Below are 112,847 nucleotides of genomic sequence, written 5' to 3'. Positions count from 1 at the left end.
GAACGCCAGATCACGACCATTGGGCAGGAAAAGATGCGCAACCCGCGTCTGGGCAAGGACAAGCCCGAGGAAGAGTTCGTGAAGATCATGAACGAGATGGATCTGCCCTATCCGAAGAAGATCGACTGGGCGCTGCCCGGCAACGAGGGCTGCGGCATCTGCCCGGACAACATGCCGGAGGACAAGAAGCACCTGTGCGATCCGGATGCCCAGGGCTGAGCCCCTGAGCTACGGCAGACGGCGTCCGCGGTGATGATCCGCGGGCGCCGCCGCCGGCCGGAGCCGTTTTCCGACCCGGCCGTGGGGGCTGCGCGCTCCGACGGCCGGGTTTTTCTGTCGGTGGCAGCGGCGCGACAGTGCTACACTGTGCGTTTTCGCTGTGACCTTCGCGATCGCCGCATCGCGACGCAAAAGGGAAGACCCCATGCAAGAGATCGAGACCCTGGAAGGGAAGTTTACCGACGCCGGCGGGCGCCGCTTCGGCCTGCTGCTGGCGCGCTTCAACAGCCTGGTGGTGGAACGTCTGCTGGAAGGCGCGGTGGACACCCTGCGCCGGCATGGCGTGGCGGATGACAACATGACCATCGCCCGGGTCCCCGGGGCCTTCGAACTGCCGCTGGCGGCCCGCACCATGGCGGGCTCCGGTCGTTACGACGCCATCATCGCCCTCGGCTGCGTGATCCGCGGGTCCACGCCGCATTTCGACTATGTGGCGGGCGAGGCCGCCAAGGGCCTGGCCCAGGTACAGATGGAGGCCGACCTGCCGATCAGCTTCGGCGTGCTGACCACCGATTCCATCGAACAGGCCATCGAACGCGCCGGGACCAAGGCGGGCAACAAGGGGGCGGATGCCGCCATGGGGGCCATCGAGATGGTCAGCCTGATGCCGCGCCTGCGTACCGGTGCCTGAGCGGGATGCCGTGAACGCCGTGACTGAATCCAGCAACTCCGGTTCTCCCGACCGCCCCCCGCGCGAACAGACCCGCGCCGACAAGGGCGGGCGCAAGCAGCGACCGCGCAGCACGCCCGAGCAGCGCGCGCGGCACGCGCGCTCGGTCGCGCGCCGCCGCGCGATGCAGGCGCTCTACTCGTGGCAGCTGACCGGGGACGATCCGAAGAACATCCTGCTCGCGTTCCGCGAGGAGGACGAACACGCCAAGGCGGATCCGGAATACTTCCGCGAGATCCTGATGGGCGTGACCCGGGCGCAACAGGAACTGGACGCGCGCATGCAGCCCTGGCTGGGGCGCGAGCTCGACCAGCTCGACCCGGTGGAACACGCACTGCTGTGGATCGGCCAGTGGGAACTGGCCGAGCGCATCGAGCTGCCCTATCGGGTGGTGATCAACGAGGCGGTGGAGCTGGCCAAGCGCTTCGGCGCCGAGCAGTCCCACCGCTACGTCAACGGCGTGCTGGACCGCCTGGCCGCCGAGCTGCGCAGCGCCGAGATCCGTCGCTGAGGCGGATACTCCACCATCCGGTGCGCGGCGCATGGCGTCCCCGTCCCTGTCCGAATTCGATCTGATCCGGCGCTATTTCCGGCCGGCCGGCCCCTCCGGGGATCCGGTCGCGGACGCGCGCGTGGTCCTCGGGGTGGGGGACGACGCCGCATTGCTGCGCCCGGAGCCCGGCCATGAGCTGGTCGTCAGTACCGACACCGTGGTGGAGGGCCGGCATTTCTTTCCCGATCATCCCCCGGCGAGCCTGGGGCACAAGGCCCTGGCCGCCAGTCTCAGCGACCTGGCGGCGATGGGTGCGGAGCCGCTGGGCGTGCTCCTGTCGCTGGCGGTTCCGCAGGCCGAAGATGCGTGGCTGAGGCCCTTCAGCGAGGGATTCCTGCAGCTGGCGCGGGAAACGCGCGCTCCGCTGGTGGGGGGGGACACCGTGCGCGGGCCATGTTCCGCGGGGGTCACCGTGCTCGGCCAGGTGCCCGCGGGATGCGCGCTGCGTCGCGACGGGGCGCGCTCCGGGGACCGGCTGGTGGTGACCGGCGAGCTGGGGGGCGCCGCGGCCGGGCTGGAGGCCGAGACCCGACGCCGCGAGCAGGGGGCGGGGCCGCCGGACGCCAGCGCCCCGGTCTGTCGGCGACTCTTCTGGCCGCAGCCCCGGCTGGCGGCGGGGCTGGCCCTGCGCGGACATGCGCACGCGGCCATCGATCTGTCGGACGGACTGCTCGCGGACCTGGGGCATATCTGCGCCGCCTCCGGCTGCGGGGCCCGCGTCGACTGGCCGGCGGTGCCGCTGGATCCGGCACTCGCCGGGGCGGATGCGGCGCTGGCGCGGGAATGCGCCCTGGGCGGGGGCGACGACTACGAACTGCTGCTGGCGTTGCCTCCGGAGGCGGAGCTGGCACCGCTGGCGGAGGCCGCCGGTGTTGCGCTCCACGTGATCGGGGAGTTCACCACCGGCGATGCCATCCGCGTGGTGGATGCCACCGGCGCCCCTCTGGACGCGGGGCGTTCGGGGCACGATCATTTCGCGGACTGACTGAACAACGAGACGAGGGCCGGACTGCATGGTTCCAGGGATGACGAAAACGACGATGCCGTCGGCACGCACCGTGTTCGGCGACCCCATCCATCTGCTGGCCTTCGGCTTCGGCTCCGGGCTGTCGCGCTGGGCCCCGGGCACTACGGGTTCGCTGGCCGCCCTGGTGCTGTATTTCGCGATCATGAACTTCCCCGAGTGGGCCTATCTGGCGATCACCGTGATCGTGACCATGGCCGGGTTCCAAATCTGCGGGGAGAGCGCCCGGCGCCTGGGCGTGCACGACCATTCCGGGATCGTGTGGGACGAGTGGGCGGGGATGCTGGTGACCCTGGCCTTCATCCCGCCCGGGATCACCCTCGCGGGTGACACCGCCGGGCTGGTCTGGGTCGCGCTGGGTTTCTTCCTGTTCCGCCTGTTCGACATCCTCAAGCCCTGGCCGGCGCGCTATTTCGACGAGAAATGGCACGACGGCACCGGGATCGTGATGGACGACGTGGTGGCCGGGCTGTATGCGGGCCTCGCCCTGATGCTGATCGTGCTGGCGGCGCAGCAGACCGGGCTGGCGGTGGGCACGCCGCCGGTCTAAAGCGTCACCGTGACGCCTTCGCGGGCGAGCTGGATGGCCGGTTCGTCCGCGGGGTCCGGCGGCGGGTTGCGTTCCAGGGCCTCGGCGAAAATGCGCTCGAGTTCGTCGTCGTCGCGCGTCGGTTCGTGGTGGGTCAGCCACACCTGCCGTACCCCGGCCTCGCGTGCGGCCCGGATGCTGGTGTCGTAGGTGCCGTGGCCCCAGCCCGTGCGGCGTCGATACTCCTCGGGCGTGTAGGCGGTGTCGATGATCAGGGCATCGGCGCCGCGGAAGAAATCGATGATCGCCGCCCGGCGCTCCTGCACCATCGCTTCGTATTCCGCATGGCCGTCCTCGCCCGGGGGATGGATGTTGTACGGCCATTCGTGGTCGCCGGTGAACACCAGCGTTCGCCCTCCGGACTCCAGACGATAGGCGAAATTGAGCACCGGATGGCCCATGATCATGGGCGTGACGGTCACGCTGCCCACCTGCGTGGCCTGACCTTCGTGCAGGGTGACGTACTCCATGGTGGCCGCCAGTTCGTTGTCGCGCACCGGGAAGAACGCGTAGTCCATCTGCCGCGCGAGGACCTCGTGAATGTCGCGCTGGTTGACCGGGTCCGCTGCTCCGTGGATCCGGATGCGGTTGCCCGCGACGAAGATCGGGATGAAGAAGGGCAGCCCCTGGATGTGGTCCCAGTGGGTGTGGGTGATGAAGATGCTGGCCTCCAGCGGCATGTCCGCCTGCAGCTGCCGGGCCAGCTGGAAGATGCCGGTACCGGCGTCGAGGATGATCAGCTCGTCGTCGGCGCCGCGCGCCTCGATGCAGGTGGTGTTGCCGCCGTAGCGCACGGTCTGCGGGCCGGGAACGGGGATCGAACCGCGCACGCCCCAGAAGGTGAATTTCATCGACCGTCCTCCTCGCTCTGCATGAACAGACGGGTGGCTTCCAGCTCCGCGCCCGGGTCGTCCAGGGCTTCCGTCAATTCCGCAAGATCGGCGCCGAAACGCTCGCGAATCGGTCGCGGGAGGGGTTCGATCACCGGATTGCCGGAATCGCCAAAGTCCAGGTGACGCACGATCTGGTTGGCCGCGAACACCGTGTCGCGCAGCAGGCTCCAGTCGCCGTCGCGATCCGGCGCGTGATGGTAGCGGATCGCTCCGGCCAGTGTGGCGGGCAGGCCCCAGTGTTCGATCAGCAGACCGCCCAGTTCGGCATGATCCACCTCCAGACGCCGGGCCTCTTCCCGATGCAGCGGTACGGGACCGGCGGCCGCGGCCGCGAGGACCGGAGCGTAATCCTCGCCGGCGTGTCGGATCAGCACGATCTTGCCGAAATCATGCAGCAGGCCGGCGACAAAATGGTCGGTGTTCTCGCTCTCCGGCACCCCCAGGCGCCGCGCCAGCAGGCGCGCGATGGTGGCCACGCCCAGCGAGTGCTCGAGAAAGCGGCCGGTGTCCATGCCGGCATCGTTGCGCGCCGGCAGCATGCCCACCGCCGCGATGCTGAGCGCCAGATTGCGCAGGGTGTTGAACCCGGCGATCACCAGGGCCTGGCGCACCGAGCTGACCGGGCGCGCCAGGCCGAACCATGGCGAATTGACCAGTTTGAGGATCCGCACGGTGATCACCGGGTCGCGTTCCAGGGCCGCCACCAGCTCGCGTGGCTCGCTGTCCGGGTCGCCGGTCAGATCGAGGATGCGCTGCACCGACGCCGGAAATCCCGGCATCCGGTCGATCAGGGCCGCGTAGCGGTTGAGGCGTTCATCCCCGGCCATGGGCTGTTCTCCTGCGCCTGCCTGTAGACTGTGTCCCGGTCACTTGCTGTCGCGGCTCCAGCTGCCATCCCAGTCGGGGGCCGGTGGCTCGCGCCGCAGGTGCTCGATGCGGTCGAGGTACAGCCGGTAGAGTCCGACCCCGGGGTACGCCCCGGCCAGCCGCCGGAAGGCTGTCTCCGCCGCATCCAGATCCGCTGACCGGAATGCGTCCAGGGCCTGCGCCAGCGAATCCAGTTCGGCCTGCAGCTCGGGCGTGTGCTCCGAGGACCGGCAGATCGGCTCGAACACCCGTACCGGCCGGTCGCGTCCCTTGACCCGCACAAGGTCCAGCTCGCGCCAGACGAAGCGTTCGCCGGTCAGTTCCCGGGTGCGCTCGCCGACCACGATCCCGACTCCATAATACTTGCTGCTGCCCTCCAGGCGTGAGGCGAGGTTCACGGCATCGCCCAGGACGGTGTAGGCGCGGCGGTACTCCGAACCCATGTCACCCACGTTGACTACGCCGCTGTTGATGCCGACTCCGACATGGATGGCCGGAAGTCCCTGCGCGACGAAGGCCTCGCGCAGGCGCGCGGTCTCCGCCTGCATTGCCAGGGCCGCCTCCACCGCGTGGGTGGCGTGCTCGCGATCGTCCACGGGTGCGCCCCAGAACGCCATCACCATGTCGCCCACGTACTTGTCGATGGTACCCCGGTGTTCGGAGATCACCCGGGTCATGGGGGTGAAATAACGGTTCAGCAGCCGCTTGAGCTGGTCGGCTTCCAGCGATTCCGACAGACCGGTGAAGCCGCGGATGTCGGAAAACAGGATACTCAGCTCGCGCGAGCGGCCCTCGAAATCGAAGGCCTCGGGATGCTCGCTCATCTGCTCCACCAGCGCGGGCGGCACGTACTGCCCGAACATCGCCTTCAGCCGGTGCCGGGTGCGCGCCTCGAACAGAAAGCCCCAGCCGAGATTGAACACCGCGATCAGTACCACCGCCAGCAACGGGGACGCCAGGTCCAGCACCAGGCCATGCGCCGACCACAGCCACGCGGTGAACGCGAGCAGCACACCGCCGGCGGCGAGGGACGCCGCAAGCTGGCGCAGCGGCGCCAGACGGGGCAGGACCAGGGCCAGCAGTCCGCCGGCCACCAGCAGCATGGTCAGGTTGGCGCCCGGGGCCCAGGCCGGTTCGGTGAGGAAGGCCTCGTCCAGCATCGCCGCGATCAGGTTGGCGTGGATCTCCACTCCGGGGAACACCGCATCCATCGGGGTCGCGCGCAGGTCGAACAGCCCCGGCGCCGTGGTCCCCACCAGCACGATCGCCCCGGGCGGGATGTGTTTTGCCGGATCGTCTTCCAGTACCTGCCAGGCCGATACATACGGAAAGCTCCCGGCGGGGCCGCGATACGGCACCAGCATGCGGCCCCGGCCGTCGACCGGTACCGTCAGATGGTCGTCGAGGTGCAGCGCCTCCAGATGCTCGCGCCGGTCGATGGTCTCGGTGGTGAGGCGGGCCTCTTCCAGGAACAGGAACTGGCGCACCGTCTCCGTGGCCAGCGAGCCGTACAGCTCTTCGTCGATGCGTGCCAGCAGCGGGGCGCGGCGCAGGGTGCCGTCGGCGTCGGGGATCAGGCTGAAGAACCCGGCCGTCGCGGCCGTTTCGCGCAGCACCGGCAGCGGCGCGCTGTAGCCACTGGCCGGAGGCAGGGCCAGCGTCTCCACCGCAAGTGGTTCTGCCAGCGGCAACGGCTCGGGGAGGGCACCCGAACGCGAGCGCTCCCGCGCGTGGAAGACATAGCCCAGGACCACCTCGCGGTCCTCCAGGACCCGCGCGAGCCGGTGGTCACCATCGAGTTCCGGCGCCAGCCGGTCCAGCCGGGCCTGCAGCGCGGCGTCCTCCGGCAGGTGTTCACGGACGGCCTCGACCGGATTGCGCTCGGCCTCGGCGAACAGGATATCGAGTGCGATGACCCCGGCCCCCGCCGCGTCGAGGCGTTCGACCAGCTCGGCAATGCGCCGGCGCGGCCAGGGCCACTGGCCCTCGCGTTCCAGCGAGGCCTCGTCGATGTCGACGATCACGATCGGGACCTCCGCCTCGGTGGCCTCGCGGGCGGGCGGATGCGCCTGCATGCGCAGGTCATAGACCAGCCGTTCGACCCGGTCCAGCGCCGGGGTCACCCCCGGGATCCCGGTCACCTGCGGCAGGGCCAGCAGCGCGACCAGGAGGCCCCCGAGGGCCGTCGCGAACCGGCGGGAGCGGGCGGGGCTCACTAGTCCTGTTCGAAGGCGATTACGCCGGTGTTCAAAAAGAGTGTCCCGTCCTGACGGAGCTCGAAACCGGCGATGGCGCCCTCCGCGTCGGAGCCGACGAAGCGGCCCCCCAGGCTGCCCTGGACGTTGGTACCAAACTCGAGCGGAATCCCGTCGCCGTGGAACTCCGCGATGTCGACCGGACCCCCGACCGTTTGCAGCAGTTCGCCACCCCCGAACTCCAGGGTGGCGTCAATCGTCGCGGCGCCGAAATCCACGTCCAGGAACCCCGCATCGATCACGAAGGAGGGACCGGTCTGCTCGATGCCCACATCCGAATAGGTTGCGGTGCCGGTGCCGGGCAGGTCGGATTGTGCGTGGATGATCTCGGTGGCCGTAATCCATGCGAAGCTGGCGGGACCCAGATTGTAGGGGGCATCGTTGAGTTGCTGTACGTCGGTATCCGACCATCGGCCCCAGGAAATCGATGCATCGCCGATCTCCGTGGTCCCGGTAGTACCGGTGCCGCCACTGTCGACCTCGAAGCTCTCGATGGTCGTATCCGGGTCGAGGAATGCCTCGCCCTGATCGGACTCCAGCCATTCCCGGTCATCGCCCAGGGTCACCGGCGAATCCAGGAAACTGCCGGCGTAGAAATCAGTGCCGATCTGGCCAACCAGGAAACCCTGAGCGTCGCTGTCTTCATCCGGGACAGCGAAGAGTCCCGCGTCGGTGAAGATGTCGCGGTCGTGTTCCAGCAGGGCGGTCTCGCCGAAGCCGTCGTCCGCGGTGCGCGCCACCGGGCGGCCGGCTTCGCCCCAGCGGTCTTCCGACGGGCCCGGGGCCGCGCCCGGGTCCGTGGTGGCGGTCGGTTCGGGGTCGTCGGCCATGGCCCGGTCCACGTCGCCCTCGAAGGCATCGAAGAAGAAATCCGGGAGTTCGTCGCCTTGCAGGGCCTGCGGGGCCGAATCCGGGTCGCGGATGTAGGCGGCATCGCGCGCGGTGCCCGCGGTGATCTCGACGCGCCCGTGCGGGTTCTCCACGTACAGCGCCCCGCGGCGAACACGCACGTACAGGTCGTCACCGCGGGTGAAGGCGTCGAAGGACGTTCCGCGGATGCCGATGGTGCCGGCGCGGGTCTCGACCCGGTAGCCATCCCCGGCGACCGCGCCGGTGATGGTGCGCAGGCCGCCCTGCAGCAGGCGTTTGATGCTGCGGTCAGCGGCGTCGGGACCGGCTTCGGGGGCGTGTTCCAGGGTATCGATGTAGAGTTCGCTGGATTCGCTCAGGGACAGGATCTCCCCGTCGATCATGCGCAGCTGGGCACGCCCGCCCTCCGGTGTCTGCACGGTGTCGTGCACGTAGACTTCGGACCGCCGCGCCAGGTCGCGCGGGTCCTGGTCGCAGTACTCGGCGGTCACGCCGGTGGTGGCCACCAGCACGCGCCCGGCGTCCTCGCGTTCGGCTGCGCCGGCCACCGGCGGGCCGGCCAGGAGGAGGATGGCGGCCAGCATGGCCGGGATGGCCTGCGCGAACGGAATACGGAATCGGGACGGGTTCATGCTGGTCACCATTCGCGGCGCACGCCGGCGGTGACCTGCGTGCGGCGGTAAGAATAGAGATCGAGGCTGGAATCGTTGTCGGCGTGTTCCACGCTCAGTTCCAGCCGCCAGTCAGGAGCGGGATCCCAGGCCCAGCCCAGTCGGGCCCGGTTCAGCCGATCGCGGCGCCGGTCGAGGAACGCGGGGTCGTCTTCGCGGTGACGGCTGACGAGATGGTCCAGACGCAGGTCGATCCGGTGATGTTCGTCGACGGCCCAGCCCGCCCCCGCCTGCAGTCCCGCATAGCGGCGTCCGAAGTGCTCACCGCGCGAGCGGCGAGGGCGTTCTTCGCCCGCCAGCGTCCCGCCGAACACGCGCAGCCGGGGGTCCGGGCGCCAGCTGACACGGGCACCGACCGCGCCCCCGTCCACGTCGCGGGCGTTGCCGGGCTTGTGCTGGACCCGGCTGACCTGCCCGAACAGGGTGTACTCCAGCGGCCGACCCGGGCGCAGGGTCCATTCGGCGCCGGCCGTGGCCCGGGTGTTGCGGACATCGTCGTCGCGGCGGGTGTGACGCAGTTCCAGGGGCAGGGTCAGGCGCCAGCCGTCTCCGAGCAGTACCGGCCCGCCGCGCAGCCGGGCGGTGTAGCGGTCGAAGTCGCGTTCGGAATGATACCCGCGTCCTTCCAGGCCGCCCTGCAGGAACCAGCCCCGGCGGTCGCTCGTCTGGCGTTGGTGGGCGAAGCCGCCGTACAGCTCGAAGAAACGGTCGCTTTCGGGGTCGGGCAGCTGCAGGGGCAGCACGCCGAACAGGGCCACGTCGTCATCGGTGTGGGCGCCCACGTTGCTGTCGTGTCCCAGGCGCGCGCCCAGGTGCCAGCGGGTGACGGCATCGCGGACCGGCGCGGGACGCCCGGCCTCGCGCTCCTCGATCGCCGTCAGGAACCATTCGATGCGACGGATCACCGTCGAGGGCGGTGGCGGGTCGCGTTCCAGGACGCGGCTGAAATGGCGGCGGGCGGCGATCGTGCTGCCCATGGCGAAATGCGCCCGGGCCAGCTCCAGGCGTGGCAGCGGGGCCCCGGGGTCGTGCATCAGCACACGCTCGAAGGCCAGCAGGGCATGGTCGGGTTCGCCGCTTTCCAGTGCGGCGATGCCGAACGCCAGGTCGAAGTCCGGATCGCCGGCATGGGCCTCGAACTGCTCCTGGCCGAGGGTGAAGGCGTCGGCGTGGTTGCCGGCCTCGTTCAGCTGTTCCAGCCGTTCAACGGGGCTGTCCTCCCGGGCCGAAGCAGACGAGACAGCCAGGCCGAACGCGGCGATCAGGACGAGGACCGGCAGATGCCTCCAGTGCCGACGGATTCGAGGGGGACGGGTAGTCGGGACGGACATGGCGCGATCTCCGTGCGCGGGGTTCAGGGACGCCGGATCCCGGGGAGGCGGTCGGTGTCGATCTCGTCAATCTGGCGCGGGTCGAGCTGCTGTTCGGCGTAGCGCCGATACACGCCCTCGTCGACGAACACCCGGAACAGGTCGGGGTCGAGATGGCCGTCCTCGACCATGCGTCCCATGATGGTCAGTGCCTGGGACAGGGGCATGGGTTTCTTGTACGGCCGGTCGGGGGCGGTCAGCGCCTCGAACACATCGGCGATGCCCATTATGCGTGCCGGGATCGACAGCTGGTCGCGCGTGAGTCCGCGCGGATAGCCTCGCCCGTCCATGCGTTCGTGGTGGCCCAGGGCGTACTCCGGGACCCGCCGGAGGTGACGCGGGAAGGGGAGCTGTTCTAGCATCTGCATGCCTACGGTCATGTGGCCCTCCATGATGCCGCGTTCCTCGTCGTTGAGCGTGCCGCGCCGGACGCACAGATTGCGGACCTCGTTTGTGTCCAGCAATGGACGTTGCGTGCCGTCCAGCGCGGTCCAGCGGCGATGGGCGAGGGCCTCGATACGGGCGATGTCCTCGTCGGTCATGAATTCGCCACCGGTGTTGGAGCGGCGCAGGAATTCGAGGTCCTGGTTCAGGCCCTCGCGGCGTTCGGCGCTGGCGCGATCCACCTCCTGCAGGGCTTCGCTGCCGCCGGGCTGGCGGGCCAGGGCCTCGCGCAACTGCCGGATCTCGTGGTCGCGTGCGAGGATTTCGACCCGGTCGCCGATTCCGTCGATGCGGTCGAAGATACCTTCCAGCTTGGTCGACTTTTCCATCACGTGATGCGGCGTGACGACCTTGCCGCAGTCGTGCAGCCAGGCGGCGGTGCGCAGTTCGTAGTAGTCGTCGGGCCCGAACCGGAAATCGCGGACCGCGGGGTCGCCGGATTCGCTGGCGGCCTCGGCCAGCAGCAGGGTGGCCTCGGGGACCCGGCGGCAGTGGGCGCCGGTGGAGGGCGATTTGGCGTCGATGGCGGTGGCAATGACCTGGACGAAGTGGTCGAACAGTTCGCGCAGCTCGTCGATCAGGCGCTGGTTGGTGAGCGCCACCGCGGCCTGCGAGGCGAGTGACCGGGCAAGGTCCCGGTCCTGTTCGTCGAACGCCCGGATCTCGCCGTCCACGGTCTTGTTGAGCAGCTGCAGCGCCGCGATGACGTTGCCTTCGTGGTTGCGCAGGGGCACGGTCAGGACCGAGCGGGTGTGGTAGCCGGTGCGCCGGTCAAAGGCGCGGGTGCCGGAGAAGTCGAAGCCCTGTTCGCGGTAGGCATCGGCGATATTCGCCGTGCGGTCGTTGAGCACGGACCAGACGACCACCGCCTGGTCATTGGGACTGGCGTCCTCGCGATAAAGCGGTACCGCCGGCAGCTGGCCGTCGACCGGCTCGCCGGTGCCGCCAAGGTGCAGGCCCAGGGTGTCGTTCTGCACCAGGGCGAATTCGAGCTCCTGGCGGTCGGAATCCAGCAGATAAACGGAGCCGGCGTCGGCACCGGTCAGGGCCCGGGCGTGATTCAGGATCTGTTCCAGCAGCTGCGGCTTGTCGCGTTCGGCCGACAGTGCAATCCCGATCTCGTTGAGCCGGCGCACGCGTTCCAGCAGGTCGTCCCGGGCTTGCTCGTTGCTGTGCGTCATGGCGCCTTCCCCGCGGGGTGACCACCGGCCACGCGCGCGATCCGCGTGCCCGGCAGGACTTCCCGCCATTCCCCCTTTGGAAGAATAATGGACCGGACCGGCGTGGCCGTCCAGAAAATCCGGAGGTGTACCCCCGTTGGGTGTTTGCCTAAACTTCGGCTTCCGCCACTCCCCCGGAAACCGCAGCGTGAAATTCTACTTCATAGACCGTCAGTTTTTCCGGCATCCGCAGCATTACCTGCAGCAGGTGGGTGTGGCATTTCTGGTGATCGCGGGGCTGGTGGCGGGACTGGGTATGGTCACCGAGGTGGTCGTGGTGGCGGCCATTGGTTCCAGCGCGTTCATTACCTTCGCGATGCCGCATTATCCGACCGCCACCGCCCGCCGGCTGATCGGCGGACACGTCCTCTGCATCGCAGTGGGGTGGCTGTGGTCGGTACCGTACGCCGCGGGCGTCTTCGGCAACGGTGATGCCGCCCTCGCGATGGCCGCCGGGGCCGCACTGGCGAGCGCCAGCCTGCTGATGCTGATCACCGACACCGCCCATCCGCCGGCGGCCGGCAACGCGATCGCGTTCGCCATCCTCGGGATGTCGCTCCCGCATGTGCTGTTCTCGGTGGTGGCGGTTCTGCTGCTGGCCCTGATCCGCTACATGCTGCGCGGCTGGCTGCGCAACCTGGTGTGACCCGCGCGGATCAGGCCTCGCGCGGCAGGTCGTGGCTGAGGGCCTCGGCACCCGGGTTGCCGATGATGCACTGGTCGACCTGGCGCAGGCTGCGGGCCACCCATTGCCGCCAGTCGGGGTCGCGGGCATGCCGTTCGACCTCGAGCAGCACCAGACGCTCCACGTTGGGATTGCCCTGTTCCCGCGCATCGGCGCGTGCCCGTTCCAGTTCCTGCCACCCCTCCGGATCTGCCCCGTGCGCGAGTTCCAGCAGGCTGCGGGCACGCTGGAGCCGGATGGTCGGCTGAAAACAGCGGTCGCCGCGCTGCAGCGAGTTGTCCAGGGCCGCGTCGGCGATCGCCAGACATTCCTGCGGATCGGGGGCCCCGCGCCGAATCGCGTCCAGGAGGAACAGCCGGAACAGGGTGCTGACGCCGTCCATCACGCTGCGCATGATCTCCACCTGTTCGCGGATGATGTCCACGGCCTGGTCATCGCCCAGTCGGGTGCGCGCCCAGGCGGATACCGCGACGGCCCCGGTGCGCCACAGCGGGTAGTCGTAGGCCTCGGCGATGTCGTGGGCCTTGCGCGAGGCCGCCAGTGTTTCGTGCGGGCGGTCGGCGAAGAAGCCCAGGGCGGAGCGGAAACTGTAGACGAAGGCCTGGGTGGGCCGGTGATCGAGCTGGTCGGCGTGCTGGCAGGCCCGGTCCATCTCCACCCAGGCACGTTCGTGGTTGCCGGAAAAGAGCAGCGTCCAGGCGAAAAAGGCGCGTGACAGAATGGCGGGGTTCTCGGTGTGGCGGGCGATCAGACGCGGGTGATCACGCGGCTGGTAGAGCTCCAGCGTCCTTGTCTGGTGGTCCATGGCCTGGCGGAAGTGCCCGGTCCAGAAGCAGGTGTTGCCCTGGACGTAACCGGCGGCGATCCGCAGCAGGCGATCGCCCGAGCGCTCCGCCACCACCTCCGCCTCGTGCGCCAGGCGGGCGGCTTCGTCGAAGCCCTGACAGGATCCGGCTCCGTGCCACAGTCCCCACAGTACGCGGAAATGCTCCACCGGGTCGCGCTCGGGCCGCGACAGCTCCGCCGCGCGTTCGAACAGGCCGTGGACCGTGCGCGAGCCGTATCCCATCAGCGCCAGACTGGCCGACCCCAGCCCGCTGAGGGCCCGCAGGGTGTCGGCCTCGTTGAGAGAGGCGCTGTCGGCGAGGTCGTTCTGGAGGCAGTCGAGGGCATCCTGAAAGTGCTGCGCCGCTTCCGGCAGCATGCCGCGGGCAAAGGCCTGCTCGCCGGCCTGCAGCCAGTGGGTCACCGCTTCGCGGTAACGACCGGCCTGGTGCAGGTGCACTGCGACCCGGCCACCCGCCGGGGCCCCGTACGGACGTTCCGCCTCTTCCTGCAGCAGATCCGCGAGTCGGTCGTGCAGCCGCGAGCGCTCGGAACGCAGCATGGCCTCCAGCGCGCTTTCCCGGTACAGCGCATGACGGAAGCGGAACAGGTTCCCCTCGGAGACACCGGCCGGTTCGACGAACCCCTTGCGCATCAGCAGTCCCAGTTGCTGGCGGACGTGCTCGGTGGAGCGTTCGAGCAGCCGGGCCAGGATGTTGACGCTGAAATCGCGCCCGATGACCGCCGCCGCACGTGCCAGTTCGCGCGCCGGCCCTAGCTGCTCCATGCGCGCGATCAGGAGGTTGTTCAGGCCGGGGGGCAGTTCATCGCCGGGAGTGCCCGGGTGCCCGTGTTCGAGCGCGAAGCGGGTCAGCTCTTCGAGGAACAGCGGTACGCCTTCGCCCCGCGCGACCAGTTCGTCGCGTACCGTGCGTGGCAGAGCCTGGCCGGGGTCCAGCGCGGCCACCAGATGCCCGGCCGCCGCATTGTCCAGCCCCTGCAGAACGATGGATTCCATCTCCACGTCGCGCCATTCGCTGCGATAGCTCATGCGCGTGGTGAGGACCACCATCAGGGCGGCATCGCGGCCACGGTGGTGCAGTCGCCGCAGGAATTCCGACGTCGCAGAGTCCATCCAGTGCAGGTCATCCACGATCAGCAGCAGGGCCCGGCCGCGCACGCCGGTCAGGGTCAGATCCACGAGGGCGTCGAGCAGGTGGTCGCGGTCGACGTTCCCGGAGCGGAACAGCTCATGGTCCGGGGTCGTGGGACAGGTCAGCCAGCCGGCAATGGTGGCGGCCTTTTCCGCGGCTTCGCCGTGGCGTTGCAGAAGCCTGCGGAGCAGGCGTTCGGCCGCCGCCCGGCGGTTGCGTGTGGCCGCCCATCGTCCCAGCGTCTGGCGTACCGGGGCCAGCAGCTGCCGGGCCGTGTCCTCGCGGCATTTGAGGGCCCGGACCACGCCGTGACCATCCACCTGTTCGGCCAGGCCGCGGGCCAGACGGCTCTTGCCCATGCCCGCCTCGCCCTGGATCAGGACCCAGCGGGAACCGCCACGACGGGCCCGGTCCCATTCGCCCCGCAGGCGGCGCAATTCCGCATCGCGTCCGGCCAGCGGCGCCTGACGGGTCGCCGGGCGTGCATCCACGCGGTCGCGCGGACCCGGGTCTTCGATGACCCGGAAACCGCCCGGGCGTCCGCGCCAGGGCTGGAATTCGAAGAAACCCTCGAGGTTCTCCCGCACCGCGGCCGACACCCACAGGATGCCGGGGCGCAGGGAACGGGCGACGGCCTGGACGCGCGCGGTGAAACGGCCGGCAGGGTCGGGGATGTCGGGGTCGTCGCCGGTGACCACGGTGTCGATGTCCACCGCCGCACGCAGTTCGACCCCGGACGGCGCGGTGCCCAGGGCCTGCCAGGCCGCCCTGACCGCGTCCATCATGGCCTCCTCGCGCCCGGCCGGATAGCCGAAATATGCCAGCAGGCCCTGGCCCGGGGCGCGTACCACGTGGCCGTGATGCGCCAGCAACAGGGCGTCGAGCGTTTCCAGCGCCGTACGAATCCGCTCCCACTGTTCTTCGATGTCCAGGTGTTCGGGTGCCCGCAGATCGCAGACCACGAGCACCAGCCGGCGACGCTCCTGGCGCAGGGCGGTGGCGGGGGCCGGCGCGCGGTCGGTCCGCTGCACGCCGTCATCGCGCGCGCGTTCGAGCTGTTCGCGGATTTCGGCCAGCGCCGGCCCGGGGGCGTGGCCGTCGGTTTCTTCCAGGAGCTGTTCCACGCGGCGATAGTGTTCTTCGGCACGTGCCGGCTGGCCGGCCAGCAGCAGGGTCCGCAGAAACACCGCATTCAGGGGCTCGTCCGCCGGGGCGAGGTCCAGCAGCCGCCGCATCTCGCGGATCCCGCGTTCCGGTTCGCCCGCCCGCCGCAGATATTCGTGGAGGCGCTCGACCGCGGCGCGCGCATGCGACCACAGGACGTCGCGCTGCTGTCGTACCCAGGCCTCCAGGCGGGGCAGGCCTTCGGCCACCGCGTCGGTGGCGAGGAAATGCCCCTGGTACAGTTCCAGGCGCGCCAGCTCGCGGTCGGCAAGGTTCAGGGCATCCTCCGGGCTGGCTTCGGCAGGAGCGACGAACGCGGGTCCGAAAGAGGTGTCTTCGGCAGCGACCCGGAGGAAATCGGCATGGCAGCGATCGTCGACCCGGAATCCGACGTCGCGGGTCGCCGCCTGCAGGTTTTCGGCGAGGGTGTCGCCCAGGTGGCGGCGGATCTGGAACAGGCCCTGACGCAGATTGACGCGGGCGTTGTTGGAATCGAGTTCGGGCCAGAAGAGTTCGGCCAGTTCGCGGCGCGGGACACGGCGGGGGCTCTCGGCGACCAGATAGATCAGGAGCAGTCCGGCCTTGGTCCCGGACAGGGCCGGAATCTCGCGGTCGTCCACGCTGACCCGCTCGGTCCCGAGCGTCGTGATCTCCAGTTGCGCCAAGGCCTTCCCCCCGTGCCGATCACCGGCCACTCGGATCATACCAGTGTTGGCCGGGGCGCTGAATGCCCCCTGAAAAGACAGGGTTGGGCGGGGTGGTGTCAGTCGATGCGGATGGTGCTGTACCCCTGCCGCTCGTAGCCCATGATGGACAGGAAGGTGTTGCCGACCAGCTCGATGCCGGGCAGCAGGTCCTGTTGCCCGAGATCGAAGCGCCGGGTGGCGATGCTGCAGGCCTCCATGTGCACGTTGTCGAGACCCTGCAGATCCCGCAGACGGTCGTGCAGGCGTTCGACCGCGTCAGCGTCGGCGAGGTCGAGATGATCGGTGGAGTCCGCGACCAGACCGGCAGCCCCGCCACGGAAGGCGAAGATCATGTGCGGTTCCAGGCCCTGTCGCTGCATGTCCTCGCGGGTCTCGAGAATCACGTCCAGCCGCGCGATCAGGCGTTCGGGATCGCCCAGGGTCACGTCCCAGAGGATGTGTCCTTCCTCGAGGCCGTCGATGGCGCGAGCATCGTCCGGCTTGTCCGCCAGTGCGGGCAGCGCCAGGGCCAGCAGGAGCAGGAGCGCCAGACCGCGGGACAGGCCGGAGATCGGGCCGGAGATCGGGGAATGGTCGAGTGTCATCGGTCGCCTCCGTCAGATAGGTTACTTGAGGATAGCAGGTGACGCTCCGCCAGCAGGCGATAGGGGCCGGGGTGGCCGTCACGACCGGATTCGATCAGCACCAGATGATTCGCATGCCAGACCACGGGGACGGGCGGTGCCTCGACTTCGGGCGGCGTCGGCGCGTGGCGGCGCAGGGTTACGTGCGGGCGGAACGGGCGCTCTTCGAGCCGGACCCCGGCGGCGCGGCAGGCCCGGGTTGCGGCGCTGGCAAGGGCTTCCAGCCCCGGCGGGGTGGATGACGGTCCGATCCAGCTGACGCGGGGACCGGGGAAATGCCCGTAGCGGTCCAGGTGCAGGTCCACGGCATGTTCCGGGAGCGCCGCCAGGGCCTGTGCCAGGGCCTCGGCGACCGGCGCACCCACGGTGCCGGCAAACGCCAGGGTCAGATGCAGGTGGGCGTGCGGTACCGGACGCCCCGGTCCCGGCAGTTCCCGGGCCAGCGCATGCAGGGCATCGCGGGTGGCCGGGTCCGGCCACAGGGCGAAGAAGACCCGGCGTTCGGCGGGCGTGGCAGTCACGGCGTTCACGGGCGCGGCAGGTTTTCGCGCTGGCGGCGTTCCCACAGGGTTTTGCGGCTGATGCCCAGGGCACGGGCGAGTTCGGTCTCGTTCATGCGGGTCTGATTCTCCAGCACGAACTGGCGGAAGTAGTCGTTGAGGCTGGTGCTCGCCGGGGGCTCCGGGGCTGAGGGGCCGCTGGCGGCTGGCGCGCTGGCATCGAGGCCGAGGTGCGCGGGCTCGATACGTGCTTCCGGGGCCAGCACCGCGCCGCGCTCCAGCGCGTTGGCCAGCTCACGGACGTTGCCGGGCCAGTCATGGCGGCGCAGGAGTTCCAGGGCCGCCGGTGTCAGCTCCGCCGGGCCGCCGGCGGAACTGCGTTCGGCCAGGAAATGCCGGGCCAGGACTTCGATGTCCTCCGGTCGTTCGCGCAGGGGCGGGATCGCCAGTTCCAGCACCCGCAGGCGGTAATACAGATCGGCGCGGAAGCCGCCGTCGGCGATCATGCGCTCGAGGTCACGATGGGTAGCGGCCAGCAGCCGGACATCCACCTGCCGGGCCTCGCTGGATCCCACCGGCCGAATCTCGCCATCCTGCAGAAAGCGCAGGAGGCGGGCCTGGGCGGCCGGGGCGAGTTCGCCGATCTCGTCGAGGAACAGCGTGCCGCCGTGGGCACTCGCGATCAGGCCGGTGCGGGCCTGTACGGCCCCGGTGTAGGCCCCCCGGGCGTGGCCGAACAGCTCCGCCTCCACCAGGCCCTCGGGGATGGTGGCGCAGTTGACCGCGACGAAGGGACCGTCGGCCCGCGGCCCCAGACGGTGCAGTGCCCGCGCGGCCAGTTCCTTGCCGGTGCCGGATTCCCCGCGCAACAGCACGGTGGATTCGGTCTGTCCGATGCGGCGGATCTGTTCGCGCAAGTGGTGGATACCGGGGCTGTCGCCCTTGAGGCCCAGATCGTCGCTGCTCGTGTCCCGCTCCGCGTCCGCATCGGGCTGCGCGCCGGCGCGTCGGCGCAGGGTGGCCCGCAGCGTCAGTAGCAGGGCGTCGTGGTCGAACGGCTTGGCGATGTAGTCCGCGGCGCCGTTTTTCATCGCCTCCACCGCCGATGGCACCGAGGCGTAGCTGGTCATGATCACCACCGGCGCGCGGGTCTCGCCCAGCAGCTGCGTGCCTTCGCCGTCGGGCAGGCGCAGGTCGGCCAGCAGCAGGTCCGGCTCGCCGCGCGCCAGCTGCCCGCGCGCCCGGGCGAGATCCTCCGCGGTGTCCACCGTCAGGCCGTGGTGGACCAGATAGCGGCTCACCGCGCGTCGGATCGGGGCCTCGTCGTCCACCAGCAGGATGCGCGTCATGACGGATCTCCTCCGGGGAGCGTGAGCAGAAAGCGGGCGCCGCCCTCGGGGCGGTTGGTCGCGGTCAGGGTACCACCGTGATCCTGCACGATGGAGTAGGCCACCGGCAGGCCCAGGCCGGTGCCCTGGCCGGTGGGCTTGGTGGTGAAGAACGGCTCGAACAGCCGGTCGAGGCTGTCGGGCTCGATGCCCGCGCCTTCGTCCTCCACCGCGACCCGGATGCGGCCGTCGCGGCGTTCCGCGCCCACGCGCACCGTGGCCCCCCCGGGTGAGGCCTGTTCGGCGTTGGTCAGCAGGTTGATGAAGACCTGCAGCAGAGGCCCGCGGGCCCCGCGGACCTGCAGCCCGGGGGTGTCGAGCCCGAAGGTGACGAAGTGCAGGTCCTTGCGGCCGGCCAGCCGGGTCAGGCGGATGGCCTCGTGGATCAGTTCCCCGGGGTCGAGGTCTTCGAACCGGCTGCCGGCCGGTTCCTCGGCATGGGCAAAGGTGATCAGCGACTGCACGATGTCGTTGATGCGTCGGGTCTGCGCCAGTACGTCGTCGGCGATCGCACGGATCTCGTCGGGGTCGTCCTCCAGCGGCAGGGTCTGCGCGAGCGAGGCGATGCCGGTCAGCGGATTGCCGATCTCGTGCGCGACCCCGGCGGCGAAACGGCCGATGGAGGCCAGGCGGTCGCTGTGGGCGATCTCCGCCTCCAGCTGGGCGCGGTCGGTGACATCCTCGATCAGGATGATGCGGCCCTCGCGCCGCCCGTCCGAATCCAGCAGGTCGGACTTGTGCAGGTTCAGGCGGCGCCCGCCGTCCTCCAGTTCCAGGTGCAGTTTGTACCACTGCGGGTCGGGACTCTCGATGAACGCCGTCAGCAGCCCCCGCCAGGGCCGCGGCAGGCTGTCCAGCGGCTGCCCGGTGGCGGTGTCCGGCGGGATGCCGGTGAGCTGACCGAGGGCCTGGTTCCAGCCGGTGATCTCGCCGCTGGCGGTCAGGCTGGCCACGCCCAGCGGCAGTTCGTGCAGGATCTGGCGGTGAAAACGGCGCAGGGCATCCAGTTCGGCGGCCAGCCCGGACAGCGGCAGGGCGCGCGTCTCCAGTTGTTCCTCCACCCGCCGCAGGCTCTCGCCCAGGGTGTGGCGACCGGCGGCGTCCAGGCGCAGGTGCTGGTCGACGATCATGCGTGCCAGCACCGGGCCCAGCAGCCCGGAAAGGTTGCGCTCGATGCGTTCGCGCAGGCGCCGCAGGTCACTGCGCGAACGGGTGTGGCGCGGCAGGCCCAGTTCGTCCAGCGCCCGCTGAACCTCGTGGCGCGCCGGTCCCGGACCCAGGGTCGCCCCCAGCGCGGACTCCATCTCGCCCACGTCACCGGCCAGCGGCAGCCCGCCGGCGGTGCCGGCGGCGGCGTCGCCCGGGCAACAGGCACGGCCGGCCTCGCGCTCCTCCGCATTGGGCCGGGTCAGCAGGGATACCGCCACGAACAGCAGCGCGTTGAGCCCCAGGCTGAGGGTCAGGGCGAACGTCCAGGGATCGAGATGGCCGGCCTGCAGCCAGTCCCGCGGGTCCGGCAGCCCGGGCAGGATGCCGGCGGTGTCCAGCAGTGGCAGGACCAGGGTGAACAGCCAGGCGAGGATGCCGGCACCGAGGCCGGCGAGGAAGCCGAAGCGGGTGGCGCGGTTCCAGAACAGCAGCCCGGCCAGCCCCGGCAGCAGCTGGGCCACGGCCGCGAACGAGATCAGGCCCAGTTCGGCCAGCCCCTCGACCACCTGCAGCACGCCGTAGAAGGCGTAACCCAGACCGATGATCAGTACCACCCAGGTGCGGCGGGCCCACAGCAGGCGGCGGTACAGGTTGCTGCCGGGCGCGTCGTCTTCCTGCAGCCGACCGACGGGGGTGAGGTAATTGGTGCCCATGTGCGCCAGGGCCAGGGTGGTCACGATCATCATCGCGCTGGCCGCCGAGACCCCGCCGATGAACACCAGCAGCGCCAGCGTGGCCGAGTCCAGCCACCCCGCGATGCCGATGGCGTAGTAGTTGGGGTCGATCGCGAGCCCGGCCGCCTCCCCGGCCCAGTAGAGCACCGGCATCGGCAGGTTCAGCAGCAGCAGGAAGGCCGGGAACGCCCACGCCGCACGGTTCAGGGCGCGCGGATCGATGTTTTCGGTGAACAGCATGTGGAACTGGCGCGGCAGCAGGAACGCGGCGGCGAAGGCCAGCACCATCATCGCGAACCAGCCGCCTTCGCGCACCGGGGCGTAGAGTGCCTCGGTGGCCCCGGGGTTGGCGTCCAGCCATGCGTTCAGACCGGCCGGCCCGCCGAACACCGCGAACAGCGCGACCGCGGCGATGACCAGGATCGCGATCAGTTTGATCACCGACTCGAAGGCGATCGCCAGCACCAGCCCGGCGTGCTTCTCGCGCGGGGCGATGTGGCGGGCTCCGAACAGGATCGCGAACGCGGCGATGGTGAGCGAGAACGCCAGCGCCAGCAGATGCGGCGGGGTCTCGGCGGTCAGCACCGCCGCCGACTCGGTCACGGCCTTGATCTGCAGCGCGATGTAGGGGAGCACCCCCGCAAGCATGAACAGCGCGACCGTCGGCCCGGTCAGGCGGCTGCGGTAGCGGAAGGCGAACAGGTCTGCCAGCGAGGTGAGCTGCTGCTCGCGGGTCAGGCGCAGCAGCGGCCGCAAAAGCCACGGGGTAGCGGCAAAGGCCAGGGTCACACCGAGATAGATGGTCAGGTAAAGATAGCCTTGCTCGGCGAGAAAGCCGATGTTGCCGTAGAACGTCCAGGAGGTCGCGTACACCCCCAGCGACAGGCTGAACACCCACGGACTGGCGGCCAGCCGGCCGACCCGGGTGCTGCGGTCGGCGACAAAGGCGATCCCGAACAGGATCGCCAGGTAGGCCACGCCCACCGCATAGATCAGGCCCAGGCTAAGGGTCACGCCGCCGCCCGGTGGCCAGTGCCACTACCGCGATGAATCCGGCCCAGATCGCGAACGGCCACCACCAGGCCGGCGCGGCTCCGGCCAGCCACAGCACCGGCGGGCCGAGGAACAGCAGCACGCCCAGCAACGTGACCAGGACGCCGTGCGAGGTGTCCATGTCAGGCTTCTCCGTCGGGCCAGGGCAGGTGGCTGGCGGGCGGCAGCCGCCGGGCCAGCGGGCGCCGTGCGAGGTGGTTCAGGGCCTCCTGCAGCTGGACCTCCGGGGCATCGGGACACAGCGGATCCGAGGGCGTCAGCTCGATGACCTCCAGGGTCCGCGCCAGCACCCGGCGGGCCGCATCGCCATGCACCCCGGCGGCGCCGGTATGCTTGGAGAGCTTGTCGCCGTCGCCGCCCACCAGCACCGGGTGGTGGGCATGCTCCGGCGGGGCCAGCCCCAGCGCCGCATACAGCTGCAGCTGGCGTGCGGTGGACCCGAGAAGGTCGATGCCGCGCACCACGTCGGTCACGCCCAGTTCGTGATCGTCGATCACGGTCGCCAGCTGATAGGCATGCAGCCCGCCGGCACGGCGGATCACGAAATCGCCGCCCAGGGCCTCCAGATCCAGGCACAGGGTGCCCTGGAAGCGGTCCTCCACGGTCCAGCGACGGGTTACGGCGCGGGCACGCACCGAGCGCCCCTCGCGTCCCGGGGGCAGTCCCGGGCGGCAGGTGCCCGGATAGACCGGGCCTTCCCAGCCGCAGATCCCGGCGGCCCGGATCTCGCGCCGGGTGCAGGCGCAGGCAAAGGCGTGACCGGATTGCAGCAGCCGGTCGACGGCCGCGGCGTAGGCCTCGTCCCGGTTCGACTGGCGGGTGAGCGGGCCGTCCCAGCCCAGGCCGAGGACATCGAGGGTGGCGAGGATCGCATCCTCGGCACCGGCCCGGACGCGCGGGAGGTCGATGTCATCGATGCGCAGGTGCCAGCGCCCGCCGACCGCGCGGGCGTCCAGCCAGGAGATCACGGCGGCGAGTACGGAACCGGCATGCAGGGGGCCCGAGGGCGTGGGCGCGAAGCGGCCGACGTACGGGCGGTCGGGCGCGGATGACATGCCGGGCGGGCAGGGGGACGGGGGTGCGACCCGGTGCGGGTCGCACCGGGACCCGTCACGCCATCTGCTTTTCCTTGATCTCGGCCAGCTGCTTGCAGTCGATGCACAGCGTAGCCGTGGGGCGGGCCTCCAGCCGACGGATGCCGATCTCCACGCCGCAGGCCTCGCAGTAGCCGTAATCGCCGCTCTCGATCGAGCGCAGGGCCTCGTCGATCTTCTTGCTCAGCTTGCGTTCGCGATCGCGTTCGCGCAGTTCGAGGCCGAACTCTTCTTCCTGGGTGGCGCGGTCCGCCGGATCGGCGAAGTTGGCCGCGTCCTGGCGCATGTGGCCCACCGTGCGATCTACTTCCTGCGCGAGCTCTTCGCGCCAGGCCTCCAGAAGCTGGCGGAAATGCTCGAGCTGGTCCGGATTCATGTACTCTTCGTCCGGCTTCGGCTCGTAGGGCGCGATGCCTCCGGCGACCATGTGTTTCGTGGACGGCTTGGCGTTGGCGTCTTCAGCCATGCTGGGTGTTCTCCGGCTCGAAATGAAGGCGCACTTAGTACCAGAGAAGGGGGGCACGAGCAAGTGATGTGCCATCGTTTCATCCCATTAACATGTTCTGATTCACGTGCGGAGGCGGTTATTTCATGGCATCCCTGCAGGCTTTGATCTTCGATGTCGACGGCACCCTGGCCGACACCGAGCGCGACGGCCACCGGGTGGCCTTCAACCGGGCCTTTGCCGAGGCCGGACTGGACTGGGAATGGAGCGTGGAGCGCTATGGCGAGCTGCTGCGGGTGACCGGCGGCAAGGAACGCATCCGCCAGTACCTGACGGAAGACCACCCCCGAGTGCTGGAGGAATCGGGCATCGATGACCGCATCCGGACCCTGCACGAGGCCAAGACCCGCCACTACGTGGCGCTGCTGGAGGGCGGCGCGATCCCGCTGCGCCCGGGGGTGGAGCGCCTGCTGGACGAGGCCGCCGCGGCCGGTCTGCGCCTGGCGATCGCGACCACCACCACGCCGGCGAACGTGACCGCGCTGCTGCGCGCGACCCTGGGCGAGGAGGGGCCGGGGCGCTTCGAGGTGATCGCCGCCGGCGACATCGTGCCGGCGAAGAAGCCGGCCCCGGACATCTACACTCATGCGCTGGCGGAGATGGGCCTGACGGCCGCGGAGGCGCTGGCGCTGGAGGATTCGGACAACGGCGTGCGCTCGGCCCGTGATGCCGGGCTGGAGGTGGTGGTCACCACCAACGATTACACCCGTGATCAGTATTTCAGCGGAGCGCTGGCGGTACTGGACGGCTTTGGCGAACCGGGCGCCCCGGCGCGGTCACTGGCCGGGGCCGAGCTGCCCGGCGACGTGGTGGACGTCGCCACCCTGTGCCGCTGGTTCGACCACGCCCGGCCGTGAAATCGGCCGGAGGGCCGGCCTCCTACCGGGGGCTGGGTGCGGCCCGTAGGAGGCCAGCCTCTGGCCGATCCGGCGCAGGAGCCGATCCGGCGCGGGGGATTGTCCGGACGCACCATCGGCCGGAGGGCCGGTGTCCTGCCGGTGGCAGGGTGCGGCCCGTAGGAGGCCAGCCTCTGGCCGATCCGGCGCAGGAGCCGACCCGGCGCAGGGGATTGCCCGGACGCACAATCGGCCGGAGGGCCGGCCTCCCACCGGGGGGCAGGGTGCGGCCCGTAGGAGGCCAGCCTCTGGCCGATCCGGCGCAGGAGCCGACCCGGCCCTAGCCGGCGGAAGGACCGGGTTCCGCCGCGGCGTCTTCGGCGGGTTCGGGGCCGCTCTCCATGGCCGCATCGATCCAGTTCTTGACCGCGATCAGCAGGCCCATGGCGAGGAAGGCCCCAGGTGGCAGCAGCGCCAGCAGGAAGCCGTGTTCCTCGGGGAAGAACTCGATCCGCAGGGCATGCCCCCATTCGCCCAGCAGCAGGTGAAAATCGGCGAACAGCGTGCCCTGACCCAGCAGCTCGCGCAGCGCGCCCAGCGCGATCAGCACGCCGGTGAAGCCCAGCCCCATCATCAGCCCGTCCAGCGCGGCGCGCGGGACCGAGTTGCGCGAGGCGAAGGCCTCGGCGCGGCCGATGATCGCGCAGTTGGTCACGATCAGCGGGATGAAGATCCCGAGGATCAGGAACAGGCCGTGGAACCAGGCGTTCATGGCCAGTTCGATCGCGGTCACGATGGAGGCGATGATCAGCACGTAGACCGGGATGCGGATCTCCGAGCGCACGTGTTCGCGGATCAGCGACACGATCACGTTGGAGAGCAGCAGGGTCAGGGTGGTGGCGATGCCCAGCCCCACGGCGTTGACCACCGTGCCGGAGATCGCCAGCAGCGGGCACAGCCCCAGCAGCTGCACCAGGCCCGGATTGTTGTGCCACAGACCGTCACGGATGATGTCGGCGGGCGTGCTCATGGCGTTGTCTCCTGATCATCGTCGGGCGTGAGCGGTTCGGTCACGGCCGCTCCCTCGCCGGGTTCGGTCGCCAGCAGTTCCTCGCGATGGGCTTCAAAGTACTCCAGGGACCGGCGCACCGCATGCACCACCGCGCGCGGGGTGATGGTGGCGCCGGTGAACTGGTCGAAGGCGCCGCCGTCGCGGCGCACCGTCCATTCGTCGGCCGGCGGATCCCCCAGGCGGCGGCCCTCGAAGTCGTGGATCCAGTCCGAGCGCCCGGCCTCGATGGCATCGCCCAGGCCCGGCGTCTCGCGGTGTTCCGAGACCCGCACGCCCAGCAGTTCGCCCTCGCGGTCGATGCCCACCAGCAGGTGGATATCGCCGCTGTAGCCATCCGGCGCAATCGCCGAGACCACCACGCCGATCACGTTATCGTCGGCGTCGCGCGCGAACCAGGCCGGCAGGTTTGCGCCCCCGAGGTCTTCGTGACTCAGGGGCGTGGTGTCGGTCACCGGCTCGTTCACGTAGTCCAGCTCGCCCAGCAGGTCGGCGATGCGCTGGCGATTGACCTCCATCCGGTTGGCCTCGATGCGCGCCTCGGTCCCGCTCTGCACCAGCGCGACCAGACCGGTACCGGCCCCGGCGAAGGCGGCCAGCAGCGCGGTGGTGATCGCGATGTCGCGCGGCTTGAGCCCGGTCACGGCCCGGCCCCCGGGGGTGGCCCGTTACCGCGCGAATGGCCGTAGATGCGCGGCCGGGTGAAGTGGTCCAGGGTGGGTGCGACCATGTTCATCAGCAGCACCGCGAAGGCCACCGCGTCGGGGTAGCCGCCCCAGGTGCGGATCACGTAGATCAGCAGGCCGATGCCGGCGCCGTAGAGGATGCGCCCCAGCTTGGTGGTGGCCGCCGAGACCGGATCGGTGGCGATGAAGAACGCCCCCAGGATCACCGCGCCACTGAACACGTGGAACGCCGGCGAGGCATGGGCATCGGGATCCAGGATCCAGAAGAACCCGGCGGGGATGGCCACGCCGAGGATCACCGCCAGCGGGATCTCCCAGCGGATCACGCGGCGGAACAGCAGGTACAGCCCGCCCAGCAGGAAGAAATTGCCGATCCATTCCCAGCCGGTCTCGGTGAAGCTGCCGAACACCGGGCTGGCGGTCACCTCGGAGACCGTGCGCCCGGACACCAGTCCCTCGCGCAGGGCGTCCAGCGGCGTGGCGCGGGAGACCGTATCCCAGTCCATGCCGGCCGGCAGGCTGCCGGTGAGTACCGTCTGCACGCTCTGCCAGAGCCCCAGCGGCATCTGCGGCAGGGTGTCCGGGGCCGGCCACAGCGCCATCTCGCGCGGGAACGAGACCAGCACCACCACATAGCCGACCATCGCCGGGTTGAACGGGTTGTAGCCCAGTCCGCCGTACAGGTGCTTGGCGACCACGATGGCGAAGGCGATGCCGATCAGGGTGACCCAGAACGGCGCCAGCGGCGGGATGGCCAGGGCGAACAGCCAGCCGGTCACGATCGCCGAGTTGTCGGCCAGGGTGGGCCCCACCGGGCGCCGGCGCAGCGCGACCATGGCCGCCTCCAGCGCCACCGCGAAGCCCACCGCCAGGGCGACGTTGATCAGCACGCCCCAGCCGAAGAACCAGGTCATGGCGAGGGTGCCGGGGATCAGGGCCAGCAGGACCTGCTGCATCACCCCGCCGACCGAGTGGCGCGGGATGATGTGCGGTGAGGATTCGGTGCGAAAGCGCATCAGCGTCCGTGCTCCTGACTGTCATCCGTGGCGTTCGTGGTGTCCGCCGGACCCGTGTCTTCGGAGCGGCCGGGCTCGCCGGGGGTGTCGGAGTGGTTCCCGGAGTGGCCCTCGGGAGCATCCCCGGTGGAACCGTCGGAAGAATCGTTGGCGTCCGCCTGGCCCTTGCGCGCCGCCTTGCGTGCGCGCGAGCGTTCCAGCGCGGCCTGGATGGCCGCCTGCTTGTCGTCGTCCTGGCCTTCCTTGTTCTTCACCGCGGCCTTTTTCTTCGCCAGTTTCTCGGCCTTTTCGCGTTCCTCGCGTTCCAGCCGGGCCTGACGGAACTCGTAACGCTCGCGCGCCACGTCCGACTTCTGGCGCTCCTTCTCGCGGGTCCAGATCTCGTGCTTGGCGTAGCGGTAGTACTGCACCAGCGGGATATTGCTGGGGCAGACATGCGCGCAGCAGCCGCATTCGATGCAGTCGAACAGGCCGTAGTCCTGGATGGCGTCGAAGTCCTTGGCCTTCGCCTGCCAGTACAGCTGCTGTGGCAGCAGCCGGGCGGGGCACACCGCCGCGCATTCGCCGCAGCGGATGCAGGGCATGCGCGGGCCCGGGGAGGGCGTGTCCTGCGGGCGTGTGGCCAGCAGGCAGTTGGTGCCCTTGATCACCGGCAGCGCGTCGTCGTGCACCGCGAAACCCATCATCGGCCCGCCCATCACCAGGCGGTCGACCTCGGCGTCGTAGCCGCCGGTGGCCGCGACCAGGTCGGCGAACGGCGTGCCGATCAGGGCGTTGACGTTGCGCGGCCTGTGCACCCCGGGGCCGGTGACGGTGACCATGCGCGAGACCAGCGGCCGGCCCTGGATCACCGCGTCGCAGATCGCGCGGAAGGTCCCCGGGTTGTGACAGACCATGCCCAGGTCGGCGGGCAGCCCGCCGCTGGGAACTTCGCGGCCGGTCAGGACCTGGATCAGCTGGCGCTCCCCCCCGGTGGGATAGACGGCGGGAATGGAGACCAGCTCGAGGCGGTCGGCCAGTTCCGCCGGCGCATTCTCGGTGAGGGCGCGCATGGCCTCCGGCATGCTGTCTTCCACTGCGAACAGGATGCGCTCCACGCCCAGCAGGTGGGCGACGATGCGGATGCCCTCGAAGACCGCCTCGGGCGCGGTGCGCATCAGCATGTCGTCGGCGCTGATCCAGGGTTCGCACTCGGCGCCGTTGACGATCAGGGTGTGGATGTTCTGGCCGGCACGCGGGTTGAGCTTGACCGCGGTGGGGAACGCCGCCCCGCCCAGGCCCACCACGCCCGCCTCGCGGATGCGCTCGCGCAGCCGGCGGCTGTCGCGGGTGTCCCAGTCCAGCCATGGCTCCATGCGGGTGTCGCCCCATTCGTCGCGGCCGTCCGCGCGGATCACCACGCAGGGGGCGGACAGGCCCGAGGGGTGCGGGACCGGGTACTCGCCGATGTCTTCCACCACGCCCGAGGTGGGGGCGTGCACGTGTGCGGCGATGTAGCCGGCGGCCTGGCCGATGCGCTGGCCCTTGGTCACGCGGTCGCCGACCTGCACGCAGGGCTCGGTGGGATCGCCGATGTGCTGGCACAGCGGGACCGTGAGGCGTTCGGGTACGCCCGTGGTCAGCACCGGCTCGGCGGTGCTCGCTTCCGTGTTGTCGGCCAGTTTCAGGCCGCCATGAAAACGGTGCAGCTGCATGGTTGCGGTATCAGGCGGAGGCCCGCGGTTCGTCACGCGGCCGTTCGATGGGCGAGGGTTCGGGTTCCGACCAGCCCCATTCGCTGATGTCGGTCTCCACCGGCACCATGTCGATGCAGTCCACGGGGCAGGGTTCGATGCACAGCTCGCAGCCGGTGCATTCTTCCTCGATAACGGTGTGCATCTGCTTGGCCGCGCCGACGATCGCATCCACCGGGCAGGCCTGGATGCACAGGGTGCAGCCGATGCACAGGTTCTCGTCGATGACCGCGACGCTCTTTTCCTGTTCTTCCTCTTCCAGTGCCTTGGGGTCGCGGTCGAGCAGATCGGCCAGGGCCTCCACCGTGGCCTGTCCCCCGGGCGGGCAGCGGTTGATGTCGGCCTCGCCGGCGGCGATGGCCTCGGCGTAGGGGCGGCAGCCGGGGTAGGAGCACTGCCCGCACTGGGTCTGCGGCAGCAGCGCGTCGATCTGGTCCACCACCGGGTTGCTCTCCACGCGGAAGCGCTGCGCGGCATAGCCGAGCACCAGGCCGAACAGGGCGGCCAGCGCGGTGATGGCGAGTATGGCGATCAGGATGTCCATGTCAGGTGGTTACCAGCCCGGAGAAGCCCATGAAGCCCAGCGACATCAGGCCCGCGGTGATCATCGCGATCGCACTGCCGCGAAACGCCACCGGCACATCGGCCACCGCGATGCGTTCGCGGATCGCCGAGAACAGGATCAGCACCAGCGAGAAGCCGACCGCCGCGCCGAGGCCGTACAGCGCCGACTCGACGAAGTTGTGCGCCTCCTGCACGTTCAGCAGGGCCACGCCCAGCACCGCGCAGTTGGTGGTGATCAGCGGCAGGAAGATCCCCAGCACGTTGTACAGCAGCGGCGAGGTCTTGCGCACCACCAGCTCGGTGAACTGGACCACGGCCGCGATCACCAGGATGAACGCGATGGTGCGCAGATATTCCAGGTCCAGCGGGGCGAGGACGAATTCGTTGATGACGTAGGAGGCCACCGCCGACAGCGTCAGCACGAAGGTCGTGGCCAGGCCCATGCCGGTGGCCGTCTCGACCTTGCGCGAGACCCCCATGAACGGACACAGCCCCAGGAATTTCACCAGGACAAAGTTGTTCACCAGGATCGTGCTGATGAGGATCAGGACGTATTCCAAGTCGGCTCCTGCCCGCAATTTCCGAGTAACAGGGTCAACAACATAGTATCGACCCCCGTGGATGGCACCTCAACCCTGCCCCGGCCACGGTCATGGCCAGGTGGTCAGGCGGCGGTTCCCCAGCGTTCGGCCAGGGCGTTCAGGCTCAGGGCAGGGTGCGGCTCCCCGTCCGGATCCGCCCGCCCGGCGTCGGGCTCCGGCGCCGGGCGGGCGGTCCGGAGCCAGCCCTGGCGCGCGGCATCCAGCTGCCGGCGGTCCGGCGACAGCACGAGAACCTCGTCCGCCTGCAGCCCGGTCTCGGCGACCAGGCGCCCGAAGCTGCCGGCGTCGCGGCGTCCGCCCAGGCGGGTGTCGAAGAAACCCGCCAGGCGGGCCTCGAAGTTGCGGTCCGGGCCACGCCGCAGCCACTCGCGCTGGGTGGTCACCGGCGTGGCGCCAAAGCTGTACAGCGCGATGTCGGCCCGTGCCAGTCGCGTCAGCGCCGCCACCGTATCCGCGTCCAGCTCGGGGCGCAGGCCGCCCTGTTCCAGCACCTCCGTCCAGATCAGGCCTTGCAGCTGGCGCAGCGGGCTGATGTCCTGCCCTGCGCGCATCCAGGTGTCGATGCGCACGCGCAGCTCGGCCTCGTCCAGCTCGCGCCCGGCATAGGCCCGCAGGTCGGCGAGGGTGCGCTTCACCAGCGGGTCGTCGGCGCGCTGTTCCAGGAACGGGCCCAGCTCCTCGCGGGCGCGGGGCTCCAGCGTGGCCGGCAGCACGTCGACCGGGGCCAGCACGCCCTCGAAGGCGAGCACCACCGCGCGCGGCGCGGGATGCGCGGGTTCGGTGCGGATCGCCTGCGTGTTCATGGGTGCAGCTGACGCGCGAGGATCTCGCATTCGAACAGGAATTCGAAGGCCTCGACCCGCTGGATCGCGGTCTCCACCGTGTGGCTCCAGGTGTACAGGCCGTGGCCGGCGATCAGGTAGCCCGCCAGGTCCGGCTGCTGGCTCATGCGGGCGTCCACCTGCGCGGCCAGTTGCTGCACGTTGGGGTCGTTGGCGAACACCGGGATGTCGATGCCGTCGGCGGGGTTTTCCACCACCGGCAGCTCGCGCAGGACCTCGTAGTCGCTCAGGTGGAATCCGCCCGGGAGCTGGCGCGAGAGCACCGTCGCGTTGGCCGAGTGGGTGTGCAGGACCGCACCCAGATCCTTGTCGCGGCGATACATGATGATGTGCAGGAAGGTCTCCGGCGAGGGCGTGCGTTCGGCCGGCGACAGCAGGTTGCCGTCGAGATCGACGATGATGAAGTCGTTCTCGTCGAGCATGTCCTTCTGGCGTCCGGGGGCGGAGACCACGATGTGGCGGTCGTCCAGGCGCGCGGAAAAGTGGCCAGCGCGGGCCGGCAGCCAGCCGCGGGCCGCGAGACGCGCGCCGGCGTCGGCGAGCAGGCTCACCTGGGCCTTGAATTCGAGACTGTTTTCCATGCGTCCCTTGTTGGCAAAAGGCGGTCAGCTTACGCGAGCACCGGATGCAAATCCATGATCGGCGTCAGCGGCAGGCGCGACTACTTGATGCGCATGCCCGGCCGGGCCCCGTCGTCGGGGCTCAGGATCCACAGCTCCTCGCCCCCGGGACCGGCGGCCAGCACCATCCCTTCGGAGACGCCGAAACGCATCTTGCGCGGGGCGAGGTTGGCGACCATCACGGTGTGGCGGCCGACCAGGTCCTCGGGGGCATAGGCCGACTTGATGCCGGCGAAGACCTGGCGGCGTTCGCTGCCGATGTTGAGTTCCAGGCGCAGCAGCTTGTCCGCGCCCTCCACGTGTTCCGCGACCTCGATGCGGGCGACCCGCAGGTCGACCCGGGCGAAGGTGTCGAAGTCGATGGTGTCGGCGATCGGGTCCACCGCCGGGTCGGGTTTCGCATCCCCGCTCGCCCCGTTCGCCTCGGCATCGCTGCCACTCAGCGACGCCTTCGAGGCCTCCAGCAGGCCTTCCACCGTGCTCCCCTCGATGCGCGTCATCAGCGGCTTGAAGCGGTCGATCCGGCCGCCGGTCAGGGGGCGCGTGCGTGCCGCCCAGGAGAGGTCGTCCTCGCGCAGGAAGGCCGCCGCTTCGTTCGCCAGCTTCGGCAGCACCGGTGCGAGATAGATGATCAGGATGCGGAACAGGTCCAGCCCCTGGGTGTTGATGGCCTGCACCTCGGCCTCGCGCCCCGCCTCCTTCGCCAGCACCCAGGGCCGGGCCTCGTCGATGTACTGGTTGGCCTGGTCGGCCAGCGCCATGATGCGGCGCATGGCCTGGGCGAATTCGCGGTTTTCGTAGGCCGCGGCGATCGCCTCGCCCTCGTCGACGAATGCCTGGTGCAGGTCGGGGCGCGGCAGTTCGGCGGCCAGCTGGCCGTCGAAGCGCTTGGTGATGAAGCCGGCGCAGCGGCTGGCGATGTTGACCACCTTGCCGACCAGGTCGGAGTTTACCCGCTGGATGAAGTCGTCAAGATTGAGGTCGAGGTCGTCGACCCCGGCGCCCAGCTTGGCGGCGAGGTAGTAGCGCAGGGCCTCGGGGTTCAGATGGTCGAGGTAGTCGCGGGCGCGGATGAAGGTCCCGCGCGACTTCGACATCTTCGCGCCGTTGACGGTCAGGAAGCCGTGGCAGAACACCGCCGAGGGCGTGCGATAGCCCGCACCGTGCAGCATGGCCGGCCAGAACAGGGTATGGAAGTAGGCGATGTCCTTGCCGATGAAATGGTACAGCTCGGCATCGGAATCCGGCCGCCACCAGGCGTCGAAGTCCTCGCCGTGTTCGCGCGCCCAGGCGCGAAAGCTCGCCATGTAGCCGATGGGCGCATCCAGCCACACGTAGAAGTACTTGCCCGGCGCCTCGGGGATCTCGAAGCCGAAGTAGGGCTCGTCGCGGGAGATGTCCCAGTCGCTCAGCCCGGCCTCGAACCATTCCTCCAGCTTGTTGCGGATCGCGCCCTGCAGGCGTCCGGAGCCCGTCCATTCGCGCAGGAAGGCCTCGAAGTCGGCCAGGCGGAAGAAGTAGTGTTCCGACTCGCGCGACTCGGGCGCGACGCCACTGATGGCCGACACCGGTTCCTGCAGCTCCATCGGGCTGTAGGTCGCGCCGCAGGCCTCGCAGGAGTCGCCGTACTGCTCCTCGGCCCCGCATTTCGGGCAGCGGCCCTTCACGAAGCGGTCGGGCAGGAACATCCCGGCCTCGGGGTCATAGGCCTGGTCGATGGTGCGGGTCTCGATGTGCCCGGCGTCGCGCAGGGCGCGGTAGATCTCGCCGGCCAGTTCGCGGTTCTCTGCCGAATGCGTGGAATGGTAGTGGTCGAAGCCGATGTGGAACTCGGCGAAATCCGCCTCGTGCTCCTCGCGGACGCGCTCGATCAGGGTCTCGGGTTCGATGCCCTCGGCGCGCGCCTTGAGCATGATGGGCGTGCCATGGGCATCGTCCGCGCAGACGTACACCACCTCGTGGCCGCGGGCGCGCTGGAAACGGACCCAGATGTCGGTCTGGATGTACTCCACCAGATGGCCCAGGTGGATCGGCCCGTTGGCATACGGCAGGGCGCTGGTGACGAGGATCTTGCGCGGCGTGTCGGTCATGGGCCTCGGGATCTGTGGTGTCGGGTCGCGGGTGTCCGGCCACGGGCAGTGCGGCCGGCGGGTGATCCGGAAACGGATATTGTCCGGTGTGGCCGGCGGGATGTCGAGCCGCCGGAACGGACGAGGAGGCCGGGTTAATCCATTTCCCGGTGCCGGTCAAGCCGGCCGTTGTCCACAGAACCTGTGGACAACTCTGTGGGAAAAACCGTGGCAGGCGAGCCAAACCCTTGTCAGTGCGTGGCTTGCATCAGATTGGGCAAATATTAACCACTCTGAATAAAATCCTTTCGAAACAGAAACTTGCAATTTTTCCGCGTGTCGTCCCCGGCCGTGATGCGTGCCCGGCTGCCGACTCTGCCCGGGGCGTGCCGGTCTGTGCAAAACCGCGCAGGATACAGTGTGTCAGCGGGCGGCACGGACCTCGCGGATTTCGTCACGCTGCAGCCGAATCACGATGAACCCGCCATGCAGTCGCTGGCGCAGGCGCAGGTGATCGTCGCCCGCCTCCAGCAGTCGGCCCGGGCGACGGTGCCCGCGTTCGGTAATCACGATGGCGTATCGGTCGATATGCCCCGGCAGGGCTTCCCAGGCGAGGGTTCCGCCCGTCGGGGCGCCCGGTGCGAGCGCGGTTTCAGTCCCGGAATCGGGTGCGGATGCGGTGGCGCGCTCGGGCTCGCGGTCGCGCGCTGCCTCCATGTCCGGAGAGTCGCCCCCCGTGTCCGGCTCCGTCGCGTCGGGCAGGCCGACGAAATCCCCGGCGTGCAGGACCACGGGCCCGATGCGCTCGCCGTTGATCGCGAGGCGCAGATCCACGCGGTCGAGGAGTTCTATCGGCGAATCCAGACCGCGTGCCCGCCGCAGCGGATCGCGCACGCGACCCGCCTGCAGCTCGATCGAGTCCGGCTGCGCGACGAATTCGCGATAGCCGCGCGTCAGGGCCGGCCCCGGCTGCAATCCGGCATCGGCCCATGTCTGCAGCCATTCGCCCATGTGGTGTTCGCGCCAGGACTCCGCCTGCAGGCCGGATTCGCGGAGGCAGAAGTCCTGCAGGGAGGTGTAATAGCCCGCATCGCGGTATTCGAGGCCGAACTCGCGCATGGGCGCTTCCAGCAGCGCCGGGACGAAGCGTTCCAGGTCGCGCGAACCGGCGCGGGGCTCGAACTCCACCCGGCCGTGGAAGCCGCCGAGGGCGCCGGCCTGGTATGCCCCGCGCAGCTCCAGCCGCTCGCCACTGCCTTCAATGCGATAGGACAGCGCGAGGTCCACGGGCGCCCGCGCCATGCCAAGACGGTCAAGCACCTGCCCGGGCCCGGCGTCCGCCAGGGCACTGCAGCCGGCGGTGTCCAGGCGGGTGACAAAACGGGCCAGGGGGGCATCCGCGTTGGCGCGCGACCATGTCGCGGGGACCCGCAGCTGGTGCACGGAGGCGCCGAGGGCTCGCGGCAGGCGGTCGCGCTCCAGGGTGCGGCGCAGGCGCAGAAGCTCCGGGATGCCGTCCGTCTCGACGCTGATGCGCTCGGCCCGCAGCCGCCCGGGGAGGGCGTGCGGGTCGAAGCGCACGCCGTCGACGTGCAGGTGGCCGTTCAGGCCGATGCGCACCCCGGAATAGTCCAGCTCGCCCAGCGGGCGCAGTTCCGCCGCGAACTCGTCGAGGCTGCGCTCGATCTGACCGATTTCGTACTGGTGATACCCCAGTCCCGCGACCACCAGGACCGCACCGCCGATCGCCACTTCCTTGAGCATGATTTTGTCCGGACCCTTCCCGCTGGATACGCGTCGCGCAAGTCTTCACATTACGGGCTTCGACCGGGCGATGCACGGCGCGGCATGCACGGCGGGCGGGTTCTGTCGGCCGGGTCACATTGCCGGAGCTATCGGGTGACGGGTGTCAAGCCCCGTGACTGTCCACAGAACCTGTGGATAACTCTGTGGGAAAACCCGTGGCATTTGTCCGCAAGCCTTGTCAGACGGGGCTTTGCCTCAGATTGGTCAAAAAACGACCAACTTTTTAAAAACGATTCATAAACAGGGACTTGAAAAAGTTTTGTCGAGTGTCTTTCCGGCTGTTTTCGCTATCCTGTCCCGCCGGGGTGGCCGATCGCCGCGGATGTGCACAAATCGGACAATCTGTCGGGCTGGGGCCTTGACAGGCCTCCTCTCGGCCCGGATCCGGGGACGCCGAAAGTCGGCCGTGGCGTGCAGTCATTGGCGTCCCGGTCTGCGGGCAGTAGAATCGCGCGATCACACTCCCAATCAACGGAAACCGGGCAACCATGGCTGAACTCTCGCGCGAGCAGATCGAATCCGCCCTGAAGCAGGTGCAGGACAAGTACCTCGAAACCGACCTGGTGTCCGCCAACCAGGTGAAGGATATCCGCATCGACGGCTCGCGGGTCGCGGTGGACATCGAGCTGGGTTATGCCGCTTCCGGCTACCACGACGAACTGCAAGCCGCGGTGGAGCAGGCGGTGCGCGGCGTCGCCGGGGACGCGGCGGTCGAGGTGAATGTCGGCTGCAAGGTCCTGACCCACGCGGTGCAGAAGAGCCTCAAGCCGATGTCCGGGATCAAGAACATCATCGCCGTGGCCTCGGGCAAGGGCGGGGTGGGCAAGTCCACCACCGCGGTCAACCTGGCCCTGGGCATGGCGGCCGAGGGTGCGCGTGTCGGCATCCTCGACGCCGACATTTATGGCCCCTCCCAGCCGCGCATGCTGGGGATCAAGGACAAGCCGGAGTCGAAGGACGGCAAGCACATGGAACCGCTGGAGCGCCACGGCGTGCAGGCGATGTCCATCGGCTTCCTGATCGACGAGGACACGCCGATGATCTGGCGCGGGCCGATGGTGACCCAGGCGCTGGAACAGCTGATCAACGAGACCAACTGGAAGGACCTGGACTACCTGGTCATCGACCTGCCGCCGGGCACCGGCGACATTCAGCTGACGCTGTCGCAGAAGATCCCGGTCTCCGGCTCGGTGATCGTGACCACGCCGCAGGACATCGCCCTGCTGGACGCGCGCAAGGGCCTGCAAATGTTCGAGAAGGTCGAGGTGCCGGTGCTCGGGATCATCGAGAACATGAGCATCCACATCTGTTCGAAATGCGGTAACGAGGAGTACATCTTCGGCCAGGGCGGCGCGGAGAACATGTCGGAGGAATACGGCGTGGACCTGCTGGGCGCGCTGCCGCTGGACATCCGCATCCGCGAGCAGGCCGATGGCGGCGAACCGACCGTGATCGCCGACCCCGATGGTCGCATCACCGAGATCTACCGCGAGATCGCGCGGCGCACCGGCGCCCGGCTGGCGGAACAGGCGCGGGACTACAGCAGCAAGTTCCCCAACATCGTCATCCAGAACAACTGATGACGGCGGGCGATCAGGGATGACCATCAAGTCCGACCGCTGGATCCGTCGCATGGCCGAGGCCGAGGGGATGATCGATCCCTTCGAGCCCGGCCAGATCCGTTATCGCGACGACGAGCGCATCGTCTCCTACGGTACGTCCAGCTACGGCTACGACGTGCGTTGTTCGGATCACTTCAAGATCTTCACCAACATCAACTCGAGCATCGTCGATCCCAAGGGTTTCGACGAGGGCAGCTTCGTCGACGTGCATGCCGACGTCTGCATCATCCCGCCCAATTCCTTCGCGCTCGCGCACACGGTGGAGTACTTCCGCATCCCGCGCGACGTGCTGACCATCTGCCTGGGCAAGTCGACCTATGCCCGCTGCGGCATCATCGTCAACGTGACCCCGCTGGAACCCGAGTGGGAGGGCCACGTGACGCTGGAGTTCTCCAACACCACGCCGCTGCCGGCCAAGGTGTATGCCAATGAAGGCGTGGCGCAGATGCTGTTCCTGCAGTCGGACGAGGAGTGCGAGACGTCGTACAAGGACCGCGGGGGCAAGTACCAGGGCCAGCGCGGGGTCACGCTGCCGCGCACCTGAGGCCGGCCGGCGTCAGCGCTCCAGCGCGAAACGCCGCTCGGCCAGCTCGTAACCCAGGTCGATCATCTCCCGCGCGCGGTGGAAGTCGAACACCCCGCAGGCATTCACGGGCACCTCGATCAGGTGTTCGGGGTTGTAGGCGGCCACGCGGAAACGCGCGATGCTGCCCTGCATGGCCTCGATGGAATGCGAGACCATGTCGATCATTCCCAGCGCCCGCGCCTCCTGTTCCCGGCTCAGCTGCGGGTCCGCCTCGTCCAGGCCCAGACGCCCCTGCCAGTCCTGCAGCCAGGAGCCGATGCGGTCGGGCAGCACGTCGCGCGCGCTGCGCAGGCCGTCGCGCAGGCGAGTGGCGGCGGAATCCCCCTGATGGTCTCCGGGCGAACTGCGTTTCGGACCCAGACGCTCGTCCACCCGTCCGTTGAGACTGACCGCGATGGTGACGTCGCTGTCGTCGTACAGGGTCGGAGCGATGGGGACCGGGTTGAGCAGGCCGCCGTCCACCAGCAGCCGCCCGTTCAGGCGCACCGGGGTGAATACCGTGGGGATGGCGATGGACGCGCGAATGGCGTCGAACAGCGCCCCCTCGTTGAGCCACACCTCGCGCTCGCGTTCGATGTCCGTGGCCACCGCGGTAAAGCGGATGGGCAGATTGCGGATGTCGGTATCGCCCAGCATCTCGCGGAGCTTCTCGACCAGGCGTTCGCCGCGGAACAAACCGGCCCCGGAGAACGAGAAATCCAGCAGTCGCCAGACGTCCTGGCGCCGCAGGGTGCACACCCATTCCTCGTAGGTGTCCAGCTGCCCGGCCGCATAGATGCCGCCGACCACCGCCCCCATGGAGGAGCCGGCAATCGTCCGGATCTCGTAGTTTGCATGGTCTTCCAGCCAGCGGATGACCCCGATCTCGGCGAGACCGCGAGCGCCGCCGCTGCCGAGGACGAGCGATACCGTTCTGGGGGCGATCCTGTTGGAACTAGCCAAGGGTCAGGGCGTTCTTGACTGCGGTTATGCTGAACGTCTCCATGTCTTCGGACATGCGCAGGATCGCTGGCAGCTGGCTCACTCCCTGACGTCCGCGGGGGATGGCGTAGTGCCGGACGCCCTCCTTGATGGGGGTCAGTTCCTCGAACTCGAGGTAGACGGAGTAGCGCCGGTTGCGCTTCTGCAGACGGATCGCCTCGATATAGCAGTCAAAACGGTTCTTGCGGATTCGCTCCTGAACTTCTTCGGCGGTTTCCGGCTTGCGAAAGCCCCGTAGCATGGTCTCCATCCAGTGCTGATAGAAGCGGCGCGAACGTTCTTCCCGGGCCTGGGCCTCCTGCAGGCGTTCGCGCAGGGCCAGTTCCTGGTCTTCGGCCTGTTTGAGAAGTTTGTTCAACTCGCTCTGGAATTCCTCCAGCTCCTTGCGTCCCTCCGCGTCGTCGGCACCGGCATCGACCGAAAAAATATGCGTGCGCATTTTCTCCAGCAGGCGCAGCATGGAGATCACGCGGAGATCCAGCTCGTCGGTCTTGCGGCTCCAGCGGGCCGCCGAATCCATGCCGAAGTCCCGGACCTCGCCCGCCAGTTCGATCAGCAGGCGCCGCAGGCTCATGTACAGGTAGTCGAAATCGTCCGGCGTGCTGGCCTCCTCGCGAAGCAGTCGGTCCATCTCCCGGAGAATCTCGTTTGCTACCGCCTTCTCGAAGTGCATCACCCGCCGCGTGATGGCGTGGTCCAGTGACGAGGTGCCCGGGTCGATGGGTTCGCGCAGCATCGGGGCCAGATAGTCGTGCTGGGCCTTCCACAACTCCTCCACCGCCGCGACGATGTTGCCGCTCAGCTTGCGTTGCAGCGTGACCATCCGGGTCAGGGTGAATTGCACGACTTTCTGGACATTTTCCTTGTCCAGGCTCTCGTGCTTCGCCGGTATGACCGCCGCGTTGAAGTGGACGAAGCGGTCGCCCGTGACTTCCTCGCGCAGGAAGCGGCGTACCGAGAACGGGTTGAGATGGTCGCCCTCCGTGGGAGCGATCAGGTAGATGGTGGTGGCTGTCCGTACGATGTCGCACTGACGCGTACGCGCCTCCGGAGCGACGACGTCCCGGATGAAGGGGTGCGGGTCTTCTTCCAGCGTGGTGACCGGAAGGGTCCGGAACCGATAGCCGAGCAGCTGGTGCTTCAGGAACACCTCGATGGTGTAGCGCTTCACGTTGGCAGCACTGATCCCGCGATAGTTGCGGCCCACGGTGAACGATGCCCGGCGCGTCAGCTCGACCAACCGGAACAGGTAGGCGTCGCGCAGGGCCTTTTTCTGTTTCTGCAGGGCCAGGTCGTCGCCGGTATCGAATTCGTCCAGCAGGGACAGCGAACCTTCCAGGTGGTCGGCGAAGGCCTCGGGCGTCTCGGCGCTGTCGATATCCTCCTGAGCCTGTTTCAGGCGGGCGCCAATATCCCGCAGTTCCGGGCTGGAGGTATTGTTGAAGGCCTGCTCGAAGGTCAGCGGCGGTTCGTACTCCAGCTGTTTCAGTTTGGCGTTGTAGCGGATCCCCTTGGGTTCCAGGTATTGATGAAACGCGTATTTTCGCTCGTTTTCACCGAGCTGACGAAGGTTGGCCTCCAGGCGTTTCTTCCAGTCCGGATCCGCGATGGGATCCAGCTCCATCAGCTCGCGGATGATGCCCTCGGGCAGTTCCAGCCGGTCCGCGGCGAAGACGCGCTGCCGGTCATCGGTTTTCTGCTGTTCCGCGAGGGCTTCACTCATGCTCTTCCATCTCCATGGTTCGGTCCAGCTGCGGGACGGCGTCGCTTGCTCCGACGGTCTCCTGCATCTGTTCGGTATCGACCCCGAGTTCTTCGAGGCGCTCGGCGTAGGGGTTCACCCCGGCTTCCGGATCATAGGTCGGTCCGGCCGACTCCGACTCCGCCATCTCCGGAGAAATGATGGATGAGGGGGTCTCGGGGTCTTCGTCCGGGGGAGCGAGTTCCGGGCCCCAGAGGCTGTAGCCTCCGCCGACCAGGGCGACGGTCAGCAAGACCAGTGAAACTCGTCCTGGCAAGATAGGCCGCGTGTGGTAGCCGGGCCCTTCGTGCGTCGTGTCGGCGTCGGGTCTTCCGGCTGGTACTGCGGGTGATTCCGCGGCGGGTGCGCGCCGGCGTGGTGCCGGCCGGGGTCGGGTATCGTCCATCACGTGCCCGCAGGCGATGCAGGTCTGTCGCGCGGCTTCCTGGCGTTCGCCGCAGTGCGGACACTGGCGCATTTCCCGGAAGCCGGCATCGCTACCGAACAACGGCGTGGCTTCGTCCTCGCCGTCCGTGCTGTCTTCCGCGGTAGCCATATCGCAGTGGATGCCGTTGCGTTCCAGTCGCTGGACCAGGTGTTTTGCCTCTGCGGGGTCAGCAAAGGACGCGATTTGCGCGCCGGGGTCACACAGGATTTCCTCGGCGCGCGCCCGAGGCGGCCCGCCGTGGGGCGACGGATCCGCGTGGATCGACAGGGCCCGTTCGAGGGTGCGCAGTGCCGGTTCGCGGTCGACGCGGTCGTTGAGCCCGGCAAAGCGGACGATGGTCCGGGTGTCTGGCATGATCTGTCCGTAGAATGCGGTCGGGTCAATACCCAGAAGAACAGGCAGGTTGAATCATTGCACGCCAGAAGATGTGACGCAAATCTCGTTCAGGACCCCTTAAGCAGGTAATCCTGCAGCGCAGTGGCCTGTTCTCCGGCCGGTTCCTCGACGCGGATCTGCCAGACCGCGGCGGGGTGGTCCGGGCTCCAGTCGCTGAACACGATCAGCCCGGCGTACGGGCCGGATCCGGTGATGCGGCCGTGGATCAGGCGTCCCTCGGAGTCGGCATCCAGCCGCACGGAGAACTCCGGGGCGGGCGCGGGAAGCGTCCAGGAACCGTCGCGGCCGTGTTCGCGAAAGCCCTCGCTGGAGGGCACCGCCGCATCGCCGAAATGTCGCTGCAGCAGCGGCACCGCCAGGCGGTGCGGCAGGCCCAGAACGGTTTCCACGCCGGCGCGCCCCCGGTCCACCGCGCGCGCGGCAGTGTCCAGCGGATTCCTGCGACGGAACGGATTGCGCAGCCAGCGGATCATCACGCCGGTATGATCAGGCAGCCCGGCCGGCGCTGCAAATGGACACAGCTTTCGCCCCGGCCCCCTGGCATCCGGCCGGCAGGGTCGCTACGGTGAGGTGGCTACAGGCCACACCAACGTGCCAGGAGGTCCTTATGGGTTTTGCGCTGTCCGACATGCAGCTCACCAGCCCGGAGTTCGAGTCGCGCGGGAAGATCCCGGCGCGCTACACCGGCGAGGGCGAGGATGTCTCCCCGCCGCTGGCGTGGCGCGGCGCCCCCGAGGGCACCCGCGGGTTCGCAATCCTCTGCCACGATCCCGATGCCCCGCTGATCAAGCCCGGGTCCTACGGTTTCGTGCACTGGGTGCTGTACAACCTGCCGCCCGATGTGACCGAGCTGGAAGCCGGGACCTCGCTGGGGACCAACGGGCACACGGACTTTGACCGCAACGGCTACGGCGGGCCGATGCCGCCGGGCGGTCATGGGGTGCATCACTATTTCTTCTGGGTCATGGCCCTGGATGCCGATCTGCAGGCCCCGCCCGGGCTGACCATGGAGCAGTTCCTGGAACGCGCCGAACCGCACGTGATCGGCATGAACCGGCTGGTGGGCACCTACACCCGCGACTGATTCAGTCGAACTGCGAGTCGCCGCGCAGGGCCGAGGCCAGGGTGCCGGTCATGCGGTCGAAGCGGCGCTCCAGGTCCACCCGCCAGTAGCCTTCCCGCTCGCCCGTCTCGGGCTGCGGGCTGGCGGGGTCGACGCGTACATGGCGTCCGCCAGTGGTGCGCATGTGCTCGATGAACCGCAGGGCGTTGGCGCGCTCGCGGAAGCGGCAGCGATAGTGCTGGCCGACATGGCCGGTCTGCTCGCTGGAGGCGACCGCGTCGTCCATGCCTTCGAGGAAAGCGCGCCCGAGGGCGCGCTCGATCTCCGGGTCGCCGGTACGTCCGTGCTCGGTCAGGAAGACCGCAAGCCGCATCAGTCGGTGGGTGAAGTATTCCGCGGGCAGGTCCAGCAGCTGCCCGCTGCAGACACGGATGTCGTTGATGCAGGAACGGCCGGTCACGAACTTGGCGCGCACGCCGTTGTCCTCGGCCTTGAGCACCAGCCCCTCCACGCCGCGCGCGTCCAGTTCCAGGATCCGATGGCGCAGGGCCTCGAGCTCGTCGGGGTGGAACACACCGTGCTGCGCCGGCTGCGGCAGGCCATGGCGTTCGATCCGGCGCTGCTTGTCGGCATGCGGCAGGAAGCCCGCGTGATCGCGGCGCATCATGTCGAATACGAACAGCCCGATGTCGTCCTCCACCTGGGCGCTGGTGCCCTCCATGTACGGGGTGTCGGGCCCGGCGATCTCGGCGCACAGGATCAGCTCCGGGTCCTCCTCGAACACCTGCGGGTCGACGAAATCCGGTACCCGGTCGGTGGCGAACGGGCACACGAATCCGCCCCGCGAGAACGCGTAGATCGCGTCGCCCTCGCGCAGGATGCGCACGTTGAAGCCGTCGATCTTCTCCTCGGCCCGGAACGGGCCGTCGAACTGGCGCGGCAGGCCGGCGGCCAGCGACTGGATGCGGGCGATGGACGGGTAGCCGGGCAGCACGCGCCCGTCGGGCAGCACCACGCTGCCGCGCGGAAAGCCATCCACACTCTCCAGCAGGCGGTGGGAGGTCAGGTCCGCGAACTGCTGCTCGCGGGCGCGGCCCTGTTCCAGGGCCTGTTCGAGGGTTGCGGCGTCCATGCCTCAGTGTATCGCCCCGGCCGCGGGCGCGTACATTGCGCCGGCACGCCTCAGCCCGGGCCGTTGCCGGCGAGGGCGTGCAGGGCGGTCCCGCGCTCGTGCGCCCGGGCCGCCTGGCCGGCCAGGCGGCGGGCGAGGCTGATGATGCGCAGCTGGCGGTCCATCTCCGCCATCGACAGTGCGCCGAAGGTGCCCTCGCGCAGCAGCGCCGCCTTGAGTTCCTGATAGGCGGCTTCAACGTCCTCCACCGCGCGGGACACCTCCTCCGCGGGTGTGCCGGCCGTCTCCTCGTCGGCCTCCAGGCGGGCCCAGTCCAGGGCGCGGATCACGCGGCCCTGCCAGGCACGGCGACGCGCGGTCATCTCCGCAGTGGAGTCGTCGCTGGCGTTACGGCGCAGTTCGGCGATCTCGGCGGCGCGCGCGGCGATGTCCTGATGGTAGCGGGCGACCCGCACCGCCTCGGCGATGCCTTCGGCCGTGGCGTCCGCCATCGACACCCGCCCGGCGCGGTTGGCGAACTCGCCGATGGCCTCCACCAGTCGTTCGACGACATCGAGCCGCTGACGCAGGCCCGATTCGGACGGCGGGGTCTCGGCGAGGGCGTCGCGCGCCATGCGGTAGGCCAGTTCGCCGGCGCGGTCGACCTCCATGGTGAGTGACTGCAGGGCCAGCTCCGGGACCCGGGCGCTGCTGTCGTCGAGGTGGCGGGGACGTGCCTCGTCCAGATCCGCGCCGCCGAAGTGCCGCTGCAGCCGCCGGATCATCGGTCGGGCCAGCGGGATCATCAGGATCACGCCGAGCACGTTGAATGCGGTGTGGAACAGGGCCAGCAGCATGGCCGGGGCGGGGGCGGCCTCCGGTCCGCCCCAGATCCATTCGATGGCGGCAAGGAACCACGGCAGCATCAGCAGGGCCACGATCGCGGTCAGGCCGTTGAACAGTACGTGTGCGGCGGCCACGCGCTTGGCGTTGGCGGTGGCGCCGATCACCACCAGCACCGCCTTGACCGTGGTCCCGAGGTTGGAGCCGATGACCGCGGCGGCGGCCGCCTCCAGCGGGATCGCGCCGCTCATGGCGGCGGTCAGGGCCATGGCCATGGCCGCCGACGAGCTCTGCATGGCCAGCGTCAGCAGCATGCCGATGGCGACCATGATCACCAGGCCGAGGAAGCCGGGGCGCGCCAGTGCCCCCAGGTCCACGGTGTCGCCGAGATCCACGAAAGTGACCCGCAGCACGTCGATGCCGAGGAACAGCAGGCCGAACCCCGCCAGCGCGAGCCCCAGGTAGGGCAGGCGCGCGCCGCGGGTGATGATGTACATCAGTGCGCCGGCCCCGATCGCCGGCAGGGCAAAGGCCTCGATGCGGATCTCCAGCCCGAGGATGGACACCAGCCAGCCGGTCACGGTGGTGCCCACATTGGAGCCGAAGATGACCCAGACCGACTGGCCCAGGGTCAGCAGGCCCGCGTTGGCGAAGCCGATGATCGCCAGGGTGACGGCGCTGGAGGACTGCACCAGCGCGGTCACGCCCACGCCGGTGGCCAGCGCCCGGCTGCGGCTGCGGGTCCAGCTGCCGAGGATCCGGCGCAGGGCCTTGCCCCCGGCGGTGCGCAGACCGTCGGTGAGCAGGTGCATGCCGAGCAGGAACAGCCCCAGACCGCCGAGGAAACCGGCGATCAGCGCCAGGGCGCCGGTGTCGGGGGCTCCGGTCATGGGTGTACCCCGGTGCCTGTTCCCGAGCCCTTTTCCGGGCCCGGGGCCGGGCGGCGGCTACAGCTCGATGGTGTCGCCATAGTCCGGGATGCGGGCGTCCAGGTCGCGTTCGCGCATCACCTGCGCCAGGGCCTCGCGCGCGGCCGGTTCGCCGTGGACCAGATGGAAGACCGGTCGGTCGCGGAAGCCGGCGGCCCAGTCGACGAGCCGGGACTGGCCGGCGTGCGCGGAGAGCCCGCCCAGGGTATGCACATGGCCCTTCACCGCGATGTCGTCGCCGTGGATCCTGACCGAGCGGGCGCCGTCCACCAGCTGGCGGCCGAGGGTCCCGGCGGCCTGGAAACCGGCGATCACGAGATGCGTGCTGCGTCGTTCGAGGTTGTATTTCAGGTGGTGGCGGATACGGCCGCCGTTGCACATTCCGGCGCCGGCGATGATGATCGCGCCGCCGGAGATGCGGTTGATGGCCATGGATTCTTCCACCGTGCGGGTGAACTCCAGCGGCGGGAGGTATTCCCGCGGGTTCCCGTTGGCCGCCTGATGCAGCCGCTCCAGGTCTTCCGCGTTCAGGGACTGGCGGCAGCGCGCGTAGAGCTCGGTGACGCGGATCCCCATCGGGCTGTCGAGAAAGATCTTCTGCTGCGGCACCCGTCCGGCGTGGTGCAGCATGCCCAGGTGGTAGAGGATTTCCTGCGTGCGTCCCACGGCGAAGGCGGGGATCAGTACGTTGCCGCCATCGTCCCAGGCCTCCTGCAGGATCTGCGCGAATTCCTCGATGGTTTCTTCCAGCGGGCGGTGGTCGCGGTCGCCGTAGGTGCTTTCCAGCAGTACGTGGTCGGCCTGCTCCGGCCGTGCGGGCTCGTTCATCAGCACCGACTCGGGATTGCCGAGGTCGCCGGAGAAGACCAGCCGCCGCTCGCGGCCGCCGGAGGGCACCACCAGCTCGACGATGGCGGCACCCAGGATGTGCCCGGCGTCGTGGAAGGTCAGGCGCGACCCGTCTTCCAGATGTCGGGGCTGGCCGTAAGAGACCGGTTCGCACAGTTCGAGCGTGGTCTCCACGTCCTGTTCGTCGTACAGCGGCTCCAGCAGCTCGCGATCGTTGCGCGCGCGTAACTTGTTTTCCCCCTCGATGTCCTTCGCCATCACGAAGGCCGAGTCGCGCAGCATGATGTCGAGCAGTTCCAGCGTCCCCGGCGTGCAGTAGATCGGGCCGCGGTAGCCGTCGCGCACCAGTTTCGGCAGCAGGCCCGAGTGGTCCAGATGGCCGTGCGACAGGATTACGGCGTCGGTGTTCGCCGCCACTTCGGCCAGCGATGCGCGGTTGTGTTCGTCGGCGTCGCTGCCGCCCTGCTGCATGCCGCATTCGAGCAGGTAACGGGCGTGGTCGGTGTCGATGCGATAGCGCGAACCGGTGACCTCGCCGGTGGCGCCCTGAAAGGTAAGCTGTGCCATGCCGCGCAGTGTACCGGCTTTGGCGGGGCGGTCGCAGGGGTCAGTCGTCGTCTTTCAGCAGCCGCTCGATCTGCTCCGGCTTGAGCCCGGCCACTCCGCGCAGTGGCAGCACCAGCCCGAGGCCGCGCCCGTGCGCGGAGAGCCGCAGTTCGGTGTCCAGCGTGGTGCGCAGACGTTCGGCGTGGCCGGTCTCCAGTACCGCGAGCAGCAGGGTGCGGGCCCCCTCGTAGTGCAGGCTGAGGATGCGCGGATGGTGGTCGGTGGTGGCGTTGCGCGCATCCAGCAGGGTGAGCCCGGCGCCGCCGCCCCGGCGCACGATCTCCACCGCCGCATCGCGATCGGCGTCGGGGAACATCACCGCCAGCAGCGACAGCGGCAGTCCGGCGGCCGGCGGGGGCGGCGCGTGTCCGGGCGCGCCCGGGGCCTGCGGGCGGGCATTGGCCATGTCCAGCAGCGCATCGGTGTCGTCGGAGGCCTCCAGGGTAAAGGCCAGGCCGTTATAGGGCTGCAGCAGGTCCAGTTCCAGGTTCAGCCGCCGCGCGATGCGTTCACCGCGTGCCGGATCGGTCTTCCAGATGCACACCGATTCGAGTCCCTGGTAGGTCACGCCGAAAAAACGCATGTGCTCCGGAAAGCCGATGCCGAAGCCCTCGTGCAGCGACGGTTTCGGCGCGCCCTCCTCGGCGGCGATATGCACGGCGCGTTCCTCCAGATCGCCGGCAATCACGGCGACGAGCAGGACGGGTGAAGGCTCGGTCATGGCTCCCTCCGGGTGGCCGCGTACGGGCGGTTCGCCGCATGATAACGCAGGGGAACGAAAGGAGAACGGCATGCTGGATCCGTTTGTATCCGAGTCGGGCATGGTCGAGATCCCGGATGCCGGGGTACTGTCGGCAGGAGGGACGGCCGATGTCGGCTGGACGCTGGACTGGAACAGCCCCGAGGCCCGCCATCGCGAATGCCTTTATCTCCCGCGCCTGGACCCCGAACGGGATCTCTGGCCCGCCGGCGATGGTTCCGGCCTGAGCGGAAGTTCGCCGGGCGAGGTCGGCGAATGGCCGGCGGCGTCCCTGGTACCCGCGGCCGATCCCGCAGGGGTCGTGGAGTTGCCGCCGGCGGCCTTCAACCGGCGGTTGCGGCGCCACCGGGTGGTCGAGCCGCGGGCCGGAAGGTTCTATCCGCGGGGGTTCATCGCCGGACATGCCGGGATCGAGAAAGGGGACCGGACCCTGTTTCGCGTGGGGGCCCTGGAAGATGACCGCCTGCTGGCGGACCTGAACCACCCCCTCGCGGGGCGCGAGCTGCGTCTGACCGGTCGGCTGCTGGGGATACATCCCGAAAGCCGCGAGGGGGCCGCGGTCGACGTGACCGGGCGACTGACCGAACGCGGGCCCGGGATGCAGGCCCGCTGGCGCGGCGTGCCGACGGATTTCTGGAGCGGCGGCGCCTGCGAGCGGGAGGATCCGGCGGACGACGCGGCGTTCTACGCCCGGCCGCGCATGGTCCACCATCTGGATGCCACCGCGCGCGCCGGGGTGGCGGCACTGTACGCCGCGCTGCTGCCGCCGGGCGCACGGGTCCTTGATCTCATGGCGAGCTGGGCATCGCATCTGGACGGGGTTGCCGAACCGGAGGCGGTCGTCGGTCTCGGCATGAACCGGGAAGAGCTGGCCGCGAACCCGCTGCTGAACCAGGCCCTGGTGCAGGACCTGAACACCCGTCCCGGCCTGCCGTTCCCGGCGGACAGCCTGGACGCCGTGGTCTGTACCGCTTCGGTCGAGTATCTGACCCGGCCCGGCGCGGTCTTTGCCTCGGTGCGGGAAGTCCTGCGGCCGGGTGGCGTGTTTGTGGTGACGTTTTCGGATCGCTGTTTCCCCACCAAAGCGATTGCGGTCTGGGAACGGCTGTTCGACTTCGAGCGCATGGGGCTGGTGCTGGACCGGTTTCTGGAGGCGGGGTTCGCGGACCTGGCCACGTTCAGCCTGCGTGGCCTGCCGCGGCCCGCGGACGATCCCTACGCCGGACGCCTGGATCATGCCGATCCGGTGTTTGCGGTCTGGGGCACAAGTCCCCACGGGGACTCTCTGAACCGGTAAACTGCACCCTGATTCGAGATGCCCGCGCTGGCGGGCCGGCACCGACGGGGAGCGCATGGCCGCAAGCAAGGCCAAATCCACAGGCAAGGGGCAGAAATCCGGCGCGAAGACGGGGTCGAAGTCCGGCCCGAAGTCCGGCCAGGGCGCGGCGCCGTCGACGCCGCCCACGCTCAGCGGGCAGCTGCTGCGCGGGCTGCGCGAAGGCGCGCTGCTGATCTTCGGCATGCTGGCGCTGTACCTGCTTGTGGCCCTGGTGACCTATCACCCGGGTGACGCCGCCTGGTCGACCACCGGCGACGGCGGCGGCACCCGCAACCTGGGCGGGACCACCGGCGCGTGGTTCGCGGATATCGCCTTTCATCTTCTGGGGTATCTCGCCTTCCTGATCCCGCTGGCGGTGGCCGGCATCGGCTGGTGGCTGTTCCGTCACCGGCGCGATGCGCGCATGGCCAGCGCCCTGGAGATCGGCGTGCGCGGCGCGGCCCTCGTGGTGGCGCTGATCGCAGGTTCGGCGCTGGCGGCCCTGCACCTGCTGCCGGGTGGCATGCCGGTGCACGCCGGCGGGATCCTCGGCGACCTGTTCGGGGGCTGGGCGGTCGCCGGGCTGGGCCTGGTCGGCGGTACGCTGGTACTGCTGGCGCTGTTCCTTGCCGGGGTCACGCTGTTCACCGGGCTGTCGTGGTTTGCGCTGATGGATGGTCTGGGGCGTGCGCTGGTGCGCGGCTGGGAGGCCGCGAGGGCGCGGCTGGAGCTGGCGCGCGATCGCCGCATCGGCCGGCAGCAGCGGGCCGGGCGCGAAGAACGCGTGGAGAAAGAGCGCAAGCGTACGGCCGACCGTCCGCCGAAACGGGTGGAGCCCAAGGTCGAGGCCCCGCCGCCCAGCCCGCGGGTGGAGAAGGAAAAGCAGGTCCCGCTGTTCACCGCCGGCGAGGGCGCCGATCCGATCCCGCCGCTGGGCCTGCTGGACGAACCCCCGGCGGCCTCCGAGGGGCATTCGGAAGAGGCGCTGCAGGCACTGTCGCGCCAGGTCGAGCTCAAGCTGAAGGACTTCGGCGTGGAGGTCGAGGTGGTTGCGGTGCAGCCGGGGCCGGTGATCACCCGCTTCGAACTGCAGCCGGCCCCGGGGGTCAAGGCCTCGCGCATCTCCGGGCTGTCCACCGACCTCGCGCGTTCGCTGTCGGTGATCGCGGTGCGCATCGTCGAGGTGATCCCCGGGCGTTCCACGGTGGGCCTGGAAATCCCCAACGACAATCGCGAGATCGTCGCCCTCAGCGAGATCCTGCGTTCGGAGAAATTCGACTCCGGCAAGTCGCCGCTGACCATGGCCCTGGGCAAGGACATCGGCGGCGCGCCGGTGATGGCCGATCTGGCGAAGATGCCGCATCTGCTGGTGGCCGGCACCACCGGTTCCGGCAAGTCGGTGGGCGTCAACGCGATGCTGCTGTCGCTGCTGTACAAGGCCACCCCGGAAGAAGTGCGGCTGATCCTGATCGACCCCAAGATGCTGGAGCTGTCGGTCTACGAGGGCATCCCGCATCTGCTGTGCCCGGTGGTCACCGACATGAAGGACGCCTCCAACGCCCTGCGCTGGGCGGTGGGCGAGATGGAACGGCGCTACAAGCTGATGTCGGCGCTGGGAGTACGCAACATCGGCGGTTTCAACAAGAAGGTGCGCGACGCGCGCGCCGCCGGCGAGCCGCTGAAGGATCCGCTGTTCGACCCGGCGCAGTCGGTCACCGCGACCGAGGCGCCGGAGCTGGAGCCGCTGCCGTTCATCGTGATCGTGGTCGACGAGTTCGCCGACATGATGATGGTGGTGGGCAAGAAGGTGGAGGAGCTGATCGCGCGCCTGGCGCAGAAGGCACGCGCGGCCGGGCTGCACCTGATCCTCGCCACCCAGCGCCCGTCGGTGGACGTGATCACCGGCCTGATCAAGGCCAACATCCCCAGTCGCATCGCCTTCCAGGTGTCGTCGCGGGTGGATTCCCGCACCATCCTCGACCAGATGGGCGCGGAGCACCTGCTGGGTCATGGCGACATGCTCTATCTGCCGCCGGGCAAGGCGATGCCGGAGCGCGTGCATGGCGCGTTCGTGGGCGACAACGAGGTGCACCAGGTGGTGGAGTACCTCAAGTCCACCGGCGAACCCGACTACAACGAGGCGATCCTCGACGAGCCGGAGGCCGGCGCGGCGGCGATTCCCGGGCTGGAATCGGGTGACGGGAACGAATCGGAGTCGGATCCGCTCTATGATCAGGCGGTGCAGATCGTCACCGAGTCGCGCAAGGCCTCCATTTCCTACGTACAGCGACGGCTGAAGATCGGCTACAACCGCGCCGCGCGGATCGTGGAGGACATGGAGACCGCCGGACTGGTCAGCCCGGTGCAGTCCAACGGCAATCGCGAGGTGCTGGTGCCCGATCGCTCGAACGAGTGAGGTGCACGGCCTCGTTCACTGCGGATTAAGCTGTCGCCGCGCAATCTGTTGATCCGAGTTTCCCTGACGGAGATCGCATGAACCCGCGTCCCCCGAGTTTTGCCACTGGCCCGCTGCGCGGGTCTTCCATGCTCGCCGGCTTGCTGGCGGCACTGCTGCTCCTGTTCGCCGCGCCGGCGGCTGCGACCGATGATGCCCGCCTGGCGCTGGAACGTTTCATGGCCGGCCTGGAGACGTTCTCCGCGGAGTTCACCCAGACGGTCAGTGACGAGACCGGCTTCACCCTGCAGGAATCCGAAGGGGTGATGCATCTGGGGCTTCCCGACCGGCTGTACTGGGAGGTGCGCGAGCCGTTCCCGCAGGTGGTGGTGTCCGATGGCCGTGAACTGTGGACGTTCGAACCGGATCTGGCGCAGGCCACGGTGCGCCCGCTGGGCGACGCGCTGGAGGCCACGCCGATCGCCGCCATCAGCCAGCCGGATCGGCTGGAGGCGCACTTTCGCACGATGATCCTGCCGGTGCCGGATGGCGAGGCCCTGCGGCTGCTGCTGCTGCCGCGCGACGAGCATGCGGATTTCGTGCGCATGATGCTGGATCTGACCCCGGACGGCGACCTGGTGCGCATGCAGTTCGAGGACCTGTTCGGGCAGGTCACCGACGTGCGGTTCAGCGCCAGCGAGCGCAACCCGGAGCTGGATCCGGACACCTTCCGCTTCGAGGTGCCCGACGGGGCCGACGTCTACCGGCCCTGACCCGTTCCCGGCGGGGTTACAATCCCGGCATGAGTGACGACCTGTTCGACAACGACCTGTTCGGGGACGATCCCGCCGGCGGCCCGGAGGCCGACCCGCCGGCCCACCCGTCATCGCAGTCCGCAGCCGCGGCAACGACCGTGGATCCCGCCGCCCCGCTGGCCGAGCGCATGCGCCCGGCGCGGCTGGACGAGATGGTGGGGCAGGATCACCTGGTGGGCGCGGATGCCGCGCTGCGCCGCGCGATCGAAAGCGGTCAGACCCCGTCCATGATCCTGTGGGGGCCGCCCGGCTGTGGCAAGACTACGCTGGCGCGGCTGGTGGCCGAGGCCGGCGCCCAGCGGCTGGTGACCCTGTCGGCGGTGCTGGCCGGAGTGAAGGACGTGCGTGCGGTGGTGGATGCGGCGAAGACCCGGCGGCGCAACGGCGTCGGCACGCTGCTGTTCATCGACGAGATCCACCGCTTCAACAAGGGGCAGCAGGACGCGCTGCTGCCGCATATCGAGGACGGCACGCTCACGTTCGTGGGGGCCACCACCGAGAATCCGTCGTTTGCGCTGAACAGCGCGCTGCTGTCGCGGGCGCGGGTGTATCGCATGGAGGCGGTGGGGGCGGAAGCGGTCGAGTCCCTGATCGAGCGCGCCCTGGAGGATCCGGAGCGGGGCCTGGGCGGCCGCGGCCTGACACTGGATGCGGAGGAGCGTCAGCGCCTGGCGCGGGCCGCGGACGGGGATGCCCGGCGTGCCCTGAACTGGCTGGAGACCGCCTCCGACCTGGCCCGCGACGGGGCGATTACCGGAGACGCCCTGCGCGCGGTCATGGGCGCGCAGTCCCTGGCCTTCGACCGCCAGGGCGATGCCTTCTACGATCAGATCTCCGCGCTGCACAAGTCGGTGCGCGGTTCCGACCCCAACGCGGCGGTGTACTGGCTGACCCGCATGCTGGATGCCGGCTGCGATCCGGACTACCTGGGCCGGCGGCTGCTGCGCATGGCCTACGAGGACATCGGCCTGGCCGCAGTCGGGCTGGGCGCGCGGGTGCTCGCGGCCTGGCAGACCCTGGAACGCCTGGGCCGGCCGGAAGGTGACCTGGCGCTGGTGCAGGCGGTGATCGAACTGGCCGCCGCACCCAAGAGCAACAGTGCCTACGTTGCGCTGAACCAGGCGCGCGCGGCGATCCGCGAGACCGGGAGCCCGGGCGTGCCGCTGCATCTGCGCAACGCGCCGACCGAGCTGATGCGCGCGGAAGGCTTCGGGGCCGGGTACCGCTACGATCACGACGAGCCCGATGGCTTCGCCCGCGGGCAGGTCTACCTGCCGGAGGGTCTGGAAGACGAGCGCTTCTACAGCCCGCGCCGGGACGGCACCGAGCGCGCGCTGGCGGAGCGCCTGGACCGTCTGCGCGACGCGGGCGGAAACCCCGGCGGGGAGGGCTGACCGGGTTGCGCATCCGGCATCACAAGCGGTGGCTGACGGTGGCGGCGATCCTGTTCGGTGTGTCGCTGGCGTGGATCCTGCTGACCACCGAGTGGCCGAGCCTTGGCTTCCCGCTGGGCGAGGTGGAGGCCTGGCTGCGGGGCTGGGGTGCGGGTGCCTATCTGGTGTTCGTGCTCGCCTTCATGCTGCTGGCCCTGTTCCCGCTGCCCAGTACCTTCTGGATCCTGCTGGGCGGGGCCCTGTTCGGCCCCTTCACCGGCGCCGCCCTCAGCCTGCTGGCAGCGACCCTGGCGGCGGTCATTGCCTTCCTGCTGGCGCGTACCTGGCTGCAGCCCTGGCTGGCCCCGCGCATGGGCCCGCGCAGCTCGCGGCTGCGCGCCGATGTGGAGGCCGAGGGCTGGCGGGTCGTGGCCCTGACCCGCCTGGTGCCGGTGTTTCCGTTCGCCCCAACCAATTACGCCCTGGGGCTGGTCCGGCTGCCGCTGCCGGTCTTCGCGCTGACCACCATGGTCGCCCTGATCCCCAGCCTGTTCGCCTATGCCTGGCTGGGGCACGCCACCCGGGAGATCGCCAGTGGCGCCGACAGCGGGGTACAGCTGGGTCTGGCCCTGCTCGCGGTGCTGGCGCTGTTGCTGTTGCTGCCGCGCCTGGTGCGCCGCATCTGGCTGGGCCAGAAGACACTGCACACCGAGGCGCCAATGACTTCAGTGTCTCCCTCAGACCCAGGCGAGCAGGACCCCGATGCCCAGGGCGAGGAACAGCAGGGCGGCGAGCGCGCGTAACAGCCGCAGGGGCAGGTGGCAGGCGAAGCGCTGGCCCAGCCACACCACCGGGGCATTCGCGAGCACCATGCCGATGGTCGAGCCGATCACGACCAGGATCAGGCTGTCGAAGGTCGCGGCCAGCGCGCCGGTGGCGACCTGGGTCTTGTCGCCCATCTCGACCAGGAAGAACAGCACCGTGGTGGTCCAGAACACGCCGTGTTTCGACGCGGCCGGCAGCTCGTCCTCGCCATCCGGGACCAGTACCCAGGCGGCCATCACGATGAACCCGATCCCCAGACCCCAGCGCAGCCAGTCCTCCGGGATGCTGGCGCCGATCCACACGCCCGCCAGCGCGGCCAGGAAGTGATTGGCCAGCGTGGCCACCACGATGCCCCAGATGATGGGCCAGGTCTGCTGGTAGCGGCAGATCAGGAGCAGGGCGAGGAGCTGGGTCTTGTCGCCCATCTCGGCGATGGCGACGATGACGGTAGAGACGAGCAGGGCTTCCATGACGGTCTTCCGGGCCGGGTGGGTGGGCAAGACACGTGACATCGCACCACCCACCCGGCCACGGATCGGGGCGCCATGCCACAGGTCTCGCGGGGCCCGGTGCCGCATCGGCGGCGGGGCTGTCTGCACCACGGTCCTCCGGGCGGAGGATCGAATCTGTTGATGCAGACCCCGGTGAGGCAAGGCCACCCGGGTCGCTACTCCCCTGAAGCTGGCAGGACTCTAGTCATCCCGGTCCGCGCGGGCAAGGACGATCGCGGCTCCGGGCTGCGCCGCCGCCGGGGCTTGGGTAGCATGCGCGCGATGAAACGCTTCCTTTACTGGGTCGATCGGGCCCCCCTTTGGCTGTTCGCACTGCTGGTTGCGACCGTCGGCCTGGCCCCCTGGATCCCCGAGCCGCATGTCGCGGAGAAACTGCGCTGGCTGTTTGCCGGGGAACTTACCCGGCCACTCGATGTGCTCGACCTGGTCGTCCATGCCGTGCCCTGGCTGTTGATGGCGTTCAAGCTCTATCGCAACAGTCTCACCACGAAGGGCGCCCCCTGAGCCGATTGTTTCTCCCTGGCTTGTGGGAAATCGACGCGCCGCTTGCCGGCCGCTACCGATTTCGCACCTTTTCAACCCCGGGAGACTCCCATGCGCTTTATTGTTGCCGTCACCGCCGGTACCGACGACCCGACCCGCGCCACGCTTGGCATGATTGCCGCCAATGTGGCCAAGCAGCAGGGCCACGACGTGACCGTCTGGCTGCAGGGCGAGGCCGTGAACATCGCCAACCGCAACGTGTACGACAAGATCGTCGGCCATAACATGCCGGCAATGAAGGACATCGTGGATTCGCTGGTGAGTGAAGGCGTTCCGTTCTGGGCCTGCGAGGCCTGCGCCAAGGGTCGCGACGTCGGCGAGCACAACTTCCTGCCGAACGCCGAGATGGCCGGCATGGGCCACTACGTCCAGGCCGTCGCCGAGTTCGACCGCTCCATGAGCTTCTGATCGGCCGTGCCGTTCCGCGGGCGGGGCGTGATGCCCCGCCCGTTTTTGTTTGTACCCCCGCTGTCAGTCGGTCGAACTGGCACATCGCATGCTTGTTTGTTCCGGGAGTGATTCACGGACGACGAGCATGACCCAGAACACATCCCCGAATTTTTCCCTCGAAGAGTCCATTGGCGATTTCCTGGTCGCCTCGCGCAAGTGCGAGGTGGTGAGCCTGGAGCGCCTGCTGGAGGCGGTGCAGCTGGTCGGGCGCATCCGCGCGCTGGTGCATGCCCTGCAGCGCGAGCGCGGGGCCTCCAGCCTCTGGATCGGGTCCGGCGGCCAGCGCTATACCCGCGAACTGGAGCAGTACCGGGCCGAATCGGACGCCGCCGCGGCCGCGTTCCGCGAGCACCTGGATGGCTGGCTGGCCCCGGACGCCTGCGCCCATGGCCGCAGTCGGCTGCTGGGGCGCATGGCGCTGGCGCTGCATGGCCTGTCCGGCCTGGGCAGCCTGCGCGAGGAGGTCCTGGAGCTGACCCTGAGCCCGATGGACTCGACCCGCGGCTTCAGCGAGCTGATTCGCGCCCTGATGGCCCTGGTGTTCGAGGCTGCGGATTCGGCGACCGATCCCGAGGTCTCGCGGGCCCTGGTGGCCCTGCTGAACTTCATGCAGGGCAAGGAACTGGCAGGGCAGGAGCGCGCGATCGGGGCCGCCGGGTTTGGCGCCGCGAACTTCGAGCCCGAACTGCGCCAGGCGCTGGTCCATCGGATCGATGCCCAGGAACGGGCGTTCCGCATCTTCTCCGAGTTCGCGGCACCGGCGGCCTGTGCCGCCTGGCGCGAGCTGCAGACGGCGGCCTTCGCCGCCGACATCGAGCGTCTGCGCCGCCGGGCCTGTACCGAGGCCTCAGGGCACCACGACCCCGCCCGGGCCGAGGAATGGTTTGCCTGTACCACCGCGCGCATCGACGCGATGAAGGAGATCGAGGATCTGCTGGAGATGCACCTGAACGAGTGCTGCTCGGCACGCATCACGGCGGATCGCGCGGACCTCGGCGCGGTGCGTGACCGGGTCGCGCAACTCGCCGAGTCGGAACTGCGCGACAGCGTCCCGTATGCGGTGTTCTTCGGCGCGCCGGAGGGCCTGGAGCCCGCGCAGGAGGAGGGCGATGCCGCACTCAACGTACCGATCGTCGGACACTCGGTGATGGACTTGGTGCAGCGCCAGGCGGCCCGGCTGCAGTCGGTGGAGGATGAACTGCATGCGGCACGCCAGGCCCTGGCCGAGCGCAAGACCATCGAGCGTGCCAAGGCGCTGCTGATCCAGCACCGCGGCCTCAGCGAGGACCAGGCCTACAAGCTCCTGCGCCAGACGGCGATGAACCAGAACCGGCGCCTGGCCGAGGTCGCCGAGGCGACCGTCGCGATGTCCGACCTGCTGGGCAAGGGCGGCCTGTAGCTAACTCCCCGGGAAACGGATGCCGGCCCTGTGGGAGCGGGCTTGCCCGCGAAGCACCTGCCAGTGTCCGCGACTGGCAGGGGCTTCGCCGCCAAGGCGGCTCCTACAGGTAGTGCACCAGCGCGGTTCATCTGCACCGCCGGTGTGCCCCAGGGTGGTGCCGCTTGCGAGTGATATTCCCCTGCGAAGATTCGATTGAGTACCGGGAACCGTCCGATTTTTCCGCGTCAGGATAGGCTTTGCGCCCTATCGGTCGATCAGCAACGGCTAATTGGCACACCTCCTGCAGGAATACCGGCAAGACGAGCCAACGGCGGTTCGTCGCCTGACAACAGGGAGACCCGACGACCGGGCCTCCCACGGGACTGGACAAAGGCGTCCATCACCCGGCTGCAAACGCGGCCGGGCTGATAGGACGCCTTTTTTCGTTTTTGGGATGTGTTTGCTGACAAGGGGAGTGAACCCGCAATGACCGATCACACGAATGACACGAAAAAGACCTCCGGCCTGTCGCGCCGGCGTTTCCTTCAGGCCGGCGGCGTTCTGGCAGGGGGCGCCGCCTTGGGGATGCATCCGGATTTTTTCCGGTCGGCGGCCTATGCCGGGGGATCCGAAGGGCTGGAAAAGACCAAGCTCGAGTTCGGATTTATCCCCTTGACGGATTGTGCTCCGCTCGTAGTCGCCCAGGAGAAGGGATATTTCGCTCGCCACGGGCTCGACGTCCATGTGGCCAAGGAGGCTTCCTGGGCCAATATTCGCGACAAGGTCTCCGTTGGGAGCCTGGATGGCGGGCACATGCTGGCGGGGATGCCGATCGCCGCGACGCTGGGCGTGGGTGCTACCCAGCGCAACACCATCACGGGGTTCAGCATGGACCTCAACGGCAACGCGATTACCGTTTCCAACGAGCTCTACGACCGGATGGTCGAGGCCGATCCGGAGGCTATGAACGAACGGCCGATTTCCGCGCGCGCCCTGAAGAAGGTCATCGATGCCGACCAGGCAGCGGGCCGTGCCCCGATGACCTTCGCCATGGTTTTCCCCGTATCCACGCATAACTATGAACTGCGCTACTGGATGGCCGCTTCCGGGATCAACCCGGATCGGGATGTCCGCCTGGTTGTGATCCCGCCACCCCAGATGGTGGCCAACCTGCGCGCGGGCAACATGGATGGCTACTGCGTCGGCGAGCCCTGGAACATGCGTGCGGTGGACATGGGTATCGGCAAGACCCTGGTCACCAACTACGAGATATGGAACAACAATCCGGAGAAGGTGTTTGGCGTACTGGAGAGCTGGGCGGAAGAACACCCGAATACGCACCAGGCAGCGTTGCGGGCCTTGATCGAGGCCAACGAGTGGATGGACAAGCCCGAGAATCGCGAAGAAGTGGTGCGCATCATTTCGGGCCGCCGTTTTGTCAACGCCCCTGAACACGTAGTGGCCATGTCGATGACGGGGACGCTCCAGTTCAATCCGGACGGAGACCCCGAACCCTTCCCGGACTTCAATGTGTTCCACCGTTACGCGGCCAGCTTTCCGTGGCGCTCGCATGCGGCCTGGTTTGTCACGCAGATGGTTCGTTGGGGGCAGCTGGAAGAGCCTGTGGATATGCGTGCGGTGGCCGAAAAGGTCTATCGCCCCGAACTGTATCGGCAAGCGGCTGCAGAAGTGGGCGTCGCCTATCCCGAGATCGACTGGAAGACGGAAGGCACACGCAATGAACACTGGACCCTGGAGGCGGCCTCCTCGCCGATCGAGATGGGCCCTGACCGGTTCATTGATAACCGCGCCTATGACCCGGATGACCTTGTCGGCTATGTCGACGGTTTCGATGTACACAGTCGCAAGGTCGCCCTCGATGACCTCGCCGACGTCAACGGCTGAGGGAGGCCCACCATGTCCACCAATTACGCCGATATGCAACTGGCGGTTGAACGCGAGAACGACAAGGACGCCGAAGGTCGAACGGAGGCCGCCGCTGGCCGGGAAACCAAACCGGCGGAACGCAACGACACCGCCGGGGCGATCGAATCGGCACACGATGACCGATTCGAGGTGATGGCGGATATGTTCCAGCGCTGGATTCCTGTGCTGGCACTCCCGCTGATTGCGTTCGGAATGCTGCTGGGGGGCTGGGCCTGGCTGCAGTCGACGGTCTCGCCGGACCTCCCGACGCCCGGGCAAGTGTGGGCCGAGGCCGTCTACCTGCTAAGCGATCCGTTCTACGACTACGGTCCGAACGACATGGGGATCGGCTGGCAGGTGATGTATTCCCTTGGCCGCGTCCTGGCGGGCTTCGGCCTGGCAGCACTGGTCGGCATTCCGCTGGGCTTGATGATGGGCGCTTCGCTCTCGATGCGCCGCGCCATTAGCCCGGTCGTGCAGCTGTTGCGTCCCGTGTCCCCGCTGGCCTGGCTGCCGCTCGGTCTGCTGGTGTTCCAGGCGGTCAATCCCTCCGCGATCTTCGTGATCTTCATCACCAGCATCTGGCCGATCCTCATCAATACCGCGGCCGGGGTCCAGGCCATCCCGCGTGACTACACCAACGTATCCCAGGTGCTCCGTCTCGGGCGCCTGGAGGCGGCGCGCAAGATCCTGATCCCCGCAACCATGCCCTACATCCTCACCGGCATGCGGTTGGCGCTGGGGATTGCCTGGATGGTGATCGTGGCGGCCGAGATGCTCACCGGCGGGGTCGGCATCGGATTCTTTATCTGGGACGAATGGAACAACCTCAATGTCGCTTCGATCATCGTGTCGATCTTCGTGATCGGTCTTGTGGGCATCGCCCTGGACGCTGGGGTGGGCCTGATCAAGAAACGCTTCGACTACGCGCCCGCGTAAGGAGAAACACATGAGTCACTATCTCAATCTCGATTATCTGGACATGACGTTTGCGACTCCACGCGGGCCGCTCAACGTGCTGAACAACGTGAATCTGAAGGTCCAGAAAGGCGAATTCGTATCCATCATCGGGCATTCCGGCTGTGGCAAGTCCACCGTTCTGAACATCGTGGCTGGGCTGCTGCGCGCAACCACTGGGGGCGTTCTTCTGGAAGAGCGCGAGGTAGTGGAACCCGGGCCAGAGCGTGCCGTGGTGTTCCAGAACCACTCCCTGCTGCCCTGGATGACGGTGTACGAGAATGTCCGTCTGGCCGTTGACAAAGTGCGCCGCGGAGCTCCCCAGGCCGAGCGCGACGCCTGGACGCTGGAGAATCTCGAACGTGTCCACATGACCCACGCGAAGGATCAGTACCCCGGTGAGATCTCCGGGGGTATGAAGCAGCGCGTCGGGATCGCCCGGGCGCTGGCGATGGAGCCCAAGGTCCTGCTGATGGATGAACCGTTCGGCGCGCTGGATGCGCTGACCCGGGCACATCTGCAGGACGAGGTCATGAAGCTGCGGTCGGATCTGGGCAACACCGTGCTGATGGTCACCCACGACGTGGACGAGGCGGTGCTGCTGTCCGACCGCATCGTGATGATGACCAACGGCCCGGCCGCGACCATCGGCGAGATCCTGGAGATCGACCTGCCAAAGCCGCGCGAGCGCCTGGTGATGGCCGACAACGCGCAGTACAACCACTACCGGGCCGAGGTGCTGCGCTTCCTCCACGAGCGTCACAAGAATCCCGAGTCGGAGGCCGCGTGATGGATACCGCGAACGACAAGCCGCGGCTGGTCCTGATCGGCAACGGCATGGCCGGGATGCGCACGGTCGAGGAGCTGCTGAAGCTCAAGCCGGACATGTACGACATCACCGTGTTCGGTGCCGAGCCCTGGGGCAACTACAACCGCATCATGCTCTCGCCGGTGCTGGCCTCGGAGAAGACCGTCGACGAGATCATGCTGAACGACGATGCCTGGTATGCCGAGCGCGGCATCACCCTGCACAAGGGCCGACGCATCGAACGGATCGACCGCGTGAACCGGCGGGTGATCGCCGAGGACGGCACCGAGGCGCCCTATGACCGCCTGCTGCTGGCGACCGGCTCCGACCCGGTGATGATCCCGGTGCCGGGGCATGAACTGGAGGGCGTGGTCGCTTTCCGCGACATCCACGACGTGGACGCGATGCTCGCGGCCAGCCGCGCACACAAGCATGCGGTGGTGATCGGCGGCGGCCTGCTGGGCCTGGAGGCCGCCAACGGCCTGATGCGCCAGGGCATGGAGGTCACCGTGGTGCACCTGATGGAGCACCTGATGGAGCGCCAGCTGGATGCCGAGGCCGCCGGGATGCTGCGCGGCTCGCTGGAGGAGCGCGGCATGCGTTTTCGCATGGCGCATCAGACCGAGACGATCCTGGGCGAGGGCCGCGTCACCGGTGTGCGCTTCACCGACGGCAGCGAGGTCGAGGCGGATCTGGTGGTGATGGCGGTCGGCATCCGCCCGAACACGGCGCTGGCCGCGTCCGCCGGGCTGCACTGCGAGCGCGGCGTGGTGGTGAACGACACCATGCAGACCTATGACCCGTCGATCTACGCGGTCGGCGAGTGCGTGCAGCACCGCGGCGCCACCTATGGCCTGGTCGCGCCCTTGTGGGAACAGGCAAAGGTCTGCGCCAACCACCTGGCCGAGTACGGTATCGGGCGCTACGAGGGCTCGATGACCTCCACCAAGCTGAAGGTGACCGGGATCGACCTGTTCTCCGCCGGCGACTTCACCGGTGACGAGACCACCGAGGACCTGGTGTTCAAGGATGCCGCGCGCGGCGTCTACAAGCGCCTGGTGCTGAAGGACAACCGCATCCAGGGGGTCGTGCTGTACGGCGATACCCTGGACGGCTCCTGGTACTTCCAGCTGATGCGCGACGCCACGCCAGTGGCCGACATCCGCGAGAACCTGCTGTTCGGCCAGGCGCATATCGGCGACTCCGGCCACGGCGACGAGGCCTCGCGGGTCGCGGCCATGCCCGACGAGGCCGAGATCTGCGGCTGCAACGGCGTGTGCAAGGGCGAGATCGTCCAGGCAATCAGCGAGCACAAGCTGTTCACGCTGGAGGACGTGCGCGCCCACACCAAGGCGTCGAACTCCTGTGGGTCCTGCACCGGGCTGGTGGAGTCCGTGCTCGCCACCACGCTGGGTGGAGACTACTCCGACGCCCCGGCGAAAAAGCCGGTCTGCGCCTGCACCGACCACAGCCACGACGAGGTGCGCGCGGCCATTGCCCGCGACGGCCTGAAGACCATGGACGCGGTGTTCGAGGCCCTCGACTGGAAGACCCCGAACGGCTGCCATGTCTGCCGTCCGGCGCTCAACTACTACCTGCTGGCGGCCTGGCCGAAGGACTACCAGGACGACGCCCAGTCGCGCTTCATCAACGAGCGCGCGCACGGCAACATCCAGAAGGACGGAACGTATTCCGTCGTGCCGCGCATCTGGGGCGGAGTGACCACGCCGGCCGAGCTGCGCGCGATTGCCGAGGTGGCCGAGCGCTACCAGGTGCCCACGGTCAAGTTCACCGGCGGCCAGCGCATCGACCTGCTGGGGGTGCAGAAGGCCGACCTGCCGGCGATGTGGCGCGATCTCGGCGCCGCCGGGTTTGTCTCCGGCCATGCCTACGGCAAGGCCCTGCGCACGGTGAAGACCTGTGTTGGCTCCGAGTGGTGCCGCTTCGGCACCCAGGACTCGACCGGACTCGGCATCCAGCTGGAGCGGATGACCTGGGGCTCCTGGACGCCACACAAGTTCAAGATGGCGGTCTCCGGCTGTCCGCGTAACTGCGCCGAGGCCACGATCAAGGACCTGGGCGTGGTCTGCGTGGACTCGGGCTACGAGCTGCACGTGGGCGGCAACGGCGGGGTGAAGGTGCGCGCCACCGACTTCCTCTGCAAGGTGGAGACCGAGGTCGAGGTGCTCGAATACGCCGGGGCCTTCATGCAGTTCTACCGCGAAGATGCGCGCTACCTGGAGCGCACCGCCCCGTGGATCGAGCGCGTCGGCCTGACCCGGGTGAAGGAACGCCTGGTGGACGACGCCGAGAACCGCGCGGCGCTGTACGCCCGCTTCCTGGAGTCGCAGGAGGTGGCGCAGGTGGACCCCTGGGCCGAACGCGCCGCCGGGCATGCGGCGCACGAGTTCATCCCGATCAAGCCGGTGGACGCGGCCCCGCGCCAGGGGGTGTCGGCATGAGCTGGCTTGCGATCTGTCCGCTCGAGGACATCCCGCCGCTGGGTGCACGCGTGGTGGCGGGCCCGAACGGCGACATCGCCGTGTTCCGCACTGCGGATGACCGCGTGTTTGCCCTGCGCGACCAGTGCCCGCACAAGGGCGGGCCACTGTCGCAGGGCATCGTCCACGGCGAGCGCGTGACCTGCCCGCTGCACAACTGGGTGATCGACCTGCAGTCCGGCGAGGCCACCGGGGCGGACAGTGGGTGCACCCATGCCTTCCCGATCCGGGTGACCGACGGTCAGGTGTGGCTGGACCTCTCCGGCGCCACGGCCAACGCTGCGGACGATTCCGCGGCGGTGCCGTCCGCCTGCCGCGAGGCGGGCTGAGATGGCTGCGGAACAGTCGGTCACCCGTACGACCTGCCCCTATTGCGGGGTGGGCTGCGGCGTGGAGGTGACCGCGACGCCGGAAGGCGAGTTTCCGGTCGCGGTGCGCGGCGACCCCGCCCATCCGGCGAATGCCGGTCGCCTGTGCTCCAAGGGCGCGGCACTGGCCGAGACCCTCGACGACGAGGGCCGGCTGCTGCACCCGGAGATCGGCGGGCGGCGTGTCGACTGGGAGACCGCGCTGGATCATGTGGCGAACGGCTTTCGCGAGACCATCGCGGCACACGGGCCGGATGCGGTCGCCCTGTACGTCTCCGGGCAGATCCTGACCGAGGACTACTACGTCGCCAACAAGCTGATGAAGGGCTTCATCGGTTTGGCCAATATCGATACCAACTCCCGGCTCTGCATGTCCACCGCCGTGGCCGCCCATACCCGCGCCTTCGGGGTGGATGGCGTGCCGGGGAGCTATACCGACCTCGAGCAGGCCGATCTGGTCGTGGTGACGGGCTCCAACATGGCCTGGGCCCACCCGGTCCTGTTCCAGCGCCTGCAGGCCGCCCGCGCGGCGCGCCCGGAGATGAAGCTGGTGGTGATCGACCCGCGGCGTACGGCCACCGCCCAGGCGGCCGACCTGCACCTGCCGCTGGCGCCGGGTACGGATGCCTGGCTGTTCAACGGCCTGCTGGACCATCTGCGCCGGGAGGATGCGCTGGACCCTGGCTTCCTGGAGCGGCATGTCGACGGCTTCGCCGACGCCCTGGCGGCCGCGCGGGCCTCCAGCCCGTCGATCGCCGCGACCGCCGAGGCCTGCGAACTGGAGCCGGAGGCGGTGGCAACGTTCTTCCAGTGGTTTGCCCGTACCGAACGCACCGTGACCGCCTTCTGCCAGGGCATCAACCAGTCCGACAGCGGCGTGGACAAGGCCGGGACGATCCTCAATGTGCACCTGGCCACCGGCCGTATCGGGCGCGCGGGCATGGGCCCGTTCTCGCTGACGGGCCAGCCGAACGCGATGGGCGGGCGCGAGGTCGGCGGACTGGCCAGCCAGCTGGCAGCCCACATGGGCTTCGACGACGCGGCCCTGGACCGGGTCGGACGTTTCTGGGGCGCACCGAACCTCGCGCGCCAGCCGGGGCTGAAGGCGCTGGACCTGTTCCGCGCGGTCGAGTCGGGGCAGGTGAAGGCGGTCTGGATCATCGGCACCAATCCGCTGTTCAGCCTGCCCGAGGCCGCGCGCTTCGAGCAGGCCCTGGCCGCATGCCCGCTGGTCGTGGTCTCCGACTGCGTGCGCGAGACCGAGACCACGCGGGTAGCCGACGTCCTGCTGCCGGCGACCACCTGGGGCGAGAAGGACGGCACGGTAACCAACTCCGAGCGCCGCATCTCGCGCCAGCGCCCGTTCCGGGCGCCCCCGGGCGAGGCCCGCCACGACTGGTGGGCGCTGGCCCGGGTCGCGCAGCGCCTGGGTTTCGCCGACGCCTTTCCCTATACCCGCCCGGGCGAGGTCTTCCGCGAGCATGCGGCGCTGTCCGCCTTCGAGAACCACGGCACGCGCGACTTCGACATCGGCGCGCTGGCCGGGCTGTCCGACGCCGAGTACGACGCCCTGGAGCCGGTGCAGTGGCCGCTGCCGGCGGGGAGTCGGACGGGCGCCGAACACCTCTATGCCGATGGCCGTTTCTTTACCGCCAGCGGCCGCGCGCAGCTCGCGGCCGTGACCCCCCAGACTCCGACCGACCCAGTCGATGCCGAGTATCCGCTGCGCCTGAACACCGGCCGCATCCGCGACCAGTGGCACAGCATGACCCGGACCGCACGCACCCCGCGCCTGAGTGCGCATCAGCCGGAACCGTTCGTCGAGATCCATCCGGTGGATGCCGGACTGTTCCGGGTCCAGGCCGGCGATCTCGCCGAGGTGACCAGTCGCCACGGTCGTCTGCTCGCGCGGGTGCAGGTGAGCCGCGAGCAGCGCCCGGGCAGCGTGTTCGTGCCCATGCACTGGAGCCGGCCGATCGCGCGGCTCGCCCGAGTCGATGCGCTGGTGCCCGCGCATGTCGACCCGGTCTCCGGGCAGCCAGCGTTCAAGCATACGGCCGTGGCCGCCCGCCCGGCGACGCTGGACTGGCACGGCTTCGTGCTGAGCCGCGAGCCGATCGCCGCGCCGGAGGCGGACTATGCGGTCACCGCCCGCGGTCCCCGACACCTGCGCACCGAACTGGCCGGGCGGGGCGCACCGCCCACGATGGATGCGTGGCGCGAGCGCCTGGACGGGCCGGGGGAATGGCTGGAGTTCGCCGACCCCGCCGGGGGACGCTATCGCGCCGCGCGGATTCACGAGGGCCGGCTCGCCTGCGTGCTGTTCGCGGGCCCCGACCGGGGCTTGCCCGAGCGCGAGTGGCTGGCCGGCCTGTTCGCGGCCGAGACGATCAGCGATACCGAGCGCATGGCGCTCCTGACCGGGCGACCGCCGAACGGCCAGGCCGCGCGCGGACGCATGGTCTGCGCCTGCTTCGGCGTGGACGAGACGCGTATCCGGGCCGCGATCCGCGAGCAGGGGCTGGCCACCTGCGAGGCCGTCGGTGCGGCCCTCGAGGCCGGGACCAACTGCGGCTCCTGTAGCCCCGAGATCCAGACCCTGTTGAATGAAGAAGCCGAGGCGCCCACGGACCCCGTGGCGCGGGAGGGATAAGCATGGAACACCTGCCGATCTATATGCAGTTGCACGGCCGCGAGGCCCTGGTGGTCGGGGCCGGGCCGGTGGCCACGCGCAAGGCCGCGCTGCTGCTGGAGGCCGGGGCGCGGGTGCGCCTGCGGGCCCCCGAGTACAGCGCCGCCGCCGAGCGCCTGCTGCGCGAACAACCGGGGGCGATCCGCCGCGATCCGGGGATCTATGACACCGAATGCCTGGCGGGGGTGGCGATCGTGATCGCCGCGACCGACGACGCGGCGGTGAACCGTCAGGTCTCGGAGGACTGCATCGCGCGTTCGATCCCGGTGAACGTGGCCGACCAGCCCGAGCTGTGCAGCTTCATCCTGCCGGCGATCGTGGAGCGCGGGCCGCTGACCATCGCGATCGGCTCCGGTGGCCGCGCCCCGGTGCTGGTGCGCCTGCTGCGCGCGAAGATCGAGAGCCTGATCCCGGCCGGCTATGGCCGGCTCGCCGATCTCGCCGGGCGTCTGCGCGACCGGGTGCGCACCCACTTTGACAGCGTGAACGCGCGCCGCGCGTTCTGGGAACGGGCCTTTGCCGGGCCAGCCACCGAGTTCGCCCTGGCCGGGCGCATGGACGCGGCCGAGGCGCGCCTGGAGCAGGAGCTGGCGGATGCCTCGGCCCGCACGCCGGGCGAGGTCTACCTGATCGGCGCCGGGCCGGGCGATCCCGACCTGCTGACCTTTCGCGCGCTGCGCCTGCTGCAGCAGGCGGATGTGGTCGTCTACGACCGGCTGGTGTCCTCCGAGGTGGTGAACCTGGCCCGGCGCGAGGCCGAGCGCTTCTATGTCGGCAAGGAGCGCGACCATCACTGCGTGCCGCAGGAGGAGATCAGCGCGCTGCTCTCCCGACTGGCGCGCGAGGGCAAGCGCGTGGCGCGGCTGAAGGGCGGCGACCCGTTCGTGTTCGGCCGGGGCGGCGAGGAGCTGGATGTGCTGGCGCGCGACGGCGTGGCCTACCAGGTCGTCCCCGGCATTACCGCGGCCAGCGGCTGCGCCGCCTATGCCGGCATACCGCTGACCCACCGCGACCATGCTCAGTCGGTGCGGTTCATCACCGGCCATACCCGCGAAGGGCGGCTGGATGTGGACTGGTCGCAGCTGACCAGTACCCGCGAGACCCTGGTGTTCTACATGGGCCGCAAGGGCGTGGGCGAGATCTGCCGGGGGCTGAAGGGTGCCGGCCGCGCCGGGCAGACCCCGGCGGCGATCATCGAGAACGGCACCACCGCCCGCCAGCGCGTGGTCAGCGGCACGCTGGATAAGCTGGCCGCGCGTGCCGAGCGCGAGCAGGTGGGTTCGCCCAGCCTGATCGTGATCGGCGAGGTAGCGGCCTGCCACGCGCGTCTGGCCTGGTTCCAGCCGGATGCCGGGGCCGCCACGGTGTTTCCGCAGCCGATGCCGATGTCGGGGCCGGGGTCGCGGGCCGCGGCGGCGAGCGCGGCGTGACGGCCGCATCCGTCCTGCCGGAGGTGGCGGCCAGTGGCCTCGCGGGTCGCCGCGTCGCCTTGCCTGAGAGCCGGGCGCTGGAGGTCTTCGCCGGTCTGCTGGAGCGGCGCGGGGCCGAGGTCTGGCGCTGTCCCCTTATCGCGATCCACGACAGCCCCGACCGCACGGCGATCGAGGCCTGGCTGCACCGGGCGATCGAGGCGCCGTTCGACCGCCTGATCTTCCTGACCGGCGAGGGCTTCACCCGCCTGACCGGTTTTGCCCGGAGTGCCGAACGCGAGGACGCCTGGCTGGCGGCCGTGGCGCGGACGCCGACCCTGGTGCGCGGCCCCAAGCCGGGGCGGGCAATGAAGCCCTTCGGCGTGCGGCCGGATGCGATCGCGGCCACACCGACGACCGAGGGCATCATCGAAACCCTTTCCGGACAGGATCGGGCCGGGCAGCATCTGGCCGGGCAGCGTATCGGGGTGCAGCTCTACGGCGCGGAACCCAACCGCCGCCTGCTCGAGTTCCTGGAGCAGGCGGGCGCCGAGGTCTTTCCCGTCTGGCCCTACCGCTATGCGGACGCCGCCGCGACCGGGCGCGTGACCGGGCTGATCGAGGCCCTGATCGCGGGGGAGGTGGATGCGATCGCCTTCACCAGCCAGGCCCAGGTGCGGCGCCTGCTGCGTGTCGCCCGTGACTCGGGGCATCAGGACACGCTGCTGGCAGCGCTCGGCCGGACCGTCGTCGCCGCGATCGGCCCGGTGGTGGCCGAGGAACTGCGCACCCACGGCATTTCTCCCGCGGTGGTCCCCGAAGGCCGCTACTTCATGAAGCCGCTGGTCTCGGCGCTTACCCGGCATCTGCGGGCGGCTGCGTAGGGAACTTGTGGCGCGGGCGGATGGCCCACGGATTGAATCCCCTGCGGTGATCCGGGCCATGAAACCAACGTCCACACGGCGTTCGCGCCGATCCTTCCTGCGCTGGATGGCCGGCTCCGCCCTTGCGGCCGGTGCCGGCTCGCCGGTCACCGCCAGGGTCGCCACCGCCGCGCCCATGCTCTTGCCGACCACGTACGGGCGCAGGTCCGTGTAACGTTCGTCCAGGGCGCGGAGCAGGGCGCGGGCGTCGACGGCCAGGGCCGTGTGGCCGGCCCAGTACCCGGCCGAGTCGGTGCGGCCGAAACCGCGCTGGTCCGGGGCGTAGACCGCAATGCCGCTGGCGGCCAGCGGGCGTGCGAGGGCGTGCATGCTGCCGCCGTAGTCATTGAAACCGTGCAGGGCGAGGACCACCCGTTCGGGCTCGCGCGGACCCCAGCGGCGCAGCGGCAGTTCGCTCCCGTCGGGCATCCGGGCCAGACCCTGTTCCAGCCGCGCGGGCTCGGGATTCTCGGTGGCCGGTGCGGGAAGGCCGGCGGGCGTGGCGGCGCAGCCACCGAGCAGCAGGCCGACCAGCAGTGCCGGGATGAGACGGGCGAGGCGTGTCATGCGCGCTCCGGAGGCGGCGGGGGGGTCAGGGCTTGCTGCGCAGGTCCAGGTCATAGAGGTTGTCGCCGCCCAGCCGGAACTCGCGAAACGGCGGTCGCAGTGCCCGCGACAGCGAGTCGATCGGAGGCAGGGTGATGCCCGGGCGGCCGGAGCCGATGATCATCGGGGCGATGGTGAGATGCAGGCGATCCAGGGTGTCCGCGGCCAGGAAACGCGAGACGGTACGCCCGCCGCCCTCCACCAGCAGGCGGTTCAGGCCGCGCGCCTCGAGGTGGTCGCGCACCCGGCGGGGGGCAAAGCGTTCGCGCTGTTCGCCGTCGGCCATTACCGTCTCGACGGGCAGCTCCGCGCGTTCCACGTGGGCCGGCAGGTGATCGGGGGCATGCCCGGGCTTGTGCAGGACCAGGGTGGTCGGCCCGCCGGCCGCGAACACCTTGTGATCGGCCGCGAGGCGGCCTTCGGGGTCCAGCACCACGCGCAGCGGATTGCGGCCCTCGACCTCGCGCACCGTCAGCTGCGGGTCGTCGCTGGCGACGGTGCCGGCACCCACCACGATGGCATCCACCAGGGCCCGCAGTCGGTGCAGGTGGCGGATGTCCTCCGGTCCGGTCACGTACTGGGAGTGCCCGGTATGCGTCGCGATCCGTCCGTCGAGACTCTGTCCCAGCTGGCCGATGGCGATGGTGTCGGGTTCGAGGATCGGGCCGTAGAGGTCCAGGACCTCGTGGGCGGCCGGGGCCAGCGGGCCCGGCAGGGGCTGGCAGGCCGCATTGTCACAGCGGGTCAGCAGCCATCGCCAGGCCCGCGCTTCGGTGATGATTTCTTCGCTCATGGCTTCTCCCCGAGCAGGGTTTGGGGACGGCGGCGGGGCAGTTGGGGTAGTCTGACCGTTCGAGGAGCTAACTTCATCAACCCGACTCCGTATGGAAGTACCCGATGCACAACGCCGATCGCGGGATCTTTGACCTTCGCCGGGGCCATCCGATTCGTGTCAGCGGTTCCGGAACGGATGTCCTTGCAGCGGCCGTCGAGGGCCTGACACCGGGACAGCTCGATCGTCTGACCGTGATGACCGGCGGACGGCCCCGTCTGATTCTAACCCCCCACCGGGCGTCGGCAATGGGCTGGCCGCAACCGCTGGAAGAAGGCTGGGAAGGCGTGGCGCTGCAGCCGACCGGCACGGTGGATCCGGAATCGCTGTTTGTCCTCGCCAGCGCGCCCGAAGGCTCCGATGATGCCAGTTCCGCCGCCCGCCTGCTGGAAGGCGCGGTGCTCCAGCGCGCCGGCGAGAGCGAGGCCGCCGCGCTGGAGCTGGTTCGTGCCGGTCGGCTGCTGCCGGCGGTGGTGACGGCCTTCATCCCCGATCCGGAGCCCGAGGCGATCGCCTCGGCGGTGGCAGACGGCATGCTGCTGGACGTGGACGCCGCGCAGGCGCGCGAGGTGGCGGAGCATCCGCGCCTGGAGCTGGCGCATGTCAGCGAGGCCCCGGTACCGCTGGCGGACGCTCCGGTGACCCGGTTCATGCTGTTTCGCGAGGGCAACGGGATCCAGGAACACGTGGCGGTGGTGATCGGCGAGCCGAGCCGCTGGCCGGATCCGGTGCCGGTGCGCCTGCATTCGGCCTGCCTGACGGGCGACCTGTTCGGCAGTCTGCGCTGCGACTGCGGGGATCAGCTGCGTCGCGGGGTCAAGATGATCAACGACAGCGGTGGCGGGGTGCTGCTGTATCTCGCTCAGGAAGGCCGCGGCATCGGTCTGGCCAACAAGCTGCGCGCCTACACCATGCAGCATGCCGGCATGGACACCATCGATTCCGACTGCCAGCTCGGTTTCGGCGCCGACGGGCGCCGCTACGAGGCGGCGGTAGAGATGCTGGAGTTCCTCGGGATCGACCGTGTGCGCGTGCTGACCAACAATCCTGCCAAGATCGACGCCCTGCGTGCCGGCGGGATCGAAGTGGCGTCGCGCGAGCCGGTGCATGGCACCGTCAACCCGCACAACCTGCGCTATCTCAGCACCAAGGCGGATCGTGGCGGGCACTGGCTGGAAGAACTGCTCGCCGCCGAGGCCGAGCGCGGCTAGCCCGGGCCAGGGGGGTGCTCAGACCCCCTTGATCTGATCGTCGCGCCAGGCGTCGAGGAAGCGCTGCTGCGACTCGGTCAGGGTGTCGAGGCCGATGCCCAGGGTCTCCAGCTTGAGTTCGGCCACCTCGCGGTCGACCGTGTCGGGCACCGGGTGGACGCCGGGCTCCAGCCCCGCCGCGCGCTCGACCAGATGGCAGGCGGCGACGATCTGCATGGCAAAGGTCTGATCCATCACCTCGGCCGGGTGGCCCATGGCGGTGGGCGTGGCCAGATTCACCAGCCGGCCCTCGCAGACCAGATGCAGGCGGCGGCCGTCGGCCAGGCGATACTCCATAATGCCCGGCCGCGCTTCGTGCGGCGGCTCGACGCTCAGCCCCGCCAGCGCCTCGGCGTCGATCTCCACGTTGAAGTGGCCGGCGTTGGCCAGCAGCGCGCCGTCGGGCATCGCCTCGAAGTGCTCGGCGCGGATCACGTCGCGGTTGCCGGTGGTGGTGATGAAGATCTCGCCCCAGGCGGCCGCCTCCAGCATCGGCATCACCTCGAAGCCGGCCATGTGGGCGCGCAGTGCCTGGCGCGGTTCGATCTCGGTGATCGCCACCCGCGCCCCCAGCGCCCGCGCCTTGGCGGCGATGCCGAGACCGCAGTCACCAAAGCCGGCCACCACCACCCGCTTGCCGGCCAGCAGCAGATTGGTGGTCAGCAGCAGGTTGGTGAGCGAGGACTCGCCGGTGCCGTGAATGTTGTCGAACTCGTGCTTCATCGGCGTGTTGTTCACCGCATAGGCGGGGAACGGCAGGGCGTCGGCGCGCGCCATCGCCTGCAGCCGCTGCACGCCGGTGGTGGTCTGCTCGCACATGCCGATGAAGTCGTCGAGCAGCGCCGGGCGCTGGTGGACCAGCCGCGCAGTCAGCTCGGCGGCGTCGTCGAGGATGAAGCTCGGTCCGTGGTCCAGCGCCTGCAGGTGCAGAGCTTCCAGCTCTTCCTCGGAGACCCCGCGCCGGGCGTAGCCGGTGATGCCGTCCTGCTCGTTGAGGGCGGCGACCACGTCGTCCTGGCTGGAGCCCGGCTCGCTGCCGGTGAACACCACCTCGGCGCCGGCGGTGGCCAGGGTCTCGACGAACACGCCCGTCTTGGCCTCCACATGGGAGCAGACACCCAGGGTAATGCCGGCCAGCGGCCGGCTGTGGCCGAGGCGTTCACGCAGGGCGGCGTGCACCGGCATGTGGTCCCGTGCCCAGGCGAGTTTCTGGCGACCCTGTTCGATGTCCGCGGCCATGACGTCTTCCCGTGAATGCGAAAGGCGGGAGTGTGCCGCGCCCCGGTGGGGACGTCCACCGTCGTCAGAGCAGGGCGACCACCAGGATGGCCACCAGGCCCAGGGCGAGCAGGCCGAGCATGACCACGGGCGAGGCCCCCGCGGCACGCTGCGCCCGCCGGCCCGCGCGGCCCTTGAAGGTCATCGCCAGGGCATGCGAGGCGGCATCGAGATGAGCATGCAGTTCCGCGTGCAGGCGCCGCGACCGTTCTTCATCGAGGGGTTCGAGAATCCGGCCGTCGATCCGCGCCCGGCCGTTGTCGAAGCCGACGGTCACGATATCCACCGGCCAGTGGCGTTCGGCGCGGAACAGGTCGACCAGCGCGGTCTGCGCGCTGGGGCTGGTCCTGAGGGCCTCGTGATCCGCTGCAGAGGCGGCGCTAATGCGCACACGCCGGGTCAGCCGTGAATCCGGCAGGGGGCGTTCCAGCGGCCCCAGCAAAGGGCGCAGCAGGCGCTGCCACCAGCGTCGGCGCCGGAGGGTCAGACAAAGGTCCGGCGGGGCGTCCCGCTCGATCCGGAGCAGGTCGCCGGACGCGGCTGCCTGCGACGGGGTCCCGGGGGACGCGCCCGGTGCGGGCCCGGGCAGGTCCGCGCGCAGGGGGGCGGGGTGCCCGGGCGGATGCATGGGTGAATGCATGGGTGAAGGTCCCTCCGATTCAGCATCTTGGCCAGACCTTGAGGGAATTCACACGGCGGAACAATACACCCAATGGGCCATTCCGTTAGCCGGGCGTGAAGCCGCGCGGCCCGCGCCGCGTCGGGCTACTGCATGACCCAGTTGCCGTAGACGTCGCGGCAGGCGGTGCCGGTGATGGTCTCCGCTTCGCCGTCGATGGTCGCCAGGACTTCGTATTCGCGGCACGGGCGGCCGTCGCGTTCATAGGTACGTTTCGGCGTGGCCCGGTACTGCTGTCCGGTGTTGGGATTGCGCCACTCCCGGGTTTCGCGGTCGGGGGCGGTCTCCAGGGTCTGCTGCACGCGCATGCGGTCGACCTCGTCCATGGAGCGGCCGATGGCACCGCCAATGGCCGCACCGGCGAGGGTCCCCGCGATGGTGGCGGCCATCTGCCCGCGGCCGCCGCCGATCTGGCTGCCGATGACGCCCCCGGCCGCGCCGCCGATGACCGCGCCGGTCTGTTCGCGGGTGGGAGGGTGGGTGCAGGCGGCCAGGGCCAGGGCGGTGCCGCCGACGATGGTGACGATGAGGGACTGGCGAACGAACTTCATGGTTTTCTCCCCACGGCCGCCCACCGCGCCGCGTGAATGCGGACCTGCAGCCTTGACGTGCCGTTGTAATGGTTCCATTCAGGAGACCCCGCAAGCTGTATCCGGGTTCCCGGCGGCCACGGATCCCGTGCATCCGGTTCCAGCGCATTGAACCAGATCCCCTGCAGGTCACCATCGGCCGTCTCCAGACGCAGCCGCAGATGGCGTCCGTCGCCCATCCGGCGCAGGCCGCGCAGTTCGCCTTCCCAGACGAACACCGGGCGCGGGAAACCGCGGCCCCAGGGGGCCAGGGCGTCGATCTGCTCGAGGGTCCCGGCCGCCAGGGCACGCGGGGACGGGCCCTCGCCATCGATCTCCAGCACCGGGCCGGGTGTCCAGCCGTGCTCGCGCTGACTGTCGGCGCAGACCCGTTCCCAGGCCCGGGCCAGACGTTCGCGGTCGGCGCGGGCCAGCGTCAGGCCGCCCGCCTGCGCGTGGCCGCCGTGTTTCTCCAGCAGGTCGGGTTCGGCGGCGGCCATGGCCGCGAATGCATCGGCGACATGGAACCCGGGCACCCCGCGCGCGGAGCCGGTCACCCGCCGGTCGCACTCCCATACCGGCGACACGCACAGCACCGGCAGCCCCCGGGCCTCGACCATGCGCGAGGCGATGATGCCGTGTACCCCCGGGTGGCCGTCGGGCAGCCACAGGCACAGACCCGAGACCCCGCGGGCGGCGGCCCGGGCGGCCTCCTCGCGGGCACGCACGGTGAGCTCGCGCTCGATGCGGCGCCGGTTTTGGTTCTCTTCGTCCAGAGCCGACCACCAGTGCTCGGCTTCCGCTTCGTCCTCCGCCAGCAGGAAGCGGACCCCGGCCATTGCCTCGTCCAGGCGGCCGCGGGCGTTGATGCGCGGGCCCAGACCAAAGGCCAGGTCGGATTCATCCAGCGGGCGCTCGCCGCCGGTGAGCCGCCGCGCCGCGACCCGCCAGCAGGGCCGCGCGTTGTCGGCGTTCATGCGCCGCAGGCCCTGATGGACCACCACCCGGTTGTTGAGGCTGTCGCCCAGCGTCACGCAGTCGGCCACAGTGCCCGCGGCTACTTCGGCCAGCAGGTCGATCAGCAGCGTGCGTCCGGCGGCGTCCTCGCGGCCGGTGTCCTGCTGGCGCAGGCGGTGGACGCGCATCAGCAGCAGCCAGGCCACCATGCAGCCGGCGATGGCGGGGTCGCCATAGCGGCTGTCGCTGCGCGCCGGGCTGACGCAGGCCAGCGCCGAGGCGGGCACGCCGTCCGCCGGGATCACGTGATGGTCGGTGACGATGGTGTCGATGCCGGCGGCGCGCAGGCGGGCGATGCGTGCCTCGTCGCCGGATCCGTTGTCGGCGGTTATCACCAGATCGGGCGGGGGCCGGGCGGCGAGTATGCGCTCGGCTAGGGCGTCGGACAGGCCGTAGCCCTCGCGCAGCCGGTGGCCGATCCAGGACTGCAGACGCACCTCCGGGTGACCCAGTACCCGGGTCAGGCCGCGATACAAAAGCGCGTGACTGGTGACACCGTCGACGTCGTGGTCGGTTTCCAGGGCCACGGTCTCGCCGGCCTCCAGCGCCCGCAGGATGCGCTGCGCCGCCGTGTCCAGATCGGGCAGGGCGTCGGGGGGTGTCAGGGCGCGCAGCGGGCGTTCGACAAAGCCGGCCCGCAGGACATCCGGGTTGGTCTCGCACACCCGGGCGGCGATCAGGCGGGCCTGCAGCGGGGTCAGTCCGGCCGCGCGCGCCGCGGCCTCCACGTCCGGGTCCGGCCGGCGCCGGACCCAGGTCGGCTCCGGCGGGGGCGCAAGGTTCTGATCAGGCGGGGGATCCGTGCTGGACATCGGGGCACCGCGACCGTGGGTCGTCGGGAAACGGGCGCACAGGATAGAGGGGGCGGCGCGTACCGGGAAGTGTCCCGTCCGCGGGCAGGGCAACGCCCGTCCCGGGCAGCGGTTCGGTCCGTCAGTGGTCGGACGCCGCCGCGGGCCACAGGGCCGGCCACAGGCGCAGGGTCAGCAGCGCCAGCCCGGCCGTGGCGAGGGTGATCCCGGCGGCGGCCAGTGCCGGACCGACGAGCCAGCCGCCGATGGCGGTGACGGCTGCCCCGGCGTTGAGCAGGCCCCACTGGGTCCAGGACCACGGGCCCGCGCGCACCGGCCGCTCCATGAACCGCGGGATCATGTGTTCCGCCAGCCCGGCGATGAACGGGGTGATAAAGCCGAGCAGGAAGACATGCAGCGCACCCGGCCATGGCCCGTCGGGTGGTAGCAGGCCGCCGTGCAGCGCCAGCAGGCCCCCGGCGATCGCCAGCCACACGACCGCGGACAGCAGATGGGCACGGCTGGACGGCGCCAGGGCGATGCCCACCGGCGCCGAGTGGCCGCTGCGCTCGGGCGTGCCGGCCACGATTTCGCGCGCCTCCTCCGGACTCTGCACACCGACCCCGCGCAGTTCGCCGTCCACGACCAGTGCGGGGACGGTCTTCAGGCGCAGCCGCTGGACCAGTTCGCGGCCTTCGGGCGTGCCCATGTCCACCACGCTGAAGTCGAACTCGCGTTCGGCCGCGATCCGGCTCCACACGGCCTCGGCCGAATCGCAGGAGGGGCACCACTGAGAGACAAGAAGCTGTACGCGCATGCGTGCCTCCGGGATCAGTCGGCGCAGCGCATGCACTGGACGCCGTAACGTTCGATCCACTGTTCCAGCGACTCGCGGGCCCGCTCCCCGGTGTACAGGTGCTCGCGCGCGGTCTCCGGGTCGTCCGGGCGCAGGCGCAGCAGCCAGGCCTCGTCGTAGGGTGCACGGTTGACCAGGTCGGGCTGTGCGGTCACCGCGGCATTCACCTCCTCGATGGTGCCGTCGAACGGTGCGGGCACTCCGCCGGCCCATTTGCCGGATTCCAGCCGCGCCAGCGTCTTGCCGCGCCTGCGGTGGGTGCCGGGGCGCTTGAACGTGGTGTACTGCAGGCGCCCGGCCATGGTCTGCGCCGGGTCGGTCAGCCCCAGAGTAAAACTGCCGTCGGCCTCCTCGCGGGCCCACAGGTAATCCAGATCGTAGTAGAGATCCTCGGGGATCTCGCAGCCGCGATATTCGCTCATGATCAGGCCTCCCCGGGGCCGCGCCGGCGCACCGTGAGCAGGATGTTGAGGGTGAACAGCAGCATGGCCGCCCAGGTCAGCAGGCCCCCCGCGAGCAGGATCTCGCGGCTGCCGGCCAGCCACCCGGCGGCCATCGCCGGCAGTCCGGCGTTGGCCAGCACGAACTGGGCATCGGCGGTGCGCTCGGAAAACAGGTTGCGTCCCGAAAAGCGGGGCAGCGCATGGAGGCCGATCCCGTAGATCAACATGGTGACGAAGCCCAGCAGCATCAGGTGGGCATGCAGGCGCACCGCATCGCCGGTGATCGTGCCCGGCGCCAGCAGCCAGAGGACGGCCACCCCGCCACCGAGCAGGGCATAGACGAGAGCGATGGTGATGAACAGACGGTTGCGCGTCAGCACGCCTTTCTCCATTCCGAAAAGATTTATACTGAATCAACCTTATAGTCGGATGGTGTCGGAGTCAACGTATCTGTGCTAGAGAAAAAGGGGTTTGCAATCCACGGTAAGAAACTAGAACTTGCTAATTACATACATCTTCGATTAGCGTTCCCGGCTCCACCTGAATACCGAGGAATGTCTGCATGCTGGAATCCGGGACCCGCGAGATCGTCAAATCCACCGTGCCCGTGCTGGCGGAGCACGGCGAAACCATCACCCGGCGTTTCTATGCCCGGATGTTCGAGGCCCATCCGGAGCTCAGGAACGTCTTCAACCAGGCGCATCAGGCCGCGGGGGAACAGCCGCAGGCCCTGGCCCGGGCGGGGATGCCGCGACCCGTTGCCGTTCATTCGTGACCAGCGCGATCGTCTGACGAATGCGGGCGTCCCCCCGGAACGGATCTTCCACGAGGTGTTCGGGCCCGACGTGTTGTGAATGTCCGCCGTCTGCCGCGTACGGCAGTCGACGCGTGGCACCGCGCGCGGGTATGCTGAATTAGTTAAAGCTAATACAAGGGCCGGCCCCGGCGTTGCGTGCGGGCCGGCCTTTCTGCAAGAGGTCGGTGCCATGCAGCTTACCCGCCATACGGACTATGCGCTGCGCGTGCTTCTGTTCGTGGCCGTGCAGCCCGAGGGTGGCCGCACCACGGTCTCGGAGATCAGCGAGCGCTTCGAGGTCCCGCGCAACCACATGGTGAAGATCGTGCACCGCCTGGGCCGGCTCGGCTATCTGGCCAACCGGCGTGGCAAGGGCGGAGGGATCTGGCTGGCGGTGGCGCCCGAGGAGATCAACCTCGGCGAAGTTGTGCGCAACATGGAACCCACGCTGGAGGTGATCGACTGCACCCGGCCATGGTGCCCGGTCGCGCCGGCCTGCCGCCTCAAGCCCCTGCTCGACGAGGCGCGCGACGCCTTCCTCGCCGTGCTCGACCGCTACACCCTCGCCGACATCGTTCGCAACGAAGCCCGTCTGCGCACCCTGCTGCAGATCGAACCGCTCGCCCCCGACGCCGGCTGAGCCGACCCGCCCATAAAAAAGGGCCCTCCGGATGGAGGGCCCTCGGGGATCTGCCCGGGGTCGCCGGGCAGCGTGCGGCTTAGTTGGAGAAGTAGCGCACGGTCGGGTCGGCCATGTAGGCGCCCACGTCTTCCGGATCGGCCGGGGTGACGCCGTCGATCAGGTCTTCCTCGGTGTAGTCGGTGTTGGGCAGGAAGATGGCGCAGGTCTCGACCTTCGCACCGTTGTTGATCAGGTTCATCAGCAGCTGCTGGGCGTTGCGGTCGGCGGGCTGCATGGTCGCGCCATCAAAGTCGTCGGTCGCCATCTTGGCGGCCGGGCCGCACAGCAGCACGCGCACTTCCTGGCCCTGGCCCATGGCCTGGTTGGCCAGCACCATGGACATGAACTGGGTGTGGTCGTCGCCGGAGGTGACGCTGGCGAACATCTTCGAGGGTTCGTCGGCCTGAACGGCGCTGGCGCCGGCAAAGGTCAGGACGGCGGCGGCAGCGAGGGTCTTGATGGTACGCATGGGGTACGTCTCCCGTTTGGGTGGTATGTAAGCGTTTTCGAATGTAGTTTAATGCTTATATGGAATGCAAATCAGACTGCGTCCATATGTCGATTGCGTCGCATCGGGTGCTTCGTTGTTCGCGCGGATTCCCGGCGGGTGCGGCACGCGGCTCCTTTCGGGAGGCAGGTCTTTCGCCGGAATCTCACCAGTAGATGGGGGACGGGGAAGGAAGTTCCCGGGTCGGCGGCGGAACCGTGAACCGGCCGATGCTGTCATCCTGTATTCAGAGCGACTGGGGAGGACGTGATGCTGGAGACGCTGGACAGGACGAACCGGCGCGGCGCGCGCGACCGGGCCAGAGGCCCCCGCGGGCGCACCGCGATCATGGGTGCGCTGCTGCTGACGCTGCCGGCCCTTGCCGGTGCGCAGATCGAGACCGCACCGGCCGAGGAGGGCGCCGGCCCGTGGACCGAGGAGGCGCCGCCGCTGGTGAAGCTGGAACGCTTCTTCCGTGACCCGGAATACGCCTCCGCGCGGATCTCCCCGGACGGCGATCGTGTCGCCTTCCTGCGACCCTACGAGGGGGCGATGAACATCCATGTGGTGGCGCGGGGCGAGCCGGTCGAGCAGGCACAGCCGGTCACCACCGAAGAGCGGTCGGTCTCGGGCTTTTTCTGGTCGCGCGACGGCGAGTACCTGCTGTACGCGCGGGACGCCGACGGTGACGAAGACTTCGAGATCCGCGCCCTGCAGGCCCCGGTCGAGCCCGAGCCCGAAGCCGGTGAATACCCCGAATCCCGTCACCTGGCCGGCGGGGACGGTGTGCGTGCACGCATCTTTCACGTGCCCCGGGAGGCCCCGGGGGAACTGTTCGTGGGGCTGAACGACCGCGATCCCCGGCTGCACGACGTCTACCGGGTCGACATCGCCTCGGGCGAGCGTGAGCTCGTGGCGGAAAACACCGCGGAGATCGAAGGCTGGCATTTCCACGAGGGCGAGCTGCGCAAGGCGACGCGCACCACCGGCGACGGCGGGAGCGAGATCCTGCGCGTCGATGGCGAGGACGATTTCCGGCAGATCTACGCCTGCGAGTTCGGCGAGAGCTGCTCGCTGGCCGGCTTCCACGCGGACGGCGCCAGGCTCTATCTGCGCAGCAACGCGGGCGAGGATCGCGATCTGAGCGAGCTGGTCCTGTTCGACCCGGAATCGGGCGAGGAGACCCGCGTGCATCGCGACCCTGAAGGTGAGGTGGATCTCGGTCGCGCACTGTTTTCCGACGAGGACCACCGCCTGCTGGCCACGCAGTACACCGGCGACCGGCAGCGGATCTACGCGCACGACGAGGAATTCGGGCAGGCGCTGGACTGGCTGCGCTCGGAGCTGGGCGATGCGGAGCTGTCGTTCACCTCGCGGACCCGAGACGAGGACGTGTGGACCGTGGGCGTGCAGCGCGACGTGGATCCCGGCAGTGCCTGGGTGGCGGATCTGCGCGAACGCGAACTCGAACGCCTGTATCGCACCCGGCCGGATCTTCCCGAGGATGTGCTGGCGTACATGGAGCCGATCCGCTACGAGGCCCGTGACGGCACCGAGATCCCGGGCTACCTGACCCTGCCGCGCGGGGCGGAGGCCGAGGACCTGCCCCTGGTGGTGATGCCGCACGGCGGTCCCTGGGTGCGCGACACCTGGGGCTACAGCGGACAGGTGCAGTTCCTCGCCAACCGTGGTTACGCCGTGCTGCAGCCGAATTTCCGCGGTTCCTCCGGTTTTGGCAAGGCGTTTCTCAATGCCGGCAACCAGGAGTGGGGCACCGGCGTGATGCAGCATGACGTGACCGACGGGGTAAAACATCTGATCGACGAGGGCATCGCCGATCCGGACCGGGTGGCGATCTACGGCGGTTCCTACGGCGGCTACGCAACCCTGGCCGGGCTGACCTGGACCCCGGAGCTCTACGCCGCCGGGGTGTCGATGGTCGGCCCGTCCAGCCTGATTACCCTGATGGAATCCATCCCGCCCTACTGGGAGGCCGGGATCAAGCGCATGCACGGGCGTGTGGGGGATCCGGACGATCCGGAGGACCGCGAGCGGCTGAAGGAACAATCGCCGCTGTTCCACGTCGACCGCATCGAGTCGCCGCTGCTGGTGGCCCAGGGTGCGAACGATCCGCGGGTCAAGCAGGCCGAATCGGACCAGATCGTGGCGGCACTGCGCGACGCCGGGCATCCGGTGGAGTACCTGCTGGCGCTGGACGAGGGCCACGGTTTCGTCAACGAGACCAACCGCCTGGCGTTCTTTGCCGGGCTGGAGGGCTTTCTCGCCGAGCATCTCGGCGGGCGTCGGCAGGCGGAATACCCGGAGCCGGTGCAGGAACGCCTGGAGCTGCTGCGCCAGGACATCGACGAGGTCGAGGCCCCGTGAGCGCCGGCGATGGCCGCCGCCCGGGGCTCGGCCCCGGAGACGTCGAGGTCCTCGAGCGCGAGTCGCTGTTCGAGGGCTTCTTCCGTATGGCCCGCTATACGGTGCGCCACCGGCTGTTCGGCGGTGGCTGGAGCCGGCCGCTGACGCGCGAGCGCTTCGAACGCGGACATGCGGCCGTGCTGCTGCCCTATGACCCGGTGGCCGACCGTGTGGTGCTGATCGAGCAGTTCCGCATCGGCGCGCTGGAGAAGCCGGCCGGACCCTGGCTGCTGGAGTTCGTCGCCGGGGTCATCGAACCGGGCGAGGAGCCGGAAGCCGTGGTGCGGCGCGAGGCCTTCGAGGAAGCGGGGGTGAACCCGGCGCGCATCGAGTTCATGCAGGAGGTGTATGTCAGCCCCGGCGGCAATTCCGAGTCGCTGCGGATCTACTGCGGCGAGGTGGACAGCCTCGGCGCCGGGGGCGTGCACGGACTGGATGCCGAAGACGAGGACATCCGGGTGTTCACCGTGCCCTTCGACGAGGCGATGCAGCTGCTGCGCGACGGCCGGATCGACTCGGCGGCTCCGGTGATCGCGCTGCAGTGGCTGGCCCTCAATCGCGAGCGGCTGCGGTGCGAATGGGGAGCGGGTGCCCGGGCGGATGAGCCGCGTCGCTGAAGCCCCCCGGTCCGGACCGGGTTGCGTTGACGCATGGCGGGTGGCTTCCGGATAATTCCCTGCTCGAGACAAGGGCGCAACCGCCGTCCGGGGAGGGTTTGTGGCGCAGGAATACCTGCTCCGCCTGTATGTGACGGGGCAGACGGCCCGGTCCGCGCGGGCACTGGCCAATCTGCAGGCCATTTGTGAAGAGGAACTCCAGGGACGCTATCGGATCGAGGTGATCGACGTGCTCGAAAATCCCGAGCGCGGCGAGAACGAGCGCATCGTTGCCACCCCCACCCTGATCCGCGAGCTGCCTCCGCCGATCCGCCGCATCATCGGCGATCTCTCCGACCGCGACGAAGTGCTGCACGGGCTGGAGCTGGTGACGCCCGGGCAGCGGGAGTCCCTGCAATGACCGCAGAAATGGGTGGAGGAATCGACAAGCTGGCCACCGGGATCCCGGGGTTCGACGCGATCGCCCGTGGCGGTCTGCCCGAGGGGCGCACCACGCTGGTTGCCGGTACCCCGGGCAGTGCCAAGACGGTGTTTGCCGGCCAGTTCCTGGCCGCCGGCATCCAGCGCGATGCCACCCCCGGGGTGTTCGTGACGTGCGAGGAGTCGCCCGCGGATCTGCGGCGCAATTTCAGTGCATTCGGCTGGCCGATGGCGGAATGGGAAGCCGACGGTCGCTGGACCTTCGTGGACGTGTCGCCGGATCCGGACGAGGAGACGGTGGAGGCCGGCAGCTACGACCTCGGGGCCCTGGTGGCGCGCATCGAGCATGCGGTGGAGCGCAGCGGGGCCCGCCGTCTGGCGATCGACTCCCTGGGCGCGATGTTCTCGCGCTTCCCCGACACGCGCCAGGTGCGCCGCGACCTGTTCCGCATCGCCTCGCGGCTGAAGGCCCTGGGCGTGACGGCGGTCATGACCGCCGAACGCGAGACCGAATACGGCCCCGTGGCCCGTCACGGGGTCGAGGAGTTCGTCGCCGACAACGTGGTGATCCTGCGCAACATCCTGGAGAACGAGACCCGCCGGCGCACGCTGGAGATCCTCAAGTTCCGCGGTACGCAGCACCAGAAGGGCGAGTACCCGTTCACCATCCTGCCGGAGGGCGGGCTGATCGCCATCCCGCTGTCGGCGATGGAGCTGACCCAGCATTCCACCGACGTGCGCACGACCTCCGGCAACGACGAGCTGGACCGGATGTGCGGCGGCGGTTTCTACCGCGACTCGATCGTGCTGGTGTCCGGTGCTACCGGCACCGGCAAGACCCTGATGGCGACGGAGTTCACCGCGGGCGGACTGGCCGCCGGCGAACGCTGCATGCTGTTCGCCTTCGAGGAAAGCCGCGAACAGCTGATGCGCAACGCGCGCGGGTGGGGCGTGGATTATGCCCCGGCGGAGGAGGCCGGGAACCTGGCGATCCGCTGCGACTACCCCGAGGCCGCCGGACTGGAGGACCACCTGGTCCGGATCAAGGAGGAGATCGACCGCTTCCGCCCGGACCGGGTCGCCCTCGACAGCCTGACCGCGCTGGAGCGCGTGGCCAGCCCGCGCGGTTTCCGCGAGTTCGTGATCAGCCTGACCTCGTTCATCAAGGAGCGTCAGATTGCGGGGCTGTTCACCGCCTCCACGCCGTCGCTGATGGGCGGCGCCTCGGTGACCGAGGCGCACATCTCCACCCTGACCGATTCCATCATCGTCCTGCGCTATGTCGAGATGCGCGGGCGGGTCCATCGCGGCCTGGCCGTGCTGAAGATGCGCGGCGCGGGACATGACGCCGGGATCCGGCGTTTCAACATCGACGGTCGCGGGATGCATATCGGCGAGCGCTTCCGTGGCGTGGAGGGTATCCTCGAAGGCCATCCCGTGCATGTGCAGCCTGGAGAAGAAGACACATGATGCCGAATCCGGACCTTTCGATGCCCCCGGCCGCGGTGCCCGGCGCCGTGCTGTGGGCGGGCGACGGGGGCGGCGATTTCGCCGGCTCGGGTCCGTCGGGCGACGGCCTGCGGGCGATCCTCGAGGCCTCCGCCGATGCCATCATCGTGGTGGACTCGGCGGGCGTTCTGCGCTATGCCAACCCGGCCGCCAGCCGGCTGTTCGGGCGCGACCTGCAGGCCCTGAGGGGCACCGGGTTCGGTTTCCCGACGGCTCCCGGACGCACCGAGATCGACGTGCTGCCTCCCGGCGAGGCCCCGCGCGTCGCCGAGATGCACGTGACCGCCCTGAGCTGGGACGGGGAGGACGCCAGCCTGGCGATCCTGCGCGATGTCACCGAGCGCAAGGCCATGGAAGACGAGCTGCGCCTGGCGGCCCAGGTATTCGAGAACGCCTCCGAGGGGCTGCTGATCACCGATGCAGGGCAGCGCGTGCTGAAGGTGAACCCCGCCTTCATGTCCATCACCGGGTACCAGCCCGGAGAGGTGCACGGCCGGCCGATGGGCGAACTGCTGGATTCGGAATACCAGGACCCGGCCCTGCTGGAAACCATCGAGGCCGCGGTGCACAGCGCCGGCCGCTGGGAGGGCGAGCTGGTCAAGCGCCGGCGCGACGGCGGGCCCTGCTACACCTGGACCACGGTGATCGCGGTCCGCGGCGAGATGGGGCAGCCGACCCATTTCATCGTGACCTTCGAGGATATCACCCGCTGGAAGGAGGCCCAGCAGCGCCTGGACCATCTGGCGCACGCCGATCCGCTGACCGATCTGCCGAACCGGACCGCCTTCCATCAGCATCTCGATCTGGCGCTGGGGCAGGCGCGACGCCACGGCGACATCGTGTCCGTGCTGTTCGTGGACCTGGATCACTTCAAGCCGGTCAACGATGCCCTGGGACATGCGGTGGGCGACGAGATCCTGCAGGCCGTGGCCGCACGCCTGCGCGAGACCGTGCGCGAGAGCGACCTGGTCGCGCGGCTGGGCGGGGACGAGTTCATCGTGCTGGTGCGGGATATCCAGCGCGAGGCCGATGCGGGTGTGGTGGCGCAGAAGATCATTGACGCGCTGCGGGCGCCGTTCCACGTGCGTGATCACGAGATCCACATCGGATCCAGTGTGGGCATTGCCGTTTACCCGGAAGACGGGCGCGACGGCGACACCCTGATCCATGCGGCCGATCAGGCCATGTACCGTGCCAAGGATCGCGGGCGCGGGCTGTTCGCGTTCGCGAACAGTGCCGGAGAAACCCCGCCGGTCCCCCCATTCGCGGGAAGGCCGGCGGACTGCGGCTGACCCCTTGATGCCCGGCGCCGGCCGGGTGCCGTCAGGCCGGGCAGGACTCGTCGGGGATCCGGCGGTCGCGTTCCTCGTCGCGCGCGACGGTTGTATGCGTAGTGCCGGCCGTCATCCCGACGGCCACCGGTTCGCCCATCGAGCGGTCGGTGTCGGCGATCGCGGGGGCGGCCCCGGCGAGCATCAGGCCAAGCGCGGCGGTGCCGGTAAATATGAACGTGGTCTGGCGGTGTTGCATGGCGTTCCTCCCGAGTGTCCCGTAGCCCGAGATCGCCTTCCGCGGTCGGGCGCGCAAGACGGACTCTTCAAGCATGGACGGCGATGGTGCGTCCTGCATTCCCCGCGAGTGGCGGGAATGAACCGACGCGCCAGGCGTCCCATGGATAATCAATAACGACCGCTCGGGGGTTACCTGATGAAGAGACTGCAATGGATGATGGCCGGATGCCTGTGGCTGGTCATGGCCGCTCCGCTGAGTGCCGACGCGGGGAGCGAGGTCGAGGTCCCGGGGCCGAACGAGCGCCTGAGTGATGCCCGCACCAGCGACCTGGAACGGGTGGACGAACTGCAGCCGGTGCGTGTGGCGGAAGACGTGTACGCGATCATTGGCTCCATCGACGGGCGCAGCTACGACAACCTCGGGCTGACCATGAATCTGGGCTTCGTGGTGACCGACGAGGGGGTGGTGCTGATCGACTCCGGTCCGTCGTACGCCTTTGGCGAGATGCTGGAGGCCGCGATCGGCGAAAACACCGATCAGCCGGTCACCCATGTCATCGGCATCGGTTCGCAGGATCACCGCTGGATGGCCGATGGCTATTTCCGCGAGCAGGGGGGCGAGCTGATCACCCTGGAACGTACGGCCGAGACCCGCAGGGATTTTGCCGACGACCACATCGAACGCATGTCGGGGATCCTCGAAGACCGTTTCGAGGGTACCGAGGCCGTGGTGACCGACGAGCCGCTGGAAGGCGACCGCCACGAGCTGAAGATCGGCGGCACCGAATTCCATCTGGAGTTCTGGGCGGATGCCCATTTCCCCGGCGACGCGGTGGTGTACCTGCCGCAGACCGATGTCTTCTTCTCCGGAGACATGGTCTATCTCGATCGCATGCTGGGCATCCATCCGTGGAGCGATCCGGTGGCCTGGCTGACCGCGGTGGAAAAGCTGGAAGAGAAGGCACCGGCCGCCGTGGTGCCCGGCCACGGGGACGTCGCGGGCATGGATCTCGTGACCGCCGAAACCGGGGACTACCTGCGGTTCGTAATCAGTGGCGTGGAACAGGCGCTGGAAGACTGGGCCTCGCTGCAGGAGGCGGTGGACGACCTCGGTGATGCCCCGCAGTTCGAGCATCTGGAACATTTCGGCGACTGGCATCGGACCAACATCAATCGAACCTATCTCTTCATGGAGTAGGCGTTTCGGGTTTCCGGTTATCCCACCATTCGCGAGGTTCAATGTGCGGTCGATTCCGTGGTCCCGGACGGGGCGTGCGCTGCTGTGGCTGGTCTTTCTCCTCCTGCCGTCGGGTCTGCTGGCCGACGACGTGGCGAAGGAGTTCACCATCGAACTGGATGGCGGGGATCTCCTGGAGGTAGAGACCCTCGGCGAGGCCGAAGGCACGGGTCCGCTGTTCATCTGGCTGATCCCGGCCGCCGAGCATCTGGATGCCCCGCGCGAACTGCTGGGCGAACTGGCGGAGCAGGGCGCCACGGTGTGGGTGGTGGACCTGCTCGATTCGCTGCTGCTGGAACGCTCGAGTTCCACCGTGCGCGGGCTGGAGGGCAAGCCCGCCGCGGCGCTGCTGGAGGAGGCCGGGGCGCGGGGTTATGCCCCGGTGACCCTGGTGGCCTCCGACCGCATGGGCGTGCCCGCGCTGCGTGGGCTGCGCGAATGGCAGTTGGCGACCGACGACCCGGATGCCGTGGCCGGCGCGATCCTGCTGTTCCCCAACCTGTATCGCGGTACCCCTGCCGCCGGGGATGACCCGGAGCTGTTCGGGATCGTGGATGCGACCAACATGCCGGTGGCGGTGTTCCAGCCCGCCGAGGGGGCCCATGCGGCCCGCCTGCCGGAACTGATGCGGCATCTGCACGCGGCCGGCAGCCCGGCGCTGGCGCGCATCATCGCCGGCGAGCGCGACTACTACATGCGTCCCGACGAGGCGGGCAGTGACGCGGTCGGGCGAACCCCGCGGCAGCTGCTGGCCACGGCGCGCGTGCTGGCGGGCCTGCCGCGCCCGGCGCAGGTCGCCGAACTGGACGCGGAACGCGACCAGCCGCTGGGCAGCGAGCACGGGATGGTCGAGCGCGAGCCCGAGGAGCCGCCCGGCTACGAACTGACCGCCGCGCGCGGCGAGACCCACCGGCTGGAGGATCGTGCCGGTCAAGTGACGCTGGTGAACTTCTGGGCCAGCTGGTGCCCGCCCTGCGTGCACGAGATCCCGTCGATGAACCGCCTCGAAGGTTCGTATGACGAGGACGAGTTCGCGATCGTGTCGATCAATTTCCGCGAGTCGCCCGAGCACATCCTGGAATTCATGGAAGAGGTCGAGGTCGATTTCCCGGTGCTGATGGACGAGGATGGGGCGGTCTCGCAGGAATGGGGCGTGTTCGCCTTCCCCAGCTCGTTCCTGCTGGACCGCGAGGGCCGGGTGCGGTATTCCGTGAACGAGGCCATCGAGTGGGACACCGACGAGGTGCGTGAAGTGATCGACGAGCTGCGCGACGAACCCACCCCCGACGCCACGCCCTGAGCCCCAGTCCCGAGGAGATCCCTTGATCGACCTGCGCCGCCTGCTGCCCCTGCTGATCCTCGCCCTGCTGGCCGTGGCGATCGCGGGCACCCTGTGGTTGGGGGATCGCAGCGAAGATACCGCCGCCCCGCAGCCCGTGCCGGGCGATCCGGCGGAGCGAAAGGGGGCGCTGGTCGACGAGGTGGTGTTCACCGTGGAATCCGACCCCGGCCGCATCACCGCGCTGATCGAACGGGGGTCGCACCACCTGTTCGGCCAGGGGCTGGATTCGGCCACGCTGTTCCGCCAGATCCAGGCTTCGCCCGCGGTGGGGCATCATTTCTCGCGCGGTTCGGTGGCCGAGCTCACGCTGAATCCGGCCGAGTTCGAGGACGACCAGCTGAACCCCTTCGACGATCGCGAGATCCGTGAGGCGATGAACTGGCTGGTGGATCGCAGCCATATCGCGGAAGAGCTGTACGGCGGGCTCGCCACGCCGCGTTATCTCCCGCTGAACACCGCCTTTCCGGATTACGCTCGCCTGGCCGGACCGGCGCGCGAGCTGGAGATCCGTTACCGCCACGATGCCGAACGCGCGCGCCGGGTGATCGGCGAACGCATGGAGGCGCTGGGCGCGGAGCGACGCGACGGTCGCTGGTTCCATGACGGCGCGCCGGTCCGCATCCGCGTGCTGATCCGCACCGAGGACAACCGCGAGCGGGTGGGCGACTACGTGGCCAACCGGCTGGAGGACCTCGGTTTCGAGACCGAGCGGCTGTACCGCACCGCGGACGAGGCGACCCGCCTGTGGATCGCCAGTGATCCTGCCGCCGGCCGCTGGCACGTGTATACCGGCGGCTGGATATCCACGGTCATCAACCGCGATGTCGGCGGCGACTTCAACTATTACTACACCCCCCGCGGGCGCCCCGATCCCCTGTGGCAGGCCTACGATCCCGATCCCGAACTGGACGATCTCGCCGAACGCCTGGAACGCCGCGAGTATCAGTCCGTGGAGGAGCGCGAGGAGCTGATGGGGCGCGCCCTGGAGCTGGCCATGAAGGATTCGGTGCGCATCTGGCTGGTGGATCAGCAAAGCGTCTGGCCGCATGCCGCGAACCTCGAGGTGGCGGTGGATCTGGCCGGCGGCGTGACCGGTTCCGGCCTGTGGCCCTACACCCTGCGTTTCCGCGACGGCCTGGGCGGACGCGTGGTGGTCGGCACGCCCAGCATGCTGACCGAGCCCTGGAACCCGGTGGCCGGTTCCAACTGGATCTTCGATCAGATGATCCTGCGTTCCCTGTCGGACCCGGCGGCGCTGGCCGATCCGTTCACCGGGCTCTATCGGCCGCAGCGCATCGCGCGCGCCCGGGTCACGGTGGAAGAGGGCGCGCCGGTCGGGCGCACCCTGGACTGGGTGGAGCTGGAGAGTGTGGAGCGCATCGAGGTGCCCGGCGACGCCTGGCTGCGCTGGGACGCCGCAGAAGGGCGCAAGGTGACGGTGGACGAGGCCGAACCGGAGGGCCTGACGGCGCGTTCGCGTACCGAGATCGAATTCCACGACGGGTTCCTGGATCGCTACTGGCACGATGGTTCCCGGGTCTCCGTCGCCGACATGATCCTGCCGTGGATCCTGACCTTCGAACGTGCCGACGAGGACAGCGCGCTGTTCGATCCGGGGCACGTACCCACGTTTTCGGTCTATGAGCGCCATTTCCGCGGCTGGCGCATCACGGATACCGACCCGCTGACGGTGGAGGTCTACAGCGATCAGGTGTTCCCGGATGCGGAGAACCTGGTGGCCAACCGCGTGCCCGCCACCCAGCCCTGGCACGTGCTGGGGCTGGGGATCGAGGCCGAGCGCCAGGGGGATCTGGCCTTTTCCTCCGGCCAGGCCGACCGGCGCGGCGTGGAGCAGACCAACCTGGTGGGCGGGCCGGCGCTGGAGATCCTGCGCGACTACCTGCGCTCGGCGCGCGCGGCGGAACGGCTGCCGTTCCGGGAGACGCTGCGCGAGTGGGTCGATCCGGAGGAGATCCGCGAACGCTACGCGGCGCTGGAGCAGTGGCAGGCCGAACGCGGACATTTCTGGGTCGGCGACGGGCCGTTCTATCTGCACCGCGTGCGCGCGGTGGAGGGCAGTCTGGTGCTGCGCCGCTTCGAGGACTTCCCCGATCCGGCGGACAAGTGGCTGCGCTTTGCGGAGCCGCGGACCCCCGAGGTCAGCGTGGACGGCCCGCTGATCGCCGAGCTGGGCGAGGCGGTCAGTCTGGATCTCGACATCCGCTTTGGCGGCGAGCCGTACCCGCATGAGGACATCGACGAGGTGCGCTGGATGCTGTTCGATGGCGACGACCGCCTCGCGCGGCGCGGCGAACTGGAGCCGGATGCGGACGGGCGCTGGCGTCTGGATCTGGATGCGGAGATCCTCGAGGCGCTGGGTACCGGTGCCAACAGCCTGGAGTTCGCGGTCACCGCGACGCCGGTCGCCCTGCCGGCCTTTGCCACCCATGCGTTCGCCACGGTGCCAGGTGGTCGGGTGCCGCAACCCCGGGCCGAACCAGCGGAGCAAGGCGATGACTGACGGGTCCGTCAACGCCGCCCGACGCGGCTGGCTGCGCGATCTGCGCCGCCTGGCCGTGTTTACCGGCAAGCGCCTGCTGGCGCTGCTGGTGACGGTGCTGATCGGGGTCTATCTGACCATCGTGATCGCCAACATGGGCGGGCAGGTGGATGACCTGCGCTTGGCCCAGATCGAGACCACGGCGGCCGAGGCGGTGCGTGCGGATCCGGCGTTTCATGATCTGCCCTCCGATGAGCGGACCGAGCTGGTGGAGCAGCAGGTGGCGCTGGAAGTGGAGCGCCTGCGCCTGGACGAGCCCTTCATCTGGCGCAGCTTCGACTACCTCTACCAGGCGATGATCCTGGACCTGGGGCGGGCCGAGGAGATGCACTCGGATGCCGGCTCGCGCCAGGTCTTCAATATCATCGCTGAACGCCTGCCGGCCACCCTGCTGCTGTTCGGCACCGCCAACCTGCTGGTGTTCTTCGTCGCGGTGTTTGCCGCGCTGGGGCTGTCGCGGCGCTACGGCTCGGCGCTGGATCAGAGTGTCATCGGGCTGGCGCCGAGCTCGGCGGCGCCGGGCTGGTTCTACGGCATCTTCCTGATCCTGCTGCTGGCGTTCATCTGGCCGCTGTTTCCGGCGGGAGGGATGGTCTCGGTGCCACCGCCGGAGGACGGCTGGGCCTACGCCGCCAGCGTGCTCCGGCACATGGCGCTGCCGGTGCTGGCGATGTTCATCTCGCAGATCTTCATCTCGATCTACTCCTGGCGCACCTTCTTCCTGATCCATTCCAGCGAGGACTACGTGGAGATGGCGCGTGCCAAGGGGCTGCCGGACCGCATGATCGAACAGCGCTACATCCTGCGGCCGACGCTGTCGCCCATCGTGACCAGCTTCCTGCTGATGCTGATCGGGCTGTGGAGCGGCGCGATCATCCTCGAACAGGTGTTCAACTGGCCGGGTCTGGGCACGCTGCTGTTCGAGGCCATCGGCCATCGCGACACCCCGGTGATCATCGGATCGGTGGTGATCTTCGCCTACCTGCTGGCCATCACCGTGTTCGTGCTGGATTTCCTCTACGCCATCCTCGATCCACGCGTGCGCATTGAAGGAGGCCGTTCATGAGCCCTTGGAGCGAGGGCCTGCGCCGGCTGCGGCGCTATCCGTCGGCGGTGGCGGGGATGCTGATCATCCTCGCCCTGCTGGGCACGGCGATCTACGCGGTTACCGCCATCCCGTACAGCGAGGCGCAGAAGCTCTGGCGCGGCGGCGAGGTCTGGCAGGATCTGCCGGTGAATGCCGCACCGGTGTGGACGGACCGGCTGTTCGGCGGCAACGCGCCGCGCACCGTGAAGGCCGGGAGCGATGCGGCCGAGCGGGAATTCGCGGCCTTCGACGGCGGACGCATCGAGGAGCAGACCCTGCGCTTCGACTTCCCCTATGACGGTTTCCCGGGGGAGATCAACCTGTTCCTGCAGGCCGAGTTCGAGCAGCGGCCGCCGTTCGTGCGCATGAGCTGGCACCGGCCCGACGGCAGCGAGGTGGCCCTGGGCTCGCGGCGGGTCAGTGCCGAGGAGCGGGTGTCGATCTCCCAGGACCAGGGCCTGGAGGGGCGCCTGGGGCATGCCCCGCAGGTTGGTCTGTTCAGTGACGCCGATGTCGAAGACCCGGAACCCCGGGTCCTGCCGGGGACCTACGAGCTGGTACTGGAAACCGTGCATTTCGAGCCCGAAGGCCGCATGGATGCCGAACTGGTGGCCTACGGGCAGGTCCACGGGCTGTTCGGGACCGACCATCAGCGCCGCGATCTGTCCGTGGCCCTGCTGTGGGGCACGCCGGTGGCGCTGGCGTTCGGGCTGATCGCCGCGGTGGGGACCACCATCACCACCCTGATCATCGCCGCCGCCGGCGTGTGGTACGGCGGCTGGGTGGATGCCGCGATCCAGCGCCTGACCGAGGTCAACATCATCCTGCCGCTGCTGCCGATCCTGGTGATGGTCGGAACGCTCTATTCCACCAGTATCTGGCTGATGCTGGGCGTGGTGGTGGCCCTGGGGATCTTCTCCGCCGGGATCAAGATGTACCGCGCGATGCTGCTGCCGATCCGCCAGGCCCCGTACATCGAGGCGGCGCGCGCCTACGGGGCCAGCAGCCCGCGGATCGTGCTGCGCTACATGGTGCCGCGCATCCTGCCGGTGCTGATCCCCACGTTCGTGACCCTGATCCCGACCTACGTCTTCCTCGAGGCGTCGCTGGCGGTGCTGGGCCTGGGGGATCCGGTGCTGCCGACCTGGGGCAAGGTGCTGCACGACGCCCAGGCGCAGTCGGCCCTGTACCACGGGTTCTACTACTGGGTGGTGAGCCCCGCGGCGCTGCTGATGCTGACCGGACTGGGCTTCGCCATGCTCGGCTTCGCCCTGGATCGCGTGTTCAATCCCCGGCTGAGGAACCTGTGATGACGGTGGCGGCCAACCCCGACAGCCCTCTGCTGGAGATCGAGGACCTGCGCATGCAGTACCGCACCGAGCAGGGGCCGGTGAACGCGGTCGACGGAGTCAATCTGGAGATCCGCCGCAACGAGGCGCTGGTGGTGCTGGGCGAGTCCGGCTGCGGCAAGTCCTCGCTGGCGAAGGTCCTGCTGCGCACCCTGCCGCGCAATGCCGCGCGACCCTCCGGCCAGGTCCGCCTGGACGGGCGCGACGTGCTGGGCCTGTCCGAGGAGCGCTTCCGCCGCGAGGTGCGCTGGGTGCGCATCGCCCTGGTGATGCAGGCCGCGATGAATGCGCTGAACCCGGTGGTGCGGGTGGGCGAACAGGTGGCCGAGCCGCTGCGCATCCATCGGGGGTGGTCGCGGCGGGCGGCCATGGCCCGTGCGGCCGAGGCATTCGAGGAGGTCGGCATCGCCACGGACTTCCTGCAGCGTTATCCGCACGAGCTGTCCGGCGGCATGCGCCAGCGCGCGGTGCTGGCGATGGCGCTGGTGACCGACCCCGACCTGGTGATCCTCGACGAGCCCACTTCGGCGCTGGATGTGCTCACCCAGGCCTCGATCATGAACGTGCTCAAGCGCATCAAGCGCGATCGCGGCACCAGCTTCGTGCTGATCACCCACGACGTGGCCACCTCCAGCGAACTGGCCGACCGCGTCGCCCTGATGTATGCCGGGCAGGTGGTGGAGGAGGCGTCCGCCGAGGCCTTCTTCACCGCCCCGGCGCACCCCTATTCGCAGATGCTGATGGCCTCGGTGCCGCGGCTGCGCCAGGAAGAACCGCCGGTGCCCATTCCCGGGCGTCCGCCCAGCCTACAGGATCCGCCGACCGGCTGCCGTTTCGCCGCGCGCTGCCCGCGCCGTTTCGAGCGCTGCGCCGAGGACCCGGCGGTGTTCCACCCGGACGAGCGCCATCGCGTGCGCTGCTGGCTGCATGACGCGGGAGGGATCGGATGAATACCCGTGCTAAACAGGAACCGCTGCTGGTCGCCGACGACCTGCAGACCCACTTCGAGCTGCGTCAGTGGGGCTTCATCCGCACCGGGATCGTGCGCGCGGTGGATGGCGTGCGTTTTACCCTGGATGCCGGCGAGGCCGCCGCGGTGGTGGGCGAGTCCGGCTGCGGCAAGTCGTCGCTGGCGCGCACCCTGCTGGGGCTGAACCGGCCCACCGGCGGGGCCGTGCGCTTCGAGGGGCAGTCACTGGCCGATCTGAAGGGAGCCGAACTGAAGGCATACCGCGCTCGGGTGGGGTACGTGCAGCAGGATCCCTACGGGGCCCTGCCGCCGTTCATGGACATCCGCCGCGCGCTGGAGGAACCGCTGATCGTGCACGGGATCGGCCCGCGCGCCGAGCGCGAACGGCGCATCGATGCGGCGCTGGAGGAGGTCGGGCTGACCCCGGTGGCGCAGGTGCGCGGCAAGTTCCCGCATCAGCTGTCCGGCGGGCAGCAGCAGCGGGTGGTGATCGCCCGCGCCCTGCTGCTGCGGCCGAAGCTGATCATCGCCGACGAACCGGTGTCGATGCTGGACGCCTCGGTGCGGGTGGAGATCCTCGACCTGCTGCATCGCGTGCAGCGCGAGCACGACATCGCGCTGCTCTACATCACCCATGACCTGTCCACCGTGCGTCACTACGCCGGGCGGGTGATGGTGATGTACGCCGGCCGCATCGTGGAGCAGGCGCCGGTGGACGCGCTGCTGGACGCCCCGCAGCACCCCTACACCGAGGCGCTGCTGTCCGCGCTGGCCGACCCCGACCCAGCCAACGCGCGGCAGATGCGCGAGATCCCCGGCGGCGAGGCCCCCAGCCTGGTCAGCCCGCCGCCGGGCTGCCGTTTCCATCCACGCTGCCCGCAGGCCATGGCCGGCGTCTGCGAGACCCGCGACCCGCCCGATTTCCGCCCTGCACCGGAACACCGCGCCGCCTGCTGGCTGCGCGAACCGGAGTAAACGGCGCTCTCCGCCCGGGGGCTGCTACCATGATTCCTGCACTGAATCTCGCAACGGAGCAGGACCATGACGGAACCGACGGTACTGCGTCGCGCCCTTGAAGACCTCGACGGACTGGACTTCGTGGTACTGATCGGCAGTCGCGCGAGGGGCGATGCGCACGAGCAAAGCGACTGGGACCTGGCCGTACAGTGGTCGGACGCCCCTGATGATGCCCTCGACGCTTTCGCGCGGGACGAGTCCCTGCGTCGCCGGATTGCGGCCGCGTTGGGCACCCACGACGACCGGGTCGACATCGTCAATCTGGAGCGGGCCGGACTGGCCATGCGGGCCGTGGTCGCCGAGGAGGGCATTCCGGTGGTCGGCGAGGATCGACCGCCATGGGCGTGGTTCCTGACACGTACCTGGCGCGAGCTGGAGTTCTGGGAATGGGAGCGTGAGCATGCAGCTTGAGCTCTATCTCCAGGAAGTGCGGCATCTGGCCGGCCGCCAGAGGGCCGTGCTGGACGAAGCCGCCGAACGCCTCCGGCCCCGGTCCTGAAGCCCGAGCCTGTGAACGAAAAAGGGCCCGGACGTCTCCGTCCGGACCCTTTTGTGCGCCCGCCGGTCGGGGCGGGCGCGGGGTGTTTGCCGGGCTGGCCTCAGCTGAAGGCTTCGCCCGGCTTCACGCCCAGGGCCTTGAGGATCATGGCCAGCGGGCAGAAGCCGGTGAAGGCGGACTGCAGCAGGTTGAGGCCGACAAAGCCGGTCAGCAGCAGCCACAGCGGGCTGAACTGCCAGGCCAGGATGGCACTGATGATGATGACGGTGCCGGCAAACGCCATGACGATGCGGTCGATGCTCATGGGGATCTCCTCCTCGTATATCGATTTCTTCTAATGTACAGCCGTCGCCGGGCGTCCACAAGGGAGGCACCCGGCGTGGCCCGGTGCTCCGGCGCGCGCGAACGGACTCAGCGCTCCTCGATCGGCACGTACGAGCGCTCGGGATACCCCGTATATAGCTGACGCGGGCGCCCGATGCGCGATTCGGGGTCCTGCATCATCTCGTTCCAGTGCGAGATCCAGCCGACCGTGCGGGCCAGGGCGAAGATTACGGTGAACATGTTCAGCGGGATGCCCATCGCGCGCAGGATGATGCCGGAGTAGAAGTCGACGTTGGGGTAGAGCTTGCGCTCGATGAAGTAATCGTCCTCCATCGCGATGCGTTCGAGCTCCATAGCCACGTCGAACAGCGGCTGGTTGTCGGCGCCCATGTCGCCCATCTCTTCCAGCAGTTCGTGGCACATCTTGCGGATGATCTTCGCGCGCGGGTCGTAGTTCTTGTACACCCGGTGGCCGAATCCCATCAGGCGGAAGGAGTCGTTCTTGTCCTTGGCCCGGGCGACGAACTCCTCGACGCTCTTCCCGCTGTGCACGATCTCCTCGAGCATGCGGATGACCTTCTCGTTCGCGCCGCCGTGCAGCGGACCCCACAGCGAGGCGATGCCGGCGGAGATCGCGGCGAACGGGTTGGCCTCGGAGGAGCCGGACAGGCGCACGGTGGAGGTCGAGGCGTTCTGCTCGTGGTCGGCGTGCAGGATCAGGATCAGGTCCAGCGCGCGCACGAACACCGGGTTCGGCTGGTAGGGCTCGCTGGGCACGCCGAACATCATCGACAGGAAGTTGGCGGTGTAGGACAGGTTGTTGTCCGGGTACATGAACGGCTGGCCGTTGGCGTACTTGTACGACCAGGCCGCGATGGTCGGCATCTTGGAGATCAGCCGGTGCGCGGCGATGCGCCGGTGCTCCGGGTTATGCACGTCCACGTTGTCGTGGTAGAAGGCCGACAGCGCCCCGACCACGCCCACCATGATCGCCATCGGGTGCGCATCGTGGCGGAAGCCGTCGAAGAAGCGGCGCACCGCCTCGTGCAGCATCGAGTGCTCCTTGATGATGCGCGAGAAGTCGTGCAGCTCGTCGGAGGACGGCAGGTCGCCGTTGAGCAGCAGGTAGCAGACTTCCAGATAGGTGCTCTGTTCGGCCAGCTGTTCGATCGGGTAGCCGCGATAGAGCAGGGTGCCTTCGTCGCCGTCGATGAACGTGACGTCCGAGCGGCAGCTGGCGGTCGACATGAACCCCGGGTCGTAGGTGAAGTAGCCGAGCTCCTTGTACAGCGCGCGGATGTCGATGCAGTTGGGCCCGTGCGAACCCTCCTGTAGCGGCAGCTCGATGCTCTTGCCGGTGGAGTTGTCGGTCAGCGTGACGGTCTTGCTCATGGAACGGCCTCGCGTGGAATCGATGATGGCGACCAGACCCGAATGGTAAACCAATCGTTCCGCGGCCACAGCCGCACATGTGCACGTTCGCGTTGGCACCCCGGGTTTTCCGAGACAAGGCGCGTCGCGCAGCGGGTAGTGGTTCTACCCGCAAGCGGCGCAACGCAGGGTCGGGGAACCCGGGGCGCCAACCCCGAAGGGGCTCGGCCGCTTTTGCGCGCGCACGGCGTTGCGGCTCCCTTGTGCAGAATGACTGCACGGCGGTCGCCGCGCCTTGTTCGCACGCAAAAGCGACTCGAGCGCGAGCGTGCACATGGATCAGCGTTTCCCTAGAATCCGGGACATGGAACGAGATGCCGAACACCAGCGCCTGCAGGGCGTGCTGCAGAACCACTCCGAACTGGAGCTGGTGATGCTGTTCGGCTCGCTGGCCCGCGGCACCGCGACCGCCGACAGCGATCTCGACATTGCCGTGAGCGCCGGGACCTCACTGGACGTGGAGGCGCGTATCCGGCTCATCGACGAGCTGGCCCTGGTCGCCGGCCGCCCCGTCGATCTTGTCGATCTCACCCGCGCCGGCGAGCCGCTGCTCGGGCAGATCATGACCACCGGCGTGCGCCTGTGGGGCAGTGACGAGGCCCAGGCCCGCTTCCTGACCCGCCATCTGTTCGATCAGGCCGATTTCCTGCCGTACCGTGATCGCATCCTCGCCGCGCGGAGGGATGCATGGATCAACGGGTAATCGAACAGAAGATCGAGACCTTGCGCTACCGCGTCGAGCGCGTGGCCCCGTCCGGCGGGGGCTATGTCGCTGGGGCAAATCGACTCCTTAACACCGGGAATACCTTGCCGTGAGACTGCAGCTGGCGACGTTTGACAATTTTCGCCTGTGGGAGCGGCTCGAAGTTGAACTGGGCTCGCGATTGACTCTTCTGATGGGCGAGAACGGTTCCGGGAAGACGGCCATACTGGATGGTGTCGCCATCGGGCTTGGCGAGATCCTGAAGCATCTTCCCGGGGTCACGGGCATTGATTTCAGTAAAAGAGGCGAGATTCACCAAAGTGGCAACCGGGTGCGGCCCTATGCGCGAGTGACGCTGAAAAGCACCATCCCGGGGCTGGAATGGGAACGGGTTCAGCGTCGGGATCGAAGCCGCACCACTGCGGCTGCCGTCCCGACCGGTCCCGGAGTTCGGTTCCTGCGCAACCACCTGGACGAGAAGGTGATTGACCCCTCGCAGGAGAACCGGGGTTTCGAGATGCCGGTCGTGGCCTACTACGGCGTGTCCCGTGCCGTGCTCGATATTCCGTTGCGGCGCCGCAACTTCCCTACCGATTACAGTCGATACGATGCCCTGGTGGGTGCCCTGGAAGCCAGCACCCGGTTCAAGTCGGCTTTCGCGTGGTTCTATTGCAAGGAAAACGAGGAACATGCGAGGCAGAAGGCTGCCCGAAGTTTCGACGTGACCCTGCCGGAACTCGATGCAGTGCGTCGAGCCATCACCCGCGTGTTTCCCGATCTTTCCAACCCGCGGATCGAGGTAAACCACTTGCGGCTGGCGGTCGACAAGGAAGGCGAGACCTTTGATATCGCGCAGCTGAGCGACGGTTACCAGACCCTCCTTGGGCTGATCATGGACCTGGCCGCTCGTATGGCCATGGCCAACCCGGATCAGGACGATCCACTGGCCGCGGAAGCCGTGGTGATGATTGACGAGGTGGATCTGCATCTGCATCCGGCATGGCAGCGTCGCGTCGTGGGTGACCTGCTGGCCACGTTCCCCCGCACCCAGTTCATCCTGACGACCCACAGCCCCTATATCGTCGAGGCCTTGAACAACCACCTGCAGCGATATCGGATCGAGGGACTGGTGCGTGATGACGGGGAGGCGGAGGTCCGGGATTTGATGGCGCTGGATCCGGCGGACGTCGCGGCCTATGGCATGCAGGGGCGCGAGGCGGTTGAGCTGCTCGACGGGTCTTCCGGACTTCTGGATGATCGGCTGCTGCAGCATTTCAACGAGATCAATCAGCTCTATGACCGTATGCGGGATATCGAGTGGGAGCATGGGGGGGAGGCATGACATCCGGCTACGCGGATCAATGTAGCTGCCGGCGCATGCGGGCACATCAGCCCTCCACGCTCTGTGCGGATCAGTACACCTTTGCCGAGAATGGCAAACAAGTTCGGTACGCGCCGCGTCAGCAGGAAGAAACCCGGGCCATCGTCCTGGATGACTGTGTCTTTAACGACAACGAGATGCGCTGCGATGGCCTGTTCCTCTGGTGGCAGGTTCGCGGGGGCCGGAAGGTTGCTGCGCTGGTCGAATTGAAGGGTGCCGGTGATATTTCGCACGGCTTCGAACAGTTGGCGCATGTGCGCAGCCAGCGCCCGGAGTATCGGGAAATGGTCTCGAGCCTTGGCAAGGACGTTCCCGGTGGGCCGGCCCTTGAACGAGCCGTGATTGTTACCAGCGGCCAGATGACCAAGCCCGAGCGTGTGCGCCTGGAAACGCAGTACGGGATTCGTGTGAGAGTGATTACGCACAGCGTGCCTACCCGTCCCGTTCCAGACCTGCGGGACGAGTTCTGAAGGACTTGTGACTCCTGATTCAGCGGGTGTGGCGCTGGCGCAGGAGGTCGCGTTCGGCGAGGTGGGGAGTGTGCTGCAGGCCCTCGCCCGGGTGGCGCAGGGCGCGGCCGGTTTCGATCGCGGGGTGATGGTCCCGCAGGGCCGTGCGGATCTCGGCGTGGCGTCGTTCCAGGGCGTCGGGGCCGGTGTCCACCAGCAGCAGGCCGAACCGGTTGCCGGCGATACGCGCCACACGGTCGCCGGGGAGCAGCAGGCCCTGCAGGATCGGTCCGAGCTCCGCCAGCAGCCGGTCGCCCTGGCCGATGCCCGCCTCCCGATTGATGGCCTCCAGATCGGTGACCTCCGCGAGGACCACCGCGCAGGGCTGCCCGTTGCGCTGGCAGCGCTCTTCCTCGCCTTCCAGGGCCATGTCCCAGCCGCGTCGGTTCAGGGTGCCGCTCACCGGATCGGAGCCGGGCAGCAGGGCCGTGGCCTGGCGTTCGCGGTCGAGGATGTCGTTCTCGCGCTGCAGGGCCAGCAGGTGGCCTGCGGTGTCGGCCAGGGCCTCCAGGGCGGTGTAGCGGTCGTGGAGCTGCGGGTCTACGGGCTCGGGGTGCACGCCGCACAGAGTGCCGAACAGGTTCCCGCCGCGGTCGTGCAGTGGAAAACCGACATAGGCGCCCACCGGGAGCTGGTGGTTCACCGGCGCGTCGCGATAGACGGGGATCCCGCTCGTATCCGGGGCGATGGACGGGGCGTCGCCACAGGCCATGTGGATGCAGCAGGAGCCGTGCCAGTCGAGGACGACGCCCGGGGCGATCGTGTCGCCCTGGTCCAGGGCGTGCAGGATGATCCAGTCGCGTCCTTCGACCCGGGTCAGCAGCCAGGTGTCCAGCGGGGCTATGGCGTACAGCGCGTCCATCAGCGAACGGACGGCGCCGGAGAAGGCGTCGGTGCCGGGCTCGGTGTGCTGCGGCGGGCGGGGATTCGGGGCTTCCATGCGCGGATTCCGGGTCGGGTTGTCGGGGGGACCGGCCGTGATGATCAGAACCGGGGCAGGTCCGGGTGCGGTGGTTGCGCCGAGCGCACGTGCTGGCGGCCGAATTCGGCGCAGCGTGCCAGCGTGGGCACCGCCTTGCCGGGGTTCAGCAGGCCGCGGGGGTCGAATGCGCTGCGCAGGGCATGGAACTGCTCCAGCTCGGCGGAGGCGAACTGCACGCACATGCCGTCCAGCTTTTCCACCCCCACGCCATGCTCGCCGGTGACCGTGCCGCCCACCGCCACGCACAGCTCCAGGATCGCCTCGCCGAAGGTCTCGGCGGTCTCGATCTGGCCCGGCTGGCTGGCGTCGTAGAGGATGAGCGGGTGCAGGTTGCCGTCGCCGGCGTGGAACACGTTGCACACGCCCAGGCCGTGTTCGGCGGAGAGCGCATCGATGCGTTCGAGCACGTACCCGAGCTGGTGACGCGGGATGGTGCCGTCCATGCAGTAGTAGTCGGGCGAGATGCGGCCGGCGGCGGGGAAGGCGGCCTTGCGTCCGGCCCAGAAGCGCGTGCGCTCGGCATCGTCCTGCGCGGTACGGACCTCGGTCGCGCCCAGCCCCAGCAGTTTTTCGCGCACGAACATCACGCTCTCGGAGACCTCGCTGTTGCTGCCGTCCAGCTCGCACAGCAGGATGGCCGCGGCATCCACCGGATAGCCGGCATGGACGAAGTCCTCGGCGGCGCGGATCGCGGCGTTGTCCATCATCTCCAGACCCGCGGGGATCAGTCCGGCGGCGATGATGCCGGCCACCGCGGCGCCGGCGGTCTCCACGTCGTCAAAGCTCGCCATCAGCACCTGGGTGCGTTCGGGGCGCGGCAACAGGCGCACGGTGACCTCGGTGACGATTCCCAGCATGCCCTCGGAGCCGATCAGGAAGGCCAGCAGGTCCAGGCCTTCGGTATCCAGGGTCTTGCCGCCGACGCGGATGACTTCACCGTCCAGGGTCACGAACTCCAGCCCGGTCACGTTGTGGACCGTGAGGCCGTATTTCAGGCAGTGCACGCCGCCGGCGTTCTCGGCCACGTTGCCGCCGATGGAGCAGGCGATCTGCGACGAGGGGTCGGGGGCGTAGTACAGACCGGCCGGGGCGGTGGCCTCGGAGATCGCGAGGTTGCGTACGCCCGGCTGGACCACCGCGCAGCGGTTGTCGGCATCGATCTCGAGGATGCGGTTGAAGCGCGCCATCGACAGCAGCAGGCCCTCGGCGCTGGGCAGCGCGCCCCCGGACAGGCCCGTGCCCGCGCCGCGCGGCACCACCGGCACGCCGTGTTCGCGACAGGTCTTCAGGCACAGCTGGAGTTGTTCCATGCTGGCGGGCAGGGCGACCGCGCCGGGGACCTCGCGAAAGGCGGAGAGTCCGTCGCATTCGTAGGCGCGGCGCTCGCTTTCCTCGACGATCAACGCTTCCGGCGGCAGCTGCTCGCGCAGGGTGTCGATCACGGCGGCCAGACCGGGCTGAGGGGTGGTTACGGCACTCATGACCGTGATGGTAGACCGTTGCCCGCCGGCCGGGACAATTCCGCAGTTTCCGGAGGGCTCACGCGAGCCGGTCCAGGGGGAAGGCGCGGGCGTCGCGCAGGGCGGCGGCCAGGTGGGTGGCGTAGTGGTCTACCAGGGCCGCGCCCTCGGCGGCGGTGGCCGCCTCCGCATCCCCGGTGGTCCCGGCGGGGTTGAGGTCGCCGGCCAGCCAGGCGAATCCGGCCGGACCCTCCGGTCGCAGGACCTCCAGCGAGGCCTCCAGCTCCTCGCCCAGCGAGCCCGCGTGGCGGGCCTCGGCGTCGTGTACGCTGGCGGGCGCCAGATGACGCATCATCGCCGTCTCGATGCGCCCGCCGTGCAGGCCATGGCGTTGTTCGGCGGCCGGGATGCTGGCCTGCGCCGGCGGATCCTGGAGAAAGTAATGATGACGCACGATCAGCATGCGGTGGCGGCGGCGCAGTTCCAGCGCTGCGGTGTCGGCCACCGCCCGGTTGCCGCCGTGACTGTTGTGCAGCACCAGGCGGCGCACGCCGGCGCCGGCCACGGCCCGGCCGGTTTCCACCAGCACGCGGATGGCGGTCTCCGGTGTCAGGCTCAGGGTGCCGGCGAAGCGGGCGTGCTCGGGGCTGGCCAGGATCGCCAGCGGCGGCAGGGCCAGCAGGGGGAAATCCGCGGGAAGCCGCGCCCACGCCGCCTGCAGCAGGCCCTCGCCGATGCGCAGGTCGGTGTCCAGCGGCAGATGCGGCCCGTGCTGTTCGATGGCTGCCAGCGGCAGCACGGCCACCGGGTCGCGGCCGGCCAGTTCGGCGGCCTCGGCGGTGGTCAGGTCCTGCCAGCGGGGCAGGGGGCGGGGCGCGTCAGGATCGTGCATGCGGCATGCGCAGGCGGGCGTAGAGATCGCCGGAGCCGTAATCCGCGGCGTGGGCCTCCAGCCACAGCCGCACCCGGCCCCGGTCCTGCCAGCGGGCGAAGCGGTATTCGCGCTGCTCGCCGGCGATCACGTTGAATTCGTAGTCGCCCAGCTCGGCCAGGCGTTCCATGCCGGCGATTGCGATGTCCAGCGCGCCGGCGACGAACTCCAGCGACAGCGCCGGGATCGGCTGTGACAGCCCGGCCAGCACCTCGACTTCATAACCTTCGGCGTCGATCTTGCAGAACGCCGGCATGCCGTATTCGGCGATCAGGTCGTCGAGGGTGATGACCGGCACCTGCACATGATCTTCCCAGCGCACGCGGCGGAAGCCGTCGTTGCGCCGCGGCAGCTCGTCGGTCCAGCGCGGGGACAGCGTGGAGACCGTGGGGGTCCGGTGGCTGATGTACAGGTCGGCCGTGCCGGGTTCGGCGCCCACCGCCTCGCCGCGCACGGTTACGTTGCGCCGCCGGCCGGGCCCGCGCTCGAGCCAGCGGCGCAGGGCAGGCTGTGGCTCCACCGCGATCACGTGGCCGCCGAGGCGGGAGAAGGCCAGCGTGCGATCCCCCAGATGGGCGCCGATGTCGAACACCCGGTCGTCGCGCCCGATGAACGGACGGTACAGCCGGCGCAGGGCCCGCTGGCGCCCGGGGCGCCGGTAGATCGCCAGCGAGCGCAGCAGGCCGAGGGTGGCGTTCAGCCGCTCGCGAGCGGCCGGAGACGGGTCGGGATTCGGGGGCGCGTCCATGCTTCCCAGCTTAGGGAAACGCGGATCCATGTGCACGCCCGTCCGGTCTTGTTCGCCTGCAAGCAGGCTCCTACGGGCGCGCAGCGGCTGGGTCGGGAGGGTTTGGCAGCAGATCCTGTGCAGCCCGTTCCAGTTTGCAGGCGAGCCGTGTAGCGGGCCGCCATCGCCGCCCGGTTTTCCACCGGGCGGGGCGTTTCCACCAGCAGGTCGATATCGCCACCGCGGGCCGCATCGTCGACGCGCGATCCGAACAGATAAACGGTACAGTCCCCGAACAGTTCGCGGGCGGTGTGGTGGATCGTTTTACGCTGGTCTTCGCTCAATCGCATCGTGGTCCTCCGGGTCCCGGATGGGATTGTAGGCCGAGCGCGGGCCGGAACGCTCGGGTGCGGGGCCGGTCCCAATGGACATTGCGTATTCTGCCTGGAGAAGCTTGATGAGGCTGTTTCCGAAGTGTGAGTGGCGGACCCTCGTGGCGCCGTCGTTGCTGGCCCTGACGGCCACCGTGTTCGCTCTGGGGCCCTCTGCACCCCATGCAGATGTGCCATCGGGCGCGGACTGTGTGCAGCCCGGACAGTGGGCCACGCCGGAGGGCGAGGACGTGGATGCCGCGGAGCTGTTCGCCGAACTGGCCGGCGCCGATGCGGTGCTGCTGGGCGAGACCCATAACCGCATGGACCACCATCGCTGGCAGCTTGGCACCCTGGCCGCGCTGCACGGCCAGCGCCCGGACATGGTGATCGGCCTGGAGATGCTGCCGCGCTCGGCGCAGCCGGTGCTGGATGACTGGGTGGCGGGCGAACTGGACGAGGAGCGGTTCCTGCAGGAAAGCGACTGGTACGAGCACTGGGGCTTCAACCCGCGGCTGTACTGGCCGATCCTGCATTTCGCGCGGGTGCACGACGTCCCGCTGGTGGCGCTGAACGCCGAGCGCGATCTGGTGCGCCGTCTGGGCCACGAGGGCTGGGACAGCGTGCCCGCCGACGAGCGCGACGGGGTCTCCGCCCCGGCCGAACCCGCCGATGCCTATCGCGAATACCTGGAGGAGGTGCTGGCGCGTCATCCGGCCGCGCCGGGTGACAGCGATGCGTTCATCGGCACCCAGCTGGCCTGGGACCGGATGATGGCCGCGGCCATCGCCGACGTGATCGAGGCGGGCGGTGACGAGCCGCCGCTGGTGGTCGGGATCATCGGTTCCGGGCATCTGGAATACGGCCACGGCGTGCCGCATCAGCTGGCGGACCTGGGCGTGGACAACACCCCGGTGCTGCTGCCGCGCGAGAGCGACGGGGCATGTACGGGGCAGGACCCGGAGCTGGCGCGGGCGGTGTTCGGCGTGCAGGGCGGCGAGCGCTTCCAGCCGCTGACCCCGATCCTGGGGGTGCAAATGCAGCGCCCCGAAGAGGGCGAAGGGGTGGAGATCCGCGGCGTGATGCCCGATTCGGTGGCCGGCGCCGCCGGCATCGAGAGCGGCGACCGTCTGGTGGAGGCCGGTGGCCGCGCGGTGGAGACGCCGGCCGATCTGCAGCGCATCGTGCAGGGGGTGACGCCGGGCACCTGGTTGCCGCTGGTGCTGGAACGCAACGGCGAGCGCGAGGAGGTGATCGCGCGTTTCCCCTGGCAGGAGAGCGCGGGGGCGCGGCCGGCCGCGGGGAACGGTCACTGATGGCCCGCCTGCGGCGTACCCCGGGGCACAATCGGCCCGGCACCGCCGCGCTGGCGTGCCTGCTGAGCGTGCCGCTTGCGGGGTGGGCGGCACCGGTCGTCGCCGGCGACCCGCCCGCCCGCGAACTGACGATCGAACTGTTCCCCGCCGAGCAGCGGCTGCAGGGGCGTCTAAGCCTGCCCGCCGCGATGCTGGAAGACGCGGACGGGGAGCTGCGCTTTCGCTTCGCACGCGGTTTGCGGGTGGACGCCGTGGAGCGGGGCGGGCACGCGCTGAACCACGAACACAGCGACGCGGGATACCTGCAGGTGACGCTCGATGGCGACGGGGACGTCGCCGGCGGGCCGCTGGTCATCGAATACCGTGCCCGGCTGCAGGCCCCGGAGGACGCCGGCCCCGGGGGCGGGTTCCTCGGCGCGGCCGGCGGCTTCCTGCCGGCGGGGGCCGCCTGGTATCCGCGGCAGCCGGAGGCCGAACCCGCGCCGGTGCGCCTGGAGGTGCTTGCGGCCGATGGCCATCGCGTCGTGGCCTCCGGGTCGTGGCGCGAGGAGGCCGCTGAAGACGCGGCCACCGGGGACGCGGACGCGGAGGGCGTGACCCGCGCGGTGTTCGAGCATCCCGGCGGGCGTGCGCTGGCGCTGGCCAGCGGCCCCTGGGAGGAGGGGCGCAGCGAGACCGCCGATGGCGTGGAGGTACGCACCCTGTTCCCGGCGGAGCTGGAGGGCGCGTTCGGCGCGACCTACCGCGAGAAGACCGTGGAATACCTCGAGCGCTTCAGCGACCGGATCGGGCCGTATGCCTTCGACAGCTTCACCGTGGCGGCCAGCCCGGCGCCGGTGGGGCTGGCCTTCTCCGGATTCACCCTGCTGGGCGAACAGGTGATCCCGCTGCCGTTCATCCCGCACACCTCGCTGGGGCACGAGGTGTTGCACAACTGGTGGGGCACCGGGGTTTACGCGGATCGCCGCCACGGCAACTGGACCGAGGGTCTGACCACCTTCATGGCCGATTACCGGTTCGCGGAAGAACGCGGCGAGGCGCGCGAGGAGCGGGGCCAGTGGCTGCGTGATTATGCCGCCCTGCCGGAAGACGAGGACTACCCGCATGGCGAGTTCGTCGGTGGCAATGCCGGGGCCGACCGCATCGCCGGTTATCACCGCGGCGCGATGCTGTGGCGGATGCTGGAGGACCGCATCGGCGAGGAGGCGCTGCATGCGGGGCTGGCCGATTTCTACGCGGAATATCGTTATCGCGAAGCCGCCTGGCCGGATCTGATCGCGGCGGTGGACGCGGCGACGGACGATGATCTGGAGCCGTTCTTCGAGCAGTGGATCGGGCGGGTCGGTGCGCCGCGCATCGAACTGCGCGAGGTGCAGGCCCGTGACGATGGCGGGCGCTGGCGCGTGACCGGCCGCCTGGAACAGGCCGATGCCGATCATCCGTGGCGGGTGCGCGTGCCGCTGGTGGTCGAGTTCGCGGAGGATGAGGGCCGGGAGACGCACTGGGTGGATCTGGAGGAGGCCGCGACCGATCTGGAGCTGGCACTGACCACCGACGCGCGGCCGGCGCGTATCGCCGTGGACCCCGACTGGCGGGTATTCCGGCAGCTGGGCGCGGATGAATATCCGCGCATCCTGCGCGAGGCGCAGCTGGATCCCGCGACCCGCGTGATCGCCCCGGACGGCGCTGCCCCGGCGGAACTGGCCCCGTGGCTGGGCCGGGTGCCGGAGACGGCGGAACCGGATGCCGATCCCGATCCCGATTCTGATTCCGCTTCCGGGGCCGGGGCCGGGGCCGGGACCGATGCCCCGCGGGTGCTGCTGGGTTCGCGCGCGGCGGTCGCTGAATGGCTGGGCGACCGCGGACTGCCGACGCGCCCGCAGGAGGCGCACGCGGATACGGACGACCTGCCCGATGCCGCAGCCGATGTCGGGGCCCTGGCCTGGACCGTGCCCGAGACCGGCATCACCGTGATTGCGGCCGACTCGGCCAGTGAGCGGCGCGCGCTGGCGGGTGCGCTGCGACACCGCGCGCAGGCAAGCTACCTGCTGCAGGACGATGGCGAGCCGGTGGCGCGCGGGCTGTGGCCGGTGCCGGGGCCCTGGCGCTCGCTGGCGGACTGAGTTCCCGGTCCGATCAGTACGGCAGGCGCTGGTGTTCGAAGTCGAACAGCCCGCCGGAGTCCTCGGGACCGAGGGCGTCCAGCACCTCCAGCAGCGCGCCGGTCGCGCGTTCCGGCGTCAGGACCTCGGGGGCGCGGGCGCGGTATGGCTCCGACAGCGGGGTCTCCACCGTGCCCGGCTGCAGTGCGGCCACCACCGCGCGGCGATGGCTGAAGCGCATCTCCAGCGCGGTGGTGCGCACGATCTGGTTGAGCGCGGCCTTGGAGGCGCGATAGCTCAGCCAGCCGCCGGAGTGGTTGTCAGCGATGGAGCCCACGCGCGCCGACAGCGTTGCCAGCACCGCCTTGCGGTCCTTCGGCAGCAGCCCCGCGAAGTGCTTGAAGATCAGCGCCGGGCCGATGGCGTTGACCGCGAAGGCCTGCGCCATCACCGCCGGATCGAGCTCGCGCAGGCGTTTTTCCGGCCGATGGCCGTCGATGGTGAGCACTCCGGTGGCGTCGATGATCAGGTCCCAGTCAGGCGCCTGCTCCGTCAGCCATGCGGCCGCGTGGCGGATGCTGTCCTCGTCGGTGAGCTCCAGCGGCGGATCGGTGGAGCGGCCCAGCGCCACGACCCGCGCGCAGTTCGGGTCGTTCTCCAGGTGGGTGACGAAGGCGCGGCCGAGGCCGCCGGTGGCGCCGATCACCACGGCGCGGAAGGGGTGTGCGAGTGAGTCCATGTTGCTGTGACCGCAGGCATCGCGATTCGATCCGTTTGGCTGCGTATGGTCTGTACCGGCACCGGGTCGTGTATGCTCTGCGCCGAGTGCAGACGGGAATGCGCGCATGAACTTCCTCCACACCCTCGGCCACGCCGCCCGCAACCTGGCCCCCATCGTGATCGTGGTGGCGGTGTTCCAGATGTTCGTGCTGCAGTCCGTGCCCGAGGGCGTGCTGTCCATGGCCATCGGTCTGGTGATCGTGGTCTTCGGCGTGGCGCTGTTCCTGCAGGGGCTGGAGATGGGGGTCTTCCCCATCGGCAAGAACCTCTCCAACGCGCTGGCGCGGCGCGGCTCGCTGATCCTGCTGATGGCCTTCGGTTTTACCCTGGGTTTTGCCACGGTGATCGCGGAGCCGGCGCTGATCGCCGTGGCGGAACAGGCCGAGGTGATCTCCGAGGGGCACATCCAGGGCTTCATCCTGCGCCTGATCGTGGCGCTGTCGGTGGGGGCGGTGGTGGCGCTGGGCATCCTGCGCACGGTGCTGGGCCATCCGCTGCACTGGTACATCCTCACCGGCTACGTGCTGGTGGTGCTGGTCACCTTCTTCGCGCCCGAGGAGATCGTGGGCCTGGCCTACGACTCCGGCGGCGTCACCACCAACATCGTGACCGTGCCGCTGGTGGCCGCGCTGGGGCTGGGGCTGGCCGCGTCGCTGGCCGGGCGCAACCCGCTGCGCGACGGCTTCGGCCTGGTGGCGCTGGCCGTGATGGTGCCGATGATCACGGTGCAGCTCTACGGCATCGTGGTGTTCGCCGGGGCCGACATCGACGGCCCGGCACCCGGCGCCGGCGACGGAGCGGCCATGGATACCGACACGGATCTGCCCGGGGCGGGCGAGGAACGCCACTTCCTCAGCGCCATGGGCATGGACCTGCTGCTGATGCTGCGCGACGTCGCGCCCATCATCGGCGTGATCGTGGTGTTCCAGTATTTCGTGCTGCGCAAGCACATTCCGTATCTGACGCGGGTCATCTTCGGCTTCGCCCTGGTGGTGTTCGGCCTGTATGCCTTCGTGGTCGGGCTCAAGCTGGGCCTGTTCCCGATCGGCGAGAGCATGGCGGAGCAGCTGATCGCCAACGACCGGTTCGTGTGGGTGTACCTGTTCGCGTTTGCGATCGGCTTTGCGACCACGATGGCGGAACCCGCGCTGATCGCCATCGGCCAGAAGGCGGAGGAAGCGGCCAAGGGCTCGCTGAAGGGCAGCGCCATCCGCATCCTGGTGGCGCTGGGGGTGGCCGTGGGCATCACCATCGGGGTGCACCGCATCCTCAGCGGGGACTCCATCCACCTGTACATCATGGCCGGGTATGTCCTGGTCATCGTGCTGACCATCCTCGCGCCCAAGGACATCGTGGCGCTGGCATTCGACCTGGGCGGGGTGACCACTTCGGAGGTCACCGTGCCGCTGGTCACCGCGCTGGGGATCGGCCTGGCCACGCATCTGGAGGGGCGCAACGTGCTGATCGACGGCTTCGGTCTGATCGCCTTCGCGTCCATCTTCCCCATCGTGACCGTGATGCTCTATGCCATCGTGGTCGATCTTTATGAACGCTTGATCCGCAAGGACAGGAGGGACACGGCATGAGATTCTCGGCCCTGGTGGCGGTGCTGCCCGACGAACTGGAACAGAAGGCCGTGGATGCGGCGCGCGAGGCCGGTGCCGCCGGCGTGACCATCATGGACGCGCGCGGCATCGGCGCGGAGGCGCGCAAAACCTTCCTCGGCATGACCTACGAGGGCAGCCAGTCGGTGCTGCTGTGGATTCTGGAGAAGCGTCTCGCGCTGACGGTGCTGAAGTCGCTGTTCCGCGAGCTGGGGCTGGACGAAGACCCGCGCGGGGTGGCCTTCATCACCGACATCTCGCATCTGGCGGGCATCGACCGGCGGCAGATCGACCGCTTCGAGGAACAGGTCAAGGACGAAATCTGACCCCAACTCCGACCGGAGGGAGACTTCATGCTGGTTCGCGACATCCTGACCGAGAAAGTCATCACCGTGGCTCCGCTGGCCCCGCTGCGCGAGGCCATGCAGCTGATGCGCGACAACAACGTGCGCTCGCTGGTGGTAGACAAGCAGCACCCGCACGATGCTTACGGCATCATCACCTACACCACCATCCTCAAGACCATCGTGGCCGAAGAGGGCGACATCGACCTGGCCAACGTGTACGACGTGGCCACCAAGCCGGTGATCACCGTGCCCGCGGAGATGGACGTCAAATACGTGGCGCGGATGATGGTCAACATGGACGTGCGTCGCCTGGTGGTGCTGGAAGGCAACCAGCTGGAGGGGATCGTCACCACCAGCGACATCGTGGGTTCCATCCTCGGCATGCTGGACGAGGTCTGACCCCGGTGACGTCCCTCGACCTCCAGGATCTCCCGGACATCCCGCAGGGACTGGCGCGGCTGGAGCTGCTCGACGCCGCGATCGAGGACACCGCGCACAGCGTGCTGATCACCGACGCGGATCTCGATGACGGTCCGCATATCGTCTACGTGAACCGCGGCTTCGAGCAGATGACCGGCTATTATCGGGACGAGGTCCTCGGCCTGACCCCGCGCATCCTGCAGGGGCCGAAGACCTCCCGCGCGGTGCTGGACGACCTGCGGGCGACGCTGGAACGCGGCGAGGGCTTCGATGCCGAGACCATCAACTACCGCAAGGATGGCGAGCCCTACAGCGTACACTGGCACATCTCGCCGGTGCGCGCCCGGGGCGAGCACGAAAGCATCACGCATTTCGTCTCGGTGCAGCGCGACGTGACCGAGGACCGGCGCCGCGAGGAGCAGCTGCGGCTGCTGTCCGCCGCGCTGGAGGCCTCCGGGGACCCGGTGCTGATCACCGATCCCGAGGGCGTGATCGTGTTCGCCAACACGGCCTTCATCGAACTCAGCGGGTTCGACGCCGAGCGCGTGATCGGCGCCACCCCGGCGCTGTTCAAGTCCGAGGAGCACGACGACGAGTTCTTTACCACGATGTGGGAACGGCTGCGCCGGGGCGAGGCCTTCCGCGGCGAGTTCGTGAACCGGCGACCGGACGGCGAGAAGGTTCACCTGGAGCAGACCATCACACCGGTGCGCGACGACTGCGGCGAGATCACGCATTTCGTGGCCTTCGGCAAGGATGTGACCGAGCGCGTGCACATGGAGGGCGAGATCCGGCGTCTGGCCGAGACCGACTGGCTGACGGGGCTGGCCAACCGTCTGACCCTGGGCAATCGCCTGGAGGCCGAGATGGACCGCTGCGAGCGCTATCAGCGGCCGATGGCCGTGATCATGTTCGACATCGACCACTTCAAGGCGGTGAACGACGAACACGGACACGAGGCCGGTGATGTGGTGCTCAAGGCGGTGGCCCGCACGGTGGATGCCCAGCTGCGTGAACAGGATCTGCTGGGGCGCTGGGGCGGGGAGGAGTTTCTGATCGTGCTGCCGGAGACGGACGGCGAGGGGGCCGCCGTGGCGGCGGAGAAACTGCGTCGTTCGATCGCGCAGCTGGATCTGCCGGATGCACCGGCGGTGACCGCGAGCTTCGGGGTGACCGAGCGGCAGCCGGACGACACGCCGCGCGCGATCACGCGGCGGGTCGATCAGGCGATGTATCAGGCCAAGGAGGGCGGACGCGACCGCGTCGTCCTCCTGTAATGGGCCCTTCTAACGGCCCCGAGCCCCGGTGACCCGGGGCGCGAGGCGGGATCTCACGCCTTGCGGCGCAGGACCCAGATCTCCAGCAGCGCCCATTCCTCGCCCGGATAGTTTTCCTGCTCCAGGTCGGACATGCGGCGGTGACGGCTGGCGGTGCTGCCCACGAACTCGAAGCGGTCCAGCAGCATGCGCTTGGTCTCGTCGGCCTTTTCCAGCGCGAAGGGGTTGAGGAAGTTCACCAGCAGGTAACCTTCGCCCTCGCCACGGCGGAACGCATCCAGCAGCGACGCGATGGCCGGCGGATCCAGGTACACCAGCGACGCGGTGGACAGCAGGATGTCCGCCTCTTCCAGCGACTTCTCGATCGCGTCGCGGGTCTCCGGGGCCGGATTGTTCAGGTCGGCCGCGTGGGTCTCGTCGAACAGGCCGGCACGCTGACCGTAGGCCAGGGCGTTCTCGGAGATGTCGATGCCGGTGGTGTGCATCGGCAGGCGGCGCGGCTTGCTGATGGTGTTGCAGACCGTCTCCGAGGCCCAGTTCTCGCGGATCTCGTCCACGGTCATGTTGTGCACCGCCGCCATCGTGGTGTTGCCGAAGCAGCAGGCCAGGTCGACGTAGTTGAGGGTGCGGCCGCTGGCGGCCTGCTGCTCGGCCCACGGCAGGATGAGCCGGTCGAAGGTCTGGCGGTTGAAGTCGTCGGAGATGTAGTCCAGCGCATCGATGATGCGCTCCTTGAACGGCACCGGCGTCTCGGCGACGTAGATGTCGTCAAAATGCTGTTTCTTCTCCTCGGTCTTCACTTCGGACTGGCTCATCGGGGCAAACCCTCATCATTGGAAAGCCCAACAGTCTCCGGCCAAGCCACCCGACCGTCAAGCAAATGGGCCCCGATCCGCCCCGTGCCCGATCGGTAGGAGACCGGCCCCCCGGCCGATCCCACGTCCGGCCGATCTCCTGCGCCCGATCGGCCAGAGGCTGGCCTCCCACGGCCCCCGCCGCGTAGGAGGCCGGCCCTCCGGCCGATTCCACGTCCGAGCAATGTCCTGCGCCCGATCGGCCAGAGGCTGGCCTCCTACGGCCCCCGGTCGTGTAGG

General features: G+C 69.1%; 103 protein-coding genes and 1 pseudogene (1 of these 104 cut by a window edge). 51 read left to right on the top strand and 53 right to left on the bottom strand.

What is annotated here, in order from left to right:
• The 5 genes from F573_RS0100805 to F573_RS0100785 all read left to right on the top strand — a co-directional run.
• Positions 1 to 219, top strand: partial view of an MBL fold metallo-hydrolase gene (locus F573_RS0100805; RefSeq protein ID WP_019021096.1) — the end only. The gene continues 534 nt to the left of window position 1, outside the view; the window shows 219 of its 753 coding nt (coding positions 535–753); its start codon lies beyond the left edge, outside the window; the stop codon is at positions 217 to 219.
• Positions 220 to 424: 205 nt separating this feature from the next.
• The gene (gene ribE, locus F573_RS0100800; protein WP_019021095.1) at positions 425 to 910 is read left to right on the top strand and encodes a 6,7-dimethyl-8-ribityllumazine synthase; all 486 of its coding nucleotides are present in this window, start codon (positions 425 to 427) and stop codon (positions 908 to 910) included.
• A 10-nt stretch (positions 911 to 920) separates the two neighbouring features.
• Entirely contained in the window at positions 921 to 1,460 is a 540-nt protein-coding gene (nusB, locus tag F573_RS0100795) for a transcription antitermination factor NusB (RefSeq protein WP_018870911.1), read from the top strand.
• A gap of 31 nt (positions 1,461 to 1,491) precedes the next feature.
• Positions 1,492 to 2,487 (top strand): thiamine-phosphate kinase, encoded by a 996-nt coding sequence (gene thiL, locus F573_RS0100790; RefSeq protein WP_019021094.1) that lies wholly within the window; start codon positions 1,492 to 1,494, stop codon positions 2,485 to 2,487.
• 55 nt (positions 2,488 to 2,542) lie between these two features.
• Entirely contained in the window at positions 2,543 to 3,076 is a 534-nt protein-coding gene (locus F573_RS0100785; protein ID WP_019021093.1) for a phosphatidylglycerophosphatase A, read from the top strand.
• On the opposite strand, the gene F573_RS0100780 is transcribed toward F573_RS0100785, so the two are convergent.
• Genes F573_RS0100780 through F573_RS0100755 form a run of 6 tightly spaced genes read right to left on the bottom strand, consistent with a single transcriptional unit; the run spans position 3,073 to position 11,666 of the window.
• Positions 3,073 to 3,966: an MBL fold metallo-hydrolase gene (locus F573_RS0100780; RefSeq protein ID WP_019021092.1), complete on the bottom strand. Its 894-nt coding sequence runs from the start codon at positions 3,964 to 3,966 to the stop codon at positions 3,073 to 3,075. The two genes, F573_RS0100785 and F573_RS0100780, sit on opposite strands and share 4 nt — an antisense overlap.
• Entirely contained in the window at positions 3,963 to 4,835 is an 873-nt protein-coding gene (locus F573_RS0100775; RefSeq protein ID WP_019021091.1) for an HDOD domain-containing protein, read from the bottom strand. Before F573_RS0100775 ends, F573_RS0100780 begins: the two co-directional genes overlap by 4 nt.
• Positions 4,836 to 4,874: 39 nt before the next feature.
• Complete coding sequence (locus F573_RS0100770; protein ID WP_019021090.1) at positions 4,875 to 7,091, bottom strand: CHASE2 domain-containing protein; 2,217 nt, start codon at positions 7,089 to 7,091, stop codon at positions 4,875 to 4,877.
• Entirely contained in the window at positions 7,091 to 8,632 is a 1,542-nt protein-coding gene (locus F573_RS0100765) for a FecR family protein (RefSeq protein ID WP_196801789.1), read from the bottom strand. Before F573_RS0100765 ends, F573_RS0100770 begins: the two co-directional genes overlap by 1 nt.
• Positions 8,633 to 8,637: 5 nt before the next feature.
• The gene (locus F573_RS0100760) at positions 8,638 to 10,002 is read right to left on the bottom strand and encodes a tetratricopeptide repeat protein (RefSeq protein ID WP_019021089.1); all 1,365 of its coding nucleotides are present in this window, start codon (positions 10,000 to 10,002) and stop codon (positions 8,638 to 8,640) included.
• 23 nt (positions 10,003 to 10,025) lie between these two features.
• Complete coding sequence (locus tag F573_RS0100755) at positions 10,026 to 11,666, bottom strand: HD family phosphohydrolase (RefSeq protein WP_019021088.1); 1,641 nt, start codon at positions 11,664 to 11,666, stop codon at positions 10,026 to 10,028.
• Between the two features lie 187 nt (positions 11,667 to 11,853).
• On the opposite strand from F573_RS0100755, the gene F573_RS0100750 reads away from it, so the two are divergent.
• Positions 11,854 to 12,351 (top strand): HPP family protein, encoded by a 498-nt coding sequence (locus F573_RS0100750; RefSeq protein ID WP_019021087.1) that lies wholly within the window; start codon positions 11,854 to 11,856, stop codon positions 12,349 to 12,351.
• 10 nt (positions 12,352 to 12,361) lie between these two features.
• On the opposite strand, the gene F573_RS0100745 is transcribed toward F573_RS0100750, so the two are convergent.
• Genes F573_RS0100745 through dksA form a run of 8 tightly spaced genes read right to left on the bottom strand, consistent with a single transcriptional unit; the run spans position 12,362 to position 23,247 of the window.
• Complete coding sequence (locus tag F573_RS0100745; RefSeq protein WP_019021086.1) at positions 12,362 to 16,237, bottom strand: AAA family ATPase; 3,876 nt, start codon at positions 16,235 to 16,237, stop codon at positions 12,362 to 12,364.
• A gap of 59 nt (positions 16,238 to 16,296) precedes the next feature.
• Positions 16,297 to 16,824, bottom strand: coding sequence for a hypothetical protein (locus tag F573_RS0100740; RefSeq protein WP_019021085.1), 528 nt, complete (start codon positions 16,822 to 16,824; stop codon positions 16,297 to 16,299).
• Positions 16,821 to 17,393, bottom strand: a complete 573-nt coding sequence (thpR, locus tag F573_RS0100735) for an RNA 2',3'-cyclic phosphodiesterase (protein ID WP_019021084.1) — start codon at positions 17,391 to 17,393, stop codon at positions 16,821 to 16,823. Before thpR ends, F573_RS0100740 begins: the two co-directional genes overlap by 4 nt.
• The gene (locus tag F573_RS0100730) at positions 17,390 to 18,712 is read right to left on the bottom strand and encodes a sigma-54 dependent transcriptional regulator (RefSeq protein WP_019021083.1); all 1,323 of its coding nucleotides are present in this window, start codon (positions 18,710 to 18,712) and stop codon (positions 17,390 to 17,392) included. The genes thpR and F573_RS0100730 overlap by 4 nt, the downstream gene beginning before the upstream one ends.
• The gene (locus F573_RS0100725) at positions 18,709 to 21,648 is read right to left on the bottom strand and encodes a sensor histidine kinase (RefSeq protein WP_019021082.1); all 2,940 of its coding nucleotides are present in this window, start codon (positions 21,646 to 21,648) and stop codon (positions 18,709 to 18,711) included. Before F573_RS0100725 ends, F573_RS0100730 begins: the two co-directional genes overlap by 4 nt.
• Positions 21,638 to 21,808, bottom strand: a complete 171-nt coding sequence (locus F573_RS15195) for a hypothetical protein (protein WP_019021081.1) — start codon at positions 21,806 to 21,808, stop codon at positions 21,638 to 21,640. Before F573_RS15195 ends, F573_RS0100725 begins: the two co-directional genes overlap by 11 nt.
• A gap of 1 nt (position 21,809) precedes the next feature.
• Entirely contained in the window at positions 21,810 to 22,742 is a 933-nt protein-coding gene (gluQRS, locus tag F573_RS0100715) for a tRNA glutamyl-Q(34) synthetase GluQRS (RefSeq protein ID WP_019021080.1), read from the bottom strand.
• Positions 22,743 to 22,797: 55 nt separating this feature from the next.
• Positions 22,798 to 23,247, bottom strand: coding sequence for an RNA polymerase-binding protein DksA (dksA, locus tag F573_RS0100710; protein WP_018870927.1), 450 nt, complete (start codon positions 23,245 to 23,247; stop codon positions 22,798 to 22,800).
• Positions 23,248 to 23,372: 125 nt separating this feature from the next.
• Here dksA and F573_RS0100705 point away from each other — a divergent pair, with 125 nt between their 5' ends.
• Positions 23,373 to 24,143 (top strand): HAD family hydrolase, encoded by a 771-nt coding sequence (locus F573_RS0100705; RefSeq protein ID WP_019021079.1) that lies wholly within the window; start codon positions 23,373 to 23,375, stop codon positions 24,141 to 24,143.
• Between the two features lie 319 nt (positions 24,144 to 24,462).
• Here F573_RS0100705 and F573_RS0100700 read toward each other — a convergent pair whose 3' ends face one another.
• The 10 genes from F573_RS0100700 to F573_RS0100655 all read right to left on the bottom strand — a co-directional run bounded on the left by F573_RS0100700 (position 24,463) and on the right by F573_RS0100655 (position 35,087).
• Complete coding sequence (locus F573_RS0100700; RefSeq protein WP_018871170.1) at positions 24,463 to 25,152, bottom strand: electron transport complex subunit E; 690 nt, start codon at positions 25,150 to 25,152, stop codon at positions 24,463 to 24,465.
• Positions 25,149 to 25,835: an electron transport complex subunit RsxG gene (rsxG, locus tag F573_RS0100695; RefSeq protein WP_019021078.1), complete on the bottom strand. Its 687-nt coding sequence runs from the start codon at positions 25,833 to 25,835 to the stop codon at positions 25,149 to 25,151. Before rsxG ends, F573_RS0100700 begins: the two co-directional genes overlap by 4 nt.
• On the bottom strand, positions 25,832 to 26,893 hold the full coding sequence (gene rsxD, locus F573_RS0100690; protein ID WP_019021077.1) for an electron transport complex subunit RsxD: 1,062 nt from the start codon (positions 26,891 to 26,893) through the stop codon (positions 25,832 to 25,834). The genes rsxG and rsxD overlap by 4 nt, the downstream gene beginning before the upstream one ends.
• A complete protein-coding gene (rsxC, locus tag F573_RS0100685; protein ID WP_019021076.1) occupies positions 26,893 to 28,587 on the bottom strand; it encodes an electron transport complex subunit RsxC in 1,695 nt (564 codons plus the stop codon). The genes rsxD and rsxC overlap by 1 nt, the downstream gene beginning before the upstream one ends.
• A gap of 10 nt (positions 28,588 to 28,597) precedes the next feature.
• A complete protein-coding gene (gene rsxB / locus F573_RS0100680; protein ID WP_019021075.1) occupies positions 28,598 to 29,170 on the bottom strand; it encodes an electron transport complex subunit RsxB in 573 nt (190 codons plus the stop codon).
• 1 nt (position 29,171) lies between these two features.
• Positions 29,172 to 29,750 (bottom strand): electron transport complex subunit RsxA, encoded by a 579-nt coding sequence (gene rsxA / locus F573_RS0100675; protein WP_019021074.1) that lies wholly within the window; start codon positions 29,748 to 29,750, stop codon positions 29,172 to 29,174.
• Between the two features lie 104 nt (positions 29,751 to 29,854).
• A complete protein-coding gene (locus F573_RS0100670; RefSeq protein ID WP_019021073.1) occupies positions 29,855 to 30,595 on the bottom strand; it encodes a hypothetical protein in 741 nt (246 codons plus the stop codon).
• The gene (mtnB, locus tag F573_RS0100665; protein ID WP_019021072.1) at positions 30,592 to 31,215 is read right to left on the bottom strand and encodes a methylthioribulose 1-phosphate dehydratase; all 624 of its coding nucleotides are present in this window, start codon (positions 31,213 to 31,215) and stop codon (positions 30,592 to 30,594) included. The genes F573_RS0100670 and mtnB overlap by 4 nt, the downstream gene beginning before the upstream one ends.
• Positions 31,216 to 31,295: 80 nt before the next feature.
• On the bottom strand, positions 31,296 to 33,344 hold the full coding sequence (gene metG, locus F573_RS0100660) for a methionine--tRNA ligase (protein WP_019021071.1): 2,049 nt from the start codon (positions 33,342 to 33,344) through the stop codon (positions 31,296 to 31,298).
• Between the two features lie 402 nt (positions 33,345 to 33,746).
• On the bottom strand, positions 33,747 to 35,087 hold the full coding sequence (locus F573_RS0100655; RefSeq protein WP_019021070.1) for a hypothetical protein: 1,341 nt from the start codon (positions 35,085 to 35,087) through the stop codon (positions 33,747 to 33,749).
• A 530-nt stretch (positions 35,088 to 35,617) separates the two neighbouring features.
• Here F573_RS0100655 and apbC point away from each other — a divergent pair.
• Positions 35,618 to 36,709, top strand: coding sequence for an iron-sulfur cluster carrier protein ApbC (gene apbC, locus F573_RS0100650; RefSeq protein ID WP_018871180.1), 1,092 nt, complete (start codon positions 35,618 to 35,620; stop codon positions 36,707 to 36,709).
• 19 nt (positions 36,710 to 36,728) lie between these two features.
• A complete protein-coding gene (dcd, locus tag F573_RS0100645) occupies positions 36,729 to 37,295 on the top strand; it encodes a dCTP deaminase (RefSeq protein ID WP_018871181.1) in 567 nt (188 codons plus the stop codon).
• A 12-nt stretch (positions 37,296 to 37,307) separates the two neighbouring features.
• Here dcd and F573_RS0100640 read toward each other — a convergent pair whose 3' ends face one another.
• The 4 genes from F573_RS0100640 to F573_RS0100625 form a co-directional block, all read right to left on the bottom strand.
• On the bottom strand, positions 37,308 to 38,279 hold the full coding sequence (locus F573_RS0100640) for a patatin-like phospholipase family protein (RefSeq protein WP_231384377.1): 972 nt from the start codon (positions 38,277 to 38,279) through the stop codon (positions 37,308 to 37,310).
• On the bottom strand, positions 38,272 to 40,041 hold the full coding sequence (locus F573_RS0100635; protein ID WP_019021068.1) for a hypothetical protein: 1,770 nt from the start codon (positions 40,039 to 40,041) through the stop codon (positions 38,272 to 38,274). The genes F573_RS0100640 and F573_RS0100635 overlap by 8 nt, the downstream gene beginning before the upstream one ends.
• Complete coding sequence (locus F573_RS0100630) at positions 40,034 to 40,861, bottom strand: hypothetical protein (protein ID WP_019021067.1); 828 nt, start codon at positions 40,859 to 40,861, stop codon at positions 40,034 to 40,036. The genes F573_RS0100635 and F573_RS0100630 overlap by 8 nt, the downstream gene beginning before the upstream one ends.
• A gap of 89 nt (positions 40,862 to 40,950) precedes the next feature.
• Positions 40,951 to 41,376 (bottom strand): hypothetical protein, encoded by a 426-nt coding sequence (locus F573_RS0100625; protein WP_019021066.1) that lies wholly within the window; start codon positions 41,374 to 41,376, stop codon positions 40,951 to 40,953.
• Between the two features lie 134 nt (positions 41,377 to 41,510).
• Between F573_RS0100625 and F573_RS0100620 the strand changes: the two genes are divergently transcribed.
• The gene (locus tag F573_RS0100620) at positions 41,511 to 41,987 is read left to right on the top strand and encodes a YbhB/YbcL family Raf kinase inhibitor-like protein (protein ID WP_018871184.1); all 477 of its coding nucleotides are present in this window, start codon (positions 41,511 to 41,513) and stop codon (positions 41,985 to 41,987) included.
• Between the two features lies 1 nt (position 41,988).
• Here F573_RS0100620 and F573_RS0100615 read toward each other — a convergent pair whose 3' ends face one another.
• From F573_RS0100615 to F573_RS0100600, 4 genes are read right to left on the bottom strand one after another with little or no spacing between them, the layout of a single operon-like run.
• The gene (locus tag F573_RS0100615; protein ID WP_019021065.1) at positions 41,989 to 43,098 is read right to left on the bottom strand and encodes an RNA ligase; all 1,110 of its coding nucleotides are present in this window, start codon (positions 43,096 to 43,098) and stop codon (positions 41,989 to 41,991) included.
• Positions 43,099 to 43,148: 50 nt separating this feature from the next.
• Complete coding sequence (locus F573_RS0100610; protein ID WP_019021064.1) at positions 43,149 to 44,810, bottom strand: Na/Pi cotransporter family protein; 1,662 nt, start codon at positions 44,808 to 44,810, stop codon at positions 43,149 to 43,151.
• A 57-nt stretch (positions 44,811 to 44,867) separates the two neighbouring features.
• Positions 44,868 to 46,265 (bottom strand): MBL fold metallo-hydrolase RNA specificity domain-containing protein, encoded by a 1,398-nt coding sequence (locus tag F573_RS0100605; RefSeq protein ID WP_019021063.1) that lies wholly within the window; start codon positions 46,263 to 46,265, stop codon positions 44,868 to 44,870.
• A 40-nt stretch (positions 46,266 to 46,305) separates the two neighbouring features.
• The gene (locus F573_RS0100600; RefSeq protein WP_019021062.1) at positions 46,306 to 47,025 is read right to left on the bottom strand and encodes a hypothetical protein; all 720 of its coding nucleotides are present in this window, start codon (positions 47,023 to 47,025) and stop codon (positions 46,306 to 46,308) included.
• Positions 47,026 to 47,095: 70 nt separating this feature from the next.
• Here F573_RS0100600 and F573_RS0100595 point away from each other — a divergent pair, with 70 nt between their 5' ends.
• The 5 genes from F573_RS0100595 to F573_RS0100575 all read left to right on the top strand — a co-directional run bounded on the left by F573_RS0100595 (position 47,096) and on the right by F573_RS0100575 (position 53,768).
• Positions 47,096 to 48,361: a methyltransferase domain-containing protein gene (locus F573_RS0100595; RefSeq protein ID WP_019021061.1), complete on the top strand. Its 1,266-nt coding sequence runs from the start codon at positions 47,096 to 47,098 to the stop codon at positions 48,359 to 48,361.
• 55 nt (positions 48,362 to 48,416) lie between these two features.
• Entirely contained in the window at positions 48,417 to 50,798 is a 2,382-nt protein-coding gene (locus F573_RS0100590; protein WP_019021060.1) for a DNA translocase FtsK, read from the top strand.
• A gap of 128 nt (positions 50,799 to 50,926) precedes the next feature.
• Entirely contained in the window at positions 50,927 to 51,550 is a 624-nt protein-coding gene (gene lolA / locus F573_RS0100585; protein ID WP_019590591.1) for an outer membrane lipoprotein chaperone LolA, read from the top strand.
• A gap of 29 nt (positions 51,551 to 51,579) precedes the next feature.
• Positions 51,580 to 52,986, top strand: coding sequence for a replication-associated recombination protein A (locus F573_RS0100580; protein WP_019021058.1), 1,407 nt, complete (start codon positions 51,580 to 51,582; stop codon positions 52,984 to 52,986).
• A 5-nt stretch (positions 52,987 to 52,991) separates the two neighbouring features.
• Positions 52,992 to 53,768, top strand: coding sequence for a TVP38/TMEM64 family protein (locus F573_RS0100575; protein WP_019021057.1), 777 nt, complete (start codon positions 52,992 to 52,994; stop codon positions 53,766 to 53,768).
• Here F573_RS0100575 and F573_RS0100570 read toward each other — a convergent pair.
• Complete coding sequence (locus F573_RS0100570; RefSeq protein ID WP_018876967.1) at positions 53,703 to 54,260, bottom strand: TMEM165/GDT1 family protein; 558 nt, start codon at positions 54,258 to 54,260, stop codon at positions 53,703 to 53,705. The genes F573_RS0100575 and F573_RS0100570 overlap by 66 nt on opposite strands.
• Positions 54,261 to 54,563: 303 nt before the next feature.
• Here F573_RS0100570 and F573_RS0100565 point away from each other — a divergent pair, with 303 nt between their 5' ends.
• The 11 genes from F573_RS0100565 (at position 54,564) to F573_RS0100515 (ending at position 68,221) form a co-directional block, all read left to right on the top strand.
• On the top strand, positions 54,564 to 54,806 hold the full coding sequence (locus F573_RS0100565) for a hypothetical protein (protein WP_019590155.1): 243 nt from the start codon (positions 54,564 to 54,566) through the stop codon (positions 54,804 to 54,806).
• 90 nt (positions 54,807 to 54,896) lie between these two features.
• Positions 54,897 to 55,253, top strand: a complete 357-nt coding sequence (locus F573_RS0100560; RefSeq protein ID WP_017941855.1) for a DsrE family protein — start codon at positions 54,897 to 54,899, stop codon at positions 55,251 to 55,253.
• A 127-nt stretch (positions 55,254 to 55,380) separates the two neighbouring features.
• The gene (locus tag F573_RS0100555; protein WP_018876965.1) at positions 55,381 to 56,694 is read left to right on the top strand and encodes a nitrate regulatory protein; all 1,314 of its coding nucleotides are present in this window, start codon (positions 55,381 to 55,383) and stop codon (positions 56,692 to 56,694) included.
• Positions 56,695 to 57,162: 468 nt separating this feature from the next.
• Positions 57,163 to 58,581 (top strand): CmpA/NrtA family ABC transporter substrate-binding protein, encoded by a 1,419-nt coding sequence (locus tag F573_RS0100550; RefSeq protein WP_019021055.1) that lies wholly within the window; start codon positions 57,163 to 57,165, stop codon positions 58,579 to 58,581.
• A gap of 12 nt (positions 58,582 to 58,593) precedes the next feature.
• Complete coding sequence (gene ntrB, locus F573_RS0100545) at positions 58,594 to 59,541, top strand: nitrate ABC transporter permease (RefSeq protein ID WP_019021054.1); 948 nt, start codon at positions 58,594 to 58,596, stop codon at positions 59,539 to 59,541.
• Between the two features lie 10 nt (positions 59,542 to 59,551).
• The gene (locus F573_RS0100540; RefSeq protein WP_019021053.1) at positions 59,552 to 60,349 is read left to right on the top strand and encodes an ABC transporter ATP-binding protein; all 798 of its coding nucleotides are present in this window, start codon (positions 59,552 to 59,554) and stop codon (positions 60,347 to 60,349) included.
• Entirely contained in the window at positions 60,349 to 62,829 is a 2,481-nt protein-coding gene (gene nirB, locus F573_RS0100535; protein ID WP_019021052.1) for a nitrite reductase large subunit NirB, read from the top strand. The genes F573_RS0100540 and nirB overlap by 1 nt, the downstream gene beginning before the upstream one ends.
• The gene (gene nirD, locus F573_RS0100530; RefSeq protein ID WP_019021051.1) at positions 62,826 to 63,197 is read left to right on the top strand and encodes a nitrite reductase small subunit NirD; all 372 of its coding nucleotides are present in this window, start codon (positions 62,826 to 62,828) and stop codon (positions 63,195 to 63,197) included. Before nirB ends, nirD begins: the two co-directional genes overlap by 4 nt.
• A gap of 1 nt (position 63,198) precedes the next feature.
• Positions 63,199 to 65,889 (top strand): nitrate reductase, encoded by a 2,691-nt coding sequence (locus tag F573_RS0100525; protein ID WP_019021050.1) that lies wholly within the window; start codon positions 63,199 to 63,201, stop codon positions 65,887 to 65,889.
• Between the two features lie 2 nt (positions 65,890 to 65,891).
• Positions 65,892 to 67,358 carry a siroheme synthase CysG gene (gene cysG / locus F573_RS0100520; protein WP_019021049.1) on the top strand — a complete coding sequence of 489 codons (1,467 nt, stop codon included), beginning with the start codon at positions 65,892 to 65,894 and terminating at the stop codon, positions 67,356 to 67,358.
• Positions 67,355 to 68,221 carry a uroporphyrinogen-III synthase gene (locus F573_RS0100515; RefSeq protein ID WP_019021048.1) on the top strand — a complete coding sequence of 289 codons (867 nt, stop codon included), beginning with the start codon at positions 67,355 to 67,357 and terminating at the stop codon, positions 68,219 to 68,221. Before cysG ends, F573_RS0100515 begins: the two co-directional genes overlap by 4 nt.
• On the opposite strand, the pseudogene F573_RS15345 reads toward F573_RS0100515, so the two are convergent.
• Positions 68,165 to 68,689: pseudogene (locus tag F573_RS15345) on the bottom strand (alpha/beta hydrolase); the annotation flags it as partial. The gene F573_RS0100515 and the pseudogene F573_RS15345 overlap by 57 nt on opposite strands.
• Positions 68,690 to 68,852: 163 nt before the next feature.
• On the bottom strand, positions 68,853 to 69,659 hold the full coding sequence (locus tag F573_RS0100510; protein WP_018871195.1) for a RibD family protein: 807 nt from the start codon (positions 69,657 to 69,659) through the stop codon (positions 68,853 to 68,855).
• Positions 69,660 to 69,763: 104 nt separating this feature from the next.
• Here F573_RS0100510 and ribA point away from each other — a divergent pair, with 104 nt between their 5' ends.
• Positions 69,764 to 70,909 carry a GTP cyclohydrolase II RibA gene (ribA, locus tag F573_RS0100505; RefSeq protein WP_019021047.1) on the top strand — a complete coding sequence of 382 codons (1,146 nt, stop codon included), beginning with the start codon at positions 69,764 to 69,766 and terminating at the stop codon, positions 70,907 to 70,909.
• 18 nt (positions 70,910 to 70,927) lie between these two features.
• On the opposite strand, the gene F573_RS0100500 is transcribed toward ribA, so the two are convergent.
• From F573_RS0100500 to F573_RS0100470, 7 genes are all read right to left on the bottom strand, one after another.
• Positions 70,928 to 72,187: an adenosylhomocysteinase gene (locus tag F573_RS0100500; RefSeq protein ID WP_019021046.1), complete on the bottom strand. Its 1,260-nt coding sequence runs from the start codon at positions 72,185 to 72,187 to the stop codon at positions 70,928 to 70,930.
• Positions 72,188 to 72,251: 64 nt separating this feature from the next.
• Positions 72,252 to 72,866, bottom strand: coding sequence for a hypothetical protein (locus F573_RS0100495; RefSeq protein WP_231384376.1), 615 nt, complete (start codon positions 72,864 to 72,866; stop codon positions 72,252 to 72,254).
• Positions 72,867 to 72,991: 125 nt separating this feature from the next.
• Positions 72,992 to 73,456 (bottom strand): glycine zipper 2TM domain-containing protein, encoded by a 465-nt coding sequence (locus F573_RS0100490; RefSeq protein ID WP_018871199.1) that lies wholly within the window; start codon positions 73,454 to 73,456, stop codon positions 72,992 to 72,994.
• Positions 73,453 to 75,303 carry a DHH family phosphoesterase gene (locus F573_RS0100485; RefSeq protein ID WP_026300744.1) on the bottom strand — a complete coding sequence of 617 codons (1,851 nt, stop codon included), beginning with the start codon at positions 75,301 to 75,303 and terminating at the stop codon, positions 73,453 to 73,455. The genes F573_RS0100490 and F573_RS0100485 overlap by 4 nt, the downstream gene beginning before the upstream one ends.
• 121 nt (positions 75,304 to 75,424) lie before the next feature.
• Entirely contained in the window at positions 75,425 to 76,099 is a 675-nt protein-coding gene (locus F573_RS0100480; RefSeq protein WP_026300743.1) for a thioredoxin family protein, read from the bottom strand.
• 14 nt (positions 76,100 to 76,113) lie between these two features.
• The gene (locus F573_RS0100475) at positions 76,114 to 76,560 is read right to left on the bottom strand and encodes a glycine cleavage system protein H (RefSeq protein ID WP_018871202.1); all 447 of its coding nucleotides are present in this window, start codon (positions 76,558 to 76,560) and stop codon (positions 76,114 to 76,116) included.
• Positions 76,561 to 76,562: 2 nt separating this feature from the next.
• A complete protein-coding gene (locus F573_RS0100470) occupies positions 76,563 to 76,961 on the bottom strand; it encodes a hypothetical protein (RefSeq protein WP_019021042.1) in 399 nt (132 codons plus the stop codon).
• Positions 76,962 to 77,143: 182 nt separating this feature from the next.
• On the opposite strand from F573_RS0100470, the gene F573_RS0100465 reads away from it, so the two are divergent.
• Positions 77,144 to 77,356 (top strand): globin domain-containing protein, encoded by a 213-nt coding sequence (locus F573_RS0100465; RefSeq protein WP_019021041.1) that lies wholly within the window; start codon positions 77,144 to 77,146, stop codon positions 77,354 to 77,356.
• Positions 77,357 to 77,567: 211 nt separating this feature from the next.
• The gene (locus F573_RS0100460; RefSeq protein WP_019021040.1) at positions 77,568 to 78,017 is read left to right on the top strand and encodes an Rrf2 family transcriptional regulator; all 450 of its coding nucleotides are present in this window, start codon (positions 77,568 to 77,570) and stop codon (positions 78,015 to 78,017) included.
• 79 nt (positions 78,018 to 78,096) lie between these two features.
• Here the strand turns inward: F573_RS0100460 and F573_RS0100455 are convergent, their stop codons facing one another.
• Positions 78,097 to 78,528, bottom strand: coding sequence for a DsrE family protein (locus tag F573_RS0100455; RefSeq protein WP_019021039.1), 432 nt, complete (start codon positions 78,526 to 78,528; stop codon positions 78,097 to 78,099).
• Between the two features lie 288 nt (positions 78,529 to 78,816).
• Between F573_RS0100455 and F573_RS0100450 the strand changes: the two genes are divergently transcribed.
• The 5 genes from F573_RS0100450 (at position 78,817) to F573_RS0100430 (ending at position 84,808) form a co-directional block, all read left to right on the top strand.
• The gene (locus F573_RS0100450) at positions 78,817 to 80,931 is read left to right on the top strand and encodes a S9 family peptidase (RefSeq protein WP_019021038.1); all 2,115 of its coding nucleotides are present in this window, start codon (positions 78,817 to 78,819) and stop codon (positions 80,929 to 80,931) included.
• A complete protein-coding gene (nudF, locus tag F573_RS0100445) occupies positions 80,928 to 81,587 on the top strand; it encodes an ADP-ribose diphosphatase (protein ID WP_019021037.1) in 660 nt (219 codons plus the stop codon). The genes F573_RS0100450 and nudF overlap by 4 nt, the downstream gene beginning before the upstream one ends.
• A gap of 100 nt (positions 81,588 to 81,687) precedes the next feature.
• Positions 81,688 to 81,987, top strand: a complete 300-nt coding sequence (locus F573_RS0100440; RefSeq protein WP_018871300.1) for a circadian clock KaiB family protein — start codon at positions 81,688 to 81,690, stop codon at positions 81,985 to 81,987.
• On the top strand, positions 81,984 to 83,477 hold the full coding sequence (kaiC, locus tag F573_RS0100435; protein ID WP_019021036.1) for a circadian clock protein KaiC: 1,494 nt from the start codon (positions 81,984 to 81,986) through the stop codon (positions 83,475 to 83,477). Before F573_RS0100440 ends, kaiC begins: the two co-directional genes overlap by 4 nt.
• Positions 83,474 to 84,808: a diguanylate cyclase domain-containing protein gene (locus F573_RS0100430; protein WP_019021035.1), complete on the top strand. Its 1,335-nt coding sequence runs from the start codon at positions 83,474 to 83,476 to the stop codon at positions 84,806 to 84,808. The genes kaiC and F573_RS0100430 overlap by 4 nt, the downstream gene beginning before the upstream one ends.
• Before the next feature lie 31 nt (positions 84,809 to 84,839).
• Here the strand turns inward: F573_RS0100430 and F573_RS0100425 are convergent, their stop codons facing one another.
• A complete protein-coding gene (locus F573_RS0100425) occupies positions 84,840 to 85,046 on the bottom strand; it encodes a hypothetical protein (RefSeq protein WP_231384375.1) in 207 nt (68 codons plus the stop codon).
• 195 nt (positions 85,047 to 85,241) lie between these two features.
• Between F573_RS0100425 and F573_RS0100420 the strand changes: the two genes are divergently transcribed.
• The 8 genes from F573_RS0100420 (at position 85,242) to F573_RS0100385 (ending at position 95,000) form a co-directional block, all read left to right on the top strand.
• Complete coding sequence (locus F573_RS0100420) at positions 85,242 to 86,225, top strand: MBL fold metallo-hydrolase (RefSeq protein WP_019021033.1); 984 nt, start codon at positions 85,242 to 85,244, stop codon at positions 86,223 to 86,225.
• Between the two features lie 43 nt (positions 86,226 to 86,268).
• Positions 86,269 to 87,564 carry a TlpA disulfide reductase family protein gene (locus F573_RS0100415; protein ID WP_019021032.1) on the top strand — a complete coding sequence of 432 codons (1,296 nt, stop codon included), beginning with the start codon at positions 86,269 to 86,271 and terminating at the stop codon, positions 87,562 to 87,564.
• Between the two features lie 22 nt (positions 87,565 to 87,586).
• Positions 87,587 to 90,127 carry an ABC transporter substrate-binding protein gene (locus tag F573_RS0100410; RefSeq protein ID WP_019021031.1) on the top strand — a complete coding sequence of 847 codons (2,541 nt, stop codon included), beginning with the start codon at positions 87,587 to 87,589 and terminating at the stop codon, positions 90,125 to 90,127.
• Entirely contained in the window at positions 90,120 to 91,232 is a 1,113-nt protein-coding gene (locus F573_RS0100405) for an ABC transporter permease (protein WP_019021030.1), read from the top strand. Before F573_RS0100410 ends, F573_RS0100405 begins: the two co-directional genes overlap by 8 nt.
• The gene (locus F573_RS0100400) at positions 91,229 to 92,563 is read left to right on the top strand and encodes an ABC transporter permease (RefSeq protein WP_019021029.1); all 1,335 of its coding nucleotides are present in this window, start codon (positions 91,229 to 91,231) and stop codon (positions 92,561 to 92,563) included. Before F573_RS0100405 ends, F573_RS0100400 begins: the two co-directional genes overlap by 4 nt.
• Positions 92,563 to 93,552, top strand: coding sequence for an ABC transporter ATP-binding protein (locus F573_RS0100395; protein ID WP_019021028.1), 990 nt, complete (start codon positions 92,563 to 92,565; stop codon positions 93,550 to 93,552). The genes F573_RS0100400 and F573_RS0100395 overlap by 1 nt, the downstream gene beginning before the upstream one ends.
• A complete protein-coding gene (locus tag F573_RS0100390) occupies positions 93,549 to 94,547 on the top strand; it encodes an ABC transporter ATP-binding protein (RefSeq protein WP_019021027.1) in 999 nt (332 codons plus the stop codon). The genes F573_RS0100395 and F573_RS0100390 overlap by 4 nt, the downstream gene beginning before the upstream one ends.
• Positions 94,548 to 94,613: 66 nt before the next feature.
• Positions 94,614 to 95,000 carry a nucleotidyltransferase family protein gene (locus F573_RS0100385; RefSeq protein ID WP_018871289.1) on the top strand — a complete coding sequence of 129 codons (387 nt, stop codon included), beginning with the start codon at positions 94,614 to 94,616 and terminating at the stop codon, positions 94,998 to 95,000.
• 188 nt (positions 95,001 to 95,188) lie between these two features.
• On the opposite strand, the gene F573_RS0100375 is transcribed toward F573_RS0100385, so the two are convergent.
• Together F573_RS0100375 and F573_RS0100370 are read right to left on the bottom strand one after the other, a co-directional pair.
• Complete coding sequence (locus F573_RS0100375) at positions 95,189 to 95,392, bottom strand: DUF2892 domain-containing protein (protein WP_018871287.1); 204 nt, start codon at positions 95,390 to 95,392, stop codon at positions 95,189 to 95,191.
• Positions 95,393 to 95,499: 107 nt separating this feature from the next.
• The gene (locus F573_RS0100370) at positions 95,500 to 96,804 is read right to left on the bottom strand and encodes a citrate synthase (RefSeq protein ID WP_026300741.1); all 1,305 of its coding nucleotides are present in this window, start codon (positions 96,802 to 96,804) and stop codon (positions 95,500 to 95,502) included.
• A 343-nt stretch (positions 96,805 to 97,147) separates the two neighbouring features.
• Between F573_RS0100370 and F573_RS0100365 the strand changes: the two genes are divergently transcribed.
• The 3 genes from F573_RS0100365 (at position 97,148) to F573_RS0100355 (ending at position 99,397) form a co-directional block, all read left to right on the top strand.
• Complete coding sequence (locus F573_RS0100365; protein WP_019021024.1) at positions 97,148 to 97,546, top strand: nucleotidyltransferase domain-containing protein; 399 nt, start codon at positions 97,148 to 97,150, stop codon at positions 97,544 to 97,546.
• A gap of 109 nt (positions 97,547 to 97,655) precedes the next feature.
• Entirely contained in the window at positions 97,656 to 98,888 is a 1,233-nt protein-coding gene (locus F573_RS0100360; protein ID WP_019021023.1) for an AAA family ATPase, read from the top strand.
• Complete coding sequence (locus F573_RS0100355) at positions 98,885 to 99,397, top strand: hypothetical protein (protein WP_026300740.1); 513 nt, start codon at positions 98,885 to 98,887, stop codon at positions 99,395 to 99,397. Before F573_RS0100360 ends, F573_RS0100355 begins: the two co-directional genes overlap by 4 nt.
• 19 nt (positions 99,398 to 99,416) lie before the next feature.
• Here the strand turns inward: F573_RS0100355 and F573_RS0100350 are convergent, their stop codons facing one another.
• Genes F573_RS0100350 through F573_RS15530 form a run of 5 tightly spaced genes read right to left on the bottom strand, consistent with a single transcriptional unit; the run spans position 99,417 to position 103,880 of the window.
• Positions 99,417 to 100,376: a GGDEF domain-containing protein gene (locus tag F573_RS0100350; protein ID WP_019021021.1), complete on the bottom strand. Its 960-nt coding sequence runs from the start codon at positions 100,374 to 100,376 to the stop codon at positions 99,417 to 99,419.
• 44 nt (positions 100,377 to 100,420) lie between these two features.
• Positions 100,421 to 101,899 (bottom strand): FAD-linked oxidase C-terminal domain-containing protein, encoded by a 1,479-nt coding sequence (locus F573_RS0100345; protein WP_026300739.1) that lies wholly within the window; start codon positions 101,897 to 101,899, stop codon positions 100,421 to 100,423.
• Positions 101,900 to 101,957: 58 nt separating this feature from the next.
• Positions 101,958 to 102,770: a creatininase family protein gene (locus F573_RS0100340; RefSeq protein WP_019021019.1), complete on the bottom strand. Its 813-nt coding sequence runs from the start codon at positions 102,768 to 102,770 to the stop codon at positions 101,958 to 101,960.
• Positions 102,757 to 103,557, bottom strand: coding sequence for an FkbM family methyltransferase (locus F573_RS0100335; RefSeq protein ID WP_019021018.1), 801 nt, complete (start codon positions 103,555 to 103,557; stop codon positions 102,757 to 102,759). The genes F573_RS0100340 and F573_RS0100335 overlap by 14 nt, the downstream gene beginning before the upstream one ends.
• A complete protein-coding gene (locus F573_RS15530; protein ID WP_369773198.1) occupies positions 103,506 to 103,880 on the bottom strand; it encodes a nucleotidyltransferase domain-containing protein in 375 nt (124 codons plus the stop codon). The genes F573_RS0100335 and F573_RS15530 overlap by 52 nt, the downstream gene beginning before the upstream one ends.
• 113 nt (positions 103,881 to 103,993) lie before the next feature.
• On the opposite strand from F573_RS15530, the gene F573_RS0100330 reads away from it, so the two are divergent.
• On the top strand, positions 103,994 to 105,223 hold the full coding sequence (locus F573_RS0100330) for a ChaN family lipoprotein (RefSeq protein WP_231384374.1): 1,230 nt from the start codon (positions 103,994 to 103,996) through the stop codon (positions 105,221 to 105,223).
• Positions 105,223 to 107,346 carry a M1 family metallopeptidase gene (locus F573_RS0100325; RefSeq protein ID WP_019021016.1) on the top strand — a complete coding sequence of 708 codons (2,124 nt, stop codon included), beginning with the start codon at positions 105,223 to 105,225 and terminating at the stop codon, positions 107,344 to 107,346. The genes F573_RS0100330 and F573_RS0100325 overlap by 1 nt, the downstream gene beginning before the upstream one ends.
• Before the next feature lie 13 nt (positions 107,347 to 107,359).
• Here the strand turns inward: F573_RS0100325 and F573_RS0100320 are convergent, their stop codons facing one another.
• Positions 107,360 to 108,064, bottom strand: coding sequence for an SDR family NAD(P)-dependent oxidoreductase (locus F573_RS0100320; RefSeq protein WP_019021015.1), 705 nt, complete (start codon positions 108,062 to 108,064; stop codon positions 107,360 to 107,362).
• Between the two features lie 106 nt (positions 108,065 to 108,170).
• On the opposite strand from F573_RS0100320, the gene F573_RS0100315 reads away from it, so the two are divergent.
• Genes F573_RS0100315 through F573_RS0100300 form a run of 4 tightly spaced genes read left to right on the top strand, consistent with a single transcriptional unit; the run spans position 108,171 to position 111,753 of the window.
• Complete coding sequence (locus tag F573_RS0100315) at positions 108,171 to 109,691, top strand: DUF1538 domain-containing protein (RefSeq protein WP_019021014.1); 1,521 nt, start codon at positions 108,171 to 108,173, stop codon at positions 109,689 to 109,691.
• On the top strand, positions 109,688 to 110,035 hold the full coding sequence (locus F573_RS0100310) for a hypothetical protein (RefSeq protein WP_018871355.1): 348 nt from the start codon (positions 109,688 to 109,690) through the stop codon (positions 110,033 to 110,035). Before F573_RS0100315 ends, F573_RS0100310 begins: the two co-directional genes overlap by 4 nt.
• A gap of 27 nt (positions 110,036 to 110,062) precedes the next feature.
• Entirely contained in the window at positions 110,063 to 110,455 is a 393-nt protein-coding gene (locus F573_RS0100305) for a CBS domain-containing protein (RefSeq protein WP_018871354.1), read from the top strand.
• Positions 110,456 to 110,460: 5 nt separating this feature from the next.
• On the top strand, positions 110,461 to 111,753 hold the full coding sequence (locus tag F573_RS0100300; protein ID WP_019021013.1) for a diguanylate cyclase: 1,293 nt from the start codon (positions 110,461 to 110,463) through the stop codon (positions 111,751 to 111,753).
• Positions 111,754 to 111,806: 53 nt separating this feature from the next.
• Here the strand turns inward: F573_RS0100300 and F573_RS0100295 are convergent, their stop codons facing one another.
• Positions 111,807 to 112,568 carry a class I SAM-dependent methyltransferase gene (locus tag F573_RS0100295; protein ID WP_019021012.1) on the bottom strand — a complete coding sequence of 254 codons (762 nt, stop codon included), beginning with the start codon at positions 112,566 to 112,568 and terminating at the stop codon, positions 111,807 to 111,809.
• Positions 112,569 to 112,847 lie beyond the last annotated feature (279 nt).

It is taken from the genome of Thioalkalivibrio sp. ALE23, assembly GCF_000378545.1.
In the GTDB taxonomy this organism is placed as follows: Bacteria; Pseudomonadota; Gammaproteobacteria; order Ectothiorhodospirales; family Ectothiorhodospiraceae; genus Thioalkalivibrio.
This window is presented reverse-complemented; position numbering and strand designations above follow the sequence as displayed.

Excerpts from the sequence above, each read along its gene's own strand:
- F573_RS0100425 (WP_231384375.1), bottom strand. The coding sequence starts at position 85,046 with ATGCAACACCGCCAGACCACGTTCATATTTACCGGCACCGCCGCGCTT.
- F573_RS0100730 (WP_019021083.1), bottom strand. The coding sequence starts at position 18,712 with ATGACGCGCATCCTGCTGGTGGACGACGAGGCCCCGATCCGACGCGCG.
- F573_RS0100420 (WP_019021033.1), top strand. The coding sequence starts at position 85,242 with ATGATGGCCGGATGCCTGTGGCTGGTCATGGCCGCTCCGCTGAGTGCC.
- F573_RS0100635 (WP_019021068.1), bottom strand. The coding sequence starts at position 40,041 with ATGAGTGAAGCCCTCGCGGAACAGCAGAAAACCGATGACCGGCAGCGC.
- F573_RS0100565 (WP_019590155.1), top strand. The coding sequence starts at position 54,564 with ATGAAACGCTTCCTTTACTGGGTCGATCGGGCCCCCCTTTGGCTGTTC.
- F573_RS0100370 (WP_026300741.1), bottom strand. The coding sequence starts at position 96,804 with ATGAGCAAGACCGTCACGCTGACCGACAACTCCACCGGCAAGAGCATC.
- F573_RS0100550 (WP_019021055.1), top strand. The coding sequence starts at position 57,163 with ATGACCGATCACACGAATGACACGAAAAAGACCTCCGGCCTGTCGCGC.
- F573_RS0100560 (WP_017941855.1), top strand. The coding sequence starts at position 54,897 with ATGCGCTTTATTGTTGCCGTCACCGCCGGTACCGACGACCCGACCCGC.
- kaiC (WP_019021036.1), top strand. The coding sequence starts at position 81,984 with ATGACCGCAGAAATGGGTGGAGGAATCGACAAGCTGGCCACCGGGATC.
- metG (WP_019021071.1), bottom strand. The coding sequence starts at position 33,344 with ATGACCGACACGCCGCGCAAGATCCTCGTCACCAGCGCCCTGCCGTAT.
- F573_RS0100350 (WP_019021021.1), bottom strand. The coding sequence starts at position 100,376 with ATGGAAGCCCCGAATCCCCGCCCGCCGCAGCACACCGAGCCCGGCACC.
- F573_RS0100485 (WP_026300744.1), bottom strand. The coding sequence starts at position 75,303 with ATGTCCAGCACGGATCCCCCGCCTGATCAGAACCTTGCGCCCCCGCCG.
- F573_RS0100755 (WP_019021088.1), bottom strand. The coding sequence starts at position 11,666 with ATGACGCACAGCAACGAGCAAGCCCGGGACGACCTGCTGGAACGCGTG.
- F573_RS0100325 (WP_019021016.1), top strand. The coding sequence starts at position 105,223 with ATGGCCCGCCTGCGGCGTACCCCGGGGCACAATCGGCCCGGCACCGCC.
- mtnB (WP_019021072.1), bottom strand. The coding sequence starts at position 31,215 with ATGGAAAACAGTCTCGAATTCAAGGCCCAGGTGAGCCTGCTCGCCGAC.
- F573_RS0100460 (WP_019021040.1), top strand. The coding sequence starts at position 77,568 with ATGCAGCTTACCCGCCATACGGACTATGCGCTGCGCGTGCTTCTGTTC.
- F573_RS0100610 (WP_019021064.1), bottom strand. The coding sequence starts at position 44,810 with ATGACCGGAGCCCCCGACACCGGCGCCCTGGCGCTGATCGCCGGTTTC.
- F573_RS0100740 (WP_019021085.1), bottom strand. The coding sequence starts at position 16,824 with ATGACACTCGACCATTCCCCGATCTCCGGCCCGATCTCCGGCCTGTCC.
- lolA (WP_019590591.1), top strand. The coding sequence starts at position 50,927 with ATGCTCGCCGGCTTGCTGGCGGCACTGCTGCTCCTGTTCGCCGCGCCG.
- F573_RS0100385 (WP_018871289.1), top strand. The coding sequence starts at position 94,614 with ATGACGGAACCGACGGTACTGCGTCGCGCCCTTGAAGACCTCGACGGA.
- F573_RS0100450 (WP_019021038.1), top strand. The coding sequence starts at position 78,817 with ATGCTGGAGACGCTGGACAGGACGAACCGGCGCGGCGCGCGCGACCGG.
- F573_RS0100595 (WP_019021061.1), top strand. The coding sequence starts at position 47,096 with ATGCTGGATCCGTTTGTATCCGAGTCGGGCATGGTCGAGATCCCGGAT.
- F573_RS0100700 (WP_018871170.1), bottom strand. The coding sequence starts at position 25,152 with ATGAGCACGCCCGCCGACATCATCCGTGACGGTCTGTGGCACAACAAT.
- F573_RS0100340 (WP_019021019.1), bottom strand. The coding sequence starts at position 102,770 with ATGCACGATCCTGACGCGCCCCGCCCCCTGCCCCGCTGGCAGGACCTG.
- ribA (WP_019021047.1), top strand. The coding sequence starts at position 69,764 with ATGCACAACGCCGATCGCGGGATCTTTGACCTTCGCCGGGGCCATCCG.
- dcd (WP_018871181.1), top strand. The coding sequence starts at position 36,729 with ATGACCATCAAGTCCGACCGCTGGATCCGTCGCATGGCCGAGGCCGAG.
- F573_RS0100670 (WP_019021073.1), bottom strand. The coding sequence starts at position 30,595 with ATGAACACGCAGGCGATCCGCACCGAACCCGCGCATCCCGCGCCGCGC.
- nirD (WP_019021051.1), top strand. The coding sequence starts at position 62,826 with ATGAGCTGGCTTGCGATCTGTCCGCTCGAGGACATCCCGCCGCTGGGT.
- F573_RS0100490 (WP_018871199.1), bottom strand. The coding sequence starts at position 73,456 with ATGAAGTTCGTTCGCCAGTCCCTCATCGTCACCATCGTCGGCGGCACC.
- F573_RS0100305 (WP_018871354.1), top strand. The coding sequence starts at position 110,063 with ATGCTGGTTCGCGACATCCTGACCGAGAAAGTCATCACCGTGGCTCCG.
- F573_RS0100405 (WP_019021030.1), top strand. The coding sequence starts at position 90,120 with ATGACTGACGGGTCCGTCAACGCCGCCCGACGCGGCTGGCTGCGCGAT.
- F573_RS0100365 (WP_019021024.1), top strand. The coding sequence starts at position 97,148 with ATGGAACGAGATGCCGAACACCAGCGCCTGCAGGGCGTGCTGCAGAAC.
- apbC (WP_018871180.1), top strand. The coding sequence starts at position 35,618 with ATGGCTGAACTCTCGCGCGAGCAGATCGAATCCGCCCTGAAGCAGGTG.
- F573_RS0100705 (WP_019021079.1), top strand. The coding sequence starts at position 23,373 with ATGGCATCCCTGCAGGCTTTGATCTTCGATGTCGACGGCACCCTGGCC.
- F573_RS0100630 (WP_019021067.1), bottom strand. The coding sequence starts at position 40,861 with ATGCCAGACACCCGGACCATCGTCCGCTTTGCCGGGCTCAACGACCGC.
- cysG (WP_019021049.1), top strand. The coding sequence starts at position 65,892 with ATGGAACACCTGCCGATCTATATGCAGTTGCACGGCCGCGAGGCCCTG.
- F573_RS0100605 (WP_019021063.1), bottom strand. The coding sequence starts at position 46,265 with ATGGCACAGCTTACCTTTCAGGGCGCCACCGGCGAGGTCACCGGTTCG.
- F573_RS0100330 (WP_231384374.1), top strand. The coding sequence starts at position 103,994 with ATGAGGCTGTTTCCGAAGTGTGAGTGGCGGACCCTCGTGGCGCCGTCG.
- F573_RS0100615 (WP_019021065.1), bottom strand. The coding sequence starts at position 43,098 with ATGGACGCCGCAACCCTCGAACAGGCCCTGGAACAGGGCCGCGCCCGC.
- F573_RS0100310 (WP_018871355.1), top strand. The coding sequence starts at position 109,688 with ATGAGATTCTCGGCCCTGGTGGCGGTGCTGCCCGACGAACTGGAACAG.
- F573_RS0100555 (WP_018876965.1), top strand. The coding sequence starts at position 55,381 with ATGACCCAGAACACATCCCCGAATTTTTCCCTCGAAGAGTCCATTGGC.
- F573_RS0100480 (WP_026300743.1), bottom strand. The coding sequence starts at position 76,099 with ATGCGCGTACAGCTTCTTGTCTCTCAGTGGTGCCCCTCCTGCGATTCG.
- ribE (WP_019021095.1), top strand. The coding sequence starts at position 425 with ATGCAAGAGATCGAGACCCTGGAAGGGAAGTTTACCGACGCCGGCGGG.
- F573_RS0100780 (WP_019021092.1), bottom strand. The coding sequence starts at position 3,966 with ATGAAATTCACCTTCTGGGGCGTGCGCGGTTCGATCCCCGTTCCCGGC.
- F573_RS0100510 (WP_018871195.1), bottom strand. The coding sequence starts at position 69,659 with ATGAGCGAAGAAATCATCACCGAAGCGCGGGCCTGGCGATGGCTGCTG.
- nirB (WP_019021052.1), top strand. The coding sequence starts at position 60,349 with ATGGATACCGCGAACGACAAGCCGCGGCTGGTCCTGATCGGCAACGGC.
- F573_RS0100765 (WP_196801789.1), bottom strand. The coding sequence starts at position 8,632 with ATGAACCCGTCCCGATTCCGTATTCCGTTCGCGCAGGCCATCCCGGCC.
- F573_RS0100525 (WP_019021050.1), top strand. The coding sequence starts at position 63,199 with ATGGCTGCGGAACAGTCGGTCACCCGTACGACCTGCCCCTATTGCGGG.
- F573_RS0100455 (WP_019021039.1), bottom strand. The coding sequence starts at position 78,528 with ATGCGTACCATCAAGACCCTCGCTGCCGCCGCCGTCCTGACCTTTGCC.
- F573_RS0100655 (WP_019021070.1), bottom strand. The coding sequence starts at position 35,087 with ATGCTCAAGGAAGTGGCGATCGGCGGTGCGGTCCTGGTGGTCGCGGGA.
- F573_RS0100375 (WP_018871287.1), bottom strand. The coding sequence starts at position 95,392 with ATGAGCATCGACCGCATCGTCATGGCGTTTGCCGGCACCGTCATCATC.
- F573_RS0100540 (WP_019021053.1), top strand. The coding sequence starts at position 59,552 with ATGAGTCACTATCTCAATCTCGATTATCTGGACATGACGTTTGCGACT.
- F573_RS0100775 (WP_019021091.1), bottom strand. The coding sequence starts at position 4,835 with ATGGCCGGGGATGAACGCCTCAACCGCTACGCGGCCCTGATCGACCGG.
- F573_RS0100315 (WP_019021014.1), top strand. The coding sequence starts at position 108,171 with ATGAACTTCCTCCACACCCTCGGCCACGCCGCCCGCAACCTGGCCCCC.
- F573_RS0100335 (WP_019021018.1), bottom strand. The coding sequence starts at position 103,557 with ATGGACGCGCCCCCGAATCCCGACCCGTCTCCGGCCGCTCGCGAGCGG.
- rsxD (WP_019021077.1), bottom strand. The coding sequence starts at position 26,893 with ATGCGCTTTCGCACCGAATCCTCACCGCACATCATCCCGCGCCACTCG.
- thiL (WP_019021094.1), top strand. The coding sequence starts at position 1,492 with ATGGCGTCCCCGTCCCTGTCCGAATTCGATCTGATCCGGCGCTATTTC.
- F573_RS0100620 (WP_018871184.1), top strand. The coding sequence starts at position 41,511 with ATGGGTTTTGCGCTGTCCGACATGCAGCTCACCAGCCCGGAGTTCGAG.
- gluQRS (WP_019021080.1), bottom strand. The coding sequence starts at position 22,742 with ATGTCATCCGCGCCCGACCGCCCGTACGTCGGCCGCTTCGCGCCCACG.
- F573_RS0100590 (WP_019021060.1), top strand. The coding sequence starts at position 48,417 with ATGGCCGCAAGCAAGGCCAAATCCACAGGCAAGGGGCAGAAATCCGGC.
- F573_RS0100390 (WP_019021027.1), top strand. The coding sequence starts at position 93,549 with ATGAATACCCGTGCTAAACAGGAACCGCTGCTGGTCGCCGACGACCTG.
- F573_RS0100570 (WP_018876967.1), bottom strand. The coding sequence starts at position 54,260 with ATGGAAGCCCTGCTCGTCTCTACCGTCATCGTCGCCATCGCCGAGATG.
- F573_RS0100760 (WP_019021089.1), bottom strand. The coding sequence starts at position 10,002 with ATGTCCGTCCCGACTACCCGTCCCCCTCGAATCCGTCGGCACTGGAGG.
- F573_RS0100430 (WP_019021035.1), top strand. The coding sequence starts at position 83,474 with ATGATGCCGAATCCGGACCTTTCGATGCCCCCGGCCGCGGTGCCCGGC.
- F573_RS0100320 (WP_019021015.1), bottom strand. The coding sequence starts at position 108,064 with ATGGACTCACTCGCACACCCCTTCCGCGCCGTGGTGATCGGCGCCACC.
- F573_RS0100495 (WP_231384376.1), bottom strand. The coding sequence starts at position 72,866 with ATGCATTCACCCATGCATCCGCCCGGGCACCCCGCCCCCCTGCGCGCG.
- F573_RS0100355 (WP_026300740.1), top strand. The coding sequence starts at position 98,885 with ATGACATCCGGCTACGCGGATCAATGTAGCTGCCGGCGCATGCGGGCA.
- ntrB (WP_019021054.1), top strand. The coding sequence starts at position 58,594 with ATGTCCACCAATTACGCCGATATGCAACTGGCGGTTGAACGCGAGAAC.
- F573_RS0100400 (WP_019021029.1), top strand. The coding sequence starts at position 91,229 with ATGAGCCCTTGGAGCGAGGGCCTGCGCCGGCTGCGGCGCTATCCGTCG.
- dksA (WP_018870927.1), bottom strand. The coding sequence starts at position 23,247 with ATGGCTGAAGACGCCAACGCCAAGCCGTCCACGAAACACATGGTCGCC.
- rsxC (WP_019021076.1), bottom strand. The coding sequence starts at position 28,587 with ATGCAGCTGCACCGTTTTCATGGCGGCCTGAAACTGGCCGACAACACG.
- F573_RS0100465 (WP_019021041.1), top strand. The coding sequence starts at position 77,144 with ATGCTGGAATCCGGGACCCGCGAGATCGTCAAATCCACCGTGCCCGTG.
- F573_RS0100625 (WP_019021066.1), bottom strand. The coding sequence starts at position 41,376 with ATGATCCGCTGGCTGCGCAATCCGTTCCGTCGCAGGAATCCGCTGGAC.
- F573_RS0100345 (WP_026300739.1), bottom strand. The coding sequence starts at position 101,899 with ATGAGTGCCGTAACCACCCCTCAGCCCGGTCTGGCCGCCGTGATCGAC.
- F573_RS0100600 (WP_019021062.1), bottom strand. The coding sequence starts at position 47,025 with ATGACCGAGCCTTCACCCGTCCTGCTCGTCGCCGTGATTGCCGGCGAT.
- F573_RS0100785 (WP_019021093.1), top strand. The coding sequence starts at position 2,543 with ATGCCGTCGGCACGCACCGTGTTCGGCGACCCCATCCATCTGCTGGCC.
- F573_RS0100500 (WP_019021046.1), bottom strand. The coding sequence starts at position 72,187 with ATGGCCGCGGACATCGAACAGGGTCGCCAGAAACTCGCCTGGGCACGG.
- F573_RS0100475 (WP_018871202.1), bottom strand. The coding sequence starts at position 76,560 with ATGAGCGAATATCGCGGCTGCGAGATCCCCGAGGATCTCTACTACGAT.
- F573_RS0100395 (WP_019021028.1), top strand. The coding sequence starts at position 92,563 with ATGACGGTGGCGGCCAACCCCGACAGCCCTCTGCTGGAGATCGAGGAC.
- F573_RS0100580 (WP_019021058.1), top strand. The coding sequence starts at position 51,580 with ATGAGTGACGACCTGTTCGACAACGACCTGTTCGGGGACGATCCCGCC.
- F573_RS0100745 (WP_019021086.1), bottom strand. The coding sequence starts at position 16,237 with ATGATCCGAGTGGCCGGTGATCGGCACGGGGGGAAGGCCTTGGCGCAA.
- rsxB (WP_019021075.1), bottom strand. The coding sequence starts at position 29,170 with ATGGACATCCTGATCGCCATACTCGCCATCACCGCGCTGGCCGCCCTG.
- F573_RS15195 (WP_019021081.1), bottom strand. The coding sequence starts at position 21,808 with ATGGACACCTCGCACGGCGTCCTGGTCACGTTGCTGGGCGTGCTGCTG.
- F573_RS0100295 (WP_019021012.1), bottom strand. The coding sequence starts at position 112,568 with ATGAGCCAGTCCGAAGTGAAGACCGAGGAGAAGAAACAGCATTTTGAC.